Here is a 115343-nt window from a genome sequence, read left to right as displayed (position 1 = left end):
GGAAAAGAGAATTTTCCACAGAATGAGAATTGGTATTAAGCGATTGATTATCTGAAAAACATGAATGAGTATGAAAAGAATAATATATCTGTTATTGATTTTAAATCTGGGGCTGCTTTCCTGTGTCGATGATGCGTCGGTACGTGTGATGCCTGAATTTAATTGTAAAGATACAAAAGTAAACTTGGCAAAAGCGGCGGGTTCTTTCGTTACATCGCTATTATATACTAATGTCGGTCAGGTTGTTGCTCAATATCAAGCGGAGTGGCTTTCTGTAGATGTAAACGCTAAAAGTGTAATATACACTGCCTTGACGCAGAATGACGGTGAGGATGCAAGGAGTACTGTCGTGAAACTGACTTGCGGTTCATATACAGTGGAAGTGACGGTTACACAGGATTCCAAAGAACCGGATCTTTCTTTGAAGGTAGGACAAAGTGTAGATGATGGTATCGGTATGATTTTCTGGGTGGATCCTTCGGACAAGATGGTAGGAAAAGCTGTATCTGTAAAACGTCAGGGAGGAAATCCTTTTGAGGCTTCTGTGATGTCTCATAATGCGCTTTCTACAGTGAATGGATATGCCAATACGGCTTTGTTTACTGCTCCTGCTGCAAATGATGCAGTGGCATACTGTCAGTCGTTGGGTGAGGGATGGTATCTGCCTGCACGTGATGAGTTATGGGAGTTGTTTGATGTTTACAACGGTATTGGACATGCTGACCCGGATTTTGCTTCGGTTGTACCTGATAAGTTGACGGAAGTTGAAAAAGCGGCACGTGCGGCATTTGATAAGATGTTGACCGATTTGCAGGGTGATGTGATAAACGAGGCTGCCGGTTCGGGCAATGGGGAAAGCTATTGGTCGAGTACGGAAAATGCAGCAGGGGATAAGGCTTATTGGGTACGTTTCGGAAAGTCTGGTGCTGATGCAGGAAATAAAACAGCTACCAACCGTTTTGTGAGATGTATGCGCACAATTGGTGATTATACTTATCCTGAAGAGCCGGCAACTCTGACGGTGGCTCCCAATCCTGTGACATTGGAAGGTGCTAACGAAGCGGAAGCAAATGTTACGTTGACATCCAATAAGAGTGTATTCAGTGTAGTGTTGGCAGATGATTCCTGGCTTTCATATACTATTTCAGGCACAACAGTTACGTTCAAGGCAAAATCAAAAAATACCACTGGTAATATTCGTACGACAATTGCTACAATAACAGCCGGTACTGGCGCAGCCGCAAAAGCAGTGGAGGTAACGGTGAATCAAAATGTAGCTGCCGAGGGAGACGCTTCCCTCGAATTGAGTACCAATACGGTGACTATTACGCCTGATGCGGTAGCAAAATCAGAGGTAATCACAATGATTTCTGATGAGACGGAATTTGCAATAAATATCACTGATGAATCTTGGGTGAAAGCGTATGTTGATGTAACAAGTAAAACTCTTTATTTTTGGACTTTATCTCCCAATCTGAATAGTTCTAGCCGGGTAACGACTGCTACGGTAATAGCCGGAAATGGAGCGAATGCACCTAAACAAGAGGTCACGATTACACAGAGAGGACTTTTAAGTTCCGAGTTTGCGGTGGGACAGGTAATTGCGGATAATGGATCGTTAAAAGGAGGCATTGTATTCTGGGTAGATGGAACTAATCGTGGTAAGGCTAAGATTATGTCGTTGGACAGAGAGAATTTGGCATGGTCTACAGCAGGCTCTCCGGCTTCTACCGGAGTGGATTTATCTAATGATGACGGTTTGGCAAATACTACTGCCTTGGCAGCATTGCCGAATGCAGCGGAAATGCCTGCTCTTAAATATTGCATGGATAAAGGTGCTGGATGGTATTGGCCTACAAGATCGGATCTGGAACAGATGTTTGAAACCTATAATGGGACTAAAGTAGCAGATGCGACGGAGGATAATCCGAATGCGATTACTGATTTTGAGAAAGCAAATCGTGCGGCATGGGATCTGGTAGTTACTAATGCGGGAGGAACTGCTATGAATACAGCAGCGGCATCTTCTACCGGAGATTCTTATTGGGCTAGTCGTGAAACGTCAAGTGGTACAAATGCATTTTATGTACGTTTTGGAAAACCGCTTGCTTGGGATAAAGCAAATGGGAAAAAGACTGGGGCAAGATATATTCGTGCAGTCCGTTCAATCTCGAAATAATGGTATTAGGTATGTATAAGGTATATAGAAAAATAATCTTAGCCTGCTTGTTATTGATTGTTGCCGGCACGGTCTGCGGTCAGCGTGTGACGCAAACGATCAACGATGGCTGGAAATTCTCCCTTTTTGAGGGAGACGCGTTCGATGCTGACTTTGATGTGTCCGGTTGGACTGACGTTTCCATTCCTCATACTTGGAATGCAAAAGATGCAGAAGATGAAATCCCCGGTTATTTCCGGGGAAAAGGCTGGTACAGGAAAGCCGTGATAGTGGAGGAACTGATTGCAGGTCAAAGAGTTTATCTTTGTTTTGAAGGAGCCAATCAGGAGACAAATGTATTTGTGAATGGAAAGTTGGTAGGGAATCATAAAGGTGGTTATTCTGCTTTTACGTTTGATGTGACTGACTATGTTCATACCGGATGCAATTTGGTGGCAGTGAGTGTTGACAACTCTTATAATCCGGATATTGCTCCTCTTTCGGCGGATTTCACTTTCTTCGGCGGACTTTATCGGGATGTTTATCTGGTGTATACTTCGCCCGTGCAGCTATCTACCACCCATTATGCTTCCAGTGGAGTATATCTCAAAATTGTTGGGATAACAGATGCTCAAGCGGAAGTGTGTGCAAAAACATTCTTGTCCAATGCTTTGAAAAGTAATCAGGCATTGATTCTTGAAACGGAGATTTTGGATGCAGACGGTAATAGAGTGGCACTTTCCGCAAAGAAAGTGAATGTGAAAGCAGGAGAGAAGAATGTAGCCTTTGAAGCGTTGATGACTATTGCGCAACCCAAACGGTGGGATGTTGATTCTCCTTATTTATATAAGGTGTATAGCCGTTTGAAGAATAAAAAGGGAGAAGTTCTCGATTGCGTTGTTAATCCGCTGGGAATCCGTGAATATCATTTTGATGCGGAGAAAGGTTTTTTCCTGAACGGGAAATATCGGAAATTGATTGGTACCAGCCGGCATCAGGATTACAAAGGAATGGGGAATGCCTTGCGGGATGAAATGCATATCCGGGATATACAGTTGAGTAAGGATATGGGAAGTAATTTCCTGCGAGTGGCTCATTATCCGCAAGATCCGGTTGTGATGCAGATGTGTGATAAGTTGGGGCTGTTGACTTCGGTTGAAATTCCGATTGTAAATGCCATTACTCAAAGTAGGGCGTTTATGGACAACTGTGTGGAACAGGCTACGGAAATGGTTTGTCAGAACTATAATTATCCGTCTGTCATCATTTGGGCTTACATGAATGAAGTGCTTTTGCGTCCTCCCTTTAATCCTGACAACAAGAAAGAACGGGCGGAATATATGAAGTTTCTTCATCAAATAGCTTCGGCTGTTGAGGCGCAGATCAGAAGTCTGGACTCGGAACGCTATACCATGTTGCCTTGTCATTCTGCTTCCCAAATCTATCAGGAAGCAGGGATTACTGAATTGCCGATGTTATTGGGATTTAATCTTTATAATGGATGGTATGGTGGTAATTTGGGCGGATTTGAAGAGAAACTGGAAGAACTTCACAAGGAGTTTCCTCATAAACCGTTGCTTATTACCGAATATGGGGCGGATGTAGATACTCGTATTCATTCTTTTTCGCCTGTGCGGTTTGATTTTAGTTGTGAGTTTGGCTCTGTCTATCATGAACATTATTTGCCTGAAATTCTAAAGAGGGATTATATCGTGGGGGCTATGGTCTGGAATTTGAATGATTTTTATTCCGAAGCCAGAAGAAATGCCATGCCTCATGTGAACAATAAAGGGTTGGTAAGTACGGATAGAGAACGTAAGGACGGATATTTTCTTTATCAGGCTTATCTGAAAGAGTCACCTGTTCTGCATATTGCTTCTAAATCTTGGAAGAATAGGGCAGGAGCCAGTCGGGATGGAAAGAGTTGTACGCAACCGCTGAAAGTTTATACTAACGCGGATAAGGTGGAGGTCTTTTTGAATGGAAAAAGTTTGGGAGTATATCCGGTAGCAGATAAGGTGGTTTCCGTGGACATTCCTTTTGTAAACGGAAAGAATGTGGTGGATGCTGTGATTGAAAAGGAGGGACGTGAATATCGTGACCAGTATGTCTGTGATTTTAAATGTGTCAATGTGAAGAATGGCTTTACGGAAATCAATGTACTACTGGGTGCTCGACGCTATTTTGAGGACCGGATAGCAGAGATGTGCTGGATACCCGAACAGGCTTATGCAGAAGGTTCATGGGGATATATTGGTGGGGAAGTGGCTCCGAACAAAACTCGTTATGGCTCTTTGCCTGCTAGCGATACAGATATACTGGGGACGGATCAGGATCCTGTCTTCCAGACACAGCGAGTAGGTATTGAAGCTTTTAAGGCAGATGTACCGGATGGTGTTTATGCTGTATATTTATATTGGACAGAACTTACTTCTGAAAATAAAAGAGAGGCTTTGGTGTATAATTTAGGAAATGATGTGGTGAGGGAGGACTATATTAACCGGGTATTTTCTGTGGATATAAATGGAGTATCTGTTGCCAAACAACTGAATATTGCAGAAGAATACGGTTCCGAACGTGCGGTTATTAAGAAATATATTGTTCCGGTTTCACAAGGAAAGGGGCTTGTCGTTCGTTTTGGAGCGGTGGAGTCTGTGCCCATTTTAAATGCAATACGAATCGTAAAAGAATATTAGATGATGAAAAATAGTATAGTTATATTGTTTTTACTGCTGTTATCCCAGTTTGGTTATGCCCAGGGACGTACATTTAAGGTCACTGCCCGTCCGTGGGTGAAAGGACAGAAAAATCTGCCTTGGAAAGAGTATGATACCCGTACTATTGCTCAATTGGATGGGTTCAAACCTACTGGTAAAGTACGTGTGAATAAGTATGGAAGTGATCTGGATGCTCCCAGGTATCGGGCTACAGGATTTTTCAGGGTAGAACGTATTAGAGATCGATGGTGGATGATTGATCCCGATGGGTTATCGGCATTTGCAGAAAGTGGTGGTAGGAGTACGTTTAGGTACTTCCGAACGCAATAAACAAGCAATGCTGGACAAATTCGGTACGGAGGAAAAATGGATCGAAGGAACGGCACGGATGATTCATTCGCTGGGCTTTTCCGGGGCCGGCTCCTGGAGTAATGAAGAAGCTATTGCCTCTTACAATGCCTCTCACAAGGAGGTACTGACTCGCTCAATCATTCTGAACCTGATGAGTGGATATGGGAAGAAACGAGGAGGAACTTATCAGTTACCTGGTAATACGGGATATCCTAATCAGTGTATTTTCGTTTTTGACCCGGAGTTCGAAACCTATTGCGATGAGATGGCACAAAAACTGGTCGCAAATAAAACGGATAAAAATATCATCGGCTATTTTTCGGATAATGAACTGCCGTTCGGGCCGAAGAATCTGGAGGGGTATCTGACTTTGAAGAATCCCAATGATCCGGGAAGATTGTATGCAGAATCCTGGTTGAAACAGCAGGGTATTACTTTGCAACAAATTACGGACGAACATCGGGAAGAGTTTGCGGGGGTAGTAGCGGAACGATACTACAAAGTGGTGTCGGAAGCGATTCGGAAGTATGATCCCAATCACCTTTATTTAGGTAGTCGTCTACATGGAAAACCTAAGTTTGTCCGCCAGATTGTGGAAGCGGCAGGCAGGTATTGTGATGTCGTTGCTATTAACTACTATGGTGCATGGACACCGAGTGAGAAGACCATGAAGCATTGGGGCGAATGGGCTCAAAAACCTTTCATCATCACGGAATTTTATACGAAAGGAATGGATTCCGGGCTGGCAAACACAACAGGGGCAGGTTTTACCGTTCAAACCCAGCAGGAACGTGGATATGCCTACCAGCATTTTGTTTTAGGATTATTGGAAAGTGGGAATTGTGTCGGATGGCATTGGTTCCGTTATCAGGATAATGATCCGACGGCAAAAGGGGTAGATCCTTCGAATCTGGACTCTAACAAAGGGCTGGTAGATAATGAATACAATCTTTATAAACCGTTGGCCGATGCTATGAAAGAATTGAATATCAACGCTTATCGTTTGGCTGACTGGTTCGACCAACAATCAACTAATAATAAATAAAATACATACCATGAAAAAACTATTTATATTGGGAACTTTTCTGTTTATAAGTTCTATTCCTATGGTGTCTTGTACGGATGATGATGATAAAGATCCTAATTTTATGCCTCCTGACATAGTGATGGGAGGGGGAGATGTAGAGTCGGAATATCCGGAGGATTTGCCTGCTCCCGGAGCTTCTGTGATGTATACTCCGTCATTAAATGCCAATATGTATCGCCCTATCAGTGTTAAGTATTCCAGTGCTTATCCGCCTATATCCAGTTGGAAAACAGAGAATACACGTATTATTGCATATATGGACGGGTATAAACCGGCTATTAAAACGTTGAAAGCGTATCAGGAGTCGGTTAATAAATACGGAAGTTCGACTACGCTTCCGAAACAGGCGGCTACGGGAAGATTTTATACGAAGAAAATAGACGGACGTTGGTGGTTGGTTGATCCGGAAGGTTGTCTGCATCTGGAACGTAGTGCGACTTCTTTGCGTAAGGGAACTTCCAGTCGTAATAAAACGGCCTGGAATAGCAGGTTTGGAACTGACGAAAAATGGTTGTCTACTACTCAACGTGAATTGAGTGAGATCGGCTTTCACGGTACAGGTGCTTTCTGCACAGGAACTTATTCACTGATTCAGACTCATAATGCTTCCAATCCGAGCAGTCCGTTAACTTTGGCGCCTTCATTTGCTTTTTTAAGCCAGTTCAAGAGTGCGAAGTCTTATAATTATCCCGGAGGAAGCGATGATAACGCGGCAGGTCTTGTGTTTTATAATGGATGGACTGAATGGTGTGAATCATATTTGGCAGGTAGTGCTTTCGCAGATTATTTGCGGGATCCTAATGTGTTAGGTTTCTTTTCTGATAATGAGATAAACTTCTCTTCAAACAGTTCCCGGATTTTAGATCGTTTTCTGGCTATCAGTAACTCAAGTGATCCGGCTTATGTTGCGGCGAAAGCTTTTATGGATTCTAAAGGTACGCAAAGTGTGACGGATGACTTGAATAATGAGTTTGCCGGGATTGTAGCAGAGAAATATTATAAAGCAGTGAAAGAGGCAGTGAAGAAAGTAGATGATAAGTTGCTTTATCTGGGAACTAGATTACATGGAACTCCTAAATATATGGAAGGAGTAGTGAGAGCTGCCGGAAAATATTGTGATGTTATTTCTATCAACTATTATAGCCGTTGGAGTCCTGAACTGACAACAGCGATTGCTGATTGGGCTAATTGGGCGGACAAACCGTTTCTTGTAAGTGAGTTTTATACGAAAGGGGTGGAGGACTCTGATCTGAATAACCAGTCGGGAGCCGGATATTCTGTTCCTACACAAAACGAGAGAGCTTATGCTTATCAGCATTTTACATTAGGATTGCTTGAAGCTAAGAATTGTGTTGGCTGGCATTGGTTCAAATACCAGGATGATGATGGTACGGACAATTCGTCGAAACCTGCTAATAAAGGTCTTTATGATAATTCTTATCAACTCTTTCCTTATTTATCTTTCTTTGCCCGCGAATTGAATTTTAATGCGTATGATTTGATTCAGTATTTTGATAAATAGGTGTTTGTTTCTATATAATATTTGAGAGGAAAAACAAAGTGCGAATTTTACAGGATTAGTTTTGGTTAAAGCTATCCTGCTAAATTCGCACTTCTTATTTCTAAATGAATAATCAATGTCTTATCAGAGTAGAGTATCATCTGATAGACAAATGAATATCGGTAGTGAAATATTAGTTATGTACTAATGTACCTATCTCTTCTCCACTGATAACCTTCTTTAAGTTGCCTACTGTGTCCATATCAAATACGACGATTGGCAGATTGTTTTCTTTACACATACAAGTCGCTGTCAAATCCATGACTTTCAGACCACGTTTCAGTACTTCATCGTATGTAATATCGTCGAATTTGGTAGCGGTAGGATCTTTTTCGGGGTCAGCTGTGTAAATACCATCTACACGAGTACCTTTCAGCATGACGTCTGCTTCGATTTCTATGCCTCTAAGTGAAGAACCGGTGTCAGTAGTAAAGAAAGGATTTCCCGTTCCAGCGGACATAATGACTACTTCGCCGTTCTCCATACATTCGATAGCTTTCCATTTACTGTAGAATTCACCGATAGGTTCCATCCGGACTGCTGTCAACACACGTGCCTTTACACCGGTAGCCACAAGAGCAGAACTTAGAGCGAGACTGTTGATTACGGTAGCCAACATTCCCATTTGGTCTCCTTTCACACGATCAAAACCTTTATTGGCTCCGCTTAGTCCGCGAAATATATTGCCTCCTCCGATAACGATACCAATCTGTACCCCTTGCTGGTGGATTTCTTTGATTTGTTCAGCATATTCTGCCAGTCTTTTTTCATCAATGCCATATTGCTTTTCGCCCATTAAGCTCTCTCCACTAAGCTTTAGTAAGATTCTTTTATACTTTGCCATACCTTTTGCTTTTTATTGTTTGCCGCAAATATAGAGATAATTTATCGGATAGCCTCACCGGGATACGATTACTTTTTTCATTATTTGTCTTCCCAAAAGGGTTTGTACAATTCCCCGCAATGAAAGATAAACGAGAAAAGCCAGCCACAGGGCATGATTTCCTAAAAGGGGATGGAAAGCGTAATAGACTCCAAAGAAGCTGGCAGAGGCAACTAACATGGAGTAAAGCATCTGCCGGGTAGCAGTGGCACCGATAAAAATGCCATCCCATAAGAAAGCGGAGAAACCGGCTAACGGAATAATGAGTGCCCAGTAAAAATAAGTGTCTGAAGCGCTGATTACTGAAGTGTCATTGGTTAGTAATCCCAGGAATTCTTTTCCGCCAGCTGCATAGAGAATTGTGAATACCAGTGAAAGACCGAATCCCCAATAGAAAAGGTGATGTACTGTGTTACGTAAGCCTGTTTGGTTTTTGGCACCAATGTAACGGCCGGTCAGTGCTTCACCGGCATAAGCAAATCCGTCCATAATGTACGAAAACAAAGTAAATAATTGCATGAGCAAGGTGTTCACGGCTAATACGATTTCTCCTTGGGCGGCCCCTGCAGAAGTAAAAAACATAGTGACTATAACAAGGCAGAGGGTACGGAAGAATATGTCCCGGTTGACTTGAAAGAAACGGTACATGGCTTGTTTCTGTATGATTTCTTTCCATACGATTCGTTTTTTAAGCACACTATAGTAACGCATGTATAACAAAATAGCCATGAAGAAACCTGCATATTGGGCAATTAAAGTCCCTGTTGCCACTCCTGCCACTTTCATGTCCAATAAGTAGACAAAACATAGACTGGCTACAATGTTGACAATATTTTGAGTAATAGCGATATACATGGGAAAACGTGAATTCTGCATCCCGATAAACCAGCCGGCGAATCCATAAAGTCCTAATGTGGCTGGGGCTCCCCAGATACAGATATAAAAATAGGTTGTTGCCAATTGCTTAACCTCCGGTGTGGTTTGTATCAGTGTAAATGCCAGTTTCAGAATAGGGTATTGGAGTATCAACAGGCAAAGTGCTATAAATAATCCTACTCCAACAGAACGTAGCAGTAACCGGGTGATTTCGTTTAAATCATGTTGACCGTACGCTTGTGAAGTCATTCCGCTTGTTCCCATGCGTAGGAATCCAAAAATCCAGTAGATAATGTTGAATAACATTCCCCCTACTGCAATGGCTCCAATGTACGCCGGAGAACCGAGATGTCCTACGATCGTGACATCGATAAGTCCCAGTAGCGGAACGGTAATATTCGATATAATCGATGGGATGGCTATCTGTAATATTCGTCTGTTTACGGAGGATTTTTTTTTATCTGTCATTGTATAAAAACACTTTTATCAATTTGATTGTTCTTTTCGCGAACAAAGGTACATTTTTTATTTTTTTATTGTATCTTTGTGTGTCACGAACTAAATAGCAATCAGATGGATTATGAGGACCTTAACTATTTTTCTTATCTCTTTATTTTCATTGCCGCTGGTGCTGAATGCGCAGTCGGTTGATGAGATGTTACAAAAAGTGTCTGCTGCCATTGAGGCAGGGCAGAATGGGCAGGCTGTGAGCTATTTCCGGCAGACTATCGCTCTGAATATAGACCGTACGGAAATGTATTATTGGACGAATGTAGACAAGAACAGTGAAATTAGCTCCAAACTGGCTACAGAATTAGCGCTTGCCTATAAAAAGAATCGGAATTACGATAAAGCCTATTTATTTTACAAGGAATTACTGCAAAAGACTCCTAATAATGTAGATTGTTTGGAAGCTTGCGCAGAAATGCAGGTATGTCGTGGGCAGGAGAAAGATGCTTTGCGTATGTACGAAAAAATATTGCAACTTGAGGCGGATAATCTGGCGGCTAATATCTTTTTAGGAAACTATTATTATTTGACAGCAGAACAGGAGAAGAAAAAGTTGGAGATGGATTATAAAAAACTTTCTTCTCCCACTAAAATGCAGTATGCCCGCTACCGGGATGGATTATCGAAGTTGTTCACTACCCGGTATGAGAAAGCGCGTAACTCTTTGCAGAAAGTGATTCTGCGTTTTCCATCAACAGAAGCTCAAAAGACATTGGATAAGATATTGAGGATAGAAAAAGAGGTGAATCGCTAAGCGGTTCACCTCTTTTCAATTATATTCAATTTGTTATTTTATAGTTCGTATTGGTAAATCCAAAGGCCCTTCATTAAGCGCTCGGGTATCAATGTCTCCTTTCTTCGGTCCGGGTATCAGAGGACTATAGGATAAGACATGTCTGATACGTTCACGTTGATTTTGAGTGAATTGGTTTGAATAACTAATAGCATAATCCATGATATTATAAGAGATAAACTCTATACCATCACATCCTGTTCGTTTTACCAAATTTTTAAATGTGTATTTTTCTCTCTCATTCTCATATATGTAATCACATTTGCTATCATACTCTTGTTTATTATAGCTTTTGGTATCTTTGCAATAATCCGTATCTTCACACGTGCCATTATCGGTTTCGGCAAAGACATGATGTAGTCCCAGGTAATGTCCTAATTCATGAGCTAGCGTGACAGCAATGTCTGCTGTACTATATTCTGTTGGAGTAGACTCTTCATTAATATATAGGCTATTAATGGAGACAGATAGTGGGAATTGTAAATTTGCTAATGTTAGATGAGAGTAGTCTGTTTCACCAAGCCCTTCTAAATAATGCTTGCCTGTAGTAGAAAAAGGAATATGAGAGATACCTAATGTTACTGAATTTGAATTCGGTTCAGTTGTAAAATTATAAACCATAATGTTGATATATGAGTTTGGATCCCATAAGTATTTTACATATTTTCCCGAATTATCCTTCATAAAAGCTTCACAATCGATAGGGTATGACTCTGGCCATTGGATATATTCTACGCCAGGATTGGGTAATGTTTCTCCATTTTTATCTGTTGTTGCCAATGTAAAAGTAAGATTCATGTCTACACTGTTATTCTTGCTTTTATACAGACTGTTCACTTTGTCTAGTATATGGGATAAACGGCTTGAATTTACTTTTTGTAGAGAATTCTCATCTTCTTTATACAATACATGAAAGATTACAGGGAGTTCATAATGGTATTCTTCAGCCGTATTGGTAGAGCCATTTTGAATGATTTGAACAGTTTTGCTAACCTTATGACTTATGATAGTGACAGTTGCTGTTCTGGATTTGGATTCCAGATTTGCATTAATAGATAAGATTAACTTTCCATCGTTTTCTCCTTTTTGTGTATTGGGAATGCACCATTGTTTATTACTTGTAACAGTCCATGAGGAACTACAAGTAATATCTATCGTTAATGATTCACCGCTTGCGCTGATGTTATCAAACTTCGATTCTGATATATGCAATGTTGCAGAATCTGAATCATCGCATCCTATTAATATCCATAACAATGGAAGGAGGAAAATTAATTTTGTTTTCATAAATGAAAGAGTTTTATATAAAAACGCACGTTTCAAAGATAATGTTTTGATCTGGAATAGAATAGCTTATTTCAGTAAATATTCTACTTCCTTAAACATATACCCTCTTTTAATCAGCTTCTCATCTTCTAATATCAACTTTCCTTCAGGTTCTACACAAACGATTCGTGCAAGAAATTCTCCATTGGCATCTTTATATCGATGCATCCCTTCCCTTCTGAAAAGAGATTTTTCATATTGACAGGCTATTGATGTCGTATCGCCTTTTTTGAGCAAGCTATAATAAGATTGGATACGCAGCATGATATTTTTCAGTATTTCAAATAGATCATGCTCTTCTTCTGTGATTTGTAGCAGTGAAACGGGGTTAGGAGCAGAACTGTGAAATGTTTCCTGATTAATATTAATTCCGATGCCTGCAATACTTTGATTGATGTTCCGCCCCATCAGATCGTTTTCTATCAACATCCCACATATTTTCTTTTCTTTCCAATAAATATCATTCGGCCATTTGATAGAAATGTCGGTGGTATAGGTATCCAATTCTTCTTTAATAGCTAAAGATATAATCTGTGAAATAAGAAACTGACGTCGTGCTTCCAAAAACTCGGGGAAGATAACGGTGCTGAAAAGAAGATTCTTGCCAGGATCTGATTCCCACGAATTTCCACGCTGTCCCCGACCGGAAGTTTGAAAATCGGCGACAACGACAGTTAGTTCCTCCACTTTCTGTTCAGAACAGAGAGATTGCAGATAATTGTTGGTAGAGTTCGTCTCGTTGATATGAATCAATGGAACCGGGAATGTATCAGGGGAGGGCATCATATTCTGCGCGTAACTTTTTAGTAAATTTCTTGATTACCTCATCATAAGAGTGGTCAATAAGCTCTTTCATCAATTTATCGTCTACGTCACTGTCAAAGCGGACACTATTCCAGTACTTTTTATTAAAATGATAAGCCCCTTCAATTCCCGAATAATGTTCACGCAATTCGATTGCTTTTTCCGGATCACATTTTAGTGCGATGTGATTAGCTTCTTCCAGGTCAATGAGAGCAAACATCTTGTTCATAACCTTTACAACTAGTGATACATCATCGAAAGGAAAAGATTCGGTGACTCCTTTCTTGTTCAAGCAGTATTCTCTGACAGTTTCTACATTCATAATAAATTAATAATTATAGTATGTTTTCATAATTAGTTTATATCATAAATTTAAGCGCAGATTGCACGAATTTCACGGCTTTTATAATGATGAATATGTAAAGCCACAGCATTCTTTAATATAAAGGAGGATAAAACGCTTCCTCTATGTGTTCAACCTTGAAGTTCCCGTCGTTGCCTACTACAGTGATGATATCGAAGCGTACAGGAGTGTCAATCTGAAACAATCTGATATAGGCATCTGCTGCACGTACTGTACGTTTTATTTTGGGTAAATCTACAGCATCTTCCGGGGCCGCAAACAGAGTGTCACTGCGCGTCTTCACTTCTACTACAATCAGTTCATTGTCTTTTGCGGCTACAATGTCCAGTTCGAAATGTCCTTTTCTCCAATTCCGGTCACGAATAAGATAACCTTTCTGCTCAAGATAAGCTACGGCGGCATTTTCTCCGGATTTTCCTAAATCATTATGTTCAGCCATCTTTTTTTGCAAATTTACTGCTTTTATTCTTTGTTTTTACAGAAGTAAAAGTAATTTTGCAGAAGATATGAGAAAAAGGAGTAAGAAGTGCCTGAAAATGCATGTCGAGTGTACCAAAAGGGAACGACGGATGAGCATTTTATTGAGCGACGAAGAACAGCTGATTGTAGATCGTTATCTTGAGAAATATAAGATAACGAACAAGTCACGTTGGCTTCGTGAAACAATTCTCATGTTTATTCATAAGAATATGGAAGAAGATTATCCCACCCTTTTTGGTGAACATGATATGAGGCGATAGTTGAAAATTAAAAATTAAAGAGGGGAATGCTAGACGATATTTACTTCATGAAACAAGCTTTGATAGAGGCAGGTAAGGCTGCCGAGCGGGGAGAAGTTCCCGTTGGAGCTGTTGTGGTTTGTAAAGAGCGGATTATTGCGCGTGCCCATAATCTCACAGAAACATTGAATGATGTAACGGCTCACGCCGAGATGCAGGCTATTACAGCTGCTGCCAACGTGCTTGGTGGTAAGTATTTGAACGAATGTACCCTGTATGTCACCGTTGAGCCTTGCGTGATGTGCGCAGGGGCTATTGCTTGGGCACAAACAGGCAAGCTTGTGTTTGGTGCCGAAGATGAAAAACGCGGCTATCAGAAATATGCCGGTTCGGCTCTACATCCTAAAACAGTGGTTGTAAAAGGGATAATGGCTGACGAATGCGCTGCACTAATGAAAGAGTTTTTTGCAGCGAAACGGAAATGAAAGCAGTGTAATGGCTATTTGATTTCCTCAAAATCTACATATTCGCCATCATCCTGGGTGAATATTTTTTTATGTCTTTTCTCCGGAACATTCTCGGAATATATTTCTTCTTCATCATCATTTGAACGGCGATTCGTTTGGTTATAGCTTTGTTGGCTTGTACGTCCTGATTCCGTTTGTTTCGGGCGGGATGAAGAAGAACTACGTCCTAATCCGAAAATCGTTCTTAGTATGAAGCCGACAATAGAAAGGCCAAATACGAAAATGGCAATGATAAAAATGAGTATGAATAAAAGTATATGCATCGGACTATGATTTTTATGTTGTTACTTTGATAAAACTCATAGTACAACAAACGTGCCAAGAGATTGTTTATTTACTTTTTCTTGTAAAAAGTGAAAGTAAAATATACCATACAATAATGGCGGCAAAACTGCTAATTCCAAGAAGTAGAAGAAGAGGAATGCAGATAATCAGGAATATAAAACTGATTTTGTTGTCATTCCATGACAGGTTTTTAAATTTCAAAGAAAACATCGGTATTTCTGATACCAGTAGTCCGGAAAACAGACAGACAAGTATAAGAAGGTAGACAGGATGGCAGTTGTCTGATATCAGGAAGTCATGTGCCCCTGCCACTAATGAACCCCAAAACAGAGCATTGGCTGGTACTGGGAGTCCGACAAAAGAGCTGGTCTGCCGTGTGTCATTGTTGAATTTAGCCAGGCGCAAGGCAGAAAAAACAGAAATCAAGAATGCCAAATAGGGTAGATAAGGAGCGATGAATTCCATATTTGCCGGATAGTACATTTCTTTGAACAAGGAGAATACGATCAGTGAGGGAGCAACTCCGAAGCTGACATCATCTGCCAATGAATCCAGGTCTTTTCCGATAATGGAATGTGCATTGAGTGCACGAGCCAACAATCCATCAAAGAAATCAAAAATAGAACTTAAAGCGATGAAAAGTAGAGCTAGTTCATATTTTGCTTCAAAAGCCATGACGCAAGCAATACAACCGGAGAAAAGGTTCAGGCAGGTTACGGTATTCGGAATACTATTTTTAATAACGTTTGTCATTGTGACAGAATTATTTAAGTTTGGCGATAACCGTTTGGTTACCGGTCGTTAATTGTCCCATTTTGACACAAATCTCCGTGCCAATGGGTAAATACACATCCACGCGGGAACCGAATTTGATAAATCCCATGTGTTCGTCAATATAACATTCTTCTCCTACTTCAGCGTAGGTGACAATACGGCGTGCCACTGCTCCGGCGATTTGCCGGGTGAGTATTTCCACTCCTTCCGGAGTTTCGATCACTACCGTAGAACGTTCGTTTTCTGTGCTGGCTTTCGGCAGCCATGCTTTCATAAAATTGCCATTATGATGCGCTACCTTTTTAATAGTACCATCTACCGGATACCAGTTGGCATGTACATTCACGATGCTCATGAAAATAGATACCATTAAGCGGCGGTCATGGAAATATTCGTTTTCATCCACTTCTTCGATGACGACGATTTTTCCATCGGCGGGTGCTACGACAATCTTTTCAGTGTCCTGCCCGAAGAGACGGATCGGACATCGAAAGAAATTCACCATCAGCAGATAGACTGCTATACTCGCTACTGCTACCACATAAAAAGGTATTTTGCAATCGATTCCCCAATAAAGAGCCGCATTAATCAATAGCAATAGCAAAAAGCTTGCCCATAATATATGTGTTCCTTCGCGGTGAATACGTATTTTTTTCAATTTCTTTAGTCGGCCCATGAATGCTGTTTAATGATATTGTCTGCAAAAATATACTTAATTTAAAAAATCAGCAAGTAAATGAGCATAGAAATGCGAATGTTGATAACTTTTTGAGGATTATTTTTGTTTATAACCCAAGAGGTAGTAATTTTATGCCTTCAAATTAACTACTTATCATTATGCAGGATTTCGTTCATTTACATGTCCATACTCAATATTCTCTGTTGGATGGTCAGGCTAGTGTAGCTCGTCTGGTCGATAAAGCCATGCAAAATGGGATGAAGGGTATTGCCGTGACCGATCATGGAAATATGTTCGGTATTAAGGAATTTACGAACTACGTTAATAAAAAGAACAGCGGTCCGAAAGGTGAAGTCAAAGACCTGAAGAAGCGAATTGCAGGAATTGAGGCCGGCACAATAGAGTGCGCGGATAAAGAAGCGGAGATTGCTGCCTGCAAAGCTAAGATAGTGGAAGCGGAAAACAAGCTTTTCAAACCTGTCATCGGTTGTGAAATGTATGTTGCGCGCCGCACTATGGACTTAAAAGAAGGTAAGCCCGACCAAAGTGGTTATCACTTGATTGTATTGGCTAAGAATGAAAAAGGTTATCATAATCTTATTAAATTAGTATCGCACGCATGGACACGCGGATATTATATGCGCCCGCGTACTGATCGTAGCGAACTGGAAAAATATCACGAAGGACTTATTGTTTGTTCGGCCTGTCTCGGTGGTGAAGTGCCGAAGCGGATTACTGCCGGGCAATTTGCAGAAGCCGAAGAAGCCATACAATGGTATAAGAACCTGTTTGGGGATGATTATTATCTGGAGATGCAGCGTCATAAAGCGACTGTTCCCCGTGCTAATCACGAATGTTATCCGTTGCAGGTAAATGTGAACAAATATCTGATTGAATATGCTAAGAAGTTCAATGTCAAACTAATTTGTACGAATGATGTTCACTTTGTAGATGAAGAGAATGCGGAAGCGCACGACCGTTTGATCTGTTTGAGTACCGGTAAGGATTTGGATGATCCTAGCCGTATGCTTTATACCAAACAGGAATGGATGAAAACACGCGAAGAGATGAACGAACTCTTTGCCGACGTTCCCGAAGCGTTGAGCAATACGCTGGAGATTCTTGACAAGGTAGAATATTACTCCATCGACCATGCACCCATCATGCCTACTTTTGCTATTCCCGAAGATTTTGGGACGGAAGAAGGCTATCGGGCGAAGTTTACGGAAAAAGACCTGTTTGATGAGTTTACTCAAGATGAGCACGGTAATGTGGTATTGAGTGAAGAGGATGCGAAAGCAAAAATCAAACGCTTGGGTGGCTATGATAAACTCTATCGTATTAAACTTGAAGGAGATTACTTGGCGAAACTAGCTTTTGACGGAGCTAAGAGAATTTATGGTGAACCTCTGTCGGAAGAAGTCAAAGAGCGAATGAACTTCGAACTGTATATCATGAAAACGATGGGTTTCCCAGGATACTTCTTGATTGTACAGGACTTTATCAATGCGGCACGTAAGGAATTGGGTGTGTCGGTCGGTCCGGGACGTGGTTCGGCTGCCGGTTCGGCGGTGGCCTATTGTCTGGGAATTACGAAAATCGACCCTATCCAGTACGATTTGCTGTTTGAGCGTTTCTTGAATCCGGACCGTATCTCCTTGCCCGATATCGATGTGGACTTTGATGATGACGGGCGTGGAGAGGTACTTCGTTGGGTAACGAATAAATATGGTCAGGAAAAAGTAGCTCATATCATCACTTATGGTACAATGGCTACCAAGTTAGCTATCAAGGATGTTGCCCGTGTGCAAAAGCTGCCTCTATCGGAGTCTGACCGATTGGCTAAATTAGTGCCGGATAAGATTCCTGATAAGAAACTGAACTTGCGGAATGCGATTGAATATGTTCCCGAACTACAAGCTGCGGAAGCATCATCCGATCCGTTGGTACGGGATACGATCAAGTACGCTAAGATGCTCGAAGGTAACGTACGTGGTACAGGTGTACATGCTTGTGGTACGATTATCTGTCGTGACGATATCACCGACTGGGTACCTGTCAGCACTGCTGATGATAAGGAAACGGGCGAAAAAATGCTTGTTACCCAGTATGAAGGTTCGGTGATTGAAGATACCGGATTGATTAAGATGGACTTCCTTGGTCTGAAAACTTTGTCTATTATCAAAGAGGCCGTTGAAAATATCCGTTTAAGTCGTAATGTTGAAGTAGACGTCGATGCGATAGACATCTGCGATCCGGCTACTTATAAATTATATAGTGACGGACGGACGATTGGTACATTCCAGTTTGAATCTGCCGGCATGCAGAAATACCTGCGCGAATTGCAGCCTTCTACATTCGAAGATTTGATTGCCATGAATGCCCTTTATCGTCCGGGACCGATGGATTATATACCTGATTTTATCGACCGTAAACATGGGCGTAAGCCGATTGAGTATGATATTCCGGTAATGGAGAAATACTTGAAGGATACGTATGGTATTACGGTTTATCAGGAACAGGTGATGCTTCTGTCGCGTTTATTGGCGGACTTTACCCGCGGTGAGTCTGATGCACTCCGTAAAGCGATGGGTAAGAAGCTGCGTGACAAGCTGGACCACATGAAACCTAAATTTATTGAAGGTGGGCGTAAGAACGGGCATGACCCGAAAGTTCTTGAAAAAATCTGGACCGACTGGGAAAAGTTTGCGTCATACGCTTTCAATAAATCACATGCTACTTGTTATTCGTGGGTAGCTTACCAAACCGCTTATCTAAAAGCTAATTATCCTCCTGAATATATGGCTGCTGTGATGAGCCGAAGCTTGTCGAACATTACCGATATTACGAAACTGATGGACGAATGTAAGGCAATGGGTATTCAGACGCTGGGGCCGGATGTAAACGAAAGTAACCTGAAGTTTACAGTAAACCATGATGGTAATATCCGTTTTGGACTAGGGGCTGTCAAAGGTGTAGGTGAAGCTGCTGTCCATAGTATTATGGAGGAACGTAGTAAGAATGGTCCTTTCCTCGGTATATTCGACTTTGTGCAACGTGTCAACCTGAATGCCTGCAACAAGAAGAATATGGAGTGTCTGGCATTAGCCGGAGGGTTTGATAGTTTCCCGGAACTGAAGCGGGAGCAATACTTTGCTGTAAATTCTAAGGGTGAAGTATTTCTGGAAACGTTGATGCGTTATGGCAACCGTTATCAGGCAGATAAGGCAGCTGCTTTCAATTCTTTGTTCGGTGGTGAAAACGTTATTGATGTTGCAACTCCTGAAATTCCTCAAGGTGCAGAACGTTGGAGTGATCTCGATCGTCTGAATCGTGAGCGTGATTTGGTAGGTATCTATCTTTCTGCTCATCCGTTGGATGAATTCTCTATCGTGTTGGAACATGTCTGCAATACCCGTATGGCAGATTTGGAAGATAAAGCTGCACTTGTTGGTCGTGAAATAACGATGGGAGGAATCGTGACTAGTGTTCGTCGCGGGGTCAGCAAGAATGGAAATCCGTATGGTATCGCCAAGATTGAAGATTATTCCGGTTCTACCGAAATCCCATTCTGGGGAAATGACTGGGTGACTTATCAGGGATATCTCAACGAAGGAACGTTCCTATATATTAAAGCCCGTTGCCAAGCGAAACAATGGCGACAGGATGAATTGGAAGTGAAAATCACTTCTATGGAACTTCTTCCCGACGTGAAAGAAGAACTGGTACAGAAGATCACGATTATCATTCCTCTGTCAGTCTTGAACTCGGCTTTGGTTACTGAACTTGCCACTCTGACTAAGGAACATCCGGGAAATACGGAACTGTATTTTAAAGTGACGGATGATGCCGATGTAAGCCACATGTCAATTGATTTGATTTCCCGTCCGATTAAGCTTTCGGTGGGTCGGGATTTAATAACATATTTAAAGGAACGTCCGGAACTGGGATTTCATATAAATTGATTATATTTGTGGCGAGAATAAGCTAACGAAATAACATTTAATAATTAATACTTAAAAAAATGGCTTTAGAAATTACAGACAGCAACTATAAAGAGGTTCTTGCAGAAGGAAAACCGGTTGTTGTAGATTTTTGGGCTCCTTGGTGTGGCCCATGCAAGATGGTGGCTCCTATCATTGAAGAATTGGCTGCGGAGTTTGAAGGACAAGTAATCATCGGTAAGTGCGATGTAGACGAAAATGGTGATATGGCTGCTGAATATGGTATCCGTAATATTCCTACTGTATTGTTTTTCAAGAACGGTGAAATAGTAGACAAACAGGTAGGTGCAGTTGGCAAACCGGTATTCGCAGAAAAGGTGAAGAAGCTTTTATAGTCGATAATACTTATCACTTAATACTTAAAAAAATGGGACTGGAAGACGATTTTTTATTAGCAGATGCCGATGACGAAAAGACCATCGAGTTTATCAAAAACTATCTGCCTCAAGAACTGAAAGAGAAGTTCTCGGACGATGAATTGTATTATTTTCTCGATTTAATCGACGAGTATTACTCTGAAAGTGGCATTCTCGACGCTCAACCCGATGAAGACGGTTATGTTAACATCGATTTGGAAGAGGTTGTGGCTTACATTGTAAAGGAAGCCAAAAAGGATGAAATAGGAGAATACGATCCTGAAGAAGTCCTCTTTGTGGTTCAGGGAGAAATGGAATACGGAAACTCTCTGGGACAGGTGGACTAAACGACATCCGGTCTCATTGCAGATAAAATTAAGATAAGGGGTGTGCTCTGTGAGTATACCCCTTTTTTTTTGCGGGCTTTTTCTCAAACAGTTTTATGCTATGAGAAAAAGTTCTCACAGCTATGAGAAAAAAATACTCATTGCTATGAGAATTAATTCTCACTACAGTGAGAATAATCCCTTGCCTGAATAGTCTGAAACAGCGTATTCTGGTTATATTTCTTCCAATGCATAATACTGATAATCGCGAAGTATCGTCTGAAGAAATTTCTCTTGATTACTCTCACGGGGAGTAACGGAAAGTAATTCCTGTACTTTTTTGGCAAGTGCCGTGATACGTCTTGCCCGGTCTTTTTCGCTGGATTCCAAAGTCCGGGTAATTACATTCACTTGTTCGAGAGATAAATCAGCCGATTGCGGATATACCGGATGATAATTTTGGGTCAGATAGTCGAATTCATCCAGGCTGACATGTATCTTACGATAGTTTTTCTCTTTAATCACCATAGTACCGGCAGCTAGATCCCCTAATCGTTGGTTGTTCTTATTCAATAAAACGACCAGAAGTCCAAGGCCACTTGTGATGGGACCATCAATTGGGAAAAGAAGCCATCGTAACAGATAAGAGCCGATGCTTGGAGTAGAACCGTCTACTTTTACGACACGGATATTGATGAGTTTTTTGCCAAAGCTCTGTCCGTGATTGAACATTTCACAAAGAAAAGAATAACCGAGAATCGGTAAATAAACGACGCACAGAAAAAAGAACAAACTGAATCCTGACGGTAAACTTAATTTAGACAAGAGCGTAATAGTGGACAAGATGTAAAGCCCGATCAGAAAATAATCGATGATTAAAGCCATCAGTCGTTCGCCGATACTGGCGGGTGTTTGGCTGATACGAACGAATTGTCCGGTTATTATCGTAGATTCTGCCATTTCAGGTTAAACATTTTTAGGATTCCGTTGCAAATATATCATAATTCTCTTATTTTTGCTTCCGGTTTCGGACAAAACTTATCCGAAATCTATTGAAAAGCATGAAAGAAGTAACGTTTATTCGTCGGAACATTGAAAAATGGAAGGAGACAGAGAAAGTTGTGGAGCGGGCGGCAAGTCTGTCCCCCGACCAACTAGCCGATGCGTATACGGACTTGACAGCTGACCTGGCATTTGCCCAAACACATTTCCCAACTTCCCGTATTACTATTTATCTGAATAATCTGGCTTCAGCGTTGCACAACGAAATCTACCGCAATAAACGCGAGAAGTGGACACGGATTGTTACCTTCTGGACACAGGAAGTACCACGAACCATGCACGATGCACGGCGCGAATTACTGACTTCCTTTTTGATTTTTGTTGCCAGCGCATTAATCGGCGTATTATCAGCAGCGAATGACCCGGATTTTGTCCGGCTGATATTGGGAAACGGTTATGTGGATATGACACTCGACAATATTGCCAATGGTGAGCCGATGGCCGTATATAATGGTTCTTCCGAAGTACCGATGTTCTTGGGCATTACACTTAATAACGTGATGGTCTCTTTCAACTGCTTTGCAATGGGATTGCTGACCAGTTTTGGAACAGGGTATATGCTTCTCTCCAATGGTATCATGGTAGGAGCTTTTCAAACATTCTTTTATCAACACGATTTGTTGTGGGAATCCAGTCTTGCCATCTGGTTGCACGGAACGCTTGAAATCTGGGCGATTATCGTAGCCGGTGCCGCCGGATTGGCTTTGGGCAACGGCTGGCTGTTTCCCGGCACCTATTCTCGCCTGGAATCTTTCAGAAGAGGAGCGAAGCGAGGCTTGAAAATAGTGATCGGCACTGTTCCGGTATTCATTATGGCAGGCTTTATAGAAGGTTTTCTTACCCGGCACACAGAGCTTCCCGATGTGTTGAGGCTTGGCGTGATATTCACTTCTCTGGCATTTATTATATTCTACTATATTTATTTACCAAATAGAAAAAAACATGGAATCACAGAAACCTAAGATTGCGATGTATGTGAAACGTCCTTTCGGTGAGAAGTTGAACGCTTCTTTTGATTTTATAAAAGAGAATTGGAAACAATTGTTTAAGTATTCAACTTATCTGATACTCCCTATATGCTTAATTCAAGCCGCAAACTTTAGCGGTTTAATGGGAAGTATGACAGATATTACTGCTATGCAGGCGTCCGGAGGAATAAGTGATAATCCTTTAGCTGCTCTGGGACCTTCATTTGCACTGAATTATGCAGGAGTTATCTTTTTTTCATGTTTGGGAGCTTTGTTGATGACTTCCTTGATTTATGCGATGGTACGATTGTATAATGAACGGGAAGAACGCCTGAACGGGATTGTATTCGGCGATATAAAATCGTTGTTGCTCCGTAATATTAAAAGACTGTTTTTGATGGGGATCGCCTGCAGCTTTTTATTCATCTTTGCGGTGATCTTTATTGTCTTATTGGCTGTATTGACACCTTTCACACTCATTCTGACCATCCCGCTTTTATTCGCCTTTATGGTTCCTTTGGCATTAATGGCTCCCATCTACTTATTTGAAGACATTTCGTTGGGTGAGGCATTTGCAAAAACATTCCGGTTGGGATTTGCTACCTGGGGAGGCGTCTTTCTAATTTTAATTGTGATGGGGATTATTGCCAGTGTGTTACAAGGAATCGTTTCTATACCCTGGTATGTGATCTATATTGTAAAAATGATCTTTACGATGAGTGACGGAGGTGCAACCTCTTCATCAGTCGGACTGAACTTTGCGCAATATTTGTTCTCTATCCTGATGTTGTATGGTTCTTACTTATCGGCTATATTCGGTATCGTCGGTCTGGTTTATCAGTATGGTCATGCATCGGAAGTGGTGGACAGCATAACGGTAGAAAGTGATATTGACAATTTTGATAAACTCTAAACCAAACCTCCACTAGATGAATCTCACTTCCCCGGCTGATACACTAGTCTGTGATACGGCGCAGATTGCCCTCTGGCAGTCTGATCCGGCATACAACTATAATTGTGAACTGATTACTCCGGAGATGAATGTCTTTGAGTGGATCAGTCGGCAGTTTGGGGAGTTGTTGCGTAAAATATTCGGCAGTCATTTTGCTGAAGAGTATTCAGGGCTTATCCTGGTATGTATTGCCATTCTTCTTTTATTGCTGATTGTTTGGTTTGTCTATCGGAAACGCCCGGAATTGTTTATGGTCTCGCATAAAAATGCGTTGCCTTATACAGTTGAAGAAGACACCATTTACGGAGTAGATTTTCCGGGAGGGATTGCGGAAGCGCTTTCCCGTCAGAATTACCGGGAAGCAGTACGTTTGCTCTATCTGCAAACTTTGAAACAACTTAGTGACGCTGAACGTATTGACTGGCAACTTTATAAAACGCCTACCCAGTATATCAATGAAGTCCGGCTACCGGCTTTCAGGCAACTGACCAATCATTTCCTGCGGGTACGTTATGGCAACTTTGAGGCGACGGAAGAACTTTTCCGGGTAATGCAGACCTTGCAGGAAGAAATAGAGAAAGGAGGCGTCTCATGAAAGGAAGTCGCTGGTTTATTGTCTTTATTGTCGCTTTTCTATTCATCATGTTTGCAATAGAATATCATTTGCCGAAGAATTTTGTGTGGAAGCCCACTTTCGGACATCATGACGAGCAACCTTTCGGATGTGCAGTATTCGATACCGTATTGTCTTCTTCTTTGCCACAGGGCTACACTTTTTCGAGGAAAAGTCTTTATCAATTGGAGCAGGAAGATACGACGCAACGCAGAGGTATATTGGTTATCTCTGATAATTTGCGATTGTCGGACGTCGATGTAAACGCTCTGTTGAAAATGGCGGAACGCGGAGATAAGATCATGTTGGTGAGTACCTTGTTCGGCAGATATTTGGAAGATACCTTGCAGTTCAGGTCTTACTATTCTTACTTCAGTCCGATGGCTTTGAAGAAATATGCAACTTCATTTATGAAAAAGGATAGCTTGCATTGGATAGGAGATTCGACGGTTTATCCCCGTCAGACTTTCTATTTTTATCCCCAGTTGTGCTCCTCTTATTTTTGGGGAGATTCACTTCCGGAAAGGGTGTTGGCACAAAGAGTTTTTGAGTCGAATGAGTTCCGGTATGAAACCGAGGCGGACTCGTTGACAACGGATAGTCTTGTTTATATGCCTGTAGCGATGTCCCGTCGGTGGGGGAAAGGAGAAGTTATTTTAGTTTCCACTCCTTTGATTTTTACCAATTACGGAATGTTGGACGGCAAAAATGCAACCTATATCTTCCGTTTGTTGTCGCAGATGGGGAAGCTTCCCATCGTTCGCACGGAGGGGTACATGAAAGAAACTGCACAGGTGCAGCAATCACCTTTCCGTTATCTGTTGGCACATCAGCCGCTTCGTTGGGCTTTGTATCTGACGATGATTACCATCATACTCTTTATGATATTCACAGCGAAGAGGCGGCAACGGGTGATCCCTGTTATTCACGAGCCGGCCAATAAATCTCTTGAATTTACCGAACTGATAGGCACGCTTTATTTTCAGAAGAAAGACCACGCGGATTTAGTTCGCAAGAAGTTTTCCTATTTGGCCGAAGAACTGCGGAGAGAGATTCAAGTGGATATTGAAGAAGTGGCCGACGATGAACGCTCTTTCCACCGGATTGCCCGGAAAACCGGAATGGATGCCGGAGAGATTGCTAAATTTATCCGCGAAGTCAGACCCGTGATCTACGGAGGACGTGTTATTGATGCGGAGCAGATGAAGGTATATATCGATAAAATGAATGAAATAATCAATCATATCTAAAGAAGAAATTTATGGAAGAGAATACAGAACAGCGAGTAGATTTAACTCTCTTTTCCGAGAAGATACAAGAGTTGAAAGACCGGATTGCTTCCGTCATAGTAGGGCAGGAGCAGACAGTCGATTTGGTACTGACAGCGATTTTGGCGAATGGACACGTATTGATAGAAGGTGTTCCGGGAGTTGCGAAGACACTGTTGGCCCGTTTGACAGCTCGTCTGATTGATGCAGACTTCAGTCGTGTCCAGTTCACTCCGGACTTAATGCCGAGTGACGTATTAGGTACGACTGTGTTTAATATGAAAACCAATGGTTTTGATTTTCATCAGGGACCGATTTTTGCGGATATTGTATTGGTCGATGAAATCAACCGTGCTCCTGCCAAGACACAGGCTGCCTTGTTTGAGGTAATGGAAGAGCGCCAGATCAGTATTGATGGAACGACTCACCGGATGGGAGATCTTTATACGATTTTGGCTACCCAGAATCCGGTAGAGCAGGAGGGAACATACAAACTTCCCGAAGCACAGCTCGACCGTTTTCTGATGAAGATAACGATGGATTATCCTTCATTGGAAGAGGAAGTGAATATCCTGGAACGTCATCATACCAATGCCGCATTGGTGAAGTTGGACGACATCACTCCCGCTATTACCAAAGAAGAACTGTTGTCGCTTCGTGCTTTCATGAATCAGGTATTTGTAGACCGCACGTTGCTCCAATATATCGCATTGATTGTACAGCAGACCCGTACCAGCAGAGCTGTATATTTGGGAGCTTCTCCACGTGCATCTGTAGCCATGCTGCAATCGTCGAAAGCGTATGCTCTTTTGCAGGGACGTGATTTTGTGACACCGGAAGATATCAAGTTTGTAGCTCCTTATGTACTTCAGCACCGTCTGATCCTGACTGCGGAAGCTGAAATGGAAGGCTATTCTCCAGTGAAAGTGACGCAACGCTTAATTGATAAAGTGGAAGTACCAAAATGAAAAGATTTATGATTTATGAGTTCTGATTTATGATTTGGGCTGCGCGTTGGATGTCTGACTCTATTCATAACATAAATCGAAGAAATCATAAATCGTAAATTATAAACAGTACGTAAATTGTAAGTTGAAGAAATCGTAAACCCAAGAAATTATAAATCATAATTCATAAATCATAATTCATTTGTTTCTAACTCGTCGTTTCTATATTGCCCTTGTCTTGGTTATCCTGTTGTTGGGTAGCGGATATGTTTTTGCTCCGTTCTTTGTTATCGGGCAGTGGGCACTTTTTGTCTTGCTTTTGGTGGTACTGGCAGACGTATATTCTCTTTATCGTATTCGTGGAATCCGTGCTTTCCGCCAGTGTGCCGACCGTTTCTCTAATGGCGACGAAAATGAAGTAAGTATTCGGGTAGAAAGTAGTTATCCGCATCCTGTATCTTTAGAAATCATAGATGAGATTCCTTTTATCTTTCAGAAACGTGATGTCGACTTTCAGGTGAAGCTTGGAGCAAACGAGGGAAAAACAGTTACCTATCGTCTTCGACCTACTCATCGTGGTGTTTACTCTTTCGGTCATATTAGAGTTTTTGTGACCGGGAAAATCGGCTTTATATCCCGGCGCTATACTTGTGCAGAACCTTTGGATATCAAAGTGTACCCGTCATATCTGATGCTCCATCAATATGAATTGTTGGCAATAAGTGATAATCTGACTGAATTGGGAATAAAGCGTATTCGCCGGGTTGGGCATCATACGGAGTTTGAGCAGATTAAAGAGTATGTAAAGGGGGATGATTACCGTACGATTAACTGGAAAGCAAGTGCCCGCCGGCATGAACTTATGGTGAATGTGTATCAGGACGAACGCTCACAGCAGATTTATAATGTGATCGATAAAGGTAGAGTGATGCAGCAAGCTTTCTGTGGAATGACCTTGCTGGATTATGCAATTAATGCTTCGCTGGTGCTTTCGTATGTTGCTATGCAGAAAGAAGATAAAGCCGGATTAGTGACTTTCGATGAACACTTCGATACTTTCGTGCCTGCTTCCAAGCAATCGGGATATATGCAGACATTGCTGGAAAGTCTTTATAGTCAACAGACCACTTTTGGGGAGACAGACTTCTCGGCTCTTTGCGTTCATTTGAACAAACATGTCAGTAAACGTAGCCTGCTGGTACTGTATACTAACTTCTCGAGCATAGGAGGAATGAACCGTCAATTATCTTACCTGAAACAACTAAACCGCCAGCACCGTTTGCTCGTAGTCTTTTTTGAAGATGTCGATTTGAAGGAATATATCGCCCAACCGGCAAAAGATACGGAAAGCTACTATCGTCACGTGATTGCAGAAAAGTTCGCTTACGAGAAGCGGCTGATTGTATCTACTTTGAAACAACATGGAATCTATTCTTTATTAACTACACCGGAGAATCTTTCGATTGATGTGATTAATAAGTATCTGGAGATGAAGTCACGACAACTACTATGATAAGTCTTTTATAATTTGTTCAACTGTCTCTTTTAAAGGAGGAAGATGTTTTTGTATGACTACCCAGATAATCTCGTAGTCAATGTTAGCATATTCATGAGAAATGATATTTCTTAATCCAATAACCTTTGCCCATGGAATTTGGGGATAATCTTTAAGAAAGTTCTTTTGTGTTTTGTCGTCAACAGCCTTAATCGTTTCTCCTATTACTTGGATTCGCATGATGCATGCGTCTAAGATGGTCATTCCCCAAGGTGATAACAAAAAATCATCTACATTCTGAATGTTCTTACATCTTTCTTCGATGATAGATATTGATTCTGATATTTGGAGAAACTTGTCTTGGATTTCTTCTTTAAGCGTATATTCCATCTCTTGCTATTCTTTGGGAAATAAGTGAACGGAGGTTTTTACGCAAACGAAGGAGGTCTATTTTGCAGTTACATATACGTTCCAGTTCTTCTTTAATATCAAACATAATAAAAGGGTCCGGATCTTTTAGTTCAACAAAAACATCCAAATCGCTCTCTTCATGTTGCTCTCCACGGGCAACAGAACCAAAGATACCGATAGAAATAATTCCATATTTCTCGGCAAACTGCTGTTTGAATTGGCGAATTTTTGTAAGATATTCATTGGTTGTTTTCACTTTTCTATCCTCCTTTTATACAAAAATAGTAAAAAATGGGAAGAAAACAAAAGGATTCTCTTAAAAACAGATTATCCTCCCTATGGCTTTCCGTGTTTCCACAAAGAAGAATATAGCCATTCCAATGATGATAATTCCCAGTATCCCATAGAAGAGTCTTGCCCGGTTGCGTCCTACATTCCGGACAATGGTTTGTGCGTTGCGCGTTGTAAAGAACCAGTCCCAGTTCAGCAATGACGCTAGCAGGGAGACGATTCCTGCCAGCGCAAAGATTCCTTGTACGATATATTGTCCGGTCATAGTCTGATTACTCTATTTCCGTCTTCCAGTTCTTCAATCGTTACTTTTACGGCATTTCCCGGAAGTAATTCTTCTACCAGTTCCGGCCATTCAATAAAGCAGAGAGCGCCACTGTAGAAATAGTCTTCGTAGCCCATGTCGTACACTTCACTTAGTTTCTTGATGCGGTAAAAATCGAAGTGATAGATTAATTCTCCGGTTTCGTCCGAACGGTATTCGTTGACAATGGCAAAAGTAGGAGAAGTGATAACATCCGTTACGCCCAATTCTTCGCAAAGCGCTTTGACAAATGTCGTTTTGCCGGCACCCATCTTTCCGTATAAAGCAAATACAGTGTTGTCGCCCATAGCAGCGATAAATTCACGGGCTGCTTCATGGATACTTTCCAGTGATTGAATTTTGATTTCCATATACTATCTATTATTATGACTTTTTCCTGCAACAACTCTTTCCGATTTTACAAACAGCGTAAATCAGGATAGAGAAGAATATGATGGAAGCTCCCGAAGGGACTTTCCAGTGATAAGAAATAAATAATCCACCTAGGCAGCCCAAGAAACCGATGCCGATTGACACCCAGATAATCTTCTTGAAACTATAAGTGAACAAGTTGGCTGTCATCTGTGGAATGGTGAGAAGAGAAATGGCCAGTACGATGCCTACCATACGTAGGCAGGCTACAATTGTCAGCGCAATGAACATCATCAACACATATTCGAATATCTCTACCGGAATCTTTTGCGAACGTGCAAATTCACGGTCAAAAGCAATATATACGATAGGGCGGATAAACAGATAAAAGAATCCGGTCAATATTAGTGCCAATATGCCGAGCATCCATAAATCGATTTGGTTGATGGTCAGGATATTGCCGAAGAGGTAAGCCGACAGGTCGGGCGCAAATCCCGGCGACAGGAAGCTGAACATAATTCCGAGTGCCATCCCTAACGTCCAGAATACTGCAATGGCAGAATCTTCGCGCATATCTTTCCGTCTGCTAAGCCACTCGACACCAAAAGCCGATAATACCGAGAATACGGCTGCCGAGAGTATCGGGGAAATTCCGGCAAACAATCCTAACCCGATCCCTCCGAAAGAAGCATGAGTGATTCCTCCGCTGATAAATACCAGGCGGCGGGTTACGATATATGTACCGATAATCCCACAGGCAATGCTTGCCAGCAGACTTCCCAATAGGGCGTGTTGAAAGAATGTATATTGTAGTAAATCCATCACCTCTCATCTGCTTTTTTTACTTCTACGTTTCTTCTTTCTCCGATAATCAGAAAAACTTCGTCTTTGAGATCATCCGGTAATTCAATGCCACGGAGCTGAAGGCTACGTATCCATCCGGCCACTTCTACATCCAGTGTCGTATACAATACATCCCGAAACATTTCTGTTTCTTCTTCTGTATACGCATCTCCTGCCCTGCCAATGAACTGATCCAGTTCTTCGTCATCGTAATATTCTATTTTTTTGCTGACAGCTGCCAGCAGGCTATCCCGTTCGCATACTTCGTGTTGTCCGCAGCATTCCACATCTACTTCCTTCACTTCCGGCATACGGTCCAGTTCGCCCTTTTCTATTTTCTTTTGCAGTCTTTTGTTGCGGATAATTCCGGCTATCAGCGCAATGACACCCAGCAACACCAGACTTATAATAAGTATCCACATGACAATATAACAGTTACCAATCAATTTTGTGCAAAGTTACTTATAAATTTGCATTCTATCATGTATGCTATCTATTTCTTTCGTACTTTTGTATGTTACCTACAAAATAAACATTGGCGGGTGAATTAAATTTCACCAATCAATGAAAATGACTTAAGATATTTGAAGTACAATGAAGAGAGATTATTTACTATTAGCGTTACTGTTGGTTGGAAACATTACTTTTGCCCAATCTCCTATTGAGAGGGCCTTGAATACAATTAACCGTTCCTCTGCCGAAGCTACTATCAATTTTTTGGCTAGTGATGAATTGCAAGGGCGTGAGGCGGGGTTTCACGGTTCGCGTGTGACTTCGGAATATATTGTTTCTTTGTTGCAATGGATGGGAGTATCGCCTTTGGCTGACAGCTATTTCCAGCCTTTTGATGCTTACCGTAAAGAACGTCAGAAAAAAGGACGTCTGGAAGTACATCCTGATTCCATAGCAAAACTGAAACAGGAAGTTCATCAGAAGCTTACCATGAGGAATGTATTGGGAATGATTCCCGGTAAAAACACCAAAGAATATGTGATTGTGGGGGCTCATTTCGACCATTTAGGTATTGATCCTGCACTTGATGGAGATCAAATATACAATGGTGCTGACGATAATGCTTCCGGTGTATCGGCAGTGCTGCAAATTGCAAGAGCCTTTTTAGCCAGTGGACAGCAACCCGAAAGAAATGTAATCTTTGCTTTTTGGGATGGAGAAGAAAAAGGACTGCTAGGCTCTAAATATTTTGTACAAACTTGTCCTTTCCTATCTCAAATCAAAGGCTATCTGAACTTTGACATGATTGGCCGTAACAACAAACCTCAACAACCCAAACAAGTCGTTTATTTCTACACAGCCGCCCATCCGGTCTTTGGGGATTGGTTGAAAGAGGATATCAGAAAATACGGTTTGCAATTGGAACCGGATTACCGTGCCTGGGAAAATCCGATAGGAGGAAGTGATAACGGTTCGTTTGCCAAAGTAGGTATTCCGATCATCTGGTATCATACGGACGGGCATCCTGATTATCACCAGCCTTCCGATCATGCCGACCGATTGAATTGGGATAAGGTCGTAGAAATCACCAAAGCCTCTTTTCTCAATATGTGGAAGATGGCAAATGAGAAGTCTTTTTAATGAAGCAGATAAAATACAATCCTGATAATTAGCGGGAAAAGTCAGGATTGTATTTCTTATTTTTTGAGTATTCTTTTTAAATAGTCGATAGGTGGCAAATTCACAGTCTCAAAACTTCCTTTATAAAATACAGCAAAATTATTAAAAACACACGGTAACTCTTTTGCTTTCTGTAGCGTATCTACTTGAATAAAAGAAACAGGGACATCATTTGTTTCACAATATTGTTTGATCATTTCAATGTATTTATAGATATAGGGGCATTGCATATCATAATAAATCGTCAGTTCCTCACTTTCTATTTTCAGATTCTTGGCATTTGGCGCGAACTTCGGTACTGTTCCGTCAAAAGAAAGAGCAAGCAATTCATATCCGTTATCAGTAGTGTCAACCACCTCAAAACCAAATTTCTTTGCAAATGATTGGTCGGAAAGCCAGCTCTTCTGTTTTTTTGCCCCAAGCATACAAATGCCGGATCTACCTTTTTCTTTGGCATCAGCTATACAGTACTCTATTAATGCTTTCCCATATCCGTTTCCTCGGGGGCTACCTAGCACCCATAAACAATACAGATAATAATAGTTGTCGCCGATGACGGGAACCCAAGCTGTTTCAAGAGGGGCATATTCAATAAAAACAGTAGCTTTGGCGTTTAACTTTCTAAAGACATGGCCTTCATTCAGCCGGTCGGAAAGCCATTGCCGTTTTGCTTCAATACCAGGATGAGACTTTTTGCTGCGGATGATGCAGCATAAATGCTCATTAGAAAGATTTTCTGTTGTTAAGTTTGTAAAATCAGTATTCATATACACCTTTGTTTCAAGTTAGATATTATCAATCGGATAGTGTAGTAATTGTAATACTTGATTAGCCCGGTTGACAGATAAGCAAATACAAATGTAGTGAATTTTGCGGATAATCTCTGTTGGGTGACTATGGAAATCACAAAGACTTTTTATACATCTACAGAGGATGTTGAACGAGAACTCATGCGAATGTAAAACTTCATTGCCTAACTTAGGATTAGATTGACCGCAGTTCTACCTAATCTGGAGCGAGACAATGAAGTTTATAAAAATAAAAAGATAACAGATATATAATATTAAGGTCGATATATTTGTAAACTCAAAGAGTTGTTCTTTTATCTTTTTATTATTCTACAGGTTGTGCGCCAGTGTCGCCTTCAATCTTCCATCCCGGGTTCTGATAAACGACTGAACTTGTAAAATCATTCTTATCCGAGGCTGTCTGACGAAATACAGCCATACCTATCGGATTCAGATAATGAGCAGGTGTAAAGAGGAATCCCTTCTGCCCGGCAATCAGATTATTCTTCGTGATTTTTTCGTATGGAAGAATATATTTACTTAAATCAGGTGAGGACATATTACCTTCTGCCGGATCTACTTTACATAAATCTGCCAGTTGCGTTTCATAGTTGCTTCCCCAGTATAGCATACCTTCTACACGGTAAGGTTTGGATATCAACTGGTCGCATGCACGCCAGCGTTTCAAGTCTTCCCAGCGCAAAGCTTCTGCACAAAGTTCGTTACGGCGTTCACGGCGGATATTATATAACGTCGCGTCTATCAATTGGCCATGAGAATAAGCACCGAAATCGCCTTTAGCCTCTTCGCTCATCTGTGTTGCAGCGATTGTCTTATTATAGTCTTCGTCCACTTTGGCGCGTCGGCGTAAAGCTTTCCAATATCCGTCGGCTGTTCCGTCGATTCTACCATTTTTTTCATACGAAGCTTCCATGTAAATCAACATGGCTTCTGCCGCACGGAAAACAATACCACCTGATGTTCCCGCACTATGGTCATTTGCCATGTGACTGGAGTAGTGTTTGCCTTTTTTGATGATGAATCCGGTTGTTGCCAAACTTCCTTTATCGCCATAAATGAAACGGATTGAGCAATAACTGGGAGTTCCGTCATCACCGTAATAATTCACATCACCTTTATTTTCAGTGTTGGCATCACCCGGCTTTTTGGTAAAGATAACAATGCGTGAATCACGATTCTGTAAAGTGGAATTTACTCCTTCTTTCTCCCAATCGGGATTATAATCGGAACCGGCTGCATAGATGGGAAGCCCATTGCGCATCAGGAATGAATTGACCATGCCACGAGTCCATCCGGAACCACCGCCATTGCGTGCCAACTCCATTTGCAAGTTGCTGGTTACTAATCCTTCCTTGAACTGTTTCCACATCAGTATTTCATCATATCCTTCCATGTTTTCATCGCAGAACATGGTGTAGTAAGGATTGATGGAAACCAGACTGGCGTTCATACCTTCGGGGGTATCGGTATTGTCTGCCAGTTTTCCGACGATATAGTCGCCTACCACTTTTGATGACTTCATTGCTTCATCAAGAAAATAAGCCACTTCTGCATCACTATTAAAACCGCTTACATCTGCGGGATTACCCGGCCATCCTTTTCCACCGGGTACAAAAGCTGTTCCTTTGTGATACTTTTCCCAAGTTGCTTCGAAGAGGGCAACGCGTGCACGTAGCAAGTGAGCTACGTTTTTGCTGATGCGATTCTTGCCACCGGGACTTTTATCAAGCAACAATTCTGTTGCTTTTTGCAAATCGTCCAGAATGAAGCGTGCCACCTTATTACGCGGCTGGCGCTTGCTGGATTCCACCAAGGTCTCTTCTATGTCGGGCAATGCAGTAGTGATAATAGGCAGATCTCCTAAAGAAACCAGTAATTTATAATAATTGTATGCCCGGATCACGTACATTTCTCCGATATAATGCTTCACATTATCCTGATTGCCGGTAATAGTGCCGGCTTCGAATTTCGGTAAAGTATTATCAAAGAAATAGTTGCAGGTTCGTATTTTACTCCAGTCCCATTCGCCTTCACCTGACGGCACCTTCTTTTGCCCGGGTATCCAGAAGGCCGGTGAGTCACCACTGGCTTGGTTATCAGTATCATTATCTTTGCCGAAGAAATTGATGCCATACGCATCGGTCACTGTTTCAAATGGGTAAGCATTGATTGTGTATGCAGCCAGATCACTTTCGGATGCAAAATATTTTTCGGGAATTACTTTATCCAGTGGTTCCCTGTCGAGAAAATCATTGCAACCGGTCAGTCCGCCCAATAGCAATGTTCCTATTGTCAAAAGTTTAATATGTTTTTTCATAATCGTTTATCATTTAAAATGTTGCACTTAAACCGAATGATACAGTCTTGGATAGCGGATAGGTACATCCGTCCCAGTTGCCGATGCCAACAGTTTCGGGGTCAAACGTATCGGCCAGACTGGTAATAGTAAATAAATTCTCTGCTGAAACAAAGAATCGCAGATTGTTGACGCAGAATTTTTCTGTCAAAGATTTAGGTAATGTATAACCTAAAGTAACATTTTTCAGACGGCAGTAAGCCGCATTTTGCAAATATCGGGTCTGTGGATTACGGTTTCTATCATTCTCGAGAGGACGCGGATAATAACCACCCAGGTTAGCTCCTAGCGGATTAGTCGTATCTTCTCCGCGGAAATAGTCCAGATGAGGTTTGAAAAAGTTGGTTTGCCAGTAGCCTACTGCTCCCCAGAACATTGTAGAACCACTCCCCGGCATATAATCACGTTTCATCGTTCCTTGGAAAAATAATTTAAGGTCGAACCCTTTCCAGGCGGCATCCAGATTCAAACCAAAGTTGTAGCGTGGTGTACTGTTGCCTATTTTCTTCAAATCACCATGATCAGCCAGTGTTTTGTTACCTCTGCTGATCTGGCCGTCACCGTTCAAATCCGCATACATGATGTCACCTGCTCCCCAGCCGGAACCGAGTACATCCTGTGCGCCATTGGGCATACCGGCCAAATGATCTTTCATCTCTTGATCGGTCTTTGCGATGCCGATTGTTTGGAATCCCCATATATCACCTACGTGAGCGCCTGCATAATACGTATTATTATTGTCTTTATCTAAAATTGTGTTTGACGGATTGGGGTATTTATCAATAACCACTTGATTGTCTGACAAAGATAAGGTAACTCCATACTTAAAGTCGCGTATCTGGTCGCGCCAGTTCACCTGTATTTCCCAACCTTTGGAAGTCATATCGAGGTTGTTTACTTTGGGAACGGCAATGCCTAAGAGATTGGGTAGTTCGGGGGCGGGGCCTACCATGTTTTTAGATTTACGCTGGAAATAGTCGAATGTTACATTCAAACGATTGTTGAGCATAGATAAGTCGAAACCTAAATCCAGTGTTTGCGTCTTTTCCCATGTCAGTAAGGAAGATACCAGCGCAGATTCTTTGGAAATATTTGGTTTTACGCCATTTACCAGCCAACTGCCTAGTGCGTAATTGCCCCATTGGTCTTTGTTAATATCAATAGTTCGATAGAATGGATACCAGTTATCTGTGTTTTGGTTGCCCAATTCACCCCATGAACCACGTATCTTGAATGTGCTGATTAAATCGGTCAGGTCTTCAAAAAATGCTTCACGAGCCATGTTCCATCCTAAGGAGAATGATGGGAACAGATTCCAGCGGTTATCTCGAAGGAAACGTGAAGTGCCGTCATATCTCATATTTACTTCAGCCAGATAACGTCCTTTGTAGTCGTAATTAACACGTCCGAAGAAGCCGGCTGTAGCCCATTCGGAGTATCCTCCTCTGTTTTGTGCATTTGTCTGCGTGGTGTTCAAGGTAGCCACTTCCGACATGATACCGTCTTGGGAAGCGGTAATATCACGTTGTTTGAATAGTTCGCTCTGAAAACCCAGCATCACTTTAAAGTTGTGTCCGCTTTCTAATGATTTGCCGTATTCGGTAAAGATGTTCGGATTGAAAAAATTACTTTTATAAGCATATTCTGTAACGCTGGAAGTTTGATTGGCAATAATGTAGGGATTTTTACTCACATCATAACCATAAACGGTTTGATAATCGGTATGGTTGAAATTATAGTTGGAACGGTAGTTCAATTCTACGTTAATTTTCCAGTCTTTGATGGGTTCCACGATGAAAGCAAGCTGGTGTGCCATCACGTCTTTTTGTGATTTATATCGGCCTCCTTCTGTTAATTGGTAAATCTTGGATTCGACAGTATAGAATCCGTTTGGGTCTACTACCGGAATGACAGGCCAGTAGCGACATACATCGAAATAGAATACATTACTTTTGATATCGCCTCCGGCAAATGAAGGAGCTTCATAATCCGTCCGGTTAAAACGCATACTATAGCTTATTTTCAACCATTTGGTTAAGTCCGCATTGATTTTTGCAGTAAAGGAGTAGCGTTGTTTGTTATCATCTCCAAACTTCAAGAGACCTCCTTGGTCCAGATAATTCGCAGAAAGATAATATTGTATTTTATCCGTTCCACCATTTACGCTCAATGAATGCTCGTGGGTAAAGCTATTACCAAATAACGTTTTTAACCAGTCGGTATTGCCGGTAGGCATCACGTCTTGCCGTTGGGGATCATCGAATGAATTCCATCTTCCCGCATCGGTCGGCCACATATATTGTGTGCTTTTTCCTGCTTGAAAATCCAGAATTTGTTGAAGTTTGGTGGCGCTATACATGGGAGTCTGTCCACCATTAGTTAACTGGTCATTGACTGCCAGAGCAAAATTGTATGAATCTGCCATTTCAGGCATATTCAAGGGAGATACAAAACGGAAGTTGTTATTATAGTTAACTACCGTTTTTCCCGACTTACCTTTCTTTGTTGTAATCAGGATGACTCCACCTGGTGCCCGCGAGCCATAAATGGAGGAAGCGGCTGCATCTTTCAGTACAGAAATATTCTCAATATCCTGTGGATTGATGGCGTTCATGTCTCCCTCCATACCGTCAATGAGCACCAATGGTTCTACCTTTGAACCAGCTCCAATTGTTCCAACACCACGAATATTGAATTTTTTGTCTGAACCTAAGGAGCCACCACCATCACCAGTAGAGATATTCATACCCGGAACCATACCTTGCAAAGCTTCTATGGTAGAGTTAACGGGACGTGCCGAAATTTCTTTTGCTCCTACCGTAGATACAGATCCTGTTACATTCACTTTCTTTTGTGTGCCAAAAGCAACCACAACAACTTCATCCAATGTTTGTGTATTGTCTTTAAGGATGATATTCAATGATTGTCCTGTGAATTTGATTTCTTGAGTCTGATAACCAACAAAAGAGACTACAATAATATCTCCGGTTTTTACATTGTTTAAAGAGAAGTCACCGTTGATTCCGGTGATTGTACCGTTCGTCGTACCTTTGGCTACGACGGATGCACCGATGATGGTTTCACCTGCTGCATCTTTTACTACACCCTTACAAGTAGTACCCTGTTGTACAACGGAAACTTTTAGAGTGCTTTCACCAGTTTCCGGATAAGCTGCTTCTACTGACATTGTCAGTAGGAACAACAACATACTAACTGACTTTAGTTGTTTTAACATAGCATTGAATTTAGAGTTTTTCCTAGAATCCGGAATTACTTTTAATAAGTTCTTTCAGAACTTATTCCGTGCGTAAAACGTTGGATTCAAAGCCTTAAATTCAAAAAAAGAGTCTTCTTTTAAGCGATCTTTTCTACTTGTTTTATACCCATTTTATATCTATTTCGTACCTGTTTGTGTTAGATGAAATAACAAGGATGATGAAATAAACAAGTCGTTTCATTTCAATATGAAGATAAAATACGGCTTTGGGTATTCTTAAAAAGAAAAAATGAATGAGAATTTGATATTATTTTTGAAAATACATGCTATGTATTAAAATATATTATATATTTGTGCCGTTAATTCTAATTTTATAAACCATCCTAGTTCTGAAAGAACTTATTTTTTCATCATTGATTACTGAACCTTAAAAGTGTCCTCCAATTGTAAGAGAGCTGTTTATTTGTGAGTTAGCTATTATCATTAATATGATTTCCGTACAGACTTATATACATAACTAGAATTTGGTAGATACCAATATCTGTATAAACAGTTGGGGCAGGTGTTTTTTCATTAGATTTACTTAGACAAATATGTGTTGGCTATGGAGTATCTATCATTACATCCGGCAATAAATAGCAGATGGCAACAGACGAAACAGGATAGTTACATATCTCCATCTTTTGGAAATGAAAGCTACTTTTTTCTTTTTAGAAATAGCCTTTTTAATTTGTTTCACAGCTTTATCAACGGGAGTAACCCAGAACAATCCTTCTCCTTTTGCCATAGCGGTGTCTACAAATCCGGGACGAATATCGGTAGTGTAAATAGAATAAGGAGATTTAGTTGCTTTTTGTCGTAATCCTTCCATATAGTTGATTTGATAGGCTTTCGACGCATTGTAGGCGGGAGCGATGCCACTGCCGCGTGTACCTCCAACAGAGGAAATAGTAACCAGATGCCCGCTTTTTTGCTGTTCGAAATATCGGAAACCCCAGTCTGCGATGTTGGTGAATCCTATCACGTTCGTTAGTAAGGTAGGTTCTTCCAATTGGTAGGAGAGTTCGGGGTTTAGTTCTCCGGTCCCGGCACAGATAATCAATATATCCATTCCACCCATCTTTTGAGTGAGAGTTTCAAGGGATGAAATGGTAGCTTGTGTATCGGTGATGTTGCACACTTGATAGAATAGTTTGTCTTTGTCCTGGGCGCATACCTCTTCTAATAGATTTTCTCTGCGACCGGTAATGCCGATAAGATAATCTTCTTGAGAATAGACTTCTGCCAATCCGCGACCGATGCCGGAAGTTGCACCTATAATTATAATTTTTTTCATGAAATACAATATACTTTGTTTGCCCGCAAAAGTAAGGGTAGGGAATAAATAAACTCTTGATTGAAATCAAGAATTTATTTTTGTACGACTTTTCTTCGGATACGACTTAATGTTTCGGGACGAATGAGAAGATAGGAAGCCAGTTCTTTTAAAGTTATCAGTTTCAGTAAGTCGGGACAACGGTTGATAATTTCAAGATAGCGTTCTTCCGGTGTCAGGCTGTACATTGAAATCATCCGGTCGTAGACTTCCCACAATAACGTTTCTGCGATGCGACGTCCTAACTTTTGGTGAGCGTCGTTGGTATCGTAGAAGTCTGCCATTTGCTGATAATTGATTACGTATACCGAACAGTCACATAAGGCTTGTATATCTACATTTGATTTGTCCTGTAACTGAAACGCCGGATAGTTGCCAACAAAAGAATGATCGAAAGTATAGCCTACAATGCTGTTTTCGCCTACACTGTTGGTGCAACAGTACCGGAAAGAACCGGAACTGACGAACCCCATTGTTTTGCATACTTCTCCCTGGCGGGAAAAGTAGTCTCCTTTCTTATAATAGGTCTGCTTCCCCTGTTGTAATACAAAATCTACAATAGGGGAGTAGTTGATGTGGGAAGTATATTTGTTGAAATCTTCCACAGCGTATGAAAATTAGCCTTCGTTTATAACCTGAAATCCGGCCTGTTTCAAATCTTCCCAATATCCGGGATATGATTTGGTAACGACTTGCGGATTGGCAATAAGTAAATTGGGATGGCGGATAATTGCCGGTGCAAATGCCATTGCCATCCGATGGTCTTCGTAGGTTTCAATCACCGGAGTTTCTTCCGGTTCACATCGTTCGCCATTCCACATTAATATACTGTCATTTTCTTCCTTGATCATATATCCCAGCTTTTTAAGCTCGGCTCGCAGGGCGGCAATACGGTCAGTCTCTTTTATTTTCAGGCTTTGTAATCCGGTGAAACGGAAAGGGATATTCAGCAAGGCACAGGTAACAACGAATGTCTGTGCCAAATCCGGAATGTCGATAAAGTCTTCTTCCAGTCTTTCCGGCGCTTTGCCTGTTTTTTTCAGTTTCACACCTTGTGATGTAAATTCGGTAGTTATACCTAAGCGTGAGAAAACTTCTGCTCCCCGACTATCTCCCTGATAACTGTTAGGAAACAACCCCAATAATTCAATTTCTGCTTTGGGAGATAAGGCGGCAATCTGATACCAATAGGAAGCTGCGCTCCAGTCACTTTCCACTTTGAAAGGAATGCTCTGATAGAGTTGTGGAGCAACGGAAATGCTATTGGGAGAAGTCCATGCGGCTTTGGCTCCAAAGTCCTGCATCAGTTGCAATGTAAGATTGATATAAGGACGGGAAATTATCTCCCCGCTTAAATGCAAAGTCAAACCGTCTTTGAGTGCCGGACCTATCATCAATAGAGCAGATATATATTGGGAACTTACATTTCCTTTCAAGGTTATTTCATTTCCTTTCAACTCTGCACCTTTGATACATAAGGGAGGATATCCTTCATTGTGGACATACTCTATTTCAGCTCCTAATTCCCGGAGCGCATTGACTAATATTTGTATCGGACGTTGCTGCATACGGGCTGTTCCTGTGATTGTCCGTTCCCCCGGGGTCACACTTAAATAGGCGGTAAGGAAACGCATAGCAGTGCCCGCAGCCATGATGTCAATCGTCTCTTTCCCTTCGGTGAGAGCTTTTATCATCACCTGTGTATCGTCACAATCGGACAGGTTTTCAGGAGGATAAATACCTTTGCCCAGCGCATTGATGATTAATGCACGATTACTGATACTTTTAGAAGCCGGCAACTGGATGGTTGCTGTTACTACTGAAGGAGGGATGAGTTTATAGAGCATCATTTCTATTTTCTTTGGTTTGAGATGACAAAAATAGACATAAATTGGTATATATGCAGTTATAAAGTCAGAAAAACAATAGAAAATTTGGAATGGGGAAATTGCAATCGTATTTGAAGTAGAGGATAAAATCTCAAGAAATTACAATTGTATTTAAAATAAATGCTATATTTGTGATGTATTGCAATCGTATTTAAAAAGAAGTAGAATGAAAATACCTCGCATAATTAAACAAAGAAACACTTATGTTGACCGCATAAGACCTTTCATGAGGAAAACATTGGTAAAAGTGATGGTTGGTCATCGTCGTGTCGGTAAAAGCTTTATTTTGTATCAACTCATGGAGTTGATACGGAAAGAAGAGAGTGATGCGAACATTATCTATATAAATAAGGAAGATGTCAATTTCATAGATATAAAGACTTATAAAGAACTGAATGATTATATTCTTTCAAAATCGGTAGATGATAGAATGAATTATATTTTTGTCGATGAAATACAGGAAATACAAGATTTCAGGTTGGCTATCCGTTCGTTGGCATTGGATGATAATAATGATATATATGTGACAGGCAGTAATTCAGAGATATTTTCCAGTGATTTAGCGAATGAATTGGGAGGTCGGTATGTTGAATTTGTGGTTTATAGTTTGTCGTATATTGAATTTCTGGATTTCCATGAACTGGAGAATACGGATGCGTCATTGGAGAAATATATTCATTATGGAGGATTGCCTTATCTGATACATTTGCCGATGGAAGAACCTGTTGTTATGGAGTATTTGAGGAGCATTTACTCTACCATTATATTAAAAGATGTGATTCAGAGAAAGAATATAAGGAATACGGTCTTTTTGGAACAACTAGTTTCGTTCTTGGCAGGTAACATTGGCAACTTATTTTCCAGCAAGAGTATTAGTGATTTTCTGAAAAGTCAGAAAGTGGATATTTCTCCTTATGTTGTGAGTGAGTATGCGATGGCATTATCGGATGCTTTTATTGTACATAGGGTAGGAAGGTATGATATTGCCGGAAAGAAATTATTCGAAAGAGGGGAGAAGTATTATTTTGAGAATATGGGGATTCGTAATGTGATTACGGGGTACAAGCCACAGGACAGAGCGATGCGTTTGGAGAACTTGGTTTATAATCATTTGGTATATAGTGGATATGATGTAAAAATCGGGACATTGGGTACGGAAGAAATAGATTTTGTCTGTAAACGGAATGGAGAGATTCTCTATGTGCAAGTCTCTCTTGAACTTTCTAAACAGGAAACTATTGAAAGAGAATTCGGGAATTTATTGAAGATTAAAGATAATTATCCGAAAGTGGTAGTGTCCGGAGAAAAAATGTTTGAAAATACTTATGAAGGGATAGAACATATTTATATTAGAGACTTCTTGTCTTCTGTTTTGTTACATTCCATTACTCGTGTCATTTAATCAAAGAACAACTGTTTTTTCTTTTATAAATAAGTATGATGAAAATACCGAATATACGTTTACTCAACCAACAGTTATTAAGTCCTCTTTTCTTTCAACCCAAGGAACTTGTGTCCTGGATGGGAGCTATGCAGGCACAGAATTATTCCATGGTGAAATGGGCAGTAGGAATGCGTTTGAAGTCAGCAACGATTCAAACTGTGGAAAAAGCGCTCCGTGATGGTGAAATCCTGCGGACTCATGTAATGCGTCCGACATGGCATCTCGTAGCAGCAGAAGATATCCGGTGGATGTTGAAACTTTCCGCCGGGCGTATTATATCTGCTAATGAGTCTTATGCGAAGGGGCATGACTTGGAAATTTCTGAAGAGCTCTATACGAAAAGTCATAATCTGTTGGAGAAAATTCTTTGTGGGAAGAAAAGCCTGACGAGGCAGGAGATTGCCGAGCATTTTAACCGTTCGGGGATTGTAGCGGATAATCATCGTATGACCCGCTTTATGGCTCGTGCGGAGCAGGTGGGGATTGTATGTAGTGGGGAAGATAAAGGAAGTAAATGTACGTATGCGCTTTTGGAAGAGCGTGTTCCGCCGATGCCGGAATTGACCAAAGATGAATCTTTGGCTCGTTTGGCTAGAAGCTATTTTCGTAGTCATGCTCCTGCTGTTTTGCAAGATTTTGTCTGGTGGTCGGGGCTGCCTATTACAGATGCACGTCAAGCTATTTATTTGATTGATTCGGAATTAACGGCAGAAGAATGGAATGGACAGACATGGTATATTCATGAAGATTGCCGGACTCGTGGAAAAGTTACCGGCAGTTTGCATCTTCTTCCTTCTTATGATGAATATTTGCTTGGTTATAAAGACCGGACAGACGTTTTGCCTAAAGAGCATTACTCGAAAGCATTTACCAATAATGGTCTGTTTTATCCGATTGTTCTTCATGAAGGACAAGTGATAGGAAACTGGGATAAGTCTGTTAAAAAGAGAGGCTCATTGATAGAACATTCATGGTTCCGGTTGGATGATTGTGTCGATGAAGGTGCGTTGGATCGTGAGAAAGATAAGTATATACGGTTTTGGCGATAATATGAGAAAACGTATATTTTATCGTTGCATAATTCCATATATGCAGGATATATAGGTATGAGTTGAAAATGAGAAGGATTTGCTGTTTTCGAATTTAGAAAAGAAATAAATCGATTGCGTTTTGGAACAATTTGTTTTAGTCTATGTTTTTTATAGAATAGATGTGTAGAACTTTCCTTTATTTTATTTCAAATTGATATATGGAGTGTTGGCAGCTTCAAGTGTAGGTTAGCTCTGGGATAGCACTTAAAATAAAGTTTTATATGCTCCTTTTAAAGGAATAAAGTGTTTCTCACCGATCAATGAGTCGTTCCTTTAAAAGGAACTGGTTATTCCTTTTAAAGAAACGATTGTCAATAAGTTTATTTATAGTGTATCTTTTGACTGTTTTTATGTAAAAAACTCCTCTGGAACTGTATATTCTTGCATTATTTTATACAACAGAACTGCTGGAAGAGGAAATCCGTGTGATGCTATTTATACTCATCATATTAAAAATAGAACATTTAAAGTAAGATATACTACCATATTTATATTATAAAGAGCTTTCTCTCTATTTAAATAAATAGCATCAGGACTGATTTTTATTTGTTTATTTGCCTTTTTGCCCATTCCAGTCTTCGTTGATCGGCTAATGGAGTCACTTTAAATTCTTCGAATGTAGCGGTGAACCCTTTCCCGTCCGGACAAGCTCCCATTAATCCTACCATGACAGGACAATTATCTTGCAACCAACAAGTGCGCATCATAATATATTCTTTGTCATCACGTGAGAAAAATATTTCTACTGCATCCAGGCGACGGACTGCTTTTATCCATATAGAGCGGGGAGCATCCGGCAATTGTACTACACTCCAGTCACTGGTTCGGTGTGTAACTACGGCACTTACATTCTGTTTGCCATCAATGTATTCCACACCTGCTTTTATCCAGTTTTCATGGTCGATGCGCAGCATTAATCCCATTTGGTCAAAGGTGGTGACATAGTTGCCGGTTATCTTTACTTTGGCTTCAAATTCTCCACCATAAGTCGCATAATAGAAAGGTCCGTCGTCCACTGTGAACCCATAATGAGAAATCCTCCAAAAGTCTGTTTTTGCAGGAACATCCATCACTAAGGTTTTGCCATCTTTTATTTCCCATTGTTGAGGCTCGTTCAGCCAATTCATTTTATTCAAACTTTGTGCCATAGAAGAAGTTGTTACTGCCATAAAGGCTATTGACATCATTTTGATTTTTAAATGTTTCATGATCATTTCTTATTTGATTATCTTTGTGGTGCAAAGATAGGTCATACCTCCGTGTGCAACAATACTGAATAATAACCATTTTATAAGATGGACGTATTACAAAAGGAAATAGATGAAGTTTATGCGACACAACTGATAGCCGATGAAATATTGGACAATGGAGTTGTAGAGCAACATCAACGCTTTATTCATTCATTGACGGAGATTAATGGTGGATGTGCTGTTATTTCAGATCTTTCGAATAGGAAAAGTTACATTGCCGTTCATCCTTGGGCGCATTTTCTAGGCTTAACTCCCGAAGAAGCTGCTTTGAGTGTGATTGATTCTATGGATGAAGATTGTATTTATCGGCGTATTCATCCTGAAGACTTGGTAGAAAAGCGGTTATTGGAGTATCAGTTTTTTCAGAAGACCTTTTCGATGTCTTCCGAAGAACGGTTGAAGTACCGGGGAAGATGCAGAATACGTATGATGAATGAGAAAGGAGTCTATCAGTATATTGATAACCTAGTGCAGATAATGGAAAATACTCCTTCCGGAAGTGTATGGTTGATTTTTTGTCTTTATACCTTGTCTGCAGATCAACGAACGGAGCAGGGGATATATCCCACTATTACCCATATGGAACGTGGAGAAGTCGAAACCCTCTTTCTTTCGGAAGAACATCGCAATATCCTATCCGAACGCGAAAAGGAAATACTTCGCTGTATACGTAAAGGACTATCTAGTAAAGAAATTGCAGCTGCCCTTTATATTAGTGTGAATACAGTCAATCGACACCGCCAGAATATTTTGGAGAAACTCTCTGTCGGTAATTCGATAGAAGCGTGTCGGGCTGCTGAATTGATGAAACTGTTGGATTTGTAATCCAATAAGATGGCATTGTTCACTGATTTCTTTCTTCAGATTTAAAGCTTATCTGAAGAAAGAACAGAACTTATTTAAAACAAAAGCAGCAACTCATCAAATCTTTTCACCTGTTTCAGATGGTCATGTGTGAATGTGTCTACTACTTCGTGTTTCCACATCACTTCAAAAGGAATATGTATACCATATCCTCCCAGCGATAGAACAGGTTGAATGTCCGATTTCAGAGAATTGCCAATCATGACAAATTCGGAAGGAGCAATCTGTAAGATATTCAACATTCGTTGATATTCTTTCTCTGTTTTATCGGACATCACTTCAATGTGATCGAAATAAGAGGCTAATCCGGAACGTTCCAGCTTATTCTCTTGATCGAGCAAATCTCCTTTAGTGGCAACTACTAATTTGTATTTTCCTTTCTCTTTCAATACTTTAAGCGTTTCTTTTACTCCCGGCAATAGTTCAATTGGCATTTTCAGTAATGATTTGCCTAATTCAATAATATGTTGGATGTCTGTTCCTGAAATCTTTTGTCCACTCACATGCAAAGCTGTCTCTACCATAGAAATGGTGAAAGCTTTGGCTCCATAGCCGAGATATTTCAGATTATTCATTTCTGTTTGAAATAAAGCGGCTGAAATATCTTCAGAAGTGCCATAAGGCTTTAATAGGTCTGTATATTGTTTCTCTATTTCCTGGAAAAAAGGTTCATTGCTCCACAAGGTATCGTCTGCATCAAAAGCAATGACTTTAATAAGTTCTTTCATCGGTTTCGTCGTTAATGGTGAATTTTAGATCATCTGTTTGGTATTTCGTATGCAAAGTTACAATAAAAAGGGGAATAAAGGCAGACGGTTTGTTTTTAGAACCGAATCTCCATTTAATTTCATAGAAATCTCTATCTTTGTTACTCGTTTTTTTGAGTTTGAATTTTAATTGGATATACAATAATGAAAATAGGAGATAAAGTACGCTTTCTTAGTGAGGTAGGCGGTGGAATCGTAACTGGATTCCAAGGAAAGGATTTTGTGTTGGTAGAAGATGCAGATGGGTTTGATATTCCGATGCCGATACGCGAGTGTGTCGTGATTGAAACAGATGACTATAATATGAGGCGTAAACCCGGTTCGTCTGCGCCGAAACCGGAAGAACCTGTTAAACCGGTAAAACCGGAGATGCCTGTTATTCAACGTCAGCCGGAGGTGCGTGGAGGAGATACTTTGAATGTATTTCTGGCTTATGTGCCCGAAGACGCAAAAGCGATGATGACTACTCCTTTTGAAACTTATCTGGTAAATGATAGCAATTATTATTTGTATTACACTTATTTGAGTGCAGAAGGAAAAGCATGGAAGAACCGTTCGCATGGTTTGGTGGAGCCTAATACAAAATTGCTGTTGGAAGAGTTCACCAAAGATGTACTGAATGATATGGAGCGGGTGGCTGTTCAGTTGATCGCCTTCAAGGACGGTAAGCCTGCGGCTATCAAACCGGCTGTTAGTGTGGAGATACGGATCGATACCGTGAAGTTCTATAAACTTCATACCTTTAGCGATTCTGATTTCTTTGAAGAACCGGCTTTGATTTATGACATTGTGAAAGATGATATGCCTGCCAAACAAGTATATGTTTCGGCGGAGGAGATTCAAGAGGCTCTGCTGCAGAAGAAATCTGTAGATAAACCGAAGTCACAACCTATTGTGAAACCAAACCATACTACTCATGGCGGAAAGAGCGGAATTATTGAAATAGATCTTCATATTGATTCTTTGCTGGATGATACTCAAGGGATGGGCAATGCTGAAATACTGAATTATCAATTGGATAAGTTTCGCGAAGTGATGGAAACTTATAAGAATAAGCGTGAACAGAAGATTGTCTTTATTCACGGCAAGGGAGATGGGGTACTTCGAAAGGCTGTCATTGATGAATTGAAACGGAAATATAGTAATTGCCGTTATCAGGATGCTTCTTTCCAGGAATATGGGTTTGGGGCTACGATGGTAACTATTAAATAATAGTATAAAAAAAGTGGAAGCCAACCGGCTTCCACCCTCTCTCTCTTTTACATATTAATCATTTTACTTATTCAGTTCAATACCTTTATTCTGTAAAGTGATATTCATCAAAGCTGCATACTTGGCGTACTGTTCAGCACTAAGAGTCTTTCTCATCAGTTTCAAGTTACCATAAACAGCGTTGCGCAATTTTGCTTCTTTATCTTTCTTCGCTGTTGTGGCTCTTGACATCTGTGTGGAGAAATAATCGCAAATATTGGCTACTTCTTCACTCTGATCGGAGTTTAACTTTAAATATTTGCCTAGTTTACTTACATTGATGTTACCTTCCCATTTTGCAGTTGTAGGCTGATTTCCGGCTGCAAATGTTGAAGCAGCAAGGCAGAGCGCTGCCACTAATGTTAATCCTAAACGTTTCATAATACCTACTTTTTTAATTGTTATACCTAAAAACTATTCCTAAAAACAAATCTAATACCTATTGAAAATACTGTCTAAGCGCTTAGTTTTTCTTTTTACCTATGCAAATATAAGAATATGTTTTATAGCATAAAAATAAAGAAAAGGAAAAGATTCTTTTTAGGCTGATTTCTTGATGTAAGTCAAGAGATGATCTGCTTTTTGATATAAAAATACCTTTTTATGAAACATTTTTGTAATACGTGTGCGAAAACGATAGTAGAGTATTTCTCTATTTTAGGATTTATTGCTGTTAAAATGATATTGAGCAAAGGAATGTGACTAGGAACGGAACGCTGAAATCGACAACAAAGCCATGGAAGATGGAAATGATTACAAATTCCTTTCCCGAATATCGGGTAATGATAGGAAGAGTGGTATCCATCGTTGTGGCTCCACCAACAGAAATAGGAGCTAGCTTTCCAAAATATTTCACTAATAAGGGTGCACACAGCAAAGCGATAATTTCACGCATGATATTGGAAAGTAATGCGATAGTTCCCAATTCGGGACCTTTATATTCGGTGATAAATATGCTGGAGAGCGAGTAATAACCAAATCCGGCTCCAACTGCCATACAGTCTAAAGGACTTCGCTGGCTCATAAAAGCTCCCGCTATGGCGCAGCCTGCTAATGTGCCGAGTATCGTCATGATAGGAAGGAATACAAGCCGGGGATTCAGGGACCGAAAACTCTTCAGGGTGTTCGGATCGTTACCGATGCTGATACCTACGCAGAACATGAGTCCGCAGAGGGCATAGTAACTAAGTTTACTGTCGGTGAAGTCGTATGGGATAAGATGGTAAACTCCACAAAGAGTGCCGATAATGAAAAAAGAGACAATAATCAAACTACCTTTCATGCTTTTGTCTCCTTTCCTTTACTATATAATAGGTACCACAATCCCCATGCGCATAGAGTACTTCCTATGACCGCAGCTACCGTGATGACAACAGCTTCCAGCCCAAGAGTGTATAATCCTTTGATGATAGATTCATTACCCCCTACATCTATTCCGAGAAGAAAGAGAAGAATCCATATAAGGAGAGTGATTATCTTGTGTATCCATGATAGTCTTTTACTGCGTAACAAGTAGCCAAGAAGCATGCCTGTCAGCATAATTCCAATAATGATAAACATAGTTAGTGCCTGCTTTTTGGCTGCAAAGATAGTATTAAATGTAAATCTTGGCTAATCTCTTCCACGATTTCTTTCATGGCTATTGACAGACATTCGACTATATCATCCACGCAAGCGGCATTGACAGACGGTGAATCTTCAAAACTACGGTTTATCGCAGTCTGCTATCCATAATTTATGATTTGTTTTCATCGTTGTGGTTTTTCTATATGAATGATCTTACTTGTCTCCGTACTGATTCCAATCATCCCAATTCCTCCATGTACATTGCTGGGGTACTTGATTGGTTCATTTATTGTTTCATCGTAAGCGTCGGAATCTACCAGGTTAAGTGCTTTCAGATAGTAGTATTCTGTTTCCGTGATGCTTAAAAGACGTACAATAATATCCATCTTTACATTGGTGCCGTATTCAGGAAATCCGTCAATATCTGTCTGGTTGTAAACCGTCATTGTGTAAGATGTATTTTTGAATCGTGAGTCGTCGAATACACCATATATATTCTTTACGGTGTCGAACATGCCGTTGTCTTCGTCATCGCTGTTGGTGGGCTGTCCGTCTGTCAGCACAATATCCTCGCGGGATATAAAATGATAGCGATGTATTGTCCGGCTGACAAATTCTCCTGTTTCTTCATTATAGTCTTTCACTGTCATTTGCTTATCCATGATAAGCCGGTAGTAATTATCTTCGTTGGATCGATCTTTGATATTGATTTTGTATCGGAGAAAATTCTGCGTATAATAATACTTTGTCATTGGAATGGTGACCGTATCGATATCAGCTATTTCATGTGGACGCTGTGGTACGGTCACTTCAGCCCATGCGTGATATTGTCCGTCGTCTGTGAGGGCGTCGATACGAACTACATCTCCGGGAGTAAATTTGTTGGAAATATGGAAACGGCATTGCATATCTCCTTCCGTTTGGGGTGGGAGCGGACGTAAACTTTCTGATAACTGTCCGTTAACGCGTACTTCCACCGTGGCATTTTCTACATGAGTGGCGTATCCTCTTCCCGTGAAATTGAGATAGAGAACGTTGGTCAGACTGTCTGCGTTGATTAGTGCGTTCATCACTAGTTTGGGGGGATTATCCTTTACACTAAAAGGGAGTTCGTTTTCGCAAGAAACTGTTGTCAGCAATGCTATTAACAGGATAAATGGATAACATATACGAGTTCTCATAATGGGTTTAGAATTTATAAGTGTAAGTGAATGATGGAATTAATGGAAGTATAGTATACTTCTTGATAATCGGTTTGTTGGGATCGTTTTTGCTGGTGCTGCGATATACAAAGGTAGGATTCATCGCATTATATGCATTATACAGACTGATATTCCAAGTACGCATACCATGTTTGGTCTTTTTGTTGAAATTGACTCCCACATTCAACCGGTGACTGGCTGGTAACCGGTAATTATTACGATGCTCCACATATGAAGCTTCTCCGATGGTGGGTGAAGTTATGTTTGAATCAAAATAACCTCCATATCCATATCCTCCTCCAAATCCGTTGTTTGTGCCGTCACTAGGACGGATGACAGCGGTTTTCTCTTCAGGGATTGTACTTGTTCCACCTGTATAGAACACCCAGGAAGCACCGATGTCGATACGGTCGCTGAACTTATGGTTGATTGTCAGGTTGATATTGTGTCTTCGGTCATATTTATATGGGAACCGTTCACCATTGTTGATACCGCCTTTGGCAAACTGACGATCACTTTTGGATAAAGTGTAGGACAACCATCCCGTTGTTCTTCCAAGGGTTTTCTGTGCCATAAACTCAATGCCGGCCGAACGTCCTTTGCCCATTTCCACTTTGTTTTCCCAACCGGAGGAAGAACCGAAGAAACTGACGCCTTCCTTATATTCCAGCACATTATACATATCCTTATAATACCCTTCTACCGAGAATTCCCATCCTTTGATTCCCGTATAGTATCCGCCCAATGAATATTGGTGGGAGCGCATTGGCTTGATCTTTTTAGTGACCGGAACCCATAAATCCGTAGGCATGGCAATGGGCATTGACGATAGTAAATGTACATATTGGCTCATTTGGGTATAAGATGCTTTCAGGGTTACATCTTTTCCCAATTGATAGCGTGCGGAAACACGTGGTTGCAAGGAAAAGTAACTTTGTTTTTGCACATGAAACAATGAGAAATGCAGTCCGAGATTCAGGCGCAGACGATCATTCATCTTGATGTTGTCTTCCAGGTAAGCGGATAACTCATGTCCGTAAATCCGGTTGTTGGCTATGCTGTGGTAGGTTGTGTCCAGGTCTATTTTATCTCCTGTCTTATTGGAGATTTTAGAGGTCATAACTTCCGGGCGGAAACGATGATAGATATATCCTGTTCCAAATTTGAGGTGGTGTTTGGGAGATGGATTATAATCGAAGTCGATCTGGTAATTCCAATCATTGATTCCCGAACGGTAATCGGCTGAATACCGGTTGGTAAATGATGTACCGCTACTGCCGAAATATTGATTGTTGGTATATGAGTTGATGTCGAATAAATAGTTGCTGTAGGAGACTGTCGTATTGCAGAATAAACGGTTGTTGAATACATAGTTCCATCTGGCAGAAAGAATCGTGTTTCCCCAATTCATTTTGCTTCCGTCTTTGAAATCTGTATTTCCATCATAATTGGCAGCAAAATGATCCTTTCCATTGTAGGCAGATAGATAGACGCGGCTCCGGTCGGAGAACTTATGATTGATTTTGGCATTGATGTCATAAAAATAATAACTGTATTCCTCGTCATCCGGCATGAATGGTTTAGCGATGAGGTCGACATACGAACGTCTGGCGGAAATATTGAAAGACGTTTTCCCTTTCACAATCGGACCCTCCAGGTTGATTTTGCTAGTTAGTAGTCCGATACTAAGTGTGCCGTGGTATTTCTGCATATCTCCGTCATTGGTACGGACGTCGATGACAGAAGAAAGCCGTCCGCCGAAACGTGCCGGAAAAGAACCTTTGAATAGTGTTACTTTTTTGACGGCTTCCGGAGTAAAAACCGAAAAGAATCCGAACATATGGTCTACGTTATATACAGGAATCCCGTCAAGTAAGATTAGATTTTGATCCGGGCTTCCACCACGTATATACAGTCCGGCAGATCCATCTACTCCAGCCTGTACGCCGGGCATCAGTTGGATGGCTTTCATTACATCTGCCTCTCCCAGTATGCTCGGAGTATTTTTTATTTGCGTCATTGGAATCTCGATAGATCCCATCTGGGTGGCTATAGTTCCTGTCTCGGTTTTGTCGGAAACGATGACTACTTCCTGCAATTGCGTGTTACCCTGCATGCGGATATTTAGTAATGTGTCTTGTGAGAGCGTAAAATGATGCGCTTCTGTGGCATAGCCCAGATAGGAGAAACGCAGTTCGGTTTCTCCTTCGGGCAGGGTGATGCTGTAAAAACCGTAAGGATTGGTGGTTGTTCCTTGATTTTGATGACTCTCAATGATGTTGGTTCCAATCAACGTCTCGGAAGACGTCCCATCAGTGACATATCCGCTGATAGTGAACTTGCGGCTTACAGTTTTTGATTCTTTTTTCTTTTGCAGAAGGATATGCCGGCCAGTGAACTGATAACTGATCTGCTCATTTTTGAACGCAAGGTCAAGTATCTCACGCAAAGGCTTATCCTTTACCTGCAAATTGATTTTATGTTTTATGGTAATTTCCTCACTGTAGATAAAAGAATATCCGGTTGAATTCTCAATCCGTTTGACGAATTCTTTCAATGTGGCGTTTCGTAGTGTCAGCGAAAGTCGGGCGTCCGCATTTTGCGCGTATATTTGTGTGGTGATAAGGAGTGCTACCCCTATCAGAACAATGGTTCTGACAGGGAAGCGATCTTGGAATATAATATTCATCTTAGTCTGGTTTAGCAGTGATAATAATCTGTTTCTTGTTTTGTGAGTAGTCGAAATAACCGGCATTATGTAATACAGATAAAATAGTTGCCAGGTCTTCTCCATTGCGGAAGCGTGCTGTGATCCGGTAATTTTGCAAAGCCGTGTCGGCTATGTGAATCGTTGCTTCGAATGAATTGGATAGTTCGCGGGCAATCTCCTGCAAAGGTAGGTCGTCGAATATAAACTCTCCCTGCCGCCAGGAAATTTCATCTTCTACGTTTTCTAAAACCTTGCGGGTGAGCTTTTCTTCCACCTTATTATATATAGCAATCTCATTCGGTTTCAAAATCACACGAACTGACTTGCTTTTATTGCTGACTGCTACCGAACCTGTCAATAACGTTGTCTTTACAGCCGGATTGTTCTGATAGGCATCTACGTTGAAGTGAGTTCCCAACACCTGAACGTCAATCGTTTCAGTCTGCACGATAAACGGATGTTTTTTGTTCTTGTTTACTTCAAAATAAGCCTCCCCATTTAGTTTCACTTCCCGCTTGTCCGATTTGAACTTTTCAGGATAAGAAAGTGAAGAATAATGGTTGAGTGTGACGGTGCTGCCATCAGGAAGACAGACCGTGCGTGTCTCTGCCAAGGTGGAAACCGTTTGTATCGTGACCGGTTGCATATATAAATAGGCTGTCCATACCGATAGGCAAAGTAGAGTTACTGCCGCCGCTGCCGAGAAAGTACGTATCAGTGTCAGACGCCGGGTATGTGACTTCAGTCTTTTCTCTAGTTCCGGGTAACTGGTTGTTGCTGAAAACCGTCCTCGCGGTGAACGTGTGGAAGCGACGAGCTTGTTCAGTATTTCTTCTAATTCCGTATCGGTGTATTTCATCTTTTTTCTGTATTGCTCTTGATCTATTATTTTCGTTTCAACAGAATGGTCAGTTTGCTGATTCCTCCTTCTTTCCACTGGGGAGTGCAGGATAAAGTGACATTCTGCTTCTTCAATATCATCTGTTTAGGATAGATTTTTATGACAGTTGTTGCTGACTTCTTACCCGCTTTGATGATTACTTTTTTTTCTGTTAGCTGTACCACTGCTGCTTGTCCTACTACCGGAGGGGGTGTGGCAAGTACTACCGTCCGGTCTTCTTTTGTTTTTTCTGTTGCAACAATTTTAATTTTCAACTCACATTCGGGTTTGTCGCTTTCACATTCTACTGTTTCCTTCGAATGTTCAAATCCTGCATAGTCCTTTGGTAGGTTGTCGTTGTCATTGTTGCATGAAAACAGGCACAGACAAACTGAAAGAAGGACAAAGATTCCCATGTTTGCGTCATTTAGCTTTTTCATTTTCTGTCTTTTTTAGTGATTGATTGACTTATTTGTTGATAAAGACCGGAGGGGGACAGAAACTCCCTACGCTCTTTGTCTAAAAGAATGTTAATCTATTTCGGCCCGGCTAATCATCTCTTTTAAACGTGTGATTGCTTTCTGAAGTTGTGCGTCCACTGTATTCATGCTGATGCCTAATTCTTCTGCTACTTGTGCGTAACTCTGTTTTTCTTCACGGATGCGGATGAACACTTCCCTGCAACGATCCGGAAGCCGGTCGAGTGCTTTTACGTAAAGAGCGAACAGTTCTTCACTGATGAGCGATTCTTCCGGTGAATAGCTTTGTTCTTGAGGCTCCGGCAGAGAATCGGGATGAATAAGCGTATGTCTTGATTCTTTTTCCAGATAATTGAGCGAAGCATTTTTGACGAGAATGAAACAATAATCTTCAATGTTTCTCACATCAAGCAAATTGCTGCGTTGCTTCCATAGTTTCAGGAATACATCGAGAACGATTTCCTGCGACCATTCTTCCTGTTTCACATAATAATAGGCAATACGAAAGAAACGGTCGTAAGTCATGTTGTAAAAGTCCCGGAAAGCAGTTTGCGAATCCAGTTCTTTCATTTGCCGCAATAACTTTCTTACTTCTGATTCGGTCATCGGCTTTTTGTTTGTTTGGTTAGTCTACCCAAAGTAAATCACTCATTATACTGTCGGAAATAAAAATCCCTTCACGCGTCAGGCGCAAAGCTCCGTTGTATTCCTCCAGTTTACCATTTTTCAGATAAGGTGCAGCCATTTTTTGACAATACTCCCACATTTCATTGCCGAACATCTGTTTCAGTTTCTCTATAGGTGTTCCCCATACGGTACGTATGGTAGTGATAATAAATTCGTTGTAGCGGGTGGTTGGGTCCAGATACTCTGTCTCGAAAGCACGGCAGTCTTCTTCTATACCTTTTATATAGGTGTCGATTGAAGACACATTCCATTCCCGTGTCATTCCGTCAAAAGAATGTGCCGATGGTCCGCATCCCAGATAAGCTATTCCTTTCCAATAGGAAGTGTTGTGGCGGGAATATTTTCCGGGGCGGCAGAAATTGGAAATCTCATAGTGTTCAAATCCTGCTTTCTGCAAATGCTCTATCAGTAATGTGAAAAATTCTAAACTGGAGTCTTCGTCTACCTCGGATATCTGGTGCTGTTTTAACATATTATATATAGGTGTATCTTCCTCATAAATCAAGTGATAGGCGGAGATATGTTCTACATTCAGACTGATAGCTTGACGGAGATCGTTTTCCCATCGTTCTTTTGTTTCTCCGGGCAATCCGTAAATTAGGTCGATACTGATGTTCTGGAAACCGGCTTTCCGGCATCTGTCAATTGCTTCGATGGCTGTACGGGCATTGTGGCGGCGTCTCAATAGTTTGAGCGTAGCATCATCAAAAGTCTGTATTCCCATGCTGAGGCGGTTGAAAGGAAGTGAGGAAAGCATTCCCAGATATTCCTGCGATAAATCATCCGGATTAGCTTCCAGAGTGATTTCCTGACAATGATTCAATCCGTAGTGCTTGCGGATGGTATCAAATATTTGTTCAAAATCCTCTTTTTCCAGTTGAGACGGGGTTCCGCCACCGAAATAAATAGTTTCTATATCTTCTCCTTTCAGGTATTCTTTACGCATCGCCAACTCCCGGCAGAGAGTCTGTACATAACGGGTTTTGAGTTCGCTGCGAGTGGTTGAGTAGAAGTCGCAGTAGATGCAGCGAGTTTTGCAAAAAGGAATATGAAGATAGATACCTGCCATAGCTATGCTGTTTGGGTTTGTGGGTGTAAAAGTAAGACTATTATTAGATATATCAAAAAAGCAGTTGACGGAAATTATTTATAGTGGGGGTAGGAATACGCTAAATAGATAATTCCCCATCGATTAGTAGAAGATAATTTCCTGCAATGCTGAATTTAAGATCTTTTCTTTTATAAATAAGATTCGAACTTGTAGCCGGGTTTTCGTTTGACTTAAGTCAAACGATAGAATGACTTAAGTTAAACTATCGCTTGACTTAAGTCAAACGAAAACTGATTAGGCAACGGGGAAACTATTGTATGAAAGGAAAACAACTAAAAATAACATCGTGCCGGATTACTCGTTGCAACTATGAAATTAGTTTATAGCCATGCGAAAATAATTTTTAACCCGATTCGAAAATGTTCGTGTTAAAGATGTGTTACATAACATTGTTTAGTAACACTGCCATAAGTGTTGCTTTTCCCCCAATTAATCCCTAATTTGCGCATCACAAAATTAATGGTATGTGAGAAACATACTGAGTAATTACTAAAATCTTATATATTATGAAAGTATATCAGACTAATGAAATCAAGAACATTGCCTTGTTGGGAAGTTCTGGCTCTGGGAAAACCACTCTCGTGGAAGCGATGCTTTTCGAGAGTGGTGTTATAAAACGTCGCGGATCTGTTGCCGCAAAAAACACAGTTAGCGATTATTTTCCTGTTGAACAAGAGTATGGTTACTCCGTTTTCTCCACCGTTCTCCATGTAGAATGGAATAACAAAAAACTTAATATTATTGACTGTCCGGGATCGGACGACTTCGTAGGCAGCACAGTGACTGCACTAAATGTGACCGACACAGCAATTATCCTTCTCAATGGCCAATACGGCGTCGAAGTCGGTACACAAAATCATTTCCGTTATACAGAAAAGCTGAATAAACCTGTTATTTTTCTAGTCAACCAGCTTGATAATGAAAAATGCGATTATGATAATATCCTCGAACAGCTGAAAGAGGCATACGGCTCTAAGGTTGTTCCTATCCAATATCCGATAGCTACCGGTCCGGGCTTTAATGCGCTGATCGACGTATTGTTGATGAAGAAATACTCATGGAAACCCGAAGGAGGGGCTCCGACAATCGAAGATATTCCGGCAGAAGAAATGGATAAGGCTATGGAAATGCACAAAGCATTGGTCGAAGCTGCTGCCGAGAATGATGAAAATCTGATGGAGAAATTCTTCGAGCAAGATTCCCTGTCAGAAGACGAAATGCGTGAAGGCATCCGTAAGGGATTGATCGCCAGAGGTATGTTCCCTGTATTTTGCGTCTGTGGAGGTAAAGATATGGGCGTTCGTCGCTTGATGGAATTCTTGGGTAACGTTGTTCCTTTTGTATCTGAAATGCCGAAGGTACAGAATACGGAAGGTAAAGAAGTGGCTCCGGACTCCAATGGACCGGAATCTCTTTATTTCTTCAAGACAAGTGTGGAACCGCATATCGGTGAAGTTTCCTATTTTAAAGTAATGAGCGGTAAAGTTCATGAGGGAGACGATTTGCTGAATGCCGACCGTGGTTCGAAGGAACGTATCGCGCAAATCTATGTGGTAGCCGGTGGTAACCGTGTCAAGGTGGAAGAATTGCAGGCCGGTGATATCGGTGCTGCCGTGAAACTGAAAGACGTGAAAACCGGTAATACGCTGAACGGTAAGGATTGTGACTACAAATTCAATTTTATCAAATATCCGAACTCTAAATATACCCGTGCCATTAAGCCGGTGAATGAAGCGGATGTGGAAAAGATGATGAGTATCCTGAACCGTATGCGCGAAGAAGATCCTACCTGGGTGATTGAGCAATCAAAAGAACTGAAACAGACTTTGGTACACGGTCAGGGAGAATTCCATCTTCGTACCTTGAAATGGCGTTTGGAAAACAACGAAAAACTTCAGGTAAAATATGAAGAACCGAAGATTCCATATCGTGAAACGATTACAAAGGCTGCCCGTGCCGACTATCGTCATAAGAAACAGTCCGGTGGTGCCGGTCAATTTGGTGAAGTTCACCTGATCGTAGAACCTTATAAAGAAGGTATGCCTGTGCCTGAAACGTATAAGTTCAATGGACAGGAATTTAAGATTACCGTGAGAGGTACGGAAGAGATACCATTGGAATGGGGTGGTAAACTGGTGTTTGTTAACAGTATCGTCGGTGGTTCTATCGATGCCCGCTTCTTGCCTGCTATTATGAAAGGTATTATGTCTCGTATGGAGCAAGGACCGTTGACGGGTTCGTATGCTCGTGACGTGCGCGTTATTGTTTACGATGGTAAGATGCACCCGGTAGATTCGAATGAAATCTCCTTTATGCTTGCCGGACGTAATGCCTTTAGTGAAGCCTTCAAGAATGCCGGTCCGAAAATTCTGGAACCGATTTATGATGTAGAAGTGTTCGTTCCGTCTGATAGGATGGGAGATGTGATGGGAGATCTGCAGGGACGTCGTGCCATGATTATGGGTATGAGTAGTGAAAAAGGTTTTGAGAAACTGGTTGCGAAAGTACCTTTGAAAGAAATGTCATCTTATTCTACGGCGCTTAGCTCTCTCACGGGTGGACGTGCTTCGTTCATTATGAAATTCTCTAGTTATGAGCTTGTGCCGACGGATGTTCAAGATAAGTTAATGAAGGACTTTGAAGCTAAACAAACTGAAGAATAAGTATAAATGATAGGTGATAATTGATTGAATATTCACTATAATATTCGGTATTTATCATCTGTTAGGCATAAAGAATCAACTAAAACGTTAAAACCGCCGCCTTTTTTAAGTAAAAGGGGGCGGTTTTTGTTTAACTATGATTAATAAAGATGGAAAAACACAAGGAGAAGATTTAATTTTTTATTAAATTTGCAAACCAAAGGAGGGGTTTTATTGTTGTAGTAATCAGAATACAACCTAAATAGCTCCTTACGGTTAATTTCCGGGAAGTTCCGGTTAAATCAAGTTAATGCATTAGGAGTGTTAATTAGGGAGTGTTAATTTTGTTGCTATGAAGAAGTCAACAATTTGGATATTAGGTATTGTAATGGGGCTTTCCTTCCTTAGCTTGCTGTATTTGCAGGTAAGTTATATAGAGGAAATGATGAAAACCCGTAAGGAACAGTTTGATTCGGCTGTACGCAATAGCCTGGATCAGGTTTCCAAGGATGTGGAATATGCAGAGACCAGACGTTGGTTGATCGAAGATATTTCAGAAGCAGAAAGAAAGGCGCTGATTGCGAATAATGCTTCCATACAACAAGACAACTTGATTCAGCAAACGCAGCGGTTTACAGTGAAGTCTAAGGATGGAAAAGTATATTCGGATTTTGAGCTGAAAGTGATGACCACTAAGCCCTCCGAGCTTCCGAAGGCTATGATTTCTCCTTACAGGGGGACAAAGACCATTCCGGAAACTTCGCGTTCATTAGTGGAAGCCATCAAGAATCGGTATATGTATCAACGGGCATTACTCGATGAAGTGGCCTGGCAGATGATTTACCGGGGAAGTGACAAGTCGATTGGAGACAGAGTACGGTTTAAAGAACTGGATGACTATCTGAAATCGAGCTTATATAATAATAGTATAGATTTGCCTTATCACTTTACGGTGATCGACAAAGACGGAAGGGAAGTCTACCGTTGTGCGGATTATGAGGCAAAGGGAAGTGAAGACGCTTATCAGCAGGCATTGTTCAAGAATGACCCGCCTGCAAAAATGAGTATCTTGAAAGTACACTTTCCGGGGAAGAAAGATTATATCTTTGACTCCATCAGTTTCATGATTCCGTCGCTGATATTTACACTGGTATTGTTAGTGACATTCATCTTTACGATTTATATCGTATTCCGGCAAAAGAAACTGACGGAAATGAAGAATGACTTTATCAATAATATGACGCACGAATTTAAAACACCGATATCTACCATTTCATTAGCAGCCCAGATGTTGAAAGATCCGGCGGTAGGAAAATCTCCGCAGATGTTCCAGCATATATCGGGAGTGATTAATGATGAAACCAAGCGCTTGCGCTTCCAGGTGGAAAAGGTGCTCCAGATGTCGATGTTCGAACGTCAGAAGGCCACTTTGAAGATGAAGGAGATTGATGCGAATGAATTAATATCAGGAGTAATCAATACCTTTGCGCTGAAAGTGGAACGATATAATGGTAAGATAACATCGAACCTTGAGGCCACCGATCCTGTTATATTTGCAGACGAGATGCATATCACGAATGTAATCTTTAATCTGATGGATAACGCGGTGAAATATAAGAAACCGGAAGAGGATCTGGAACTGAAAGTGAGAACGTGGAATGAGTCGGGTAAACTGATGATTTCGATACAGGATAATGGTATCGGTATCAAAAAAGAGAACCTGAAAAAGATATTTGAAAAGTTCTATCGTGTACATACGGGTAATCTGCACGATGTGAAGGGCTTTGGACTGGGATTGGCTTATGTGAGAAAAATTATATTGGATCATAAGGGAACCATCCGGGCGGAAAGCGACCTGAACGTGGGAACTAAATTTATTATTGCATTACCTTTATTAAAAAATAATTGATATGGACGAGAAACTGCGTATTTTATTGTGCGAGGATGACGAAAATCTTGGCATGCTTTTAAGAGAATATTTACAGGCAAAAGGTTATTCTGCTGAGTTATATCCTGATGGAGAAGCCGGTTATAAGGCTTTCTTGAAGAATAAATATGACTTGTGCGTGTTTGACGTGATGATGCCTAAAAAAGACGGCTTCACACTGGCACAGGATGTCCGTGCAGCAAATGCTGAAATTCCTATTATCTTCCTGACGGCCAAAACGCTGAAAGAAGATATTCTGGAAGGCTTTAAAATCGGTGCGGATGATTATATCACCAAACCGTTTAGTATGGAAGAATTGACATTCAGAATTGAAGCAATCTTGAGACGTGTTCGTGGAAAGAAGAACAAAGAAAGCAATATCTATAAGATTGGTAAGTTTACTTTCGACACACAGAAACAAATTCTGTCGTCAGAAGGCAAACAAACTAAGCTGACTACCAAAGAGTCTGAACTGCTCGGATTGCTTTGTGCACATGCCAATGAGATTTTGCAACGTGACTTCGCTCTGAAAACAATCTGGATTGACGATAACTATTTCAATGCCCGTAGTATGGACGTGTATATCACGAAATTGCGTAAGCATCTGAAAGAAGACGATTCAATCGAAATTATCAATATTCACGGAAAAGGCTATAAGCTGATTACTCCGGAAGTTGAATCTTAATGATTGCGTTTGAGATAACTCTAAATAAAAAATCCCGGGAACATTCGTTTCCGGGATTTTTTATTGATTTTGCGAAATTAATCAGCGATCTTCTTATTAATAACAATATAAGAAATGAGTCCCAGTACTACAAGTACTACTGAAGTACCCAGGATGGCGTTGTTGTTTACATTTCCTGTAAAGGAACAAGCCAGCAGGATGACTACTCCGACCAAGATTAATATCAATCCTAAGTTCTTTAATAAACCTTTCATGTGTGTGTATTTTAATAGATTATAATATTCCAGTCACAAATTAAAGCATAATTCTTTAACGGGCGAAATTATTTGGATAAAAATTCCATTATAAATGCACGATTTAGTGGATTTTATGATTTGGAGAGAAGTTCTTCTATCTAATCTTTTGTATTGTAGAACACCTTTTTCAGTACCTCCTGTCCAATGCTCAATTCGTCGAGAGTGATACCGTGAAGAGCCTCTTTCAGAGTCTGTCCGGCAATGACACGCGCTTTTTCCTCCAGTTCTTTTCCGTCTTTGGTCAGATGGATCAGGTTGGTGCGGCGGTCTTTTTTATCGGAAATGCGCACAACAAGATGTTGCCGTTCCATATTATCTATCAAACGGGTCATGCTGGGCTTGTCTTTAAAAGTTGCATTACACAACTCTTGTTGCGTCACGCCGTCTTTTTCCCACAGGAAAATGAGTACCGTCCATTGTTCGGGACTGATTTCCAATCCGTTCTGACGGAAGTTACGGTACAGTTTCCGGTTGATTGCCGCAGAAACTTTGCCATTTAATATGGCAAATATAAGTCGAATGTCGAAATTAAATTGCTCTATCATGAAATTATTGTTTAAACAACTTTGCAAAGGTAAGTCTCTTCCCGGATAAATCCTATCTTCGGATACAAAAAAAGATTAAATATTTGTAGTTCAAAATAAAATGTCTAACTTTGCACCCGCATTTAAAATCAAATAATTTATTTATTTAATTAAACGAAGTATGAATCAATACGAAACCGTTTTCATTTTAACTCCCGTTTTATCTGATGTTCAGATGAAGGAAGCGGTAGAAAAATTCAAAGGCGTTCTTCAAGCTGAAGGTGCTGAGATTATTAATGAAGAAAACTGGGGACTGAAGAAATTGGCTTACCCAATTCAGAAAAAGTCTACAGGTTTTTATCAACTGATTGAGTTCAATGCAGATCCTACTGTAATTGACAAGCTGGAAATTAATTTCCGTCGTGATGAACGCGTAATCCGTTTCTTGACTTTCAAGATGGATAAGTATGCTGCTGAATACGCTGCAAAAAGAAGAAGTGTTAAATCAAACAAAAAGGAGGATTAATCATGGCACAACAAGTTCAATCAGAAATCAGATATTTAACTCCGCCGTCAGTAGATGTTAAGAAGAAAAAATACTGCCGTTTCAAAAAGAGTGGTATTAGATATATCGACTACAAAGATCCTGAATTCTTGAAGAAATTCTTGAATGAACAAGGAAAAATCCTTCCGCGCCGTATTACAGGTACTTCTTTGAAGTTCCAACGTCGTATCGCGCAGGCTGTGAAGAGAGCTCGTCACTTGGCATTGCTGCCTTATGTAACTGACATGATGAAATAAGAAGGAGGAAAAGTATGGAAATTATATTGAAAGAAGACGTAGTAAACTTGGGTTATAAGAACGATATCGTAAACGTGAAATCCGGATACGGTCGTAATTATCTGATCCCGACTGGAAAAGCTATCATCGCTTCTCCTTCTGCAAAGAAAATGTTGGCTGAAGAACTGAAACAGCGCGCTCACAAACTTGAGAAAATCAAGAAAGATGCTGAAGCTATGGCTGCTAAGTTGGAAGGCGTTTCTTTGACTATTGCAACTAAAGTTAGCTCAACCGGTACTATCTTCGGTTCTGTTGGTAACATCCAGATTGCTGAAGCATTGTCTAAACTGGGTCATGAAGTTGACAGAAAGATCATCGTTGTAAAAGACGCTGTGAAAGAAGTTGGTAGCTACAAGGCTATCGTTAAGCTTCACAAGGAAGTTTCGGTAGAAATTCCTTTCGAGGTAGTTGCTGAATAAGAGCAAATTTACTTCATATATGAAAAGCGATTTGTTCTGAATGAATAAATCGCTTTTTTTGTTATCTTTGCTATTACTATTATGAAATTCAACTGTTGTTTTCTAAAGAAGAGGTTTTTGCTTCTGCTGATTGCTTTGGGAATTGGCAGTGTTCTTTATGCAAATAATGAGTTGAAACTATTGACTGATTCTTTGCGTAGAGTGATAGATGAAAAACACGTCTTTGTTAAAGAGAAAGAGGATCGGATAAACCGGATAAAATGTATGTTGAAAAGTCCCGGTTTGACTCTTGAAGGAGAATATAGAATCAATCTACGGTTATATAACGAATATAAAAAGTTTCATATTGATTCAGCCATCCATTATGTTGATCGTAATATTGAGATTTCCCGTCGGCTGAATAAACCCTATTTCACCAATCAGTCGTTTTTAAATCTTGGTCTTTTATATTCGATGTGTGGCAGGTTTCGCGAAGCGGAGATTATTTTGAAAAGTATAAAGACTTCAGAACTTCCCAGAGATTTATTAATAAACTATTATCAAACTTATTCCAGCTTTTGGGGACACTATTCGATTTCTGTCGCCAACAATCTGTATGGCAAGCAGCAGGCTGCTTACCAGGATTCGTTGTTTGCCCTCATTGACCACACTTCTTGGGATTATCGAATGTCCCAGGCTTCTTATTATATTTGGCGTGATACACTGAAATCGAAAGAGATTTTTAAGGAACTGTTGGAGATTGAAGAAGTGGGGACGCCTAATTATGCCATGATAACTCATTCGTATTCTAGGTTATGTCACCATCAGAAAAAGTATGATGAGGAAAAAAAATACCTGATGTTGTCGGCAATAGCCGATACCCGGAATGCTACGCGGGAAAATGCATCCCTGCAATCTCTTGCATTGATAGCCTATGATGAACAGAATTTAGCTGATGCCTTTAAATTTACACAGTCTGCTATCGATGACGTTATATCTTCCGGTATTCATTTCCGTGCCATCGAAATTTATAAATTTAATTCTATTATTAATACAGCTTATCAGGCGGAGCAGGCCAGATCACGGTCGCATCTGACTACTTTTCTTATTTCTACAAGTATTATCCTTTTTCTTTTAGTCCTGTTGGTGCTTTTCATCTATATTCAGATGAAAAAGACGTTGAAAATAAAACAGGCATTGGCACAGAGTAATGAGGAACTTTTGCGATTGAACAACAAACTGAATAGCATGAACAGCCAACTGAATGATACAAATAATCAGTTGTGCGAAATTAATAGTATAAAGGAATATTATATAGCCGAATTCTTTGATGTATGCTTTAGCTATATCCATAAAATGGAGAAATATCAGAATATGCTGTATAAAATAGCTATTAATAAATACTATGATGAACTGATTAAGAAGCTAAAATCATCTGCGCTTATCGACGATGAACTTAGCGCTTTATACACTCGTTTTGATAAGGTCTTCTTGGGTTTGTATCCTACTTTTGTTTCTGATTTTAACGCTCTGTTGAAAGATGAAGAGAAAATTATTTTAAAACCGGATGCTTTATTGAATAGGGAACTTCGTATTTATGCTTTATTACGCTTGGGTATTACGGATAGTGGAAAGATAGCGAACTTTCTCCGTTGCTCTACAAGTACGGTTTATAATTATCGTACGAAAATGAGAAATAAGGCAGCCGTCGACAGGGATGAATTTGAGAATGAAATTATGAAAATTAGTTCAACACAAGAGACATAATTATCATTTTAACATTATAATACTTTCCAAATCATCTACATTTTTTTGATGTGTTAAGTTAGCTAAGTCATTGATTAATAGTAAAAAGAGCTAATTTTATATCTACATAAAGTAGTGTAAGTCAAATAAGCCGTTATTTATTTGGCTAGATTTGCAATATCAGTTTTTAGCTCATCAGTTTGATAGTTAGGAGTTGATGTTTTATCTATTATTTGTACTTAAATTCACTATGTTTAATTATGAACACGCAATCTTCAGTAGACACGAGAATTAAAGTTGGAATTATCGGTTTTGGTAGGATGGGAAGATTCTACTGGGAAGCGATGACTAAAAGTGATCGGTGGAATATTGCTTATATTTGTGATACTAATCCGGCATCACGTCAGTTAGCCAAGAAGCTTTCTCCTAACTCTATTATATTAGAAGATAATCAAAAGATTTTTGAGGATGAAAGTGTGCAGGTAGTCGGGCTTTTCACTTTGGCTGACTCGCGGATGGAACAAATAGAAAAAGCTATTCGTTACGGCAAACACATTATTTCAGAAAAACCAGTTGCAGATACAATGGAAAATGAGTGGAAAGTTGTAGAAATGACAGAAAACACAAATCTCATTTCTACGGTAAACTTGTATCTGCGAAATTCCTGGTATCATAATTTAATGAAGGAATATATCCAGCAAGGGGAAATCGGAGAGCTGGCTATTATTCGTATTTGTCACATGACTCCCGGCTTGGCACCAGGTGAAGGTCATGAGTATGAGGGACCTGCTTTCCATGATTGTGGAATGCACTATGTAGATATTACCCGTTGGTATGCAGGATGTGATTATAGAACATGGAATGCCCAGGGAGTGAATATGTGGAACTATAAAGATCCTTGGTGGGTGCAATGTCACGGAACTTTTCAAAATGGGGTCGTTTTTGATATTACCCAAGGATTTGTTTATGGGCAATTATCTAAAGACCAGACACATAATTCGTATGTAGATATTATAGGTACAAAAGGGGTTGTGCGTATGACGCATGACTTCAATACTGCTGTTGTCGACCTGCACGGTGTCAATCAGACCATCCGTGTAGAGAAACCTTTTGGCGGCAAGAATATAGACGTGTTGTGTGACCTGTTTGCTGATTCGGTAGAAACCGGAAAACGCAGTTCACGATTACCGCTAATGCGCGATTCGGCTATTGCATCCGAATATGCATGGACATTCTTGAAAGATACCCGCAAACACGATTTGCCCGCTATTGGTAATTTGCGCACTTTGGAGCAAATACGCGAACGAAGAAAAAACATGAAAAATGGATATGGATTGTTGCACGGCAACCTTCCAAAGATTATTAACCCTTAAACAAATAAAATCATGTCAAACATTTCGAGGAGAAAATTTCTCAAAACGGGAGCCGCTGCTTTAGCAGGTATAACCATTGCTCCCAGTACAATTTTAGGTATGAGTCACGGGCATGTGTCGCCTACTGACAAATTAAATCTTGCAGCTGTGGGTATTGGTGGCATGGGACATGCCAACATTAATCACGTAAAGGGCACTGAAAATATTGTGGCTCTTTGTGATGTGGATTGGAAGTACGCAAAAGGCGTGTTCGACGAATTCCCCAAGGCTAAAAAATACTGGGACTATCGTAAGATGTATGATGAAATGGGTAAATCTATCGACGGTGTGATTATCGCAACTGCCGACCATACTCATGCTATTATCACTGCTGACGCAATGACAATGGGAAAACATGTATATTGTCAGAAACCATTGACCCACTCTGTTTATGAATCTCGTTTGTTGACAAAACTGGCTGCATCAACGGGCGTGGTCACCCAAATGGGTAATCAAGGGGCATCGGATGAAGGTACGGATTTAGTATGTGAATGGATTTGGAATGGTGAAATCGGTGACGTAACGAAAGTAGAATGTGCAACAGACCGTCCTATTTGGCCTCAAGGATTGAATGTTCCTGAAAAGGTTGATAAAATTCCTAGCACATTGAATTGGGATTTGTTTACAGGTCCTGCTAAAATGAATCCTTACAATGCTATTTATCATCCTTGGAACTGGCGTGGATGGTGGGATTACGGAACAGGTGCATTGGGTGATATGGCTTGTCATATTTTGCATCAGCCGTTTAAAGCATTGAAATTGCAGTATCCTACCAAAGTGGAAGGTTCATCGACATTATTGTTGAATGCTTGTGCTCCACAGGCACAACACGTGAAAATGATTTTCCCTGCTCGTGAAAATATGCCGAAAGTAGCTATGCCTGAAGTGGAAATACATTGGTATGATGGCGGTATGATGCCAGAACGTCCGAAAGGATTCCCAGAAGGAAAACAACTGATGCAGAGCGGTGGTGGTTTGACTATTTTCCACGGAACGAAAGATACATTGATTTGCGGATGTTATGGACAGAATCCTTGGTTGCTTTCAGGTCGTAAACCAAATGCACCGAAGGTTTGCCGTCGTGTTCCTAAAGCAATGAATGGTGGTCACGAAATGGATTGGGTACGTGCATGTAAAGAAGATAAATCTAATCGTATCATGACTAAATCTGACTTCTCAGAAGCCGGACCAATGAATGAAATGGTGGCAATGGGCGTATTGGCTATTCGTCTGCAAGCGCTGAACAAAACTCTTGAATGGGATGGAGCTAACATGTGCTTTACAAATATCGGTGACAACGAAACCATTCGTACCGTTATCAAAGACGGATTCAAGATTCATGACGGTCATCCTACATTTGATAAGACATGGACTGATCCGATCAATGCAAAACAGTTTGCGGCTGAATTAGTGAAACATAATTATCGTGAAGGCTGGAGACTGCCTGATATGCCAAGATAAAAGTAGATTAAGAATTAAAGATTAAAAATTAAATAGTTGATATCATGAAAAAAGTATTTTATCCATTAGCTTGTTGTTGTCTTGCTGCAGGTGTTTTTGCTTCTTGTGGTGGTCAGAAGAAAGCAAATGCTCCGGAAGAGCAAAAAGTTGCGTTGACTTACTCTAAATCATTGAAAGCGGCAGAAACAGATAGCTTGAATTTGCCTGTTGATGAAAATGGTTATATCACAATCTTTGATGGCGAAACATTTAACGGATGGCGTGGTTATGGAAAAGACCGTGTTCCTTCTAAATGGACAATTGAAGACGGTTGTATCAAATTCAACGGTTCTGGTGGCGGTGAAGCTCAAGACGGTGATGGTGGTGACCTGATCTTTGCTCACAAGTTTAAAAACTTCGAACTGGAGATGGAGTGGAAGGTTTCTAAAGGTGGTAACTCCGGTATTTTCTATTTAGCTCAGGAAGTTACATCGAAAGATAAAGACGGTAATGATGTGCTTGAGCCTATTTATATTTCCGCGCCCGAATATCAGGTGTTGGACAATGCCAATCATCCGGATGCAAAATTGGGTAAGGACAACAATCGTCAGTCAGCTTCTTTGTATGACATGATTCCGGCAGTTCCTCAAAACTCTAAGCCGTTTGGCGAATGGAACAAGGCTAAGATTATGGTTTATAAAGGTACAGTTGTTCACGGACAAAATGATGAAAACGTACTTGAATATCATTTGTGGACAAAACAATGGACTGATATGTTGCAAGCAAGTAAGTTCAGTGAAGAAAAATGGCCTTTGGCATTTGAATTGCTGAATAATTGCGGTGGCGAAAATCACGAAGGTTTCATTGGTTTGCAAGATCACGGTGATGATGTTTGGTTCCGCAACATCCGCGTGAAAGTTTTGGACTAATCGAATAGTAATAAAGAAAGGCACGGGTTACGTGTATTTCACGTTTTTTTTGAATGGCGATTGCCATGGAGTAACCGTGAAGTCTGTGTAATCCGTGCCTGTTTTTTCTATGTAAACCTGAATAATTGTAACCCACTAATATCTATTATATGAAAACTAGAATTTATATCTGTGCATTGGCTGCTCTTTTCATGATTCCACTGGCAGTAACGGCACAAACCAAGAAAAAAGCTAAAAAAGAAGTAGCAATTCAGCTCTATTCTGTCAGAGATATATTAAACAAGGTAGACAACAAAAATGGTAAGTGTGACCCCACTTATACTGCTCTTCTGAAGAAATTGGCAAACATGGGATATACCGGTGTTGAAGCAGCCAATTATAACAACGGTAAATTTTATGACCGTACTCCCCAACAATTTAAGAAAGATGTCGAATCGGCAGGATTAAAAGTCTTGTCTTCACATTGTACAAGACAATTGTCTAAAGAAGAATTGGCTTCCGGCGACTATTCAAAGTCACTTGAATGGTGGGATCAATGTATTGCCGATCACAAAGCTGCCGGTATGAAATATATTGTAGCTCCGTGGATGGATGTACCTAAGACGCTCAAGGATTTAGAAACATATTGTGCATATTATAATGAGATAGGCAAGCGTTGCAAACAACAAGGTTTGTCGTTCGGGTATCACAATCACGCTCATGAATTTCAGAAGGTAGAAGATAAAGTGATGTATGATTATATGTTGGAACATACGAATCCTGAATATGTTTTCTTCCAGATGGACCTTTATTGGGTAGTTCGCGGACAAAACAGTCCTGTTGATTATTTTAATAAATATCCCGGTCGCTTCCAGATATTCCATGTGAAAGATCACAGAGAGATTGGACAAAGTGGAATGGTAGGTTTTGATGCTATCTTTAAGAATGCAAAAACTGCAGGCGTTAATTATCTCGTTGCTGAAATCGAAAAGTATAGTGTTCCGGTAGAGGAAAGTGTAGAAGTAAGTCTGGATTATTTGTTGAACGCTCCTTTTGTGAAAAGCTCATACGCTAAATAACGTGTGGCTTGCTAAAATAAAGGCATAAAAAAAAGTCTGTGCATGCTTTCGCATGGCAGACTTTCAATTCTCTCTAGCTGTTTCTGAATTATTCAGCTACAGTTTCAGTTGCAGTGCTATCAGCATTCAAAGAATCTGCTGCTGCGGCTGCTGCTTGTTCAGCTTCAAGAGCTGCTGCTTCTACTGCTGCGATTGAGTCAGCGATACGGATAGAATCTGCAGTTGCTTTTGCTGCGTCAGCTGCTTTGTTACCACATGATGCGAATGATACTGCTACGATAGCTACGGCCATCAAAACTAATTTTTTCATTTTCTTTGCTTTTTAAAAACGTAATACAATCAATTGCTTTATTAAAACGATGCAAAGGTATGTACTTTTTCAATATGTTGTTCTCGAAACGCCAACTTTTTTTATATTTTTTTTTGTAACTGGCCACTTTTCTCCCCTTTTTATATGTTTTAGAACATGCTAATCGACAGCAATACTGTTATATAAGTATCTTTTTATGCTTCTTTTGGGCGTTTTTTCAAATTCAGTAGGGTAGAGTTGGATCTTGCTGATTTTCTCATAAGCGGCTACGTTGCTGTTCAGGTTCTTAAGATTTTCATCCATGATTGTTTTCAGGTTATCCGGATTATTTAATCCGAGAGAATCCAACGCTTCGTAATCGGCATAAACAAGTGCCACTAATTTTTTATTGCGTTCGATAACAAGACTTTCGAGAATGAAAGGCAGGTTATTCAGTTTGGTTTCCAACTCTTCGGGGAAGATATTCTGTCCGCTAGAACTTAAGATCATAGTTTTGAGTCGTCCCCGGATGAAAATATTTCCGTTGCTGTCCATGGAACCGAGGTCACCGGTACGTAGCCAGCCGTCCTGCGTGAATACTTCCTGTGTTGCTTCCTGGTTCTTGTAGTAGCCCACCATCACATTTTCTCCCCGAACCTGGATTTCTCCGGTTTCTGCTTCCGGGGTTTCCTTATAGATACGTGCTTCCATTATATCTAGAATCTTTCCGGAAGAACCTAGTACAAATTCATCCCAGGGGGCGTAGCTGATAAGCGGACCGCATTCTGTCATTCCATAACCGATAGTAAAAGGGAATTTGATTTTGTAGAAGAATTCTTCTACTTCCTTATCCATAGCGGCGCCACCGATAATGATCTCTTTAAACCGTCCTCCCAGTGCATCAATCAGTCTTTTACGTATCTGGTTGTAGATTTGGGTGTCGAGCAGAGGGATATTGAGTGCCCACTTCATACCTTTTTTATTAATGAGTGGCTGGATAATATTCTTATATATCTTTTCAATCACTAGCGGGACAGTAATAATAAGGTTGGGTTTCACTTCCTCAAAAGCCTTCATTATAATTTTAGGAGAAGGCGTTTTTCCAAGCAAAGTGACATGGGTGCCGACAGCCGTTGCTGTCAGAAAGTCAAATGCGCAACCGTATGCGTGGGCGAGGGGAAGGAAAGAAAGCACTTTATCCCCTTTTTTAAGGAGTTCGGTACGAATACCGAAAGTGACATTGCCGGCAAGATTGTTTCCTGTCAGCATCACACCCTTACTGAAACCGGTGGTTCCGGAAGTGTAATTTAACAGCATCACCTTGTCATTGGATAAAGTGGTGTACTGAACATCTTCACGGGTAAATCCTTTCGGATACAAAGCATGCATCTCTTTATCGGTATTTTTCAGAAACTTCTGTATGGTTTCCCCGTCACGTTGATAAAGACACCGGAAATCAGTCAATGAGAATACTCCCCGTAGTCCCGTTAATTTTTCCTCTTCCAGATTCTCCCAAATGCTGTCACTGGTGAACAGGAATACAGATTCGGAATGATTAACGATATGATGAACGTCATTAGGCGTAAAATCTTGAAGGATAGGGACAATGATCGCTCCGTATGTGATCGTTGCCATATAGGCGATGCACCAATGAGCGTTATTTTTGCCGATAACTGAAATCTTATCTCCTCTGCGAAGGCTACAATGTTTGAATAACAGATGTAAACGGGCGATTTTTTCAGCTACCTCACCGTATGTATATTGGGTATCTTCTCCATAATCAGTATAACAAGGCAGATCCCAATTCTCACGAAAACTATTTTCGTATAGTTTAATGAAATTCTCTTTAATCATTGCACGTTTTTTAGTGAATTGTGCAAAAATAGGAATAAACTTTCGTATCCTAAAGTGTTTTACTGATAATAATGTGTAACTTTGCAAAGTTAATGTGTTTATAACAGCTTATGATAGATACCACTGTATTTCAAAATAAGACAGCCGTTTATTATACTTTAGGCTGCAAATTAAATTTTTCAGAGACTTCAACTATCGGTAAAATCCTGCGTGAGGCAGGAGTCCGGACTGCGCGCAAAGGAGAGAAAGCAGATATCTGTGTGGTAAATACCTGTTCGGTGACAGAGATGGCGGATAAGAAATGTCGGCAAGCCATCCACCGCTTGGTAAAGCAGCATCCCGATGCTTTTGTGGTAGTGACCGGATGTTATGCGCAATTGAAGCCCGGCGACGTGGCAAAGATAGATGGAGTAGATGTAGTGCTGGGAGCGGAACAGAAGGGTGAGTTACTTCAATATCTGGGCGACCTCCAAAAGCATGAAAAAGGAGAGGCTATCACCACTACAACCAAAGATATCCGTTCGTTTTCTCCCTCGTGTTCACGGGGAGACCGTACCCGTTTCTTCTTGAAGGTGCAGGATGGATGCGATTACTTCTGTTCATATTGCACGATTCCTTTCGCCCGCGGGCGAAGTCGTAACGGGACTATTGCTTCCATGGTTGAGCAGGCTCGGCAGGCAGCTGCTGAAGGTGGAAAAGAAATCGTTCTGACCGGAGTGAATATCGGAGATTTTGGTAAAACAACAGGGGAGAGTTTCTTTGATCTGGTAAAAGCATTGGATCAGGTAGAGGGAATCGAACGTTATCGTATTTCTTCCATAGAACCCAATCTGTTGACTGATGAGATTATCGAGTTTGTGTCTCATTCCCGTAGTTTTATGCCTCATTTTCATATCCCTTTGCAATCCGGTTGCGATGAAGTTTTGCAGTTAATGCGCCGTCGTTACGACACTGCTCTTTTTGCTTCGAAAGTGAAGAAGATAAAAGAGGTGATGCCGGATGCTTTTATCGGAGTGGACGTGATTGTGGGAACCCGTGGAGAAACACCCGAATACTTTGAACAGGCTTATCAGTTTATTGATGGTCTGGATGTGACGCAGTTGCATGTGTTTAGCTATTCCGAACGTCCCGGAACGCAAGCCTTAAAAATAGAATATGTGGTTTCTCCGGAAGAGAAGCATCAGCGTAGTCAGCGTCTGTTGGCACTATCGGATCAAAAGACACAGGCTTTTTATGCACGTCATATCGGGCAGACAATGCCGGTATTGATGGAAAAATCGAAAGCTGGTGCTCCGATGCATGGATTTACGGAGAATTATATTCGTGTAGAGGTGGAAAGTGATGACTCGCTGGATAATCAGGTAATTAATGTACGTCTGGGAGAGTTTAATGAGGAGATGACAGCACTTAAAGGTACAATTTTGATATAAGTTATGAGATCAAAACTTATCTATTGGTTGGTATACAGTGGAATGTGGCTGTTTTCAGCTCTTCCGTTCCGGGTTTTATATATGCTTTCGGATTTAAATTATCTGCTGATGTATCGTGTTGGAAAATATCGTCGGAAAGTAGTTCGGGGAAATCTATTGAGATCATTTCCGGAAAAAACTGATGCGGAGAGATTACAGATAGAACGCAAGTTTTATCGCTATTTGTCGGATTATATGCTTGAAGATTTGAAATTGTTGCATATGTCTGCTGAAGAACTTTGTGAGAGAATGACTTATAAGAATACGGAACAATATCTTGAACTGACAGAAAAGTATGGAGGTATTATAGTAATGATTCCTCATTATGCCAATTATGAGTGGTTGATAGGCATGGGAGCAATCATGAAACCAGGGGATGTTCCCGTACAGGTTTATAAACCGTTGAGGGATAAATATTTGGATGAGTTGTTTAAACGTATTCGTTCTCGTTTCGGGGGGTATAATATTCCGAAACATTCTACAGCCCGTGAAATTATTAAGCTCAAACATGATGGAAAAAAGATGGTAGTCGGTTTGATTACTGATCAATGGCCCAGTGGATATGATAAATATTGGACTACCTTTTTAGGACAGGAAACTGCTTTTCTGAATGGTGCGGAGCGAATTGCCAAAATGATGAATTTCCCTGTTTTCTATTGTGAACTTAGTAAGAAGCGCAGAGGATACTGTGAAGCGGAGTTCAAGTTGATGACGGAAACACCGAAAGAAACAAGAGAAGGAGAAATCACGGAAATGTTTGCTCATAGATTAGAACAGACGATTCGTAAAGAACCGGCATATTGGTTGTGGTCTCATAAACGTTGGAAAATGACTCGTGAAGAAGCTGACCGATTAGAAGAGAAAGAATTGAACAAGAAGAAGGAATAACAATGAAAGTTTCAGTTGTAATTTTAAATTGGAACGGATGTGATATGCTCCGTACTTTTCTTCCGTCCGTCGTCCGGTATTCGGAAGGGGAGGGGATTGAGGTCTGCGTGGCTGACAATGGTTCTACGGACGCTTCCGTTACTTTGCTTCAACAGGAATTTCCTTCTGTCAGAACGATTGTTCTCGATCAGAATTATGGCTTTGCGGATGGATATAATTTAGCATTACAGCAGGTCGACGCAGAATATGTAGTTCTTTTGAATTCGGATGTCGAGGTGACGGAACATTGGTTGGAACCAATGATTGCTTATCTTGATAAGCATCCGGAGGTAGCTGCTTGTCAGCCGAAGATACGAAGCCAGCGGCAAAAAGAATATTTCGAATATGCCGGGGCAGCCGGTGGCTTTATTGATAAATACGGTTATCCTTTTTGTAGGGGGCGTATTATGGGAGTTGTGGAGAAAGACGAAGGCCAGTATGATACGGTAATTCCTGTTTTCTGGGCCACGGGGGCAGCGTTGTTTATCCGGCGCGCTGATTATGTGAATGTCGGAGGATTGGATGGACGTTTCTTTGCTCACATGGAAGAAATAGATTTGTGCTGGCGACTCCGTTCACGGAATCGTGAGATTGTCTGTGTACCTCAAAGCATTGTCTATCATGTGGGGGGGGCTACTCTTAAAAAAGAGAATCCTCATAAGACTTTTCTTAATTTCCGTAATAATCTTGTCATGCTCTATAAGAATCTTTCACAGGAGGAGTTAAATAAAGTGATGCGTATCCGGACCTGTCTCGATTATCTGGCGGCGTTCAATTTCTTGTTGCAAGGGCACTGGGATAATGCTAGTGCTGTGATGCGTGCGCGGAAAGAGTATAAACGATTATGTCCGTCATTTTCTTTGTCCCGTGAAGAAAATATGAGAAAAAAAACTTTGAATCCGATACCTGAACGGACAAAAAGTAGTATATTGTGGCAGTTTTATGCGAGGGGATGCAAACGATTCTCTCAATTGTCGGATTTAAAAGGATAGCAAATGGAATCAAAGGTTAGAAGAGGCATCGGGCTGGTAGCGCATGATGCAATGAAAAAAGACCTCATCGAATGGGTACTGTGGAACTCGGAACTGTTGATGGGTAATAAATTCTACTGTACAGGTACTACGGGTACTTTGATATTGGAAGCATTGAAGGAGAAACATCCTGATGAAGAGTGGGATTTTACGATTTTAAAATCAGGTCCGTTAGGTGGTGATCAACAGATGGGATCACGTATTGTGGATGGGCAGATTGATTATCTCTTTTTCTTCACGGACCCCATGACATTGCAACCGCATGATACGGATGTAAAAGCATTAACCCGTTTGGCCGGTGTAGAAAATATTGTTTTCTGTTGTAACCGTTCTACGGCGGATCATATTATTTCCAGTCCGTTATTTATGGATCCTGATTACGAACGCATTCATCCGGACTATTCCAGCTATACAAAACGTTTTCAGGATAAACCTGTGGTGACAGAAGCTGTCGAATCGGTAAATAGAAGAAAAAAGAAGAGAAAATAAGCCGGTAGTTTACGGCTGTGAAAATAGAAGCAGATCTTGCTTAAAAAAGGAATGCAGATGATACGGATTACTTTATTAATATCGTATTATCTGCATTTCGTCATTTATGTTTCATTTCTAGCTGTGATTATCTTATTTCTTGCTGCAGTGTAGCTCAATTCCTGCGGACTCTATATCTGCTCCCATCGGTGGGTTTCGTTTGGAAAGCCGGAGTTCGATTTCTTCAATACAGGGGAATTGGTCAAAGAGTTTTTGTATAATCCGTCCGCTAACGTGTTCCAGCAATTTCGAGGGAACAGCCATTTCGTTTTTTATCACTTGATGTACTTCGGCATAGTTGACGGTGTCGGTAACTTCATCTGTCCGGGCAGCTTTGCTGATATCTACTTTCAGTTTCAGGTCAATGATATATTCATTTCCAATCAGATTTTCTTGCGGTGCGACTCCATGATAGGCGTAACAACGAATTTCTTTCAAAAGAATATAGCTACTGTTTATCTTCATATACTGTCTTTTTAGTGTGATCTTGTTTGACTTTTAACAGGTCTTTCTGTGCAACCATTTGTGGAATCACTTTAAGAAAGACGGGTGTGAGCAGAAGGCAGATGCTTAATGTTATAAGCAGAAGTGCGCTTGCCTGTGCCCAACTATTGTGAATATAACGGCTGACTAATGGACCTAAAAAATGAAGTATCGGTCCATGAATACTCAAGGTGATGATTGAATATCGTCCCAAGTAAGAAACAACCTTTATCTTTTTCACTTTTTTGCAAAGTAACATAATCATAAATATTCCTGCAAACGCAGCGATATATACTTGAAAAATATTTCCCGTATAATTGTTGGTACGCATCCCCAATGTGGTAGCGGTAAAGTACATTACCACCAGTGCCAATACAATAAAAACCGGTATCAGTTTGTCGAAACGATGGCTGGGATATAGAAAGAAATTATACCGTCGGATCCAGAAACCGGCCACATAGAAGGGGAGGGCAGTCATGGAAACATCTATATACAGGGGTAACTCTATCTGTAATTTTCCGAGATAAAATCCTGCGCAACCAATCAGGATTGTCACAGCGAACATGACAGGCAGATGCTTTTCGCGCAGAAAGTGAATTAGATAAAATAGGATGTTGCAATTGAATAATGCGAGTAGAAACCAGATCGGTGGATTGAACTTGATAAGGTCGTGTCCATGAAATACAACCAAGAGTTCATTCCACGACACAGGCAGTTGAAACACTCCTGGAGCAATCTTCCAAACAATGTATTTCATTAGAAATGCACTTATATAGAAGAAAAGAAAAGGAATAATCAGTTTGTTTATTTTTCGTAGGATGAATCCGAACAGGCCTTCGTATGATTTGAAAAACACTCCCGAGATAAAGAAGTAAAGCGGCATGCGGAAACAGGATAACATCGAATTCGTATCCAGTTGTTCGAAGGCCCCTCCAACGTGTGCCATTACCACAAGGATAATGCAGACTCCTTTGGTTAAGTCCACAAAATCAATACGTCTGCTCTGGTTGCCTTCCATTATCTCTTTTAATTTCTCTTTTTCGGCGCAAAGATACTTTATAAATCGGAATAAAAAGAGGAACATTGAAAAAATAAACGAATGATGCGAAAAGCGAAAAAGTATGATATATAGTAATGATATTATTGCGAAAAAAACGGTTGACTATGTTTTGAAACTCCTTATTTTACCTCTGTTATCAATATATCCTTGAAAAACGAATGACGCGGATCACATAGATTTTAGTGTTCTTAATCTAGTGTTATCCGCGTCGGTAGTGTCCGGAAAATATCCTTTTTGAAAGTTACTTGTATCTTTTATTCTATTTATTCGGATCTCTTCCTGTGTATTTAATCAGTTCACCAATCTTATCATTAAGTGTTTTTGCTTTCATCAACTGTTCCAGAGTGAGATGCATTCGGTATCTCCAGTAATTGCGTGGATTGGATGGAACATTAATTCGCTCTTCCGCCACATTCGGATTTCTCCATTTCCCGTCTATCGATAACCAATCCTGGAAAGACAAGATACAGAGAATGGAATTACTGTTGAGATGGTTGCGTACGATTTCCTCGCATAACTCCGGGGTGGCAGTTGTCGGTGCAACTCCGTAATGTCCTAACGTTGCATTATAGTAACGTTGGGTTTGTTGATAATCTTCTTCCCACCAGCCACGCAACGTAGACATATCGTGAGTGGAGATTGTGCAGACAGACCGGTACGGATATTCATTTAAATGCCCGAATTCATACATCGGATTCTTAGGCATCCGCTGAATTTCCAGACTAAGAATCCGGAGATCATTCATCACCGACGACACACAAGCAGGAATCATCCCCAAATCTTCTCCACAAACCAACATGCGGGTTGATTGTGTCAGTTGAGGTAACTTCTTCATAGCCTGTTGATACCAGAACTCGTTGTGCCGGTGATAATAATACTGGTCGTATAGTCTGTTAAACGCATTTTTCTCTTCTTCGTTCAGCGACCGGAATACGAAATCCCGTTGCACACCGATGCGCGGGTGGTATTTACCTTCCTCTTTCTTATCCGCAACAAATAAGACGTTGCTGATTAATGAATAAAGCCCTTCCCGAATCCAGACACTATCTTCATCATTTCTACCGATAAAGAATTGTTCTACCTCCCGTTGTGTTTCGAATCCCGGTTTCATCCGATAAAGTCCGGAGTCATCAACCGATTCAAGGAAATCCTGTTTGACTAAATGGGTATGCGGTCCGAACAACTGTCCGAGGAAAGATTCATGGATGAATGGTAGCAGATATTCATCGCGGAACGTTAGACCATAACTTTCGATTTCTTCCCGGCTCATCGGCAAAGAAGGATCAAACTGGCCTAACAATCCGTGTACAGCGTGCATTGGTATTTCCCAAATACGGAAGAAACCGAGGATATGATCGATCCGGTAAGCATCGAAGTATTCTGCCATTTTCTGAAAACGCTTCATCCACCAGCGGTATCCGTCTTTTTCCATGACATCCCAGTTGTATGTGGGGAATCCCCAGTTTTGCCCGTTGATCGAGAAATCATCGGGCGGAGCACCCGCTTGTCCGTTGAGATTGAAGTAATGAGGTTCTGTCCAGGCTTCCACGCTGTTGCGGCTGATACCAATCGGAATATCCCCCTTTAATACAACACCGTGTTGGCGGGCATATTCGGTTGCAGACAACAATTGCAGATGCAAATGATACTGGATATAATAATACAACGAGATGTGAGGATAATCTGCTGTTCCCGGTTGGCACATTTTTTCTATATCTTCCGCTTGGTAAACAGAGTGTCGCGGCCATTGGCGGAAATTGGGCGTTTTGTAGGCGTCGCGCAGATAACTAAAGACTGCATAAGGTTGCAGCCATTCCTTGTTCGTTTCAAAGAAATCTTTGAAACCTTTGGAAGCCAATACCTTTTCTCCTTCCTGTCGGAACAGTAAGTTAAAAAACTCCCATTTAGTTTGGTTGACCGCTTCGTAGTCAATAGCAGGGAGGCTGTTCAGTTCCTTTTGCTTCTTGCTGAATTTCGATACCGCTTCTTTATCTTTCAGAGTTCCCATTTGCCTGATATCCGCATACATCGGATGGAAAGCATAAATAGAAATGCTGTTATAAGGATAAGAGTCCGTCCATGCATGAGTCATGGTAGTGTCGTTGACCGGTAAAATCTGAATAACTTTCTGGCGAGTATTTACTGCCCAGTCGACCATACGTTTCAAGTCGCCGAAATCACCTACTCCGAAACTTTTCTCTGATTTTAAAGAAAATACGGGTATAGCGATTCCTGCCCCTTTCCATGCGGGAATGTCGAAATAAACATATCGGTCGGCAATCACGAGCGTTTCGTTGGTCTTCAGTTCCGGGTCTGCCAGATAGCGGTTAGGGTTTTTCTCCCAGCAGTCTGCTTTCTTTTCCTGTTTGTTGTAGAGGATGAATTTATATTCCAGCGGATATTTTAGTTTGCTGGCGTCCAGTTCTATCTGCCATTCCGGGAAATTGGTGTCACTCATCAATACCGCTTTCTCCGGGTCCCAGTGACCTAATGATTTCTGGTTGCCACAAATTGCCAGGCAATAATCTTTGTTGATACGTGGGGCGTAGGCCTTGATAACCAGTCCCTTCTTATATCTTTGCGGGATATTCTCTTTTTCAGGATGTGCCAGTAAGGCTTCTGTAAAAGCAGAACTATAAAGATACAGTTGTTCCGGAATATTTTTCCAGCAATCATTGATTCTGTATATCTTCCTGGAACTACCTGATAAGAAAATAGATCTCGAAAAACTGTCCCATTCCTTGCGGATAACTATTCCGTTTTGCTCTATCTGATAGCTATAATTGATAGTCATCCCTTCTTGAGGGACTTCAAGCTCAAGTTCTGCCGTCCAATAGATACCATCGGTGGTGTGTAAAGGAATTGATTCCGGAAATAAGCCAGAAATCCTTACTTCTTCTCCCCAATTGGTGCGGTATTCAATATTAAATGATAGAATCATATATATTAGATTTTGATTGTATATGTAAGACACTGCAAGTATAAGACATTTTTTTGAATAAAAAATAAAAGGAGCCGCACCGGACTCCTTTTAATCTTTTGTTTATATATTAATTAACATACGTAGGACTATTATCCACATCTGGAAGCGCCGCAAGTAGTACAAATCAGACAGCCTTCCTGATAAACCAATGTCTCGTTGCCACAGTTCGGGCACTTCTTACCTTTGGCTTCCGTTCCATCCTGAATATACTTCTTCAATGCACGTTCTACACCGTTTTTCCAAGTGTTGATACTTTCACTGTTCAATTGCAGAGAGCCAACCAGTTTGATAACCTGTTCAATCGGCATCCGGTAGCGAAGCACGCCGGAAATCAATTTTGCATAGTTCCAGTATTCCTTGTTGAACTTCTCTGACAATCCTTCAATGGTCGTCTTATATCCGCGTTTGTTCTCGAATTGGAAGTCGTAACGTTTGGTACCGTCTTCATCCACATTTTTGATGATACGTCCGCAAGTCACGCTCTTAGGCAGCAAGATACCTTCGTCGTCATCTTGCAAACCAGTGAATATTTCATAAGGGTGTCCGTCCAATAATCCGACAAAAGCTACCCATTTTTCCTTGTTGTTCTGGAAACGGACAACGTCTGCTTCCAATATTCTCGGACGTACCTCTACAACCGTAGGCGGTTTGCAAGGAGGAAGTCCTTCTTTCTTGTCTTTATCCGATTTCGTAGAGATCAGCACTCCGGAGCGTGAACCGTCACGATATACGGTACAACCTTTACAGCCGGATTTCCATGCTTCTACATACAGGCGGTTTACTAAATCCTCGTCCACATCGTTCGGCAGATTGATGGTTACGCTGATAGAGTGGTCTACCCATTTCTGGATTCTTCCCTGCATCTTCACCTTCATCAACCAGTCGACATCGTTAGAAGTCGCTTTGTAATAAGGAGATTTGGCAACCAGTTCGTCAATCTCTTCCTGGGTGTAACGTCTGGCCGGATCGTATCCGTTAGCTTCCATCCAAGTAACAAATTTATGATGGAATACGATGTATTCTTCGAATGCGTCCCCTGTTTCGTCTACAAAGTCTACATGCACATTCGTATCGTTCGGGTTTACCTTTCTTCTACGTTTGTAAACAGGCAGGAATACAGGCTCGATACCCGAAGTGGTCTGCGTCATCAAACTGGTCGTTCCGGTTGGAGCAATCGTCAGGCAGGCAATGTTGCGGCGACCATATTTCTTCATGTCCTCATACAGTTTCGGGTCGGCGGCTGCCAAGCGTTGGATGAACGGATTGTTCTGTTCACGTTCGCTATTGTATATTTCGAAGGCACCGCGTTCTTTGGCCATTTCCACTGAAGAACGATAGGCACCGAGAGCTACTGTCTTGTGTACTTTTTCAGAGAATTCCGTTGCTTCTTCCGTTCCGTAGCGCAATCCTAAAGCAGCAAGCATATCACCTTCTGCAGTGATACCTACGCCGGTACGACGACCTTGTCCGCTCTTCTTGTAGATTTTCTCCCAAAGTGCACGTTCCGCATGTTTCACTTCTTCGTTTTCCGGATCTTCGTCAATCTTGGTCATGATACGTTCGATCTTCTCTAGTTCGAGGTCGATAATATCGTCCATGATCCGTTGAGCGAGAGCCACGTGTTTTTGGAACAGGTCGAAATCAAAATAAGCATCCGGTTTGAACGGATTTACCACATAAGAATATAGATTGATAGCCAATAAGCGGCAAGAATCGTAAGGACATAGAGGAATTTCTCCGCATGGGTTGGTAGATACTGTTCTGTAACCTAGGTCTGCATAGCAATCAGGCACAGATTCACGGATAATCGTATCCCAGAACAAAACGCCCGGTTCTGCCGATTTCCATGCATTGTGAACGATTTTCTTCCACAAGGTAGAAGCGTCGATTTCCTTGGTGAATGTAGGTTGGGCAGAGTCGATAGGATATTGCTGTACATACGGCTTTTCGTCTACGGCAGCCTGCATGAAAGCGTCGTCCAACTTGACAGAAACGTTTGCTCCGGTCACTTTGCCTTCGGTCATCTTGGCATCAATGAATGCTTCCGAATCCGGATGCTTGATAGACACGCTCAACATCAATGCACCGCGACGTCCGTCTTGAGCTACTTCACGAGTGGAATTCGAATATCGTTCCATGAACGGAACAAGACCGGTAGAAGTCAACGCCGAGTTTTTAACGGGAGAACCTTTCGGACGGATGTGTGATAAGTCATGACCTACACCACCGCGTCTTTTCATTAGTTGTACCTGTTCTTCGTCGATTTTGATGATAGCGCCATAAGAGTCGGCTGCACCGTCCACTCCGATAACGAAGCAGTTGGATAGTGAAGCAACCTGGTAGTCGTTACCGATTCCTGTCATCGGGCTACCTTGGGGGACGATGTACTTGAAGTGATCCAGTAAATCATACAGTTCTTTTGCTGTCAACGCATTCGGATACTTCGATTCTACGCGTGCCACTTCATTTGCAATTCTCCAATGCATGTCTTCCGGGGATTTTTCATAGATATTACCGAAAGAATCCTTTACTGCGTATTTGTTTACCCAAACCCTTGCAGCAAGCTCGTCGCCTTGAAAATATCGTAAAGATTCTTCATAGGCTTCGTCGTAAGAATAAATCTGTTTTTCCACGATTCAATTTGTGTTAAATCTCGTTTTTAATAAGTAATATGTAGAAGTTTACTTATCGTTAACAAATGTAGGCGCAAAGCTAAGAATGTTTTTTCATCTATCAAAATAAAAATGAATTAATTTATTAACAGGTTGCAAGTTTTCCATTTGTTTATGCTAAGTCTTTGATAAACAGATGAAATTGAATTTTGTTCAAAGGTTAAAGTTCTCCAAAAAGAAAACTATTCTATTTCGCTAGTGTGGTGGAATATTTTTTTCTTTTTATATCTTTGCAAAAAAAAGATATGTTTGAAACCGTAAAAAACAGAAGAACTATCCGGAAATATCTGCCTAAAGATATAAATCCGAGTTTGTTAAATGATTTGCTTGAAACCTCTTTCCGTGCTTCTACGATGGGTGGGATGCAACTTTATAGTGTGATTGTGACTCGCGATGCGAAAATGAAGGAGAAACTTTCGCCTGCTCATTTCAATCAGCCGATGGTAAAAAATGCTCCGGTCGTACTGACTTTTTGTGCTGATTTCCGTCGTTTCAGCAAATGGTGTGAACAGCGGAAAGCAGTGCCGGGCTACGATAATTTAATGTCTTTTATGAATGCGTCTATGGATACTTTGCTTGTTGCGCAGACTTTTTGTACACTGGCGGAAGAAGCAGGACTCGGCATTTGTTATTTGGGAACTACCACTTATAATCCTCAAATGATTATTGATACCCTCCAACTCCCCGAACTGGTATTCCCTCTCACCACAATAACGGTAGGCTATCCGGATGGTATTCCCGCACAAGTAGATCGTTTGCCTTTGGAAGCTGCCGTGCACGATGAAAAATATCACGACTATACACCGGAAGAAATAGATAAACTCTATGCCTACAAAGAATCATTGCCGGAAAACAAGCAGTTTATCGAAGAAAATAAAAAAGAAACATTGGCTCAAGTCTTTACGGATGTGCGTTACACAAAGAAAGATAACGAATTTATGTCCGAAAATCTATTGAAAGTACTTCGCCAGCAAGGATTCTTGAAATAAGTATTAAGTATCAAGTATTAAGTATTATCCATGCGGATGGACTTTATCATGCGATATTGTATAGCAACGGTAATACTTAATACTTAATTTCAGTTTCTCTTTTTCAGTAACGATTCTATTTCCTGTACTTCTGCACTAAAGCTTTTGTCCACCTCCAATTGTCCTTTTACGGTTTTGCAGGCGTGAAGTACCGTTGCATGGTCTTTGTTACCGATAAACTTACCTATCTTAGAAGTTGAAAAGTCTGTGTGGTTTTTAGCTAGATACATGGCGATCTGTCGTGCTTGAACGACTTCCCTTTTTCTGGATTTTGTATGTATGGCAGACGGTTCCAGATCAAAATGCTTGCATACCACTTTGAGGATATCATCGATGGTAACCGCTTTTGTTTCGTTATGAACCACGCCATGTACAATGTGTTGTGCCAAATCCAAATCTATTTCTTTGTTGAAAATAGTGGAACGAGCCATGATAGCAATGACGATACCTTCCAGATCGCGCACACTTTCATTCACATTTTCGGCAATATAATCGATCACTTCCGGCGGGAATTGTAACCCGTCGCGGTGTATCTTGTTGCGTAGAATATTTTTGCGAAGTTCTACCGTCGGTTTTTCAAGCTCGGCTACCATACCCCATTTGAAACGGGTCAGGAGGCGTTCTTCAATACCTTGCAACAATACAGGAGCACGGTCTGAAGTTAATATAAGCTGTTTGCCGTTCTGGTGTAAATGATTGAAGATATGGAAGAAGTTGTTTTGAGTCTTGGTGACACCGGCAAACTCCTGAATATCATCAATGATTAATACATCAATCGTCTGATAAAAATTAATAAAGTCGTTGGTCGTGTTATTGCGTACAGAATCCGTATATTGTACCTGGAACAAATGTGCCGAAACGTACAATACTCTTTTCTCTGGATAAATTTCTTTGATTTTCGTGCCTATTGCGTTTGCCAGGTGCGTCTTTCCTACTCCGGATGCTCCATAAAGGAATAACGGGTTGAAAGCAGTCCCTCCCGGTTTTTGCGCTACGGCTTCCGCCACACTTCTTGAAAGTTTATTGCTGTATCCTTCAATGAAGTTCTCAAAATTATAATTGGGATTCAAATGCGGGTCCAAATCCTGAACGGCAGGAGCCTGTAGGAAGCTGGGAGCTTTGTTTCCTCCGATTATGCTTTTGGGAGTAACAGCCGTAGAACGATTGCTTGCTTCGAGATTCACGGTTTGATTCGGAATCGAAGTCTTGTCCACCATGACATTGTACATCAACTTGGTTCCTTCGCCAATGACCTTATATAATGTCTTACGTATAAGATCTACGAATCTCTCTTCCAGTATTTCATAGAAAAACTGGCTCGGGATCTGTAAGATCAACGTTTTGTCCTCATATTTCAACGGAACAATAGGGGCAAACCAAGTATTATATGTCGTCTCGGGAACATTGTCTTTAATAACGTCGAGACAGCGGTTCCAAAGTACGACATGATTTGATTCAATCATAGTAACTTTTAATACATTTATTAATTAAGCAAAACTTCTACGTTTGCAAAATTGGGAATCTTATTCGGAAAAAACAAATCTATTTTTTCTTGTTTTTTTCATGCTAACAATAATGTGTTTACTTTCAATGACTTATGCGTTTGTTGTCGGACACACTCTGTTTACCCTCTCTTGCAGTTTTATAAGTATCTGTATGTTAATGCCTTATATATATAATTTTAGCCTTTTTTCTCACTTTTGTACGTTTGTACGGGAATATTATTTCGGTTTGTAGATAGACATTTGAAGAGCAATCTACTTTCTTTTGAAAGCCCTTCGTTATTTAGATAAAATCTATATAACGATAATTTGCTACTTGTCTTTCTTGCCGAATAATGAGAAGTGAACGTACCGTTTCGGATGCTCTTTCAGGTCTTCTAATAAGCTGGCTGCATTTTCAGTTGTTGCATTCAGATTATTGTATAAAGTCGGGTCGTTGAAGAGTAGTCCGATTGTGTTATCTTTGCTGTTTAATTTTTCTGTAAGTATTTTTACGTTAGCCAGCGTTTCGTCTATTTTTTTGAAAGTGGCTGCATAGTCTACTTCTTTCAAATTTCCGCTGATAACAACGAAGTTGTCTCCGATGGTGTTCAGTTTACTGGTGAGTTGAGGTATGTCATTACTCATCAGCCCTTTTACCTGCGAACTGACTACTGCCAGGTTGGCGGTTGTCTTCTCTATCGAGTGCAGGGTGGCAGGGATGCTCTTGTCTCCTAATATATTGTTCAGAGAGATGAGGATAGAATCCAGTTTCGGAAGCATTTCTTCTACCTTTGGGATCAGTTTCGCCGCACTTTCCATCATTCCGTTGTTTAGTGTGCCGGGGATCGTATCTCCTACGGCATATTTTTCGCGCGGGTTGTTTGCCAGAAGAATATTCATGCGTACGCCTCCCATAAGTTCGGATACAAGCTCGGCACTACTTCCTTTGGGAATCCGCAGTTCTGTGTCCAGTTCCACTTCGACAATTACATTTCCGGGTTTGGCATAATCATAATAGATGTCACGCACGATACCTACACGAACACCATCGGCAAATACCGGGCTTGATTTGGTGAGTCCGTTTACGTTTTCAAATTTGGCATAGAAATAGCTGGAAGGTTGAAACATGTGTATACCTTTCAGCCAGTTAATTCCGTATATAAGCACACATAGTGCAACGATACCTGCAATACCTATTCTGACTTCTTTTGTAATGTACTTCATTTTATCTTTTTATTTATTTCTTCTTTTTTTGAATTCGGCAATCGCTTCATTGACGTTCATTTTCTCGCCGTTCCGGAAAGCGATGATAAAGGCGTCTTTGAATTGTGCCGTAATGGTGCGCTTCGTACGCAACACCTTGTTATAATCGGAGGAGGCTCCATACGTATATTTGTATATTCCCCCTTCCTTATAATAATCTACCTCTTTCAGTCCTTTCAGCCGTTTGTCGTTTTTGGCGAGAGGCTTGGAAGAAGTAAGTATCTGTATCTTAAACGTAATTTCACTGTCATTGGTTGCACTCTCTACTACAATTGGGCGTTTCGGTGCTGTTTTTGCTGTCGCGGCAGGTTTTGTTTTTGCTTCGGCCAATAGCTTTTCCTGTTGGGGAGCTGTGTTCACGCTTTCGGTATCCTTTTGGGCAATTGCCGGGGCATTGTCTTCTTCCTGTTCGGTTGGGACGATCGTTTTGCTGACTCCTGTTAGGCGCAGTTCATGTTCTCTCTTATAATTTAAGAAAGCACGGTAGATGCCTTTTGCCATGGTGCCGGTCCCTTCTTCAGAATTCAGATAACGCTCCTCTTCGGGCGTAGAGATAAATCCTAGTTCTATCAGAATGCTCGGCATGGCACTCGCTTTTAAGACAAGGAATCCGGCTTGATGCACTCCACGGTCTGCCCTTCTACAAGTTTGGCGAAATTGTTTTTGCATCAGCGAAGCCAGGTGTACACTCTGCTCCATGTATTTATCTTGCATGAATTCAAATATAATATATGACTCGGCAGAGTTCGGGTTGAAACCGGCATATCTTGTTTTGTAGTCACTTTCGTAGAGGATTACGGAGTTCTCTCGCTTGGCAACTTCCAGATTAGCGTCTGATTTGGCCAAACCCAGTGTCCAGGTTGAAGCACCTTTTGCGGTACGGTTGTTAGCCAGTGCGTTGGTGTGAATGGAAATGAAGAGATCAGCCTTCGCGTTGTTCGCAATTTCTGCGCGTCGGTTTAAAGGGATGAATACATCTTTGCTACGAGTGTAAATCACTTTGACGTCGTCGCAATTCCTTTTAATCAGATTTCCCACTTTCAGGGCAACGTTCAGATTGATATTTTTCTCTTTCGAGATTTTGCCGATGGCGCCCGGATCATGTCCGCCATGTCCTGCGTCGATAACTACTACAAAATCCTTCCCCCATAAGTGGTTAGTACATGAGGGTAGAAAAAGTAGCCAGAGGCAAATGAATATGTATAATATGTACGGTCTATTCAGTTTCATATCTATAATACGGTGCAAATGTAGTAGAAATTTGTAGAAAACTCATTATTTGCCATTAAGTTTTGTGTTTTTTTCGGTTTAATGGTAGCTTTTTTCCTGAAATCTCCGTTACTTTGTGCTTCGAAGTTAAAATGTACGACGATGCTTAAGTTTTTGAAGAATTGGACGTTACCTATTGCTATGCTGGTAGGTGCTATAGGTTATCCGCTGTTTATCAGCCTTTCTTTTCTGACTCCCTATCTTATTTTTACGATGTTGCTATTGACCTTCTGTAAGGTATCTCCTTGTGATTTGAAGCCTAAACCTCTCCATATGTGGTTGTTATTGATTCAGATTGGCGGAGCGTTGGCTGCTTATTTGTTGCTTTATCGCTTTGATAAAATAGTAGCAGAGGGAGTGATGGTTTGTATTATTTGTCCTACGGCTACGGCTGCTGCGGTGATTACTTCCAAGTTGGGTGGGAGTGCAGCTAGTCTGACCACTTATACATTGATAGCAAATATCGGTGCGGCTATTGCTGTGCCTATTCTTTTTCCTTTGGTGGAGGTGCATCCTGATGTCACTTTTTGGGAGGCGTTTCTTGTTATTTTAGGTAAGGTATTTCCGTTGTTGATTTGTCCTTTTTTGGCTGCCTGGTTGTTGAGTAAGTGTTTGCCAAAAGTACATCAGAAGTTATTGGGCTATCATGAACTTGCTTTTTATTTGTGGGCTGTGTCTTTGGCTATCGTAACAGCGCAGACATTGTATTCCTTGCTCAATGACCCAGCGGATGGTTTTACGGAAATCATGATTGCTGTCGGAGCACTGGTTGCCTGCTGTTTGCAGTTCTTTTTGGGGAAGACAATCGGCTCAATTTATAATGACCGTATCAGTGGCGGGCAGGCGTTGGGACAAAAGAATACGATTCTGGCTATTTGGATGGCACATACTTATTTGAATCCATTGTCTTCTGTGGCTCCCGGTTCGTATGTGTTGTGGCAGAACATCATCAACAGCTGTCAGTTGTGGAAAAAGAGAAAAAATGAGATAAAATATTGAACATAAGATATTGATATTTAGTGTTTTATATTTGTTGAATGTAATTTCCTTTATTTTCCTTATTTTCTTGTTTAGTCTAATAAATACCTTTATTTTGTTACTATTTTGTTACCTGTATTCATTGAAGTAACAAAACAAATCGCTATATTTGTATCGGTAACAAAATAAGAACATAATTATGGCGAAGAAAAAACAAGAAGTTAAATTGAAAGAACCTGTAAGGATTAGATTCAAGCAGCTTGCCAATGGCAACCAGTCTATTTATTTGGACTACTATACAGGTGATGTTATTAGAAAAGAAAATTATGTTGGCGGTAAACGGCAATATGAATTTTTGAAATTATACCTTATACCCGAAAAGACAAGAGAGGATAAGGCAAAGAACGAAGCTACGTTGGCTCTTGCAAAAGCTATTCAAAGCAAGCGGATAGTAGAGTTGCAAAATGATGCACACGGCTTTCAGAACACCAACAAGTCAAAAGCGAATGTGATTGATTATTTAATGAACATGAGAAGCCAATCTAAAGAACGTGGCAGCTTGAACTATGAAAAGACCGTTGGTAATACCATTCGTGAACTAAAATTGTTCAGAGGGGATTATATCGCTTTTCGTGATATAGATAAGGACTTCTTGAATAGCTTTGTGGATTTCTTGAAACAAGCGAAGAAAGCAAGCAAGTTTGGTTTGTTAAAGGCTGGGGGTGTATTAAGTAATAATTCCGTTATTGCTTACTATGGGGTGCTGCGTACCGCTATAAATAGAGCCTATAAAGAGGGGATTATTACGGTCAATCCAACGAAAGAGTTTGATTTTGCCAGTAAGGTAAAAGCGGAAGTCAGCCGCAGGGAGTATTTGACAATAGAGGAATTGAAGCGGCTTATCGGGACAGAGTGCAAGTATGAGATAATGAAACAAGCCTTTCTTTTCAGTTGTTTGTGTGGGCTGCGTGTAAGCGATATAAGAAAATTGAAGTGGAACGATTTGCAGAAAAGCGGTGAAAGAATAAGAATTGAAATAAAGATGCAGAAAACAAAAGAACCGCTTTATCTGCCTATATCCGATGAAGCGTTAAAGTGGTTGCCGCAACAAAATGAAGCAAAAGGCGATGATTTGATTTTTCCTTTGACGCATGAGGGAACTATAAATAAAATACTTCAAAAATGGGCGAAAGACGCAGGGATTATTAAGCATATCTCGTTTCATGTTGCCCGGCATACCCATGCTACCATGATGCTTACATTGGGGGCTGACTTGTACACAGTTAGCAAATTGTTAGGACATAAAAATATTGCCACAACTCAAATTTATGCGAAGATTGTCGATAAGAAAAAAGAAGAAGCTATAAGTTTGATACCGAATTTGACGGACTGATTTAAAAAGAAAGTATGGTTATATCACAGTTACCGTACTTTCTTTCTTTTTTTGTCTTTGTTTAGCCGGAAAAATATATCTTTGTTTCTACTAACTGAAACATAGATTATTATGACAGAAGAAGAACTGAAAATAAAATTCGACCATATACAAGGTATATTCAATCGCTGTATCAATCATGCCAGCCAAGTTATGATAGATAATATTGCCTCTAAGTCCTTATATTTCGACGAAGAACAGGCAGATAAACTGGAACAGCAAGAATATGTTCGTACCGCTGATGAGTTGGTGCAGTTATATATTCGTTATTCTGTGTTGAATGATATTCAATATTTTTATTCTGTATCTGATTTCTTTTGGGAAAGCGGTTTTTATGAATCCTTGAAATCCGATGAGAAAAGAAAATACATGTCGTTTAATCCTCTTTCATTTGATTATTCCCGGTATGAGCAAGATAATACGGTTTATGATGAAGAACTGCCTTATTTTTCCGTAATAGTTAAAACTGTTGTATTGGAAAAATATTCTGCGTACTTGCGAAAAAAGAAAGAAAGTAAGGTGCAAGCGGAAATGCAGCCACAACAGAAAGAGCCGCAACCAATTCAAGATAAATGCCAAGAGCCTAAAATTATCTCCCATATTGCTGAAACAGAAAATCCGTTTAAGTCTATTTTAAACGACAGACAAATAGCATTGTTGGTGGATTGTATCAATGAAGTGGAAATTTTCAATGCTCCTATGACTTTTGAAGATTTGAAAGCAATACTTTCCTGTAAGCCAAAAGTTATATTTAGGTCTAATAACAACAGGCAGGTAGCTTTTCTTTTTTCGGAATTAAGCAATCGTGGTTTGATAACACCTAACTGGCAATCTGTTATAGCAAAGAATAAGTTGTTTGTTACGAAGAATATAAAGAAAGATAAATATCTGAATCAAGGTGATTTAGCCACAGCCGCCAATTATGTAAAAGGGGTGGAACATGAAAAAGATTATGTAACCATCAGCAATTATATCAAACAACTGAAAAAACTTTAAGAATAGGTTAATACCTCAAACATAGCTTAATTCACTATCAAGCTATTCCTCAATACTTTTGCCCCCGTAATCGATTACAAGAAACTGGAGGGCATGCACTCCATATTGTCTAACGCAAATACTTTTGTTATATGGAAACAAGTATTGAGAAGCGAGTTGCAGAACTCGAAAATTTAGTGTTCCTTTCAAAGAATGTGCTTAGTTTTGATGAAGCGAGCAAGTTCTTGAACCTTTCAAAAAGTTACCTGTACAAGCTGACTTCGGGTAACTTGATACCCCATTACAAGCCGCAGGGCAAAATGCTTTATTTTGAGAAAGCGGAATTAGAAGCGTGGTTGCGTCAGAACCCGGTGAAGACGCAGGCGCAGATAGAGCAGGAAGCGCAGAAATATATCCTTAACCGTCCCTTAAAGATATAGCGGCTATGGAAAATAGAAAAGCGACAGAAGCCGGGCAGGATGTCACCATGCAGAAAGAGGATTTTGCAGCCCTTTGGAAAACCATCCATCTAAAGGTGACGGACACTTACGAAGTGCCGCCCGAAATACTCTGGGTGAACGGCTCTACCATTGGCACGCTGGGTAATTTCAGCGCATCCACAGGAAAAGCCAAGAGCAAAAAGACATTCAACATTTCCGCCATCGTTGCGGCGGCGTTGAAGAATGACGAGGTACTGAAGTATTCGGCATATCTGCCACCGAACAAGCGGAAAATCCTCTATGTAGATACCGAGCAGAGCAAATACCATTGCCATAAGGTCATGGAGCGTATTTTGCGACTTGCCGGACTGCCTACCGACAAGGACAGGGACGATTTTGTTTTCATCGTGCTAAGGGAGCAGACCCCCGACAAGCGGAAACAGATTATCGGCTATATGCTTGAAAATATGCCCGATGTGGGGTTGCTCATCATTGACGGAATCCGTGACTTGATGTATGACATCAACAGCCCCAGCGAATCAACCGACCTAATCAACCTCTTGATGCGCTGGTCAAGCGGATATAACCTGCATATCCACACTGTTCTGCATTTGAATAAGGGGGATGACAACACAAGGGGGCATATCGGTACGGAACTGAACAACAAGGCTGAAACCGTCCTGCAAATCACGAAAAGCCAGCAGGACGGCAACATAAGCGAGGTAAAGGCGATGCACATACGTGACCGGGAATTTGACCCGTTCGCATTCCGTATCAATGACAACGCTTTACCCGAAATCGTGGATGATTATGTATTCCAACAACCTAAGCAGGACAGGAACTTTTCGCTTACGGAACTGACTGAACAGCAACACCGGGAAGCGTTGGAGAACGGTTTCGGCAAGCAGGTGGTACAAGGCTATTCCAATGTCATAGCGGCATTGAAACAGGGTTATGCGAGTATCGGTTACGAGCGTGGACGCAATGTTCTTGTGTCGCTTAACAAGTTTCTTGTGAACAAGCGCATGATTGTGAAAGAGGGCAAGGGCTACCGCTATAATCCCGATTTCCATTATTAAAAGTCAGTTTGGTTTAGTCCGGGTGTATATACAAGAGGAACGGACTTACTATTTCCCAGTATCGGAACAGGCAGGTTTAGTATGGTACGGGTGTATATATAACGGACTAAACAGGACTGGTGCACTTTTCAACTATTTTTTAATCCCCAAAAAGAAAATGTTATGAACATCGAAGATGTGAAACAAATACCCATCGCAGACTATCTGCACAGTTTAGGTTACTCTCCTGTCAAGCAGCAGGGTAACGGTTTATGGTACAAATCACCGTTAAGGGAGGAACACGAACCGTCTTTCAAGGTGAACACTGACCGCAACCTTTGGTATGACTTTGGCGCAGGCAAGGGCGGCAACATCATCGCACTGGCAAAGGAACTCTATTGTTCAGACAGCTTGCCATACCTTTTAAACCGGATAGCGGAACAGACACCGCACGTCCGTCCGGTCAGTTTTTCTTTTCCCCAGCGTAGGACAGAACCGAGCTTCCAGCATTTGGAAGTCCGTGACCTTATCCATCCGGCATTGCTCCGTTATTTGCAGGGACGGGGTATCAATGTCGAACTGGCAAAAAGAGAATGTAAGGAACTCCATTTTACCAATAACGGCAGACCGTTCTTTGCTATCGGTTTCCCGAACATGGCAGGAGGTTACGAGGTTCGCAATTCCTTTTTCAAAGGCTGCATTGCCCCGAAAGACATCACCCATATACGGCAGCAGGGAGAGCCGAGAGAGAAGTGTTTGGTATTCGAGGGGTTTATGGACTATCTTTCTTTCCTCACGCTCCGGATGAAGAACTGCCCGACCATGCCCGACCTTGACAGACAGGACTATGTCATTCTTAATTCGACTGTCAACGTGCCGAAAGCCATTGACGTGCTGTACCCGTATGAACGCATCCACTGTATGCTTGACAATGACAAGGCTGGATATGAAGCGACACGGGCTATCGAATTGGAATACTCCTACCGTGTGCGTGACTTCTCGCACAATTATAGGGGATATTCGGACTTGAACGATTATCTGTGCGGCAGGAAGCAGGAACAGAAAAACGAAGCCAGCCAAGTGCAGGAAACGAAGCAGGAAACCGGACAACGTGCCGCCTCAAGACAAAAGAGAGGCAGGGGCATTTAATCCGGCAGGACTATCAACGGCTGGCGGTTTATTTGGAGAGCAAGGTTATGTTTCGGTAAACCGAAACTACCTTGCTTTGCTCACCGCAAAGAAAATTTCTCCCGTTGGTCGCAATTTTTAAGACACCATTCAAACGTAAAAAACCATGACGAGTATAAAGGACAAGCCGGGGGGACGTCCGGCAAAGAAACGGATAGAGAAGCAGCAACGGGTTGTCAGTACGAAACTGACCGAGTTGCAGTATTACGCCATCAGGAAGCGAGCCGGGGAAGCCGGGTTGCGTGTCAGTGAGTATGTAAGGCAGGCGGTTGTTTCGGCAGAGGTCATACCCCGGCTGAACAGGCAGGATGCGGACACCATCCGCAAACTGGCAGGGGAAGCCAACAACATCAACCAGTTGGCGCACCGGGCGAATGCCGGAGGTTTCGCACTGGTAGCGGTGGAACTGGTGAAGCTCAAAAACAGGATTATTGGAATCATAAACCATTTGTCGGATGATTGGAAAAATAAAAAAGGGAAGCGGTTTTAAGGGCTGTGTGAACTATGTGCTTGGCAAGGAGCAGGCGGTTTTGCTTCATGCGGACGGGGTTCTGACTGAAAGCCGGGGTGATATAATCCGCAGCTTCTGTATGCAGACCGGGATGAATCCCGATTTGAAGAAGCCTGTCGGACATATTGCGTTAAGTTATTCGACAGTGGATGCGCCCAAATTGACAGACGGGAAGATGGTACAACTTGCGCAGGAGTATATGCGTGAAATGAAAATCACCGATACGCAGTATATCATCGTGCGTCATCAAGACCGGGAACATCCGCACGTGCATATCGTGTTCAACCGCATAGACAATAACGGCAAGACCATTTCGGACAGGAACGATATGTACCGTAACGAACAGGTATGCAAGAAGCTGAAAGCCAAACACGGGCTTTATTTCGCTGGTGGAAAAGAACAGGTAAAGCAGCACCGACTGAAAGAGCCGGACAAGTCGAAATACGAGATTTACACGGCTGTGAAGAACGAAATCGGCAAATCCCGTAACTGGCAGCAGTTACAGGAGCGGTTAGCAGAAAAGGGTATTACCGTCCGGTTCAAACGAAAGGGACAGACCGACGAGATACAGGGCATATCCTTTTCCAAAGGTGAATACACGTTCAAGGGTTCGGAGATAGACCGGAGTTTCAGTTTTTCCAAACTGGACAAATGTTTCGGGTATGCAGGAATGAATGTTGCCGGAAGCCAACGGCAAACAACTTTCGCGCCCGTTCGGGAGCAAGCACTTGCACCGGGCAAGGCTGACAGTCCGTTGATAACTGGTTCGCTCGGTCTGTTTTCCGCTTCTTCTCCCCCAGTGGATGAAGAACCTAATTTTAATTTGAGAAAGAAGAAGAAAAAGAAAAAACAACTTAAACTGTAAAGACATGGAAGATAATTTGATTTTAGAGGGGCTTCTCTCTATGGTTACGGAACTGAAAGAGAAGCAGGAAGCACAGGCAACGCCAGCCAGTCGGGAGGAAACTCTCGAACGGCTGGGAGCAATCGAACAAGCGTTGTCGGAACTGCACAGTAATTCGGCTGTTCCCGAAGAAAAGTTGCGGGTTATTCAAAGCCAACTTGACGACATAAGGAGCAGGATGCAAGGTCAGCAGAAGAACATAGAGGACACCAAGAAAATAACATTGGAAACCTACCGTTGTTTCAAGGTAATGATTGATACTTTGGGCTCTTGCAAGACGGATAAAGAGGAAGCTACGCCCTTACCGTTCTATCAACGGATTTACAACAAGGTCGCTTCTTGGATTCGTCCGGGATTGTTTGTTTTTTCGGCAGTGCTGGTCGTCTGTTCCGTTTCCATATTCTTGAATGTCCGTTTGGCTGAACGTATGCAGCAGTTGCAGGACAACGATATGAAATACCGCTATTTGCTGATGCAAGGACAGGCAGACGGGGAAACTTTTGATATGCTGGAAAACAAGTTCAAGTGGCAACGGGATAACGGTTTTATCCGAAGTTTGACCGATTCAGTGATGGATTTTGAATATCGCATCCAAAAGCAGGCAGAAGCACTGGAACGTGCAAGGCTGTTGAATGAGCAAGCCGAACAGCTAAAGAAAGAAGCCGATAAGTTGGGTAAGCCATAAGCAGGGAAAGTCGGAACAGATGAAGTACATTCACCGTTCCGGCTTTTCAGATTCACTTCTTTTTCTTCGTACAGTGTTCTTTCTCGAACTGGCGTAGCGTGGTGACGCTGAACCGTTCTTTAATAAACTCCCGGACATCGGAAGCCTTGTAATACACTTTTCCGCTGATAGTGAAGTAAGGCAGCGCACCGATAGCCCGGTAGCGTTGCAGAGTTTTGATACTTACTTTGAATAATAAACACAAGTCTTGATTATCCAATAGGTTGTCATCTTCGGGTAGTACCTTGTCCGCATTGCGTAGTACCCGTACATCCTTGCAGAGTTCTTCCAGCTTGGCGTACAGCTTCTGCATCCATACGCTGAAATCGTCATTGTCTATATACATGATTGCTTCATTTTTCTGATTATACATTCTTGTCTGTCAATCAATTGATGAAGCAAAGTTCAGAAAATAGGCGCAAAGAAATTACGGGGGAACTAATGGAATCCCCTATAAATAAATCATAAGTCACTGATTATCTATATCCTTTCTTGTCATGTTCCTTTTTGATAAGTTCTACCAATCCATTAAGAAACCCGGTCAGTTTGCCCGGCTTTCGTTTTATCACGTCCTCATGTTTTTGGTAACAGTCGCCTATCTTGATGTTGAACAGCCATTCAAAGGCTTTCGCCAAGTCCACCAAGTAGGCGGGCTTGCCGTTCTGATACACGATGTTTTTGGAGAGGAACAGACCGCTTACCATTTCCATGATGTTGATAAGGGTTGTCTTGTCTGCGAGATAGAGAGGGGAAAGGGGCTGTTTGTTGATACGTTGCTGTAGCTGTTCCGGGTATTTGATGCGCCACTCGATAAGGCGTATTTCAGTGTTCAAAAGTCCTATCGCTTCATCAATTAGATGCAGATGGGGCATTTTTTTCTTGCTCAAACCGTACACGATACGATTTAAGACGGTGCAAACCAAAGGAAAAATAACGTAGTAAAACGTTGTAATCCTGCTCATTGATACTAAAATTGGCTACATGGGTCGCCAATTCTTCGATAGCTTCTGCAAATTCAGATGCAGACACTTTACGTTGTGAGCATTCCGACAATAAGCGGAAAAATCTTTGGTCGAATATTTTTTTCATTGAGTCGATTAAAAATACTATTTGACAGCAATCAAATAGAAATGTTATTGATAATATTTTTAACTTCATATTTTAAAGAATCTGGTCTTATTATAGTTGCACTATCTGCAAAAGACAGATACCAATGTGCAAACTTACTGATTGAAAATGTTAGAAAATGAAGTTCAAACATATCCCCTATCTCTTTCTCAGATGTTAATCCGTAATAATATTTATCATCATTCATTATGGAGGTTTTATTCTTTTCTATTCTTATAACGATTTCATGTAATTTTTCTTTATCGTAAAACTCGCGTATGAATTTTTCCAAAGGAGGATGCTCCCGTGATTGTAATTCATTAAGAATGTGCATTTTTTGAATTCTATCTATCCGAAATGTAAGATAGATTTCTTTGGGAAGATAAAAGCCTATTAGATACCAGTTAGTTCTCGAAAAGAAAATTCCAACAGCTTCAATCTTTCGTTCTGAAACACTTAACGCATTACTTCCCAAATAAGATATTTCAATAATTCTTTTTTGGTATATACTTTGTAAAATAAGTAAAAGAATATCAGGTTTATAGGTCGATGATTTATAAGTATCCAATACAGACATGCACTTTTCCATTGTTTCTAACATATTTTTGTCTGCAAAACGCATGACAGACCTAATCTTTTCTATTCCAGACTTATAATGTTCGTTGCTATTTGAATCAGTTAGTTCATGTACTAATTTCTCTGCAATCAAAAAGGACAAAGCCTCTTTTTGAGTAAACATTAGAGGAGATAATTTGAATCCTTCTGCAAGTGAATAACCAATACCGGGATTTCCTATGATAGGAATGCCTGCCTCTTCCAATGTTCTTATATCTCGATATACAGTGCGAATGCTTATATTAAAACGTTCTGAAATTTGCTGTGCTTTCACTAACGAGTGCGATTGTAACTGAATCAATATAGCAGAAATACGGTCTATTCTATTCATTTTGCATCTTTAATTTGAATATTTGAATCTTCAATAATAACAGCTTGTTTATTACTTATAGGAATAAGCTGCAACTTCTCATTATATAGTTGAACTATCTTTTCACCTTTTTTCTTGAATGGAAAATTTCCATAATGGGGAATCGTATAAAAATCGACCAAATCTAAAGAAGTACAGTCTTTCAATTCAGGAGCCTTTTCTATTGGATCAAAATTCACACTTCTCATATATTCTGCATCGGGAGAGGCTATTATTGCTCCGGCAGATTCCCCAATATACAGTTTACCCAATTTCACTTGTTTAGATATAATTTTATCAACACCTTTTCTTTTTAACTCTTGCAAAAGGAAAAATGTATTTCCACCTGTTATGTAGATATAATCGCATTTATGTAATATAGAAGATATTTCCTCTTTGGGCAGTTGGGTAATCTCGACTTCTTCAACAATCATTCCTGCTTCTTCTAAAGCCTTTTTCCCCTTTTTTACATAGAATCGTATTGGTTCTGTAAGGCTTGCAGTTGGTATAAAAGCTATAATTTTCCCTTGCAAATCTTCTTTGGCACAATCGACAAATAGATTAGCAACATCAGCAAATGATGAGCATAAAAATAATCTTTTCATATTCTATAATATTAAGTTGAATACTTTTTGATACAAAGATAGCGTCTTCTATGACAGCTCTATGTCAGTAAGTCTAAATATTGAAGAGTTTTTTTCATCAAAACAATCCATTATTGAAATTTACCCTATTTGTAATGTGGCTGCGTTTCCTTATGAAAAGAAGAAATAATTTTGTTCCCTTTATGAAAAACAAGTGCTACACAACCTGCCGGGATAGAACGTTGAAAGCCTTGCTTTACATCATCTATCCTTAAAAGCCAATATTGCTTTATATAAGGAGCGAGCAATTTGGTAGGTTGTATTACTTGAATTTTCTCCATTCTGTTTTAATTATCAAACAAAAGTAAGATTTCTTAGATAGATATTAGGTGTAAAAAAGGGACATTCTAATTAAAACATCCAAATATCTGTTGCCTAAATCATTCAAAGTTCTCTGCATTGGAAGATATGTCATAGATAAGTTGAAAAAGTTATTATAAACACAAGTTTAGTTTGTGTTTTTGTCTATATATCCAAAACGGACTAAACTAATTTCTATTGACAGCAAATTATATATGCTGGCGAAAAGAAAAACAGTATTCTTCTTTTCGCCAGTTTTGCTTTTATGGTTAGAGAGCTTTTGTTACCTTTGCACATGAAGCCCACCGCAAAGCGATTTCTTCGTTTTTTTTTGTTACTATTTTGTTACCCACTATTAGTAATAGGTGGGCTTTTACTTTGATAATCAGAGCTATATTATGCTGTATGTATAATATATGGCAGAATATTATTAATTCGTGGCAGTTGTGGAAAAAGAGAAAGAAAGAGGCTGAGATTTCTGCATAATACTAAAAAACTGAGATTGAAATTAAGGGCAAATGTGGTGGAGCAAAAGATATTTGAAATAGAAGACTTAAAAGAACTGGAAGAATTTTTGCAGTCTCAATCAGAAATAGAACAGTTGCGCGAACGCTTGTTTGCCGAGTTTCTGAAATATGCGGATTATAAAAATGCCGGAGAATGGAATAAAGCCGTTCGCCTTTGCGAGAGTCTGGCTATTATCGGCTGGGGAAATCACGAACCCGTCGAAGCATTGAGAGGACAATTCTTTAATGGAAATCCCGCGACTTGTTTTCAAAATAAATTTGGAGAAACTCGTTTTGTCGATGCCATTTGGTCGAAAAGAGTCAACGGTTTTACTATGGAGCAGGGAAGGACAAGTTATTGTTTCAGTCCTGACGACCCGAATCAAAAGCAATCCGTATTTTGGGAATATGAGATAAAGGAAGATATACAGGATATAAGGCTTGAAAGCCAGAGAAACTGGATTCCTAAAAATCCGGTTTGGATAAAGCGGACAATTGGTAACTGCTATGAAAACTCCAAGGTAGTAATCGAGAGCGTTGACAAAGAACTGAAACCGGAGTTGGATAGAAGGATGCGCCCCGAAATATACGGACGTGCTATTAATCGAATTATAATTAATTGTTCGTATAGTTATTATGACCACGACCATTGTAAAACAAACTATATCATAGCCGATGAAAAGTTGAAATTGAAACAAAAAGATTTCTATCGGACACTGCTCACTATGTTTACCAGGCAAGAAATAGAGAAGAATGGATATTTCCTTCGCAATCGTTTTGAATTTGGACCATTCAGGGCAGATACCGGGAAAATTAGAATCGGACTAAACCTTGAAAAAGAATTCAGTGAATTAAGTCATTCCGAACAGAGGTTAAAGCTAAGTGAATATATTCTGTTTGCTTTAAACCACGTAACTGACAAGCTAAAAAAGAAGAAGCTGGATTATGACTTCGACTTGATGCTTGAAGATTTTAATTCAATACTAACCGAGTGGAAAGCATGAAAGATATAATAGAGTTATTACAAAACGAAAGAACAAAAACAGTTGACGCTTTAAAACAAGGCGAGCAGGATAAGTTATCTCATCTTCAACAGTTAGACAAGGCTTTAGGCTGGCTGAAAGTCGTTGAAGATAATGAGTTGGCAACTGTAGGGAGCTATAAGATTCATAGATTGCCTGATCCACGCTCTGGCTTCTCTTATTATCATTTAATGATAGACAACGAAAGTGGCGATCCGAAAGATTGGACAGAGTATAAACCCGATAATCAGTCATTGGAACTCTGCTTTGATGATATTATAATAACACGAAAGTAATCTTTTACGTCAGTTATATTTTAGAACTGGTTTTGTTTTGTTATCTTTGCGTCGAAACATTGTAACACACAAAGAAAACATGAAAAATAAAGCCGTTGTAGTCGTTGTTATTTTAGGAAGTTTGATTATATCGATATTTGCAGATTGCCAACAATCTCCTTTGAAATACATTCCCCCGACAATAGATTCTGTCAATAACGACAAAAGCAGGATGGGGTTGAACGGAAAAGTCAAAACGTTGGATATCTATTATTATCGTCCGGAAAATATATCGTCTTTCTTTTCGACGAAATTCAAAAAAGGCAAGAAATGGGAAGAGGACGGAATACATCACTACCATTTTCATTTCAATATCGACGGCAATCTTGCTCAATGCAACGAGTACGATAAACAAGAAAATATTATCCGAAAGACCGATTATACCTATGAGACTTGGGGACATACATCTACACTTAGCTTTCCGAAAACTAACAGTACGATTGTCAGTAAGTATAATACTGACGGGAAACTACTGGAAATTGTGTATAGTGATTCCCATGGGGAGATAAATACTTATGACGACAGGGGAAATCTTATCCGAACCAAACAGATTGACGGCACGATTGACAAACCGGCTATGACCGAATATGATTATAACGAACATGATTTGTTGGTAGAGAAGAGGGAATATTATAATATAGGGGAATTATCGGGAAAAACAGTCTATGAGTATGATACAAATGGCTTGTTGGCGCAGACCCAAGTGTATGATTTGCTGAGTCGTGATAGGCCGGAAACGCATTTCATCTATGAATACAGTGATAGTAATCGCGTTGTGAAAAAATATAGGATTGACGATGAAGGTAATAAAGAGTTAGAGTCCTGGTGTAAACGTGAATATTATCCGAACGGTAAACTGAAAACCGTTGTTCGTAATAGTATCGTGCAAGAGAAATACGATGAACAAGGACGGCCGATTGACGAGCGGCCAGGATTTGAAATACTCTACAAAGACTTCCAAGACTACGGCTGTGATGCGAATGGTAACTGGATTGAAACAAAGAATTTCAAAGATTATGTTGATTTTGGCACGGGGCTCGGTCGTATATTAAAACCTTATGTCGAGCGTATCTTTACTTATTACGAAGAATAAAAACTTAAAATTGAACAATATGCACACAAACACACCCACATAGCAAGCGGTAAGATTCCAGAAATCATAGTAACATTGTTAGTGCATACTAAAAAAAAGAAAACGATGGGAAAAGTAATGAAAGTATTCAAGACACTGATAAACGAGTTGTTTGGAACTAAGAGAGAGTATAAAGTGGAAGGTTTGGGCATCTTTACCTGTAAGGTTTGTGATTGGTGGCGAGATAAATGTTACCTTTGGAGTGGTGCAGTGCAATTGCCTTTTTACTCGGTAGAAACTCTTGTTTTGATAGAAGGGGACGCTTCTGCTCCGTTCTCCAGGCAATTATTGGAATTACAGGTGCTATTGCAGAATTGGGTACCTATGGCCGAACAACTAGATAGCATGCTGTCCAGCAAAAGCCAGCAGAAACATAAAGAAAAAATATACGGATCCTGGCAGGATGAATTTTATCCCTATACGATCGTGCCGGCTGTACTATATAGTGATAGTTGGGAGATTGTGTTTTACAGGAATAGTGGTGTAAATTATAATTTCACTGTTTTTTGGAAAGAAAACAAAATACAAGATTTACATTTGGGAGGTTTTTGAATCCTCCCTTTATTTATAGCATTTCCCGTTCTTTCTTTGTCAAACTTTTAACTACAATATCGTAGGAGTTGCTTACAAGCTCTTTGATTTTCTCATCAGGTACATCTTGGTTGAAATAGACACTGATCCAATATTTCTTGTTCATGTGCCATCCTGGTCTTATGCCGGTATATTCAGTTTGCAGTTCTCCGGATTCGTCAGGGTTGCATTTGATACAACAAAAATCGAAAATCTCAATGTTAACGAAACAGAATCATTTGTCCGCTACATAAAAGCATAGAACGTCACGGCTATATTTGTCGGGCACATTGGGAAACGGCATCTTCTCATGGACTCCCTTAAAAGACAGGCAGTATTCTCTAAATTCTTCAATATTCATTTCACTTTTTTATGTTCGGTTATCTATGCAAAAATAGTTAGAATAAAGGAGTGGATAACCATTTTTCTATGAAAATATTCAGGTGAGATGTGTTTCCACGTCTTTGTTTGGTTAGTCGACTTCTTCAAATGAATAGCCGATCTTAAAAACTACTTGACGCTCCACCGCCACCGCTACGTCCACCACCAAAACTGCCGCTACTGCTACTGCTGCCGCTACTACTACTGCTGCTACTGCTACTGTGACTATTACTAGGACTGTCACTATTTGGGGGTGTCTTGCGGGGAATCTTCTGTGTTGCCTGCTTTTTATCTCCGCACATTAGGCAAAGATAGTCGGCAACCTCCAATCCGGCATCGGAATATGTGGCTTCTTTAACTGTTTTCCACGGACTGATACGCTTGGAAGCAATGGTATGGCATTGATTACACATCTTATATTCGCTTCCGACGACAGATTTATACCGCAATATCCAGCCGCAGGAAGTACATTGATAAATACGGTGGATGGCAGAACCTAGTTTGTGTTCCATTTGTTCGGAAGCAGATAATAAAGGGGTTGCAAGCTCATTGGATAAAAGTTGTAAAGCCACAGCTTTGCAAGAGTCGCAGGTCTTACTCTGCAAAATAACACGTTGTTTTTGGTAGAACTTATACCATAAGGATGCCGCAATAAGTGCAGGCCAGACCGGAAAAAACAACACAAGACATCCAAGTGGGCTGTAAAGTGTCAGGACTTTGATTGCTGCTAATGCTGAACCGTCTTTGGGGCGAGCTTTATTTACCTTCATGCGATAAGTGAGAACATTTACCAGTATCAAGAATATCCAAAGCATAGGCGACTGATTTGCCAGAAAATTCCACAACGTATTGCTGGCACTTTTCCAGTAATTATCAGAAGTGCTTTGAGAAACTGGTTCATAGTCGCTTCCATAAAGCACCAATGTTACAGCCCGGACTCCCTCTGTCATTCCTCTGTCAAAGTCGTTTTTTCTAAACCACGGAACCATTTCATTCTGTTGAATGCGAAAGCATAAAGCGTCGGGAAGTACTCCTTCTAAACCGTATCCGGTTGCGAAAGTGACTTTACGTTGATCGAGTACTAAAAGAATCAGTAATCCGTTGTCGTCCGCTTTCTTTCCGATGCCCCAGTGCTCAAAAAGCTTGTGGGCAAACTCTGCCGGAATATCTTCTCCGATAGAAGAGAGCGCAACAATCGCCACTTCAATACTCAATGAATCTTCTAACTGTGACAACATATTATTTATCTCCCACACATAACTTTCATCCAATATCTGATTCGGATTGCTAACCCAATTGGAAGAGCTTTCATTACGCGGATTGGGGACATCTGTTACTTTATAAGTTTCTACTGTTTGTTCGTGCTCTAAAGCCAATGCAAAAGTATGACTACCAAAGGCATAACAGAAAACAAGAAGTAATGTCCGGGCTATTCCCCTGAAGCTTTTTTGTGTTTTATCTTTCATTGTTTTGTTATTAACTGATTGTTCTTAGAGTAGAAAATAACTATCATAACTCTCATTCTTTTTGCTAATATAGTTATAATCTGATGAATAAGAATGATAGATGTCTCTGAAATTTTGTATCTATCATACTTTCTTCATGAAATATGGGTATCTATCATTCTTATTCCACTGTTTTTACTGTTTAATCTTTCATGGTATTAACTCGCACATAAATTTTATGACTGCCGCTTCCAATGGTGTCAAGTACTCCTTCCTTTACCCATCCGTTCAATTCATTCAGCGCTTTGTTCTTTAGTAGTCCCGTCAGTTGCGTATACTCTTTGCGTCGTATCATCGGTCGTTCATCCAGAAACTTCTCCAACCTGCGGCGACGTTCTTCCACCGGAACTTCGGCGGAATGTGCAAATCCTGACTTCGCTTTTTCCACAAATCCGCGAACCTTCTTTCGGAAAGAAGATGATGGACGAAAATTTACATTATCGAAATAAATGGACTGTGCATGTATCTCTTTGGCATCCATCACCGGACGTGCTTTCAGCTTGGCTGAAAAATATCCAAGGTTCCCCAACTGAACGTGATGTCCGCTGACTAAATATTCGGATATTTTATTTTCAATAGCCAGCTGAACTCCTTCAATATCTGCCGGCGTAAAGCTGGAAGCTTGAGCGATCTCTTTTACAATTTGTTGAAAGTCGATGGTTCCGTTCGATACGATGCGGGGATACAACGGCTGTTCGTCTTCGTCTTCTTTCGAAGACGGCTTTTTGCGAAAATCATACTTTGCGTACATGTCTTTTCTATTATGGGTTAATGTGGCTAAAACGCCTTTTAAAAGGCATTTTAATGATTGTTTTGCAGCAAGATAACCTACAATTGCAACCTGGATAATCAACTGGAATCAGTGGCTTTTCTTGGGCACACATTCGTGGGCTGTAGAGCCCACAAATGTAAACTATACAGCCCGCATAGGTGGGCTGTACGGCACACTTATGCGGGCTGAAGTCTTACTGCCTGCAAAGATACATTATCCTGTCTTTATTCGCAAATTTAGTAAGCATTATTTCTATAAAATAAAGTCGTGTGGCGTAGCAAATAAAAGCAGTGAAATTTGTTTGGGCGAAGAGCATGTTGTATCTTTGTATGGCTGTAGTGCAGCTTTCCTTTTACTGGAAATAATAATAAAAAAAGATGAGAATAACATTAGTCAGAGACGATGGCAAGGTAAAAACCTTACGGACGTTGAAAATGGAGCTCCTTTTGGAGCAGATGAAAACGGAAGTCAAGGCGCAGCCCGTCTCAAAGATGAGGGAAGTCTTGCGGTATACTCTTCCGGGAAATTCGATTGAAGAGGTGCGTAAAGTTCCCAAAGTGATGCCTGCCGCAGCTTTTGTCCGTAAAGAAGGGGTAATGACCTTGAATGAATATAACGGCATAGTGATGATGGAAGTCAACAATCTTTCAGGAAGAGCGGAAGCCGATGAGATAAAGGAACTGGTCAAAGAGCTTCCGCAAACATACCTTGCTTTTACCGGATCTTCCGGCAAATCAGTAAAGATATGGGTGCGGTTCACCTATCCGGACGACCGCTTGCCGACTTTACGCGAGCAAGCGGAACTTTTTCACGCGCATGCTTATCAGACGGCTGTGAAATATTATCAGCCACAACTGCCTTTTGATATCGAACTGAAAGAACCGTCGCTCGAACAATATTGCCGGCTGACGTATGATCCTGAACTTTATTTCAATCCGAAAGCAATGCCCATTTATATGAAGCAGCCCGTCAGTCTTCCGTCCGAAACGACTTTTATCAAACGAACGCGGGAAACCGATTCTCCTTTGCAGCGAATGGCGCCCGGATATGAAAATTATGAAGCATTGTCGGTGCTTTTCTCCGCTGCATTCAACAGGGCGCTCGAAGAACTGGACGGATATCGGGAGGGAGACGATCTGCAACCGCTACTAGTGTGTTTGGCGGAGCATTGTTTTCGGGCAGGTATCCCCGAAGAAGATACTGTGCGGTGGACAAAGGCGCACTACCGGCTCCCTTCGGACGAGTTGCTGATTCGTGAAACTGTGAAAAGTGTGTACCGTTCCGCCAAGGGATTCGGCAAGAAGAGTAGTCTGACGGCCGAACAGCTTTTCGCCATGCAGATGGACGAATTTATGAAGCGCCGTTATGAATTTCGATACAATACGCTGACCACGGAAGTGGAATATCGCGAACGGAATAGTTTTAATTTCTATTTTCGTCCGGTGGACAAGCGGGTGCTGGCGAGTATCACGATGAATGCGATGTATGAAGGGGTGAAAATGTGGGATAGGGACGTAATCCGCTATTTGGATTCTGATCATGTGCCTGTTTATCAGCCTGTGGAGGATTTTTTGTATCATCTGCCTCACTGGGATGGTAAAGACCGGATTTTGGAACTGGCCAACCGTGTTCCCTGTGATAATCCACATTGGGCGCCGTTGTTCCGTCGGTGGTTTTTGAATATGGTTGCCCATTGGAGGGGAATGGATAAGAAACACGCCAACAGTACGTCACCTTTGTTGATTGGCCCGCAGGCATATCGGAAATCGACTTTTTGCAGAATGCTTCTTCCTCCTGCTTTACAGGCGTACTATACGGATAGCATTGATTTCAGTCGGAAACGGGACGCGGAGTTGTATCTGAATCGCTTTCTGCTTATCAATATGGATGAATTCGACCAGATTAGCCCTACCCAACAGGCTTTTCTGAAACATATTCTGCAAAAGCCGGTGGTGAACACACGTCGTCCGAATGCTTCGGCAGTGGAAGAGCTTCGCCGGTATGCATCGTTCATTGCCACGAGCAATCATCGGGATTTGTTGACGGATACTTCCGGTAGCCGTCGTTTCATCGGTATTTACATGACAGGAGCTATAGATGTGTCGCGTCCTATTGATTATGAACAGCTTTATGCACAGGCGTTGGAGTTGCTTTATCACAATGAACGTTATTGGTTTGACTCCGAAGAAGAGGCTATCATGACGGAAAACAACCGTGAGTTTGAACAATCTCCTGCCATCGAACAGTTATTTATGGTTTATTATCGTAGGGCGGAAGAAGAGGAAGAAGGGGAATGGCTACTGGCTATTGATATTTTGCGCCGGATTCAGAAAGCAAGTAAAATGACGTTTTCCGCCAGGCAGGCGTCTTATTTCGGGCGTATCTTGCAGCGGCTCGGAGTGAAATCTAAACGGAAAACGTATGGTACGTATTATCATGTTGTACCTTTGGAGGTAGAATAGAATTTGCTATTTATTAATTGTTTACATCATATATATATATAATGCTATGACTAAGAAAGATGCTATAAAAGTATTTGAAAATAAGAAGATCCGTGCTGTTTGGGATGACCAAAAGGAGGAATGGTATTTTTCCATTGTGGATGTGGTAAGTGTGCTAACAGAAAGTGTTGATGGGCGCAAGTATTGGAATAAGTTGAAACAGCGTCTCAAAGCAGAAGGCAGTGAGTTGGTGACAAATTGTCACCAACTGAAATTACCCTCTTCTGACGGCAAACTGTATAAGACAGATGTAGCTACAACCCAACAGCTTTTCCGTCTAATTCAATCTATTCCCTCGCCCAAAGCGGAACCCTTTAAAATGTGGATGGCTCAAGTCGCCAAAGAGCGTTTGGATGAAATGCAGGACCCCGAACTGACTATAAATCGGGCGATGATGGAATATAAATCTTTAGGTTACTCGGACAATTGGATTAATCAACGATTGAAATCAATTGAAGTACGGAAGGAACTTACTGATGAATGGAAAAGAAATGGGATGCAAGAGGGCGTTCAGTTTGCTGCATTAACGGATATAATTTATCAGACATGGGCTGAAAAGTCGGCAAAAGAATATAAGCAGTTTAAAGGATTGAAGAAAGAAAATCTCCGTGACAATATGACGAACACTGAACTGATCCTTAATATGCTTGCTGAAACGGCTACTACGGATTTGTCCAAAGAGAGAAACCCATCCGGTTTTGCTGAAAATGCCGAAGTGGCAAAAGATGGAGGAAATGTGGCAAGAGTTGCTCGCAAGCAATTGGAAAGTCAGCTAAAACGCCCTGTTATATCTCCACTTAATGCAAAAAGTGCATTGCAAGTTGGTGATGAACGGGAAAAAAATGAAACTTCAGGAGAGAGCGTGGATTAATCAAGTATGATAGATACCTCGTTTTTGATGGTCTAAGTATGATAGATGCCGGAAATAATAGTTATCTATCATACTTATTCTTTTAATTATAAGTGGTTTATGAAAATGAATGAGAGCATGATACTAGTTTTTTACTCATAGAGAAGATATTTTTTTCTGATCTCCTTGTAATCCTGTAATTCCTTTTGCCAACTATTCCGGATAGCCTCTTCCGATTCTCCTTTGAGGATAGCTTTGCGTACGCTGTTAGTTCCCATCAGCAAATCAAACCATCGGGCACGGGAGAAGAAAGCTGCGTTTTCGCCGGATAAGCGATAAAAGTCCAAGAAGTAGCGGAGTGTAAATCCGTTCACATCGGTTACATTCCGGAGATCTTCCCCATAACAGGTGATACCTTTGTGCATCGGATTTTTGTCAAAACCGGGTAAGGAGCGGGGAGTAAAAGTGAAACTTCCGTATTTCTTATTAGGTGCGCCCAATACTTGGAAAGGAAAAGTTGTCCCCCGTCCCACGCTGACGCGGGTGGCTTCAAAAGGACAGAGCGAGGCGTACAATCGGATAGACTGATCGTTCGGGAGGTTGGGCGACGGCTTGATGGGAAGTGAATAAGGTGATCCATGTTTCCATCCGGTCATTGGAATTACCTTTAATGAACAAGGATTTTTCTTGTTGGCAATCCATCCTTCCCCGTTTATCATCTGTGCCAGTTCGCCGATGGTACATCCGTGGAGTACCGGAAGAGGTAACATGCCGACAAAACTCCGGTAGGCAGGTTTGAGTATCGGACCATCCACATAATCGCACGGATTGGGGCGATCCAGTACAACCATTTCTTTCTTGTTCTCTGCGCAAGCTTCCATCACATAATACATCGTGCTTATATAGGTATAAAAGCGTGCCCCTACATCCTGAATGTCGAATACAATCACATCGACATCTTTTAGTTGGGCAGCAGACGGCTTTTTGTTGTCACCATAAAGCGATACGATAGGAATGCCGGTGCGGGAATCTTTTCCGTCTTTCACCGTTTCACCCGCATCTGCGTTACCACGGAAACCATGTTCGGGAGCAAATACCTTGACCACCCGGACGTCTCTCTTTAATAAGGTATCGAGAAGATGAACCTGCTTTCTTCCTACAACAGAAGTGTGATTGACCACCATTCCGATGCGTTTTCCTTTCAGCAACGGCAGATATTGATCCATCTGTTCTGCTCCCGTGACAATTTGACTGTTTACACGCATTGGCAACAACATAATGAACAAAAATATAAGAATGAAGGAAACTCTAGTTTGCATATCGGTAATTTTTTTGTAATATTGCACAAAAATATTAATTTCTCATCAAGAGAGCAAAAAATAAAGCACATGAATCCATACGAAATCATTGATAAGTATTATCCGGAGAATACCCAGCAGAGACAAATATTAGTAATACATAGTTTGGCCGTGTCCGGAAAAGCAATGAAAATGCTGGATGCTCATCCCGAATTGCGTTTAAACCGGAGTTTTGTAAAAGAAGCCGCTCTGTTGCATGATATTGGTATTTTTCAGACCGACGCTCCAACTATTCAGTGCTTTGGCACTCATCCTTATATCGCTCACGGATATTTGGGAGCCGAAATCTTGCGGGCGGAAGGTTTTCCCCAACACGCATTGGTGTGCGAACGCCATACGGGAGCCGGACTTTCGTTGGAAGATATCATTGCCCAGCAACTTCCTGTTCCTCATCGCGAGATGCTGCCCATCACCCTGGAAGAACAATTGATTTGCTTTGCGGATAAATTCTTTTCTAAAACCCATCTGGATGAAGAGAAAACAGTGGAGAAAGCACGGCAAAGTATTGCAAAATATGGTGAAGAAGGTCTAAGCCGCTTTGATAGATGGTGTTCTCTCTTTTTATAGCACTAAAAAATAATTAAATAACGAAGATTCTAACTCATATTTGGTGAAGATTGTGTACTTTTGCCACTTCAAGCGTAAACTATTAGTTAATGGCGCCATTGAAAGCAAAAATACTTATATCATTCATACTGCTGATTGTCTTACTGATGCTTCCCGATGAGGCTACGTCTCAACGTCGAAGAAGAGGAATGATTGCCTCCAATACCGCGAAAACGGATTCCCTTCAGGGAAATGATTCGTTGAAAGCAGATACGGTAACGGTACGCATTGATTCTATCGCACCGGTAAAGAAGAAACAACCACTCGATGCACCGGTTGTTTATGAATCTAACGACTCCACTGTCTTTACTTTGGGAGGAGCCGCTACACTTTATGGTAGCGGAAAAGTGAATTATCAGAACATCGAACTGGCTGCGGAAGTTATTTCGATGAATCTGGATAGTAGTACTGTGCATGCTTATGGTATCAAGGATACTACCGGAGTGGAAAAAGGTAAACCGGTATTTAAAGAAGGTGATACCTCGTATGATACGGAAACAATCCGATATAACTTCAAAACCAAGAAAGCGGGAATTACTGATATCGTCACCCAGCAGGGAGAAGGATATGTGACCGGAAGCAAGGCGAAGAAAGGGGCCAATGATGAAATTTTCATGGAGCATGGGCGTTATACAACCTGCGATCATCACGATCATCCCCACTTCTATATGCAGCTGACGAGAGCTAAGGTGCGCCCTAAAAAGAATGTAGTGACAGGACCTGCCTATCTGGTTGTGGAAGATGTGCCTCTGCCGTTGGCTGTGCCGTTCTTCTTCTTCCCATTCTCCAGCAGTTACTCTTCCGGTTTCATTATGCCGACTTATATGGATGACTCCAGCCGTGGTTTCGGTTTGGCAGAAGGAGGATATTACTTTGCCATGAGTGATATCATGGACTTGAAAATAACGGGAGATATCTTCACGAAAGGTTCATGGAGATTGTCCGGATTGACAAACTATAATAAACGATATAAATATTCCGGTACGCTGCAAGCGGACTATCAGGTCACCAAGACAGGAGATAAAGGGATGCCGGACTATGCAGTTGCTAAGGATTTTAAGGTAGTATGGAACCATCGTCAGGATGCTAAGGCTAGTCCGAATAGCACATTCTCCGCCAGTGTGAACTTCTCAACCAGTAGTTACGAACGTTCCAATATAAACAACCTTTATAATTCGCAGTTGTTGACTCAAAATACCAAAACATCAAGTATTAGTTATTCTCGTAGTTTTCCTGATATCGGTCTGACCTTATCCGGAACTACCAATATCGCACAGACAATGCGTGACTCTTCTATTGCGGTCACTTTGCCTGACTTGAATATTACGTTGAGCCGTCTGTTTCCCTTCAAACGCAAGAAGGCAGCGGGAGCTGAACGCTGGTACGAAAAGATTTCCATTAGCTATACGGGACGTTTGACAAACAGTATTCGTACCAAAGACGACCGTCTGTTTAAAGCCGGACTAAGTGAATGGGAGAATGCAATGAATCACAATATTCCTATCAGTGCTACTTTTACACTGTTCAAATATTTGCAGGTTTCTCCTTCGGTCAATTATACAGAGCGTTGGTATACTCGTAAGATTAATCAACAATATAATGAGGTAGACCATAAATTGGAAGCATTGCCGGGTGATACATTGAATGGTTTCTACCGGGTTTCCAATTATTCGGCAAGTTTGAGTTTGAGTACGAAACTGTATGGTATGTACAAACCTCTTTTTGCTAAGAAGAAAGAGATACAGATTCGTCATGTATTCACGCCGCAGGTAAGTCTTAGCGGTGCTCCGGGATTCAGCAAGTACTGGGAAGAATATACAGATTATAATGGCAATACGCAATATTATTCTCCTTTCACGGGGCAACCTTATGGAGTACCTTCGCGCGAAGGGTCGGGAACAGTCAGCTTCTCTATTTCAAATAACCTGGAGATGAAGTATTACGACGCCAAAAAAGATACGCTTAAAAAAGTCAGTCTGATTGATGAATTGGGAGCGAGCATGTCCTATAATATGGCTGCCAAAGAGAGACCGTGGAGTGATTTAAGCATGAACCTCCGTTTGAAACTGACGAAGAATTATACTTTCAATATGAATGCATCGTTTGCTACGTATGCTTATACATTCGATAAGAGCGGTAATGTAGTGACCAGTAACCGTACAGAATGGTCGTATGGTCGTTTCGGGCGTTTCCAAGGATATGGTTCTTCTTTCAACTATACCTTTAATAATGACACATGGAAGAAATGGTTCGGTCCGAAAGAGGAGGATGAAAAAGGAAAAGATAAGAAGTCGGAGGATAGTGATGATGAAGAATCTGACGGAACGGAAGGAGATGGTACTACACCTAAGAAAGTAGAGAAAGCACAGGCAGACCCGGATGGTTATCAGGTGTTTAAGATGCCTTGGTCGTTGAGCCTTAGCTATTCGTTTAATATCCGTGAAGATAGGTCTAAGCCTATTAACCGTTATTCCATGCGATATCCTTATACGTATACGCATAACATCAATGCAAACGGAAATATAAAGATTTCTAATAACTGGTCGCTCTCGTTCAACTCGGGCTATGATTTTCAGGCAAAAGAGATTACGCAAACTTCTTGTACAATCTCCCGTGACTTGCACTGTTTCAACCTGTCCGCCAGTCTTTCTCCTTTCGGACGCTGGAAATATTACAATGTTACCATCCGTGCGAATGCAAGCATCTTGCAAGACTTGAAGTATGAGCAGAGAAGCCAAACGCAAAGTAACATTCAGTGGTACTAGGATAAGTTGAGAGTGGAGAGTTGAGAGTTGAGAGTTGAGAGTGGAAATTCGGACGTGTAATTGTTTTGTTACAATATAGAAAGGGATATTCCTAAAATAATAAAATTTAAGGCAACTAATTCATTGCGAGTTAGTTGCCTTTTTTGTATCTTTAAGCATTCCCCCCAAAAAACGGTTTGACGGCCAAAACGGGGGTAATTAAAAATAAAAACACATGGTAAAGATACAAAAAATCTCAGAAATCGAACCTTGTTTAGGTTTTACCGAGTTCGATATGCTTAAAAAATATCGTCAAAGTTTTGCAACGAGTGAATTAGGTCGCCTCCATTCTCTGTTCCCTTTCTCGGAACTGGCCCGACAAATGCATTTGAA

General features: G+C 40.9%; 107 protein-coding genes and 3 pseudogenes (1 of these 110 running past the window's edge). 56 read left to right on the top strand and 54 right to left on the bottom strand.

Annotated features, from left to right (window positions below):
- The 5 genes and pseudogenes from BSAG_RS21435 to BSAG_RS21450 form a co-directional block, all read left to right on the top strand.
- On the top strand, nucleotides 1-39 hold the 3' portion of the coding sequence (locus tag BSAG_RS21435; RefSeq protein ID WP_008640825.1) for a RagB/SusD family nutrient uptake outer membrane protein. The gene continues 1575 nt to the left of window position 1, outside the view; only the last 39 of its 1614 coding nucleotides appear in the window; its start codon lies off the left edge, out of view; its stop codon occupies nucleotides 37-39.
- Nucleotides 40-64: 25 nt separating this feature from the next.
- Complete coding sequence (locus BSAG_RS21440) at nucleotides 65-2179, top strand: BACON domain-containing protein (RefSeq protein WP_050427311.1); 2115 nt, start codon at nucleotides 65-67, stop codon at nucleotides 2177-2179.
- Nucleotides 2180-2190: 11 nt separating this feature from the next.
- A complete protein-coding gene (locus BSAG_RS21445) occupies nucleotides 2191-4854 on the top strand; it encodes a glycoside hydrolase family 2 TIM barrel-domain containing protein (protein ID WP_008770693.1) in 2664 nt (887 codons plus the stop codon).
- A gap of 3 nt (nucleotides 4855-4857) precedes the next feature.
- Nucleotides 4858-6271, top strand: a pseudogene (locus BSAG_RS0222470) (agarase).
- A gap of 10 nt (nucleotides 6272-6281) precedes the next feature.
- Entirely contained in the window at nucleotides 6282-7835 is a 1554-nt protein-coding gene (locus BSAG_RS21450; protein WP_008770695.1) for a hypothetical protein, read from the top strand.
- A gap of 172 nt (nucleotides 7836-8007) precedes the next feature.
- Here the strand turns inward: BSAG_RS21450 and pyrH are convergent, their stop codons facing one another.
- Nucleotides 8008-8718: a UMP kinase gene (gene pyrH, locus BSAG_RS21455; RefSeq protein WP_004299207.1), complete on the bottom strand. Its 711-nt coding sequence runs from the start codon at nucleotides 8716-8718 to the stop codon at nucleotides 8008-8010.
- A 54-nt stretch (nucleotides 8719-8772) separates the two neighbouring features.
- The gene (locus tag BSAG_RS21460; RefSeq protein ID WP_008640832.1) at nucleotides 8773-10101 is read right to left on the bottom strand and encodes an MATE family efflux transporter; all 1329 of its coding nucleotides are present in this window, start codon (nucleotides 10099-10101) and stop codon (nucleotides 8773-8775) included.
- Nucleotides 10102-10213: 112 nt separating this feature from the next.
- On the opposite strand from BSAG_RS21460, the gene BSAG_RS21465 reads away from it, so the two are divergent.
- Nucleotides 10214-10897, top strand: coding sequence for a tetratricopeptide repeat protein (locus tag BSAG_RS21465; RefSeq protein WP_008770696.1), 684 nt, complete (start codon nucleotides 10214-10216; stop codon nucleotides 10895-10897).
- Nucleotides 10898-10930: 33 nt separating this feature from the next.
- On the opposite strand, the gene BSAG_RS21470 is transcribed toward BSAG_RS21465, so the two are convergent.
- The 4 genes from BSAG_RS21470 to BSAG_RS21485 all read right to left on the bottom strand — a co-directional run bounded on the left by BSAG_RS21470 (nucleotide 10931) and on the right by BSAG_RS21485 (nucleotide 13869).
- Nucleotides 10931-12223, bottom strand: coding sequence for a zinc-dependent metalloproteinase lipoprotein (locus BSAG_RS21470; RefSeq protein WP_008770697.1), 1293 nt, complete (start codon nucleotides 12221-12223; stop codon nucleotides 10931-10933).
- Nucleotides 12224-12289: 66 nt separating this feature from the next.
- Complete coding sequence (locus BSAG_RS21475; protein WP_008770698.1) at nucleotides 12290-13048, bottom strand: biotin--[acetyl-CoA-carboxylase] ligase; 759 nt, start codon at nucleotides 13046-13048, stop codon at nucleotides 12290-12292.
- Nucleotides 13032-13388, bottom strand: coding sequence for an MmcQ/YjbR family DNA-binding protein (locus BSAG_RS21480; RefSeq protein ID WP_004316305.1), 357 nt, complete (start codon nucleotides 13386-13388; stop codon nucleotides 13032-13034). The genes BSAG_RS21475 and BSAG_RS21480 overlap by 17 nt, the downstream gene beginning before the upstream one ends.
- 115 nt (nucleotides 13389-13503) lie before the next feature.
- Nucleotides 13504-13869, bottom strand: coding sequence for a YraN family protein (locus BSAG_RS21485; protein WP_008770699.1), 366 nt, complete (start codon nucleotides 13867-13869; stop codon nucleotides 13504-13506).
- A gap of 67 nt (nucleotides 13870-13936) precedes the next feature.
- Between BSAG_RS21485 and BSAG_RS21490 the strand changes: the two genes are divergently transcribed.
- Nucleotides 13937-14170 (top strand): hypothetical protein, encoded by a 234-nt coding sequence (locus BSAG_RS21490; protein ID WP_004299215.1) that lies wholly within the window; start codon nucleotides 13937-13939, stop codon nucleotides 14168-14170.
- A gap of 26 nt (nucleotides 14171-14196) precedes the next feature.
- The gene (locus BSAG_RS21495) at nucleotides 14197-14634 is read left to right on the top strand and encodes a nucleoside deaminase (protein ID WP_008640836.1); all 438 of its coding nucleotides are present in this window, start codon (nucleotides 14197-14199) and stop codon (nucleotides 14632-14634) included.
- A 14-nt stretch (nucleotides 14635-14648) separates the two neighbouring features.
- On the opposite strand, the gene BSAG_RS21500 is transcribed toward BSAG_RS21495, so the two are convergent.
- The 3 genes from BSAG_RS21500 to BSAG_RS21510 all read right to left on the bottom strand — a co-directional run bounded on the left by BSAG_RS21500 (nucleotide 14649) and on the right by BSAG_RS21510 (nucleotide 16411).
- The gene (locus BSAG_RS21500) at nucleotides 14649-14939 is read right to left on the bottom strand and encodes a DUF4834 family protein (RefSeq protein ID WP_004316302.1); all 291 of its coding nucleotides are present in this window, start codon (nucleotides 14937-14939) and stop codon (nucleotides 14649-14651) included.
- A gap of 67 nt (nucleotides 14940-15006) precedes the next feature.
- Nucleotides 15007-15714, bottom strand: a complete 708-nt coding sequence (gene pssA / locus BSAG_RS21505; RefSeq protein WP_008025067.1) for a CDP-diacylglycerol--serine O-phosphatidyltransferase — start codon at nucleotides 15712-15714, stop codon at nucleotides 15007-15009.
- Between the two features lie 10 nt (nucleotides 15715-15724).
- Nucleotides 15725-16411 carry a phosphatidylserine decarboxylase family protein gene (locus tag BSAG_RS21510; protein WP_004316298.1) on the bottom strand — a complete coding sequence of 229 codons (687 nt, stop codon included), beginning with the start codon at nucleotides 16409-16411 and terminating at the stop codon, nucleotides 15725-15727.
- A 161-nt stretch (nucleotides 16412-16572) separates the two neighbouring features.
- On the opposite strand from BSAG_RS21510, the gene dnaE reads away from it, so the two are divergent.
- Genes dnaE through BSAG_RS21525 form a run of 3 tightly spaced genes read left to right on the top strand, consistent with a single transcriptional unit; the run spans nucleotide 16573 to nucleotide 21121 of the window.
- A complete protein-coding gene (gene dnaE / locus BSAG_RS21515; RefSeq protein WP_008640837.1) occupies nucleotides 16573-20379 on the top strand; it encodes a DNA polymerase III subunit alpha in 3807 nt (1268 codons plus the stop codon).
- A 59-nt stretch (nucleotides 20380-20438) separates the two neighbouring features.
- Nucleotides 20439-20753, top strand: a complete 315-nt coding sequence (gene trxA, locus BSAG_RS21520) for a thioredoxin (protein ID WP_004306576.1) — start codon at nucleotides 20439-20441, stop codon at nucleotides 20751-20753.
- A gap of 32 nt (nucleotides 20754-20785) precedes the next feature.
- Nucleotides 20786-21121, top strand: a complete 336-nt coding sequence (locus BSAG_RS21525) for a hypothetical protein (RefSeq protein WP_004306577.1) — start codon at nucleotides 20786-20788, stop codon at nucleotides 21119-21121.
- A gap of 213 nt (nucleotides 21122-21334) precedes the next feature.
- On the opposite strand, the gene BSAG_RS21530 is transcribed toward BSAG_RS21525, so the two are convergent.
- Entirely contained in the window at nucleotides 21335-22060 is a 726-nt protein-coding gene (locus tag BSAG_RS21530; RefSeq protein WP_004316294.1) for an RDD family protein, read from the bottom strand.
- A 101-nt stretch (nucleotides 22061-22161) separates the two neighbouring features.
- On the opposite strand from BSAG_RS21530, the gene BSAG_RS21535 reads away from it, so the two are divergent.
- The 6 genes from BSAG_RS21535 to BSAG_RS21560 all read left to right on the top strand — a co-directional run bounded on the left by BSAG_RS21535 (nucleotide 22162) and on the right by BSAG_RS21560 (nucleotide 28423).
- Entirely contained in the window at nucleotides 22162-23124 is a 963-nt protein-coding gene (locus tag BSAG_RS21535) for a stage II sporulation protein M (protein WP_004316293.1), read from the top strand.
- Nucleotides 23105-24043 (top strand): hypothetical protein, encoded by a 939-nt coding sequence (locus tag BSAG_RS21540; RefSeq protein ID WP_004316290.1) that lies wholly within the window; start codon nucleotides 23105-23107, stop codon nucleotides 24041-24043. The genes BSAG_RS21535 and BSAG_RS21540 overlap by 20 nt, the downstream gene beginning before the upstream one ends.
- Nucleotides 24044-24059: 16 nt before the next feature.
- Complete coding sequence (locus BSAG_RS21545; protein ID WP_004316289.1) at nucleotides 24060-24677, top strand: DUF4129 domain-containing protein; 618 nt, start codon at nucleotides 24060-24062, stop codon at nucleotides 24675-24677.
- Entirely contained in the window at nucleotides 24674-25945 is a 1272-nt protein-coding gene (locus BSAG_RS21550; protein ID WP_004316287.1) for a DUF4350 domain-containing protein, read from the top strand. The genes BSAG_RS21545 and BSAG_RS21550 overlap by 4 nt, the downstream gene beginning before the upstream one ends.
- Nucleotides 25946-25956: 11 nt before the next feature.
- Entirely contained in the window at nucleotides 25957-26931 is a 975-nt protein-coding gene (locus tag BSAG_RS21555) for an AAA family ATPase (RefSeq protein ID WP_004316285.1), read from the top strand.
- A 181-nt stretch (nucleotides 26932-27112) separates the two neighbouring features.
- Nucleotides 27113-28423, top strand: coding sequence for a DUF58 domain-containing protein (locus BSAG_RS21560; protein ID WP_004316284.1), 1311 nt, complete (start codon nucleotides 27113-27115; stop codon nucleotides 28421-28423).
- Here the strand turns inward: BSAG_RS21560 and BSAG_RS21565 are convergent.
- From BSAG_RS21565 to BSAG_RS21590, 6 genes are read right to left on the bottom strand one after another with little or no spacing between them, the layout of a single operon-like run.
- The gene (locus BSAG_RS21565; RefSeq protein WP_004299262.1) at nucleotides 28418-28795 is read right to left on the bottom strand and encodes a DUF86 domain-containing protein; all 378 of its coding nucleotides are present in this window, start codon (nucleotides 28793-28795) and stop codon (nucleotides 28418-28420) included. The genes BSAG_RS21560 and BSAG_RS21565 overlap by 6 nt on opposite strands.
- Complete coding sequence (locus BSAG_RS21570) at nucleotides 28779-29072, bottom strand: nucleotidyltransferase family protein (RefSeq protein WP_004299263.1); 294 nt, start codon at nucleotides 29070-29072, stop codon at nucleotides 28779-28781. Before BSAG_RS21570 ends, BSAG_RS21565 begins: the two co-directional genes overlap by 17 nt.
- 60 nt (nucleotides 29073-29132) lie before the next feature.
- Nucleotides 29133-29372, bottom strand: coding sequence for an immunity 17 family protein (locus BSAG_RS21575; RefSeq protein WP_004316282.1), 240 nt, complete (start codon nucleotides 29370-29372; stop codon nucleotides 29133-29135).
- The gene (gene tsaE, locus BSAG_RS21580; RefSeq protein ID WP_004307943.1) at nucleotides 29369-29782 is read right to left on the bottom strand and encodes a tRNA (adenosine(37)-N6)-threonylcarbamoyltransferase complex ATPase subunit type 1 TsaE; all 414 of its coding nucleotides are present in this window, start codon (nucleotides 29780-29782) and stop codon (nucleotides 29369-29371) included. Before tsaE ends, BSAG_RS21575 begins: the two co-directional genes overlap by 4 nt.
- A 13-nt stretch (nucleotides 29783-29795) precedes the next feature.
- Entirely contained in the window at nucleotides 29796-30605 is an 810-nt protein-coding gene (locus BSAG_RS21585; protein WP_004316280.1) for a metal ABC transporter permease, read from the bottom strand.
- Nucleotides 30605-31048, bottom strand: a complete 444-nt coding sequence (locus BSAG_RS21590; protein ID WP_032811120.1) for a hypothetical protein — start codon at nucleotides 31046-31048, stop codon at nucleotides 30605-30607. Before BSAG_RS21590 ends, BSAG_RS21585 begins: the two co-directional genes overlap by 1 nt.
- Before the next feature lie 172 nt (nucleotides 31049-31220).
- On the opposite strand from BSAG_RS21590, the gene BSAG_RS21595 reads away from it, so the two are divergent.
- On the top strand, nucleotides 31221-32219 hold the full coding sequence (locus tag BSAG_RS21595) for a M28 family metallopeptidase (protein ID WP_004316276.1): 999 nt from the start codon (nucleotides 31221-31223) through the stop codon (nucleotides 32217-32219).
- A gap of 56 nt (nucleotides 32220-32275) precedes the next feature.
- Here the strand turns inward: BSAG_RS21595 and BSAG_RS21600 are convergent, their stop codons facing one another.
- From BSAG_RS21600 to BSAG_RS21625, 6 genes are all read right to left on the bottom strand, one after another.
- Nucleotides 32276-33025 (bottom strand): N-acetyltransferase, encoded by a 750-nt coding sequence (locus BSAG_RS21600; protein ID WP_004316275.1) that lies wholly within the window; start codon nucleotides 33023-33025, stop codon nucleotides 32276-32278.
- A gap of 346 nt (nucleotides 33026-33371) precedes the next feature.
- Nucleotides 33372-35384, bottom strand: coding sequence for a RagB/SusD family nutrient uptake outer membrane protein (locus BSAG_RS21605; protein WP_008018909.1), 2013 nt, complete (start codon nucleotides 35382-35384; stop codon nucleotides 33372-33374).
- Nucleotides 35385-35397: 13 nt separating this feature from the next.
- Entirely contained in the window at nucleotides 35398-38631 is a 3234-nt protein-coding gene (locus BSAG_RS21610) for a SusC/RagA family TonB-linked outer membrane protein (RefSeq protein WP_008018912.1), read from the bottom strand.
- A 628-nt stretch (nucleotides 38632-39259) separates the two neighbouring features.
- Nucleotides 39260-39976, bottom strand: coding sequence for an SDR family NAD(P)-dependent oxidoreductase (locus BSAG_RS21615; RefSeq protein WP_008770704.1), 717 nt, complete (start codon nucleotides 39974-39976; stop codon nucleotides 39260-39262).
- Nucleotides 39977-40050: 74 nt separating this feature from the next.
- The gene (locus BSAG_RS21620; protein WP_004306591.1) at nucleotides 40051-40620 is read right to left on the bottom strand and encodes a Crp/Fnr family transcriptional regulator; all 570 of its coding nucleotides are present in this window, start codon (nucleotides 40618-40620) and stop codon (nucleotides 40051-40053) included.
- Nucleotides 40621-40632: 12 nt separating this feature from the next.
- Complete coding sequence (locus BSAG_RS21625) at nucleotides 40633-41862, bottom strand: 3-phosphoshikimate 1-carboxyvinyltransferase (RefSeq protein ID WP_004316270.1); 1230 nt, start codon at nucleotides 41860-41862, stop codon at nucleotides 40633-40635.
- Nucleotides 41863-42070: 208 nt separating this feature from the next.
- On the opposite strand from BSAG_RS21625, the gene BSAG_RS21630 reads away from it, so the two are divergent.
- Both BSAG_RS21630 and BSAG_RS21635 read left to right on the top strand, forming a co-directional pair.
- Nucleotides 42071-43306, top strand: a complete 1236-nt coding sequence (locus BSAG_RS21630) for an ATP-binding protein (protein ID WP_004299291.1) — start codon at nucleotides 42071-42073, stop codon at nucleotides 43304-43306.
- Nucleotides 43307-43344: 38 nt separating this feature from the next.
- Nucleotides 43345-44397 (top strand): winged helix DNA-binding domain-containing protein, encoded by a 1053-nt coding sequence (locus tag BSAG_RS21635; RefSeq protein WP_004307951.1) that lies wholly within the window; start codon nucleotides 43345-43347, stop codon nucleotides 44395-44397.
- 584 nt (nucleotides 44398-44981) lie between these two features.
- Here BSAG_RS21635 and BSAG_RS21640 read toward each other — a convergent pair.
- On the bottom strand, nucleotides 44982-45653 hold the full coding sequence (locus tag BSAG_RS21640) for a DUF1349 domain-containing protein (RefSeq protein ID WP_015531369.1): 672 nt from the start codon (nucleotides 45651-45653) through the stop codon (nucleotides 44982-44984).
- Nucleotides 45654-45734: 81 nt separating this feature from the next.
- Between BSAG_RS21640 and BSAG_RS21645 the strand changes: the two genes are divergently transcribed.
- The gene (locus BSAG_RS21645; RefSeq protein WP_004306596.1) at nucleotides 45735-46514 is read left to right on the top strand and encodes a response regulator transcription factor; all 780 of its coding nucleotides are present in this window, start codon (nucleotides 45735-45737) and stop codon (nucleotides 46512-46514) included.
- Between the two features lie 74 nt (nucleotides 46515-46588).
- Here the strand turns inward: BSAG_RS21645 and BSAG_RS21650 are convergent, their stop codons facing one another.
- Entirely contained in the window at nucleotides 46589-47281 is a 693-nt protein-coding gene (locus tag BSAG_RS21650) for an HAD family hydrolase (RefSeq protein ID WP_004316267.1), read from the bottom strand.
- Nucleotides 47282-47464: 183 nt separating this feature from the next.
- Here BSAG_RS21650 and BSAG_RS21655 point away from each other — a divergent pair, with 183 nt between their 5' ends.
- Nucleotides 47465-48532 (top strand): DUF2027 domain-containing protein, encoded by a 1068-nt coding sequence (locus BSAG_RS21655; RefSeq protein ID WP_008770710.1) that lies wholly within the window; start codon nucleotides 47465-47467, stop codon nucleotides 48530-48532.
- 63 nt (nucleotides 48533-48595) lie between these two features.
- Here BSAG_RS21655 and BSAG_RS21660 read toward each other — a convergent pair whose 3' ends face one another.
- The 9 genes from BSAG_RS21660 to hemW all read right to left on the bottom strand — a co-directional run bounded on the left by BSAG_RS21660 (nucleotide 48596) and on the right by hemW (nucleotide 57164).
- Nucleotides 48596-48952: a hypothetical protein gene (locus BSAG_RS21660; protein ID WP_004316265.1), complete on the bottom strand. Its 357-nt coding sequence runs from the start codon at nucleotides 48950-48952 to the stop codon at nucleotides 48596-48598.
- Nucleotides 48953-49244: 292 nt separating this feature from the next.
- Nucleotides 49245-49853 carry a lysine exporter LysO family protein gene (locus tag BSAG_RS21665; protein WP_004307956.1) on the bottom strand — a complete coding sequence of 203 codons (609 nt, stop codon included), beginning with the start codon at nucleotides 49851-49853 and terminating at the stop codon, nucleotides 49245-49247.
- Nucleotides 49850-50131 (bottom strand): LysO family transporter, encoded by a 282-nt coding sequence (locus BSAG_RS21670; RefSeq protein WP_004316264.1) that lies wholly within the window; start codon nucleotides 50129-50131, stop codon nucleotides 49850-49852. The genes BSAG_RS21665 and BSAG_RS21670 overlap by 4 nt, the downstream gene beginning before the upstream one ends.
- 188 nt (nucleotides 50132-50319) lie before the next feature.
- Nucleotides 50320-51318, bottom strand: coding sequence for a DUF4249 domain-containing protein (locus BSAG_RS21675; RefSeq protein WP_004316263.1), 999 nt, complete (start codon nucleotides 51316-51318; stop codon nucleotides 50320-50322).
- A 7-nt stretch (nucleotides 51319-51325) separates the two neighbouring features.
- Nucleotides 51326-54028, bottom strand: coding sequence for a TonB-dependent receptor (locus BSAG_RS21680; RefSeq protein ID WP_004316262.1), 2703 nt, complete (start codon nucleotides 54026-54028; stop codon nucleotides 51326-51328).
- Between the two features lies 1 nt (nucleotide 54029).
- Nucleotides 54030-54908, bottom strand: coding sequence for a FecR family protein (locus BSAG_RS21685; protein ID WP_004316261.1), 879 nt, complete (start codon nucleotides 54906-54908; stop codon nucleotides 54030-54032).
- A 26-nt stretch (nucleotides 54909-54934) separates the two neighbouring features.
- Nucleotides 54935-55369, bottom strand: a complete 435-nt coding sequence (locus BSAG_RS21690; RefSeq protein WP_004316260.1) for a hypothetical protein — start codon at nucleotides 55367-55369, stop codon at nucleotides 54935-54937.
- Nucleotides 55370-55459: 90 nt separating this feature from the next.
- Nucleotides 55460-56014: an RNA polymerase sigma-70 factor gene (locus tag BSAG_RS21695; protein WP_004316259.1), complete on the bottom strand. Its 555-nt coding sequence runs from the start codon at nucleotides 56012-56014 to the stop codon at nucleotides 55460-55462.
- A gap of 19 nt (nucleotides 56015-56033) precedes the next feature.
- Nucleotides 56034-57164 carry a radical SAM family heme chaperone HemW gene (gene hemW / locus BSAG_RS21700; protein WP_004316258.1) on the bottom strand — a complete coding sequence of 377 codons (1131 nt, stop codon included), beginning with the start codon at nucleotides 57162-57164 and terminating at the stop codon, nucleotides 56034-56036.
- Nucleotides 57165-57712: 548 nt separating this feature from the next.
- Here hemW and BSAG_RS21705 point away from each other — a divergent pair.
- The 3 genes from BSAG_RS21705 (at nucleotide 57713) to BSAG_RS21715 (ending at nucleotide 62460) form a co-directional block, all read left to right on the top strand.
- Nucleotides 57713-59869 carry an elongation factor G gene (locus BSAG_RS21705; protein WP_004299324.1) on the top strand — a complete coding sequence of 719 codons (2157 nt, stop codon included), beginning with the start codon at nucleotides 57713-57715 and terminating at the stop codon, nucleotides 59867-59869.
- 331 nt (nucleotides 59870-60200) lie between these two features.
- Nucleotides 60201-61757 (top strand): sensor histidine kinase, encoded by a 1557-nt coding sequence (locus BSAG_RS21710; RefSeq protein ID WP_008641002.1) that lies wholly within the window; start codon nucleotides 60201-60203, stop codon nucleotides 61755-61757.
- 1 nt (nucleotide 61758) lies between these two features.
- Nucleotides 61759-62460, top strand: a complete 702-nt coding sequence (locus BSAG_RS21715) for a response regulator transcription factor (protein WP_004299326.1) — start codon at nucleotides 61759-61761, stop codon at nucleotides 62458-62460.
- A 77-nt stretch (nucleotides 62461-62537) separates the two neighbouring features.
- Here BSAG_RS21715 and BSAG_RS25115 read toward each other — a convergent pair whose 3' ends face one another.
- Together BSAG_RS25115 and BSAG_RS21720 are read right to left on the bottom strand one after the other, a co-directional pair.
- Complete coding sequence (locus BSAG_RS25115) at nucleotides 62538-62714, bottom strand: hypothetical protein (RefSeq protein ID WP_004299327.1); 177 nt, start codon at nucleotides 62712-62714, stop codon at nucleotides 62538-62540.
- A gap of 140 nt (nucleotides 62715-62854) precedes the next feature.
- On the bottom strand, nucleotides 62855-63301 hold the full coding sequence (locus BSAG_RS21720; RefSeq protein ID WP_004299328.1) for a MarR family winged helix-turn-helix transcriptional regulator: 447 nt from the start codon (nucleotides 63299-63301) through the stop codon (nucleotides 62855-62857).
- A gap of 160 nt (nucleotides 63302-63461) precedes the next feature.
- On the opposite strand from BSAG_RS21720, the gene rpsF reads away from it, so the two are divergent.
- From rpsF to BSAG_RS21760, 8 genes are all read left to right on the top strand, one after another.
- The gene (rpsF, locus tag BSAG_RS21725) at nucleotides 63462-63806 is read left to right on the top strand and encodes a 30S ribosomal protein S6 (protein WP_004299329.1); all 345 of its coding nucleotides are present in this window, start codon (nucleotides 63462-63464) and stop codon (nucleotides 63804-63806) included.
- Between the two features lie 2 nt (nucleotides 63807-63808).
- Nucleotides 63809-64081: a 30S ribosomal protein S18 gene (rpsR, locus tag BSAG_RS21730; RefSeq protein ID WP_002562536.1), complete on the top strand. Its 273-nt coding sequence runs from the start codon at nucleotides 63809-63811 to the stop codon at nucleotides 64079-64081.
- A 14-nt stretch (nucleotides 64082-64095) separates the two neighbouring features.
- On the top strand, nucleotides 64096-64539 hold the full coding sequence (gene rplI, locus BSAG_RS21735; protein ID WP_004307965.1) for a 50S ribosomal protein L9: 444 nt from the start codon (nucleotides 64096-64098) through the stop codon (nucleotides 64537-64539).
- 81 nt (nucleotides 64540-64620) lie between these two features.
- Nucleotides 64621-66285, top strand: a complete 1665-nt coding sequence (locus tag BSAG_RS21740; RefSeq protein WP_008770712.1) for a DUF6377 domain-containing protein — start codon at nucleotides 64621-64623, stop codon at nucleotides 66283-66285.
- Between the two features lie 239 nt (nucleotides 66286-66524).
- Nucleotides 66525-67637, top strand: coding sequence for a Gfo/Idh/MocA family protein (locus tag BSAG_RS21745; RefSeq protein WP_004316255.1), 1113 nt, complete (start codon nucleotides 66525-66527; stop codon nucleotides 67635-67637).
- Nucleotides 67638-67649: 12 nt separating this feature from the next.
- Nucleotides 67650-69137: a Gfo/Idh/MocA family oxidoreductase gene (locus BSAG_RS21750; RefSeq protein ID WP_004316254.1), complete on the top strand. Its 1488-nt coding sequence runs from the start codon at nucleotides 67650-67652 to the stop codon at nucleotides 69135-69137.
- 44 nt (nucleotides 69138-69181) lie between these two features.
- On the top strand, nucleotides 69182-70045 hold the full coding sequence (locus BSAG_RS21755; RefSeq protein WP_004316253.1) for a DUF1080 domain-containing protein: 864 nt from the start codon (nucleotides 69182-69184) through the stop codon (nucleotides 70043-70045).
- 149 nt (nucleotides 70046-70194) lie between these two features.
- Nucleotides 70195-71103 carry a sugar phosphate isomerase/epimerase family protein gene (locus BSAG_RS21760; RefSeq protein WP_004316252.1) on the top strand — a complete coding sequence of 303 codons (909 nt, stop codon included), beginning with the start codon at nucleotides 70195-70197 and terminating at the stop codon, nucleotides 71101-71103.
- 88 nt (nucleotides 71104-71191) lie between these two features.
- On the opposite strand, the gene BSAG_RS21765 is transcribed toward BSAG_RS21760, so the two are convergent.
- Together BSAG_RS21765 and BSAG_RS21770 are read right to left on the bottom strand one after the other, a co-directional pair.
- Nucleotides 71192-71413: a hypothetical protein gene (locus tag BSAG_RS21765; protein ID WP_004306615.1), complete on the bottom strand. Its 222-nt coding sequence runs from the start codon at nucleotides 71411-71413 to the stop codon at nucleotides 71192-71194.
- Between the two features lie 159 nt (nucleotides 71414-71572).
- The gene (locus BSAG_RS21770; protein WP_004299337.1) at nucleotides 71573-73246 is read right to left on the bottom strand and encodes a long-chain fatty acid--CoA ligase; all 1674 of its coding nucleotides are present in this window, start codon (nucleotides 73244-73246) and stop codon (nucleotides 71573-71575) included.
- A gap of 110 nt (nucleotides 73247-73356) precedes the next feature.
- Between BSAG_RS21770 and mtaB the strand changes: the two genes are divergently transcribed.
- Genes mtaB through BSAG_RS21790 form a run of 4 tightly spaced genes read left to right on the top strand, consistent with a single transcriptional unit; the run spans nucleotide 73357 to nucleotide 77162 of the window.
- Nucleotides 73357-74676: a tRNA (N(6)-L-threonylcarbamoyladenosine(37)-C(2))-methylthiotransferase MtaB gene (gene mtaB, locus BSAG_RS21775; protein WP_004316249.1), complete on the top strand. Its 1320-nt coding sequence runs from the start codon at nucleotides 73357-73359 to the stop codon at nucleotides 74674-74676.
- Between the two features lie 3 nt (nucleotides 74677-74679).
- A complete protein-coding gene (locus BSAG_RS21780) occupies nucleotides 74680-75603 on the top strand; it encodes a lysophospholipid acyltransferase family protein (RefSeq protein WP_004316248.1) in 924 nt (307 codons plus the stop codon).
- A 2-nt stretch (nucleotides 75604-75605) separates the two neighbouring features.
- Nucleotides 75606-76634: a glycosyltransferase family 2 protein gene (locus BSAG_RS21785; RefSeq protein ID WP_004316247.1), complete on the top strand. Its 1029-nt coding sequence runs from the start codon at nucleotides 75606-75608 to the stop codon at nucleotides 76632-76634.
- 3 nt (nucleotides 76635-76637) lie between these two features.
- The gene (locus tag BSAG_RS21790; protein WP_004306620.1) at nucleotides 76638-77162 is read left to right on the top strand and encodes a methylglyoxal synthase; all 525 of its coding nucleotides are present in this window, start codon (nucleotides 76638-76640) and stop codon (nucleotides 77160-77162) included.
- Between the two features lie 132 nt (nucleotides 77163-77294).
- Here the strand turns inward: BSAG_RS21790 and folB are convergent, their stop codons facing one another.
- The 4 genes from folB to BSAG_RS21810 all read right to left on the bottom strand — a co-directional run bounded on the left by folB (nucleotide 77295) and on the right by BSAG_RS21810 (nucleotide 84360).
- Nucleotides 77295-77666, bottom strand: a complete 372-nt coding sequence (folB, locus tag BSAG_RS21795; RefSeq protein ID WP_004312553.1) for a dihydroneopterin aldolase — start codon at nucleotides 77664-77666, stop codon at nucleotides 77295-77297.
- Entirely contained in the window at nucleotides 77650-78702 is a 1053-nt protein-coding gene (locus BSAG_RS21800; protein ID WP_008017450.1) for an acyltransferase family protein, read from the bottom strand. The genes folB and BSAG_RS21800 overlap by 17 nt, the downstream gene beginning before the upstream one ends.
- Nucleotides 78703-79003: 301 nt before the next feature.
- Complete coding sequence (locus BSAG_RS21805) at nucleotides 79004-81685, bottom strand: 4-alpha-glucanotransferase (RefSeq protein ID WP_004312551.1); 2682 nt, start codon at nucleotides 81683-81685, stop codon at nucleotides 79004-79006.
- 131 nt (nucleotides 81686-81816) lie between these two features.
- Nucleotides 81817-84360, bottom strand: coding sequence for an adenosylcobalamin-dependent ribonucleoside-diphosphate reductase (locus BSAG_RS21810; RefSeq protein ID WP_004299345.1), 2544 nt, complete (start codon nucleotides 84358-84360; stop codon nucleotides 81817-81819).
- Nucleotides 84361-84644: 284 nt separating this feature from the next.
- On the opposite strand from BSAG_RS21810, the gene BSAG_RS21815 reads away from it, so the two are divergent.
- Nucleotides 84645-85388 (top strand): NADPH-dependent oxidoreductase, encoded by a 744-nt coding sequence (locus BSAG_RS21815; protein WP_004312550.1) that lies wholly within the window; start codon nucleotides 84645-84647, stop codon nucleotides 85386-85388.
- Nucleotides 85389-85477: 89 nt separating this feature from the next.
- Here the strand turns inward: BSAG_RS21815 and dnaA are convergent, their stop codons facing one another.
- The 3 genes from dnaA to BSAG_RS21830 all read right to left on the bottom strand — a co-directional run bounded on the left by dnaA (nucleotide 85478) and on the right by BSAG_RS21830 (nucleotide 89404).
- Nucleotides 85478-86890, bottom strand: a complete 1413-nt coding sequence (dnaA, locus tag BSAG_RS21820) for a chromosomal replication initiator protein DnaA (RefSeq protein WP_004299347.1) — start codon at nucleotides 86888-86890, stop codon at nucleotides 85478-85480.
- 351 nt (nucleotides 86891-87241) lie between these two features.
- Nucleotides 87242-88135, bottom strand: coding sequence for an MlaD family protein (locus BSAG_RS21825; protein ID WP_004299349.1), 894 nt, complete (start codon nucleotides 88133-88135; stop codon nucleotides 87242-87244).
- 9 nt (nucleotides 88136-88144) lie between these two features.
- The gene (locus BSAG_RS21830; protein ID WP_004312549.1) at nucleotides 88145-89404 is read right to left on the bottom strand and encodes an N-acetylmuramoyl-L-alanine amidase; all 1260 of its coding nucleotides are present in this window, start codon (nucleotides 89402-89404) and stop codon (nucleotides 88145-88147) included.
- An 81-nt stretch (nucleotides 89405-89485) separates the two neighbouring features.
- Here BSAG_RS21830 and BSAG_RS21835 point away from each other — a divergent pair, with 81 nt between their 5' ends.
- The 9 genes from BSAG_RS21835 to BSAG_RS21875 all read left to right on the top strand — a co-directional run bounded on the left by BSAG_RS21835 (nucleotide 89486) and on the right by BSAG_RS21875 (nucleotide 97614).
- Entirely contained in the window at nucleotides 89486-90442 is a 957-nt protein-coding gene (locus BSAG_RS21835; protein ID WP_008770714.1) for a transporter, read from the top strand.
- Nucleotides 90443-90620: 178 nt separating this feature from the next.
- The gene (locus BSAG_RS21840) at nucleotides 90621-91814 is read left to right on the top strand and encodes a site-specific integrase (RefSeq protein ID WP_004315367.1); all 1194 of its coding nucleotides are present in this window, start codon (nucleotides 90621-90623) and stop codon (nucleotides 91812-91814) included.
- Nucleotides 91815-91925: 111 nt separating this feature from the next.
- A complete protein-coding gene (locus tag BSAG_RS21845; RefSeq protein WP_004315366.1) occupies nucleotides 91926-92849 on the top strand; it encodes a hypothetical protein in 924 nt (307 codons plus the stop codon).
- Between the two features lie 131 nt (nucleotides 92850-92980).
- The gene (locus BSAG_RS21850; RefSeq protein ID WP_004315365.1) at nucleotides 92981-93268 is read left to right on the top strand and encodes a helix-turn-helix domain-containing protein; all 288 of its coding nucleotides are present in this window, start codon (nucleotides 92981-92983) and stop codon (nucleotides 93266-93268) included.
- A 5-nt stretch (nucleotides 93269-93273) separates the two neighbouring features.
- Nucleotides 93274-94347, top strand: a complete 1074-nt coding sequence (locus BSAG_RS21855; RefSeq protein WP_004315364.1) for an AAA family ATPase — start codon at nucleotides 93274-93276, stop codon at nucleotides 94345-94347.
- 162 nt (nucleotides 94348-94509) lie between these two features.
- The gene (locus BSAG_RS21860; RefSeq protein ID WP_004315363.1) at nucleotides 94510-95475 is read left to right on the top strand and encodes a toprim domain-containing protein; all 966 of its coding nucleotides are present in this window, start codon (nucleotides 94510-94512) and stop codon (nucleotides 95473-95475) included.
- 145 nt (nucleotides 95476-95620) lie between these two features.
- The gene (locus tag BSAG_RS21865; RefSeq protein WP_004315361.1) at nucleotides 95621-96004 is read left to right on the top strand and encodes a MobC family plasmid mobilization relaxosome protein; all 384 of its coding nucleotides are present in this window, start codon (nucleotides 95621-95623) and stop codon (nucleotides 96002-96004) included.
- Nucleotides 95970-96890 carry a relaxase/mobilization nuclease domain-containing protein gene (locus BSAG_RS21870; RefSeq protein WP_004315360.1) on the top strand — a complete coding sequence of 307 codons (921 nt, stop codon included), beginning with the start codon at nucleotides 95970-95972 and terminating at the stop codon, nucleotides 96888-96890. Before BSAG_RS21865 ends, BSAG_RS21870 begins: the two co-directional genes overlap by 35 nt.
- Before the next feature lie 4 nt (nucleotides 96891-96894).
- On the top strand, nucleotides 96895-97614 hold the full coding sequence (locus tag BSAG_RS21875) for a hypothetical protein (protein WP_004315359.1): 720 nt from the start codon (nucleotides 96895-96897) through the stop codon (nucleotides 97612-97614).
- Nucleotides 97615-97666: 52 nt separating this feature from the next.
- Here the strand turns inward: BSAG_RS21875 and BSAG_RS21880 are convergent, their stop codons facing one another.
- From BSAG_RS21880 to BSAG_RS21905, 6 genes are all read right to left on the bottom strand, one after another.
- Entirely contained in the window at nucleotides 97667-97999 is a 333-nt protein-coding gene (locus BSAG_RS21880; RefSeq protein WP_008997282.1) for a helix-turn-helix domain-containing protein, read from the bottom strand.
- A 130-nt stretch (nucleotides 98000-98129) separates the two neighbouring features.
- Entirely contained in the window at nucleotides 98130-98549 is a 420-nt protein-coding gene (locus tag BSAG_RS21885; RefSeq protein ID WP_008770715.1) for an RteC domain-containing protein, read from the bottom strand.
- Nucleotides 98503-98742 carry a hypothetical protein gene (locus BSAG_RS25400; protein ID WP_004315356.1) on the bottom strand — a complete coding sequence of 80 codons (240 nt, stop codon included), beginning with the start codon at nucleotides 98740-98742 and terminating at the stop codon, nucleotides 98503-98505. Before BSAG_RS25400 ends, BSAG_RS21885 begins: the two co-directional genes overlap by 47 nt.
- 31 nt (nucleotides 98743-98773) lie before the next feature.
- Nucleotides 98774-99706: a helix-turn-helix transcriptional regulator gene (locus BSAG_RS21895; RefSeq protein ID WP_004315355.1), complete on the bottom strand. Its 933-nt coding sequence runs from the start codon at nucleotides 99704-99706 to the stop codon at nucleotides 98774-98776.
- Nucleotides 99703-100329 (bottom strand): Type 1 glutamine amidotransferase-like domain-containing protein, encoded by a 627-nt coding sequence (locus BSAG_RS21900; RefSeq protein ID WP_004315354.1) that lies wholly within the window; start codon nucleotides 100327-100329, stop codon nucleotides 99703-99705. The genes BSAG_RS21895 and BSAG_RS21900 overlap by 4 nt, the downstream gene beginning before the upstream one ends.
- Before the next feature lie 125 nt (nucleotides 100330-100454).
- Nucleotides 100455-100649: a DUF6597 domain-containing transcriptional factor gene (locus BSAG_RS21905; protein ID WP_004315353.1), complete on the bottom strand. Its 195-nt coding sequence runs from the start codon at nucleotides 100647-100649 to the stop codon at nucleotides 100455-100457.
- A gap of 521 nt (nucleotides 100650-101170) precedes the next feature.
- Here BSAG_RS21905 and BSAG_RS21910 point away from each other — a divergent pair.
- From BSAG_RS21910 to BSAG_RS21925, 4 genes are all read left to right on the top strand, one after another.
- Entirely contained in the window at nucleotides 101171-102178 is a 1008-nt protein-coding gene (locus BSAG_RS21910; RefSeq protein ID WP_008641035.1) for a hypothetical protein, read from the top strand.
- Entirely contained in the window at nucleotides 102175-102492 is a 318-nt protein-coding gene (locus tag BSAG_RS21915; RefSeq protein WP_004316788.1) for a hypothetical protein, read from the top strand. Before BSAG_RS21910 ends, BSAG_RS21915 begins: the two co-directional genes overlap by 4 nt.
- 79 nt (nucleotides 102493-102571) lie before the next feature.
- Complete coding sequence (locus tag BSAG_RS21920) at nucleotides 102572-103624, top strand: hypothetical protein (protein ID WP_004316787.1); 1053 nt, start codon at nucleotides 102572-102574, stop codon at nucleotides 103622-103624.
- Between the two features lie 105 nt (nucleotides 103625-103729).
- On the top strand, nucleotides 103730-104215 hold the full coding sequence (locus tag BSAG_RS21925; RefSeq protein ID WP_008997281.1) for a hypothetical protein: 486 nt from the start codon (nucleotides 103730-103732) through the stop codon (nucleotides 104213-104215).
- A gap of 13 nt (nucleotides 104216-104228) precedes the next feature.
- Here BSAG_RS21925 and BSAG_RS0222460 read toward each other — a convergent pair.
- The 3 genes and pseudogenes from BSAG_RS0222460 to BSAG_RS21935 form a co-directional block, all read right to left on the bottom strand.
- Nucleotides 104229-104594: pseudogene (locus BSAG_RS0222460) on the bottom strand (MmcQ/YjbR family DNA-binding protein).
- 142 nt (nucleotides 104595-104736) lie between these two features.
- Nucleotides 104737-106080: a TPM domain-containing protein gene (locus tag BSAG_RS21930; protein WP_004316784.1), complete on the bottom strand. Its 1344-nt coding sequence runs from the start codon at nucleotides 106078-106080 to the stop codon at nucleotides 104737-104739.
- A gap of 181 nt (nucleotides 106081-106261) precedes the next feature.
- The gene (locus BSAG_RS21935) at nucleotides 106262-106870 is read right to left on the bottom strand and encodes an HU family DNA-binding protein (RefSeq protein WP_004316783.1); all 609 of its coding nucleotides are present in this window, start codon (nucleotides 106868-106870) and stop codon (nucleotides 106262-106264) included.
- Nucleotides 106871-107268: 398 nt separating this feature from the next.
- Between BSAG_RS21935 and BSAG_RS21940 the strand changes: the two genes are divergently transcribed.
- Both BSAG_RS21940 and BSAG_RS21945 read left to right on the top strand, forming a co-directional pair.
- Nucleotides 107269-109353 (top strand): BT4734/BF3469 family protein, encoded by a 2085-nt coding sequence (locus tag BSAG_RS21940; RefSeq protein ID WP_008017953.1) that lies wholly within the window; start codon nucleotides 107269-107271, stop codon nucleotides 109351-109353.
- A gap of 46 nt (nucleotides 109354-109399) precedes the next feature.
- The gene (locus BSAG_RS21945; RefSeq protein ID WP_004316941.1) at nucleotides 109400-110263 is read left to right on the top strand and encodes a Bro-N domain-containing protein; all 864 of its coding nucleotides are present in this window, start codon (nucleotides 109400-109402) and stop codon (nucleotides 110261-110263) included.
- Between the two features lie 131 nt (nucleotides 110264-110394).
- Here the strand turns inward: BSAG_RS21945 and BSAG_RS21950 are convergent, their stop codons facing one another.
- Nucleotides 110395-111561: an exo-beta-N-acetylmuramidase NamZ domain-containing protein gene (locus tag BSAG_RS21950; RefSeq protein WP_008770724.1), complete on the bottom strand. Its 1167-nt coding sequence runs from the start codon at nucleotides 111559-111561 to the stop codon at nucleotides 110395-110397.
- Nucleotides 111562-111630: 69 nt separating this feature from the next.
- On the opposite strand from BSAG_RS21950, the gene BSAG_RS21955 reads away from it, so the two are divergent.
- The 3 genes and pseudogenes from BSAG_RS21955 to BSAG_RS26000 all read left to right on the top strand — a co-directional run.
- Complete coding sequence (locus tag BSAG_RS21955) at nucleotides 111631-112167, top strand: HDIG domain-containing metalloprotein (RefSeq protein WP_004312347.1); 537 nt, start codon at nucleotides 111631-111633, stop codon at nucleotides 112165-112167.
- Nucleotides 112168-112256: 89 nt separating this feature from the next.
- Nucleotides 112257-114971, top strand: coding sequence for a putative LPS assembly protein LptD (locus BSAG_RS21960; RefSeq protein ID WP_008017958.1), 2715 nt, complete (start codon nucleotides 112257-112259; stop codon nucleotides 114969-114971).
- A 214-nt stretch (nucleotides 114972-115185) separates the two neighbouring features.
- Nucleotides 115186-115343 (top strand): annotated as a pseudogene (locus BSAG_RS26000) (DDE transposase); the annotation flags it as partial.

Origin of the sequence: Bacteroides sp. D1, from assembly GCF_000157095.2 — a bacterium.
In the GTDB taxonomy this organism is placed as follows: Bacteria; Bacteroidota; Bacteroidia; order Bacteroidales; family Bacteroidaceae; genus Bacteroides; species Bacteroides xylanisolvens.
Note: the sequence above shows the minus strand (reverse complement) of the source record. Positions and strands in the feature narration are given on the sequence as shown.

What these genes read in the sequence shown, in the direction of transcription:
- BSAG_RS21880 (WP_008997282.1), bottom strand. Translation starts at nt 97,999, where the DNA reads ATGTATATAGACAATGACGATTTCAGCGTATGGATGCAGAAGCTGTAC.
- BSAG_RS21615 (WP_008770704.1), bottom strand. Translation starts at nt 39,976, where the DNA reads ATGAAAAAAATTATAATTATAGGTGCAACTTCCGGCATCGGTCGCGGA.
- BSAG_RS21525 (WP_004306577.1), top strand. Translation starts at nt 20,786, where the DNA reads ATGGGACTGGAAGACGATTTTTTATTAGCAGATGCCGATGACGAAAAG.
- BSAG_RS21645 (WP_004306596.1), top strand. Translation starts at nt 45,735, where the DNA reads ATGGACGTATTACAAAAGGAAATAGATGAAGTTTATGCGACACAACTG.
- BSAG_RS21825 (WP_004299349.1), bottom strand. Translation starts at nt 88,135, where the DNA reads ATGAAGTACATTACAAAAGAAGTCAGAATAGGTATTGCAGGTATCGTT.
- BSAG_RS21875 (WP_004315359.1), top strand. Translation starts at nt 96,895, where the DNA reads ATGGAAGATAATTTGATTTTAGAGGGGCTTCTCTCTATGGTTACGGAA.
- BSAG_RS21475 (WP_008770698.1), bottom strand. Translation starts at nt 13,048, where the DNA reads ATGATGCCCTCCCCTGATACATTCCCGGTTCCATTGATTCATATCAAC.
- BSAG_RS21450 (WP_008770695.1), top strand. Translation starts at nt 6,282, where the DNA reads ATGAAAAAACTATTTATATTGGGAACTTTTCTGTTTATAAGTTCTATT.
- BSAG_RS21650 (WP_004316267.1), bottom strand. Translation starts at nt 47,281, where the DNA reads ATGAAAGAACTTATTAAAGTCATTGCTTTTGATGCAGACGATACCTTG.
- BSAG_RS21920 (WP_004316787.1), top strand. Translation starts at nt 102,572, where the DNA reads ATGAAAAATAAAGCCGTTGTAGTCGTTGTTATTTTAGGAAGTTTGATT.
- mtaB (WP_004316249.1), top strand. Translation starts at nt 73,357, where the DNA reads ATGATAGATACCACTGTATTTCAAAATAAGACAGCCGTTTATTATACT.
- BSAG_RS21595 (WP_004316276.1), top strand. Translation starts at nt 31,221, where the DNA reads ATGAAGAGAGATTATTTACTATTAGCGTTACTGTTGGTTGGAAACATT.
- BSAG_RS21590 (WP_032811120.1), bottom strand. Translation starts at nt 31,048, where the DNA reads ATGTGGATACTTATTATAAGTCTGGTGTTGCTGGGTGTCATTGCGCTG.
- BSAG_RS21805 (WP_004312551.1), bottom strand. Translation starts at nt 81,685, where the DNA reads ATGATTCTATCATTTAATATTGAATACCGCACCAATTGGGGAGAAGAA.
- BSAG_RS21830 (WP_004312549.1), bottom strand. Translation starts at nt 89,404, where the DNA reads ATGAAACTGAATAGACCGTACATATTATACATATTCATTTGCCTCTGG.
- BSAG_RS21790 (WP_004306620.1), top strand. Translation starts at nt 76,638, where the DNA reads ATGGAATCAAAGGTTAGAAGAGGCATCGGGCTGGTAGCGCATGATGCA.
- BSAG_RS21445 (WP_008770693.1), top strand. Translation starts at nt 2,191, where the DNA reads ATGTATAAGGTATATAGAAAAATAATCTTAGCCTGCTTGTTATTGATT.
- hemW (WP_004316258.1), bottom strand. Translation starts at nt 57,164, where the DNA reads ATGGCAGGTATCTATCTTCATATTCCTTTTTGCAAAACTCGCTGCATC.
- BSAG_RS21600 (WP_004316275.1), bottom strand. Translation starts at nt 33,025, where the DNA reads ATGAATACTGATTTTACAAACTTAACAACAGAAAATCTTTCTAATGAG.
- BSAG_RS21660 (WP_004316265.1), bottom strand. Translation starts at nt 48,952, where the DNA reads ATGAAACGTTTAGGATTAACATTAGTGGCAGCGCTCTGCCTTGCTGCT.
- BSAG_RS21500 (WP_004316302.1), bottom strand. Translation starts at nt 14,939, where the DNA reads ATGCATATACTTTTATTCATACTCATTTTTATCATTGCCATTTTCGTA.
- BSAG_RS21695 (WP_004316259.1), bottom strand. Translation starts at nt 56,014, where the DNA reads ATGACCGAATCAGAAGTAAGAAAGTTATTGCGGCAAATGAAAGAACTG.
- BSAG_RS21705 (WP_004299324.1), top strand. Translation starts at nt 57,713, where the DNA reads ATGAAAGTATATCAGACTAATGAAATCAAGAACATTGCCTTGTTGGGA.
- rplI (WP_004307965.1), top strand. Translation starts at nt 64,096, where the DNA reads ATGGAAATTATATTGAAAGAAGACGTAGTAAACTTGGGTTATAAGAAC.
- rpsR (WP_002562536.1), top strand. Translation starts at nt 63,809, where the DNA reads ATGGCACAACAAGTTCAATCAGAAATCAGATATTTAACTCCGCCGTCA.
- BSAG_RS21745 (WP_004316255.1), top strand. Translation starts at nt 66,525, where the DNA reads ATGAACACGCAATCTTCAGTAGACACGAGAATTAAAGTTGGAATTATC.
- BSAG_RS21755 (WP_004316253.1), top strand. Translation starts at nt 69,182, where the DNA reads ATGAAAAAAGTATTTTATCCATTAGCTTGTTGTTGTCTTGCTGCAGGT.
- folB (WP_004312553.1), bottom strand. Translation starts at nt 77,666, where the DNA reads ATGAAGATAAACAGTAGCTATATTCTTTTGAAAGAAATTCGTTGTTAC.
- BSAG_RS21815 (WP_004312550.1), top strand. Translation starts at nt 84,645, where the DNA reads ATGTTTGAAACCGTAAAAAACAGAAGAACTATCCGGAAATATCTGCCT.
- BSAG_RS21585 (WP_004316280.1), bottom strand. Translation starts at nt 30,605, where the DNA reads ATGGATTTACTACAATATACATTCTTTCAACACGCCCTATTGGGAAGT.
- BSAG_RS21905 (WP_004315353.1), bottom strand. Translation starts at nt 100,649, where the DNA reads ATGGAGAAAATTCAAGTAATACAACCTACCAAATTGCTCGCTCCTTAT.
- BSAG_RS21510 (WP_004316298.1), bottom strand. Translation starts at nt 16,411, where the DNA reads ATGGGCCGACTAAAGAAATTGAAAAAAATACGTATTCACCGCGAAGGA.
- BSAG_RS21860 (WP_004315363.1), top strand. Translation starts at nt 94,510, where the DNA reads ATGAACATCGAAGATGTGAAACAAATACCCATCGCAGACTATCTGCAC.
- BSAG_RS25115 (WP_004299327.1), bottom strand. Translation starts at nt 62,714, where the DNA reads ATGAAAGGTTTATTAAAGAACTTAGGATTGATATTAATCTTGGTCGGA.
- BSAG_RS21545 (WP_004316289.1), top strand. Translation starts at nt 24,060, where the DNA reads ATGAATCTCACTTCCCCGGCTGATACACTAGTCTGTGATACGGCGCAG.
- BSAG_RS21685 (WP_004316261.1), bottom strand. Translation starts at nt 54,908, where the DNA reads ATGAAATACACCGATACGGAATTAGAAGAAATACTGAACAAGCTCGTC.
- dnaA (WP_004299347.1), bottom strand. Translation starts at nt 86,890, where the DNA reads ATGATTGAATCAAATCATGTCGTACTTTGGAACCGCTGTCTCGACGTT.
- BSAG_RS21670 (WP_004316264.1), bottom strand. Translation starts at nt 50,131, where the DNA reads ATGTTTATCATTATTGGAATTATGCTGACAGGCATGCTTCTTGGCTAC.
- BSAG_RS21950 (WP_008770724.1), bottom strand. Translation starts at nt 111,561, where the DNA reads ATGCAAACTAGAGTTTCCTTCATTCTTATATTTTTGTTCATTATGTTG.
- BSAG_RS21640 (WP_015531369.1), bottom strand. Translation starts at nt 45,653, where the DNA reads ATGATCATGAAACATTTAAAAATCAAAATGATGTCAATAGCCTTTATG.
- BSAG_RS21550 (WP_004316287.1), top strand. Translation starts at nt 24,674, where the DNA reads ATGAAAGGAAGTCGCTGGTTTATTGTCTTTATTGTCGCTTTTCTATTC.
- BSAG_RS21540 (WP_004316290.1), top strand. Translation starts at nt 23,105, where the DNA reads ATGGAATCACAGAAACCTAAGATTGCGATGTATGTGAAACGTCCTTTC.
- BSAG_RS21715 (WP_004299326.1), top strand. Translation starts at nt 61,759, where the DNA reads ATGGACGAGAAACTGCGTATTTTATTGTGCGAGGATGACGAAAATCTT.
- BSAG_RS21470 (WP_008770697.1), bottom strand. Translation starts at nt 12,223, where the DNA reads ATGAAAACAAAATTAATTTTCCTCCTTCCATTGTTATGGATATTAATA.
- BSAG_RS21680 (WP_004316262.1), bottom strand. Translation starts at nt 54,028, where the DNA reads ATGAATATTATATTCCAAGATCGCTTCCCTGTCAGAACCATTGTTCTG.
- BSAG_RS21800 (WP_008017450.1), bottom strand. Translation starts at nt 78,702, where the DNA reads ATGGAAGGCAACCAGAGCAGACGTATTGATTTTGTGGACTTAACCAAA.
- BSAG_RS21895 (WP_004315355.1), bottom strand. Translation starts at nt 99,706, where the DNA reads ATGAATAGAATAGACCGTATTTCTGCTATATTGATTCAGTTACAATCG.
- BSAG_RS21780 (WP_004316248.1), top strand. Translation starts at nt 74,680, where the DNA reads ATGAGATCAAAACTTATCTATTGGTTGGTATACAGTGGAATGTGGCTG.
- BSAG_RS21460 (WP_008640832.1), bottom strand. Translation starts at nt 10,101, where the DNA reads ATGACAGATAAAAAAAAATCCTCCGTAAACAGACGAATATTACAGATA.
- BSAG_RS21930 (WP_004316784.1), bottom strand. Translation starts at nt 106,080, where the DNA reads ATGAAAGATAAAACACAAAAAAGCTTCAGGGGAATAGCCCGGACATTA.
- tsaE (WP_004307943.1), bottom strand. Translation starts at nt 29,782, where the DNA reads ATGGAAATCAAAATTCAATCACTGGAAAGTATCCATGAAGCAGCCCGT.
- BSAG_RS21850 (WP_004315365.1), top strand. Translation starts at nt 92,981, where the DNA reads ATGGAAACAAGTATTGAGAAGCGAGTTGCAGAACTCGAAAATTTAGTG.
- BSAG_RS21630 (WP_004299291.1), top strand. Translation starts at nt 42,071, where the DNA reads ATGAAAATACCTCGCATAATTAAACAAAGAAACACTTATGTTGACCGC.
- BSAG_RS21610 (WP_008018912.1), bottom strand. Translation starts at nt 38,631, where the DNA reads ATGTTGTTGTTCCTACTGACAATGTCAGTAGAAGCAGCTTATCCGGAA.
- BSAG_RS21635 (WP_004307951.1), top strand. Translation starts at nt 43,345, where the DNA reads ATGAAAATACCGAATATACGTTTACTCAACCAACAGTTATTAAGTCCT.
- BSAG_RS21750 (WP_004316254.1), top strand. Translation starts at nt 67,650, where the DNA reads ATGTCAAACATTTCGAGGAGAAAATTTCTCAAAACGGGAGCCGCTGCT.
- BSAG_RS21675 (WP_004316263.1), bottom strand. Translation starts at nt 51,318, where the DNA reads ATGAGAACTCGTATATGTTATCCATTTATCCTGTTAATAGCATTGCTG.
- BSAG_RS21935 (WP_004316783.1), bottom strand. Translation starts at nt 106,870, where the DNA reads ATGTACGCAAAGTATGATTTTCGCAAAAAGCCGTCTTCGAAAGAAGAC.
- pyrH (WP_004299207.1), bottom strand. Translation starts at nt 8,718, where the DNA reads ATGGCAAAGTATAAAAGAATCTTACTAAAGCTTAGTGGAGAGAGCTTA.
- BSAG_RS21720 (WP_004299328.1), bottom strand. Translation starts at nt 63,301, where the DNA reads ATGATAGAGCAATTTAATTTCGACATTCGACTTATATTTGCCATATTA.
- BSAG_RS21840 (WP_004315367.1), top strand. Translation starts at nt 90,621, where the DNA reads ATGGCGAAGAAAAAACAAGAAGTTAAATTGAAAGAACCTGTAAGGATT.
- BSAG_RS21940 (WP_008017953.1), top strand. Translation starts at nt 107,269, where the DNA reads ATGAGAATAACATTAGTCAGAGACGATGGCAAGGTAAAAACCTTACGG.
- BSAG_RS21655 (WP_008770710.1), top strand. Translation starts at nt 47,465, where the DNA reads ATGAAAATAGGAGATAAAGTACGCTTTCTTAGTGAGGTAGGCGGTGGA.
- BSAG_RS21465 (WP_008770696.1), top strand. Translation starts at nt 10,214, where the DNA reads ATGAGGACCTTAACTATTTTTCTTATCTCTTTATTTTCATTGCCGCTG.
- BSAG_RS21845 (WP_004315366.1), top strand. Translation starts at nt 91,926, where the DNA reads ATGACAGAAGAAGAACTGAAAATAAAATTCGACCATATACAAGGTATA.
- BSAG_RS21575 (WP_004316282.1), bottom strand. Translation starts at nt 29,372, where the DNA reads ATGACCGGACAATATATCGTACAAGGAATCTTTGCGCTGGCAGGAATC.
- dnaE (WP_008640837.1), top strand. Translation starts at nt 16,573, where the DNA reads ATGCAGGATTTCGTTCATTTACATGTCCATACTCAATATTCTCTGTTG.
- BSAG_RS21785 (WP_004316247.1), top strand. Translation starts at nt 75,606, where the DNA reads ATGAAAGTTTCAGTTGTAATTTTAAATTGGAACGGATGTGATATGCTC.
- BSAG_RS21870 (WP_004315360.1), top strand. Translation starts at nt 95,970, where the DNA reads ATGATTGGAAAAATAAAAAAGGGAAGCGGTTTTAAGGGCTGTGTGAAC.
- BSAG_RS21440 (WP_050427311.1), top strand. Translation starts at nt 65, where the DNA reads ATGAGTATGAAAAGAATAATATATCTGTTATTGATTTTAAATCTGGGG.
- BSAG_RS21955 (WP_004312347.1), top strand. Translation starts at nt 111,631, where the DNA reads ATGAATCCATACGAAATCATTGATAAGTATTATCCGGAGAATACCCAG.
- BSAG_RS21535 (WP_004316293.1), top strand. Translation starts at nt 22,162, where the DNA reads ATGAAAGAAGTAACGTTTATTCGTCGGAACATTGAAAAATGGAAGGAG.
- BSAG_RS21605 (WP_008018909.1), bottom strand. Translation starts at nt 35,384, where the DNA reads ATGAAAAAACATATTAAACTTTTGACAATAGGAACATTGCTATTGGGC.
- BSAG_RS25400 (WP_004315356.1), bottom strand. Translation starts at nt 98,742, where the DNA reads ATGAAAAAAATATTCGACCAAAGATTTTTCCGCTTATTGTCGGAATGC.
- BSAG_RS21690 (WP_004316260.1), bottom strand. Translation starts at nt 55,369, where the DNA reads ATGAAAAAGCTAAATGACGCAAACATGGGAATCTTTGTCCTTCTTTCA.
- BSAG_RS21530 (WP_004316294.1), bottom strand. Translation starts at nt 22,060, where the DNA reads ATGGCAGAATCTACGATAATAACCGGACAATTCGTTCGTATCAGCCAA.
- BSAG_RS21835 (WP_008770714.1), top strand. Translation starts at nt 89,486, where the DNA reads ATGGTAGCTTTTTTCCTGAAATCTCCGTTACTTTGTGCTTCGAAGTTA.
- BSAG_RS21760 (WP_004316252.1), top strand. Translation starts at nt 70,195, where the DNA reads ATGAAAACTAGAATTTATATCTGTGCATTGGCTGCTCTTTTCATGATT.
- BSAG_RS21770 (WP_004299337.1), bottom strand. Translation starts at nt 73,246, where the DNA reads ATGATTAAAGAGAATTTCATTAAACTATACGAAAATAGTTTTCGTGAG.
- BSAG_RS21945 (WP_004316941.1), top strand. Translation starts at nt 109,400, where the DNA reads ATGACTAAGAAAGATGCTATAAAAGTATTTGAAAATAAGAAGATCCGT.
- BSAG_RS21555 (WP_004316285.1), top strand. Translation starts at nt 25,957, where the DNA reads ATGGAAGAGAATACAGAACAGCGAGTAGATTTAACTCTCTTTTCCGAG.
- BSAG_RS21900 (WP_004315354.1), bottom strand. Translation starts at nt 100,329, where the DNA reads ATGAAAAGATTATTTTTATGCTCATCATTTGCTGATGTTGCTAATCTA.
- BSAG_RS21565 (WP_004299262.1), bottom strand. Translation starts at nt 28,795, where the DNA reads ATGGAATATACGCTTAAAGAAGAAATCCAAGACAAGTTTCTCCAAATA.
- BSAG_RS21710 (WP_008641002.1), top strand. Translation starts at nt 60,201, where the DNA reads ATGAAGAAGTCAACAATTTGGATATTAGGTATTGTAATGGGGCTTTCC.
- BSAG_RS21495 (WP_008640836.1), top strand. Translation starts at nt 14,197, where the DNA reads ATGCTAGACGATATTTACTTCATGAAACAAGCTTTGATAGAGGCAGGT.
- pssA (WP_008025067.1), bottom strand. Translation starts at nt 15,714, where the DNA reads ATGACAAACGTTATTAAAAATAGTATTCCGAATACCGTAACCTGCCTG.
- BSAG_RS21960 (WP_008017958.1), top strand. Translation starts at nt 112,257, where the DNA reads ATGGCGCCATTGAAAGCAAAAATACTTATATCATTCATACTGCTGATT.
- BSAG_RS21925 (WP_008997281.1), top strand. Translation starts at nt 103,730, where the DNA reads ATGGGAAAAGTAATGAAAGTATTCAAGACACTGATAAACGAGTTGTTT.
- BSAG_RS21625 (WP_004316270.1), bottom strand. Translation starts at nt 41,862, where the DNA reads ATGCTCTATAAACTCATCCCTCCTTCAGTAGTAACAGCAACCATCCAG.
- BSAG_RS21865 (WP_004315361.1), top strand. Translation starts at nt 95,621, where the DNA reads ATGACGAGTATAAAGGACAAGCCGGGGGGACGTCCGGCAAAGAAACGG.
- BSAG_RS21490 (WP_004299215.1), top strand. Translation starts at nt 13,937, where the DNA reads ATGAGAAAAAGGAGTAAGAAGTGCCTGAAAATGCATGTCGAGTGTACC.
- rpsF (WP_004299329.1), top strand. Translation starts at nt 63,462, where the DNA reads ATGAATCAATACGAAACCGTTTTCATTTTAACTCCCGTTTTATCTGAT.
- BSAG_RS21915 (WP_004316788.1), top strand. Translation starts at nt 102,175, where the DNA reads ATGAAAGATATAATAGAGTTATTACAAAACGAAAGAACAAAAACAGTT.
- BSAG_RS21855 (WP_004315364.1), top strand. Translation starts at nt 93,274, where the DNA reads ATGGAAAATAGAAAAGCGACAGAAGCCGGGCAGGATGTCACCATGCAG.
- BSAG_RS21740 (WP_008770712.1), top strand. Translation starts at nt 64,621, where the DNA reads ATGAAATTCAACTGTTGTTTTCTAAAGAAGAGGTTTTTGCTTCTGCTG.
- BSAG_RS21480 (WP_004316305.1), bottom strand. Translation starts at nt 13,388, where the DNA reads ATGAATGTAGAAACTGTCAGAGAATACTGCTTGAACAAGAAAGGAGTC.
- BSAG_RS21485 (WP_008770699.1), bottom strand. Translation starts at nt 13,869, where the DNA reads ATGGCTGAACATAATGATTTAGGAAAATCCGGAGAAAATGCCGCCGTA.
- BSAG_RS21665 (WP_004307956.1), bottom strand. Translation starts at nt 49,853, where the DNA reads ATGAAAGGTAGTTTGATTATTGTCTCTTTTTTCATTATCGGCACTCTT.
- BSAG_RS21765 (WP_004306615.1), bottom strand. Translation starts at nt 71,413, where the DNA reads ATGAAAAAATTAGTTTTGATGGCCGTAGCTATCGTAGCAGTATCATTC.
- trxA (WP_004306576.1), top strand. Translation starts at nt 20,439, where the DNA reads ATGGCTTTAGAAATTACAGACAGCAACTATAAAGAGGTTCTTGCAGAA.